Genomic DNA, 115343 nt, shown 5'->3' on the forward strand with positions numbered 1-115343 from the left:
AGTGTTCGCCAAAGATGCGAAAACCGAAGTGTTGATGATTTCCGAAGTCCAGCAGCCGCTGTTCATCAAGCATTACGACACACCGCTTGAGCGCTTCCACCTGTTGCCACCGGGCATTGCCCTGGACCGCCGTGCGCCGGCCAATGCGGCTGAAATTCGCGCTGAATTCCGTCGCGAATTTTCCCTGGCCGACGACGACTTGTTGCTGGTGCAGATCGGGTCCGGGTTCAAGACCAAAGGTGTCGATCGCAGCCTCAAGGCGCTGGCCGCGTTGCCAGCGGAACTGCGTAAACGTACCCGGCTGTTTGTCATTGGCCAGGACGACCCCAAAGTATTCCAGCTACAGAGTGCCACGTTGGGACTCGGCGATACCGTGCAGTTCCTCAAGGGCCGCAGCGATATCCCGCGCTTCCTGCTCGGTGCCGACCTGTTGATCCACCCGGCGTACAACGAAAATACCGGGACGGTATTGCTTGAAGCGCTGGTGGCCGGCTTGCCGGTGCTGGTCAGTGCGGTGTGCGGTTATGCGCATTACATCGCCGAAGCCGACGGCGGCCTGGTGCTGGACGAACCGTTTGAACAGGCGCAACTCACGCAGTACCTGACGACCATGTTGAGCGACGACGCAGCGCGTGCGGCCTGGAGCCGTAATGGCCTGGCCTTCGCTGACACGGCCGATCTCTACAGCATGCCGCAGCACGCGGCGGATGTGATTCTGGCGGAGCAACACCGATGAAGTTGATTCTTGCCGAACCGTTCAAGAGCCTTTGGGCCGGGCGCGATGCGTTCACCGAAGTCGAAGGCCTGAAGGGCGAGGTTTACCGTGAGCTCGAAGCTCGCCGGACCCTGCGCACCGAAGTGGCCGGGAACGGCTTCTTTGTGAAAATTCACCGGGGCATTGGCTGGGGCGAGATTTTCAAGAATCTGCTCACTGCCAAGCTGCCGGTGCTCGGTGCCGGCCAGGAATGGCGGGCCATTCAGCGTTTGCAGGAAGTTGGTGTGCCGACCATGACCGCCGTCGCTTACGGCGAGCGCGGCAGCAACCCGGCGGACCAGCACTCGTTTATCGTCACCGAAGAACTGGCGCCGACCATCAGCCTGGAAGACTTCAGCATCGATTGGGTCAAGCAGCCGCCAGAGCCAAAACTCAAGTGGGCGCTGATTGCCGAAGTGGCGCGCATGACCGGCATGATGCACCGCGCCGGGGTCAATCACCGCGACTGCTACATCTGCCACTTTCTGCTGCACACCGATAAACCGGTGAAGGCCGATGATTTCAAGCTTTCGGTGATCGATTTGCACCGTGCCCAGACCCGCCGGGCGATCACCCGGCGCTGGCGTAACAAGGATCTGGCGGCGTTGTATTTCTCGGCGCTGGATATCGGCCTGACACGGCGCGACAAGTTGCGTTTTCTCAAAGGTTACTTCCAGCAGCCCTTGCGTCAGATTCTGCGCGAAGAGGCATCGTTGCTGGTGTGGCTCGAGGGCAAGGCCAGCAAGCTTTATGAGCGCAAACAGCGCTATGGAGATGCGCTTTGATGCGTTTGTCTGAACTGAAAGACCTCGGTCGCACGCCTGGCCTGCCATTGAGCATAGAGCTGGCGGACGCCGCAGGGCCGGGCCAGTTGCAACTGCTCAGCGTGCTGCGGGTTCTGCCGGGCCAGCGTTATGTAGGCGCCGCTGTTTGGCGTGGACGTCCGGTGCTGGCCAAACTGCTGGTGGGTAGCAAGGCTGCCAGGCATTTTCAGCGTGAGTTGGATGGCGTACGCCTGCTCGCGGCTCAAGGGTTGACCACGCCGTTGTTGTTGGCCGATGGCTTGAAAGACGGCGAGGGTGGCTGGCTGCTGTTCGAATTTCTCGAAGGCGCCGAAAGTCTCGGCGACGCCTGGAAACAGGTCGAAGCACTGCCGGCGCTGGCGGACGAGCAAGCGGCAGTGTTGGCCGAGGCGCTGGCGGCCATCGGTCAATTGCACAGCAAGGGCCTGTGGCAGGAAGACTTGCACCTGGACAACTTGCTGCGCCACGGCGGCCAGCTGTACTTGATCGATGGTGCGGGTATTCGTGTCGAGCAGGCGGGGCAGCCGTTGTCCCGACAGAAAGTCCTGGAAAACCTCGGGGTGTTTTTCGCCCAGTTGCCCAAATCGCTTGAGCCGTTCACCGAAGAATTGCTGGTGTATTACCTGTTGAGCAACGGCGAGCACGCCTTGCCACTGGAAGCTTTGCAGAAGCAGGTCGACAAGGTCCGCAGTTGGCGTTTGAAAGACTTTCTGATCAAGGTCGGTCGTGACTGCACGTTGTTCAGCGTGCAGCGCGGGGCGTTCAGTTTGCGCGCGATTCGTCGCGAAGAAGAAGCGGCCATGCTGCCGGTGCTGGCGCAGGCCGATGCCTTGCTCGATCAGGGGCATCTGTACAAGACCGGCGGCGCGGCGAGTGTTGGCAAGGTCGAGGTGGCGGGTCGCACGCTGCTGGTCAAACGCTACAACATCAAGGGCGTTGCTCATTGGCTCAAGCGCTTCTGGCGCCCGAGCCGTGCCTGGCATTCTTGGCGCGAAGGCAATCGCCTGGCATTCCTCGGCATTGCCACCCCGAAACCGCTGGCGCTGCTGGAAAAGCGTTTTCTCTGGTTGCGCAGTCGGGCCTATCTGGTTACCGAGTATTTGTCGGGGCCGGACATCATCGAGCGCTTTGCGCCGTTCGTTGAGAGCGGTGATGCGCCTGAAGCCGAGTTGCTGGCGCTTGATCACTTGTTTGCCGAGCTGATTCGCGAGCGCATCAGTCATGGGGATTTCAAGGGGCATAATCTGTTTTGGGACAAGGATCGCTGGTCGTTGATTGACCTGGATTCGATGTGTCAGCACGGTTCGGCCAGTAGTTTCGCTCCGGCGTATGCGCGGGATCGGGCGCGGTTCATGCGTAACTGGCCTGAGAGCAGTGCGCTGTATCGAGTGATTGATCAGCGTTTGCCTAGAAGTGCTGACGTTGGGCAGTTTGGTTAGGCGGGAGTGCAAAATCAAAATGGTGTCTCGAAGCATCAGGTGTCTTGGTGTGCACATAGAAGGTCAATAAAAAGGATCGAGAAATGGCGTGCTTTGGTTCTCAACTACTAGTGTACGTACTCGAAAAAGCTAGGGATTAATAACTCCATGCCAAACCCCACCTTGCCATCCCAACAGTTTTTCCTCTTTGAGAGCGAAACTGAAGCCGAATCAAGTGCTGAGGCACAGAAGTTATTGCCTCCCAAAGGGAAATACAGCGATTTCATTATCTATGTTGATGAAAGCGGTGATCATGGGATGCAGACGTTGGATATCAACTACCCAATGTTTGTTTTGGCGTTTTGTGTTTTTCATAAAAGACACTATTGTGAAAAGGTTATTCCAGCGCTGCAAAAATTCAAGTTCAATCATATGGGGCATGATTTGATCGGTTTGCATGAGTTGGAAATCCGTAAGGAGAAGGGCGCGTTTTCTAGCTTGTTCACATCTCGGCAGCACAAGCATGCCTTTCTCGACGAGTTAACTAATATCATCGAGGAGAGCAATTTTATATTGATTAGTTGCGTGATCGATAAGGCGAGCCTTCGCGATAAGCAAGGTCCGGTTCATAATCCTTACCATGTGGCGCTAGGGTTTTGTCTGGAAACCCTCTACGAGTTTCTGAAGGAAAAAAATCAAGAGAGTGCTCTGACTCATGTGATTTTCGAGCGTCGAGGGAAAAAGGAGGATAACGAACTGGAGTTGGAGTTTCGCCGTATGTGCGATGGAGCTAACCGTTTGGGTATCCAGCTTCCATTTGACATTGTTTTTGCTACCAAACAAGTGAATTCCACGGGGCTTCAACTGGCTGACCTTGTTGCAAGGCCAATTGGAATGAGCGTTTTGCGGGCAGGCCAAGAAAATCGCGCATTTGATGTGCTCAAGCGCAAATTCTACTGCAGTGGTGGGCGTAACAATGTAGGAGAGGGTTTTGAAAACTGGGGTTTGAAGATTTTCCCTCTCCCAGAAAGCGAAAAGCCCCGGTGAAACTCACCGAGGCCGCAACGCCGACCGGGATCCCCCAGTCCATTTGCGGCAGAGTCTATGTCGACAGCCCTACGCTGTCAATGTGGGGCCCAGAAGCAATATCAACTGAAAGACCGGTATCGGGTCTTCATTGAGTGTGTCTGACTCTCTAGGGCTTAGGGTACATAATCTCGCATCCAAGTGTTGGATCGCTCCCATGCTCTGCGTGGGAATGCGTCCTGTGACGCTCTGCGTCACGTGGTGAAGGGACGCGGAGCGTCCAGGGCGGCATTCCTTTGCTGCGCGTGGGAGCGACCGCAATCATTCGCGGATATGCACAGATCAAAACGGTGGGACGGGCCGGGCGACCCTCCCACCGTGGGGTGTTACGGTGCCTCTGGCTGATCGTAATTATCCAGCGCCCGATTCACCAACAGTTCCCCCAACGAAACCATCTGCTGAATCACCAGTACCACATGCCGGCGCGTGCCTTCGAGTTCGAACGCCAGATCGCTGGCCAGCACATTGACCGAGGCGAGTGTTTCCGAGGCATGCGCCAGCAGGGTTTCGTTATCCAGATCGGGGATGACCGCGAAGATGTTGGAGGGACGTTTGTCGGGCAGGTTACCCTTGTCGAACGGTGGCTTGAGGTAGTGATCCAGCGCCCGCTCGGCGGCGTCGTGGAGTTTGTTGGAGTCGGTGGAAGCGTACGGGGAAGTGCTTGGGGTTTCAGGGGGATTTGGAGTGACTTTATGCATGATCAAGCTCCTAGAGTAGTGGGGCTGCCACCGTCCGCGGTCAAACGAATTAGGGTGGCAACTGTACGCGGGTTGACCGACCGGGACTCTAGGAACCCGGCATACCCGAAGGTATCCCGCGCACAGCTGCCATAGCATGAAATGACAGACATAAAAAAAGCGTCTGCTCATGATCAGTGGACGCTGTGCGCCTAGAGTGTACACGGACGGTCAAACCCGGTCGCTGAATGGGCAGCGACCACCAGAGACTAGTCACGCGGCTTCCCACCAGCAACCTGAAAAACATGTCGGATGCTTCCCTGAAACCTACAGGCTTTATAAACATCGTTCTTTTTGTCGTCGTCGCTTGCTGTGTCCTGTTGAATATGAACTTTGTGCGTCAAACAACCTCTGGGTCATTCCCGCCATCTTTACGCTATAATCCCGCCCTTTAGCTGTTTCTCGCCCTTTTGCGAGGACACATTATTTCCAGGCGCACGTCGCCTGCATGCAGACTTAAGAGGCTAGACCCCTGTGGCATTGACGATTCTTGGCCTGTCCGGCGCCCTTAGCCATGATCCTTCCGCAGCCTTGTACATCGACGGCAAGCTGGTCGCGGCTGCTGAAGAAGAACGCTTCGTACGCGATAAACATGCAAAGAACCGCATGCCTTACGAATCGGCGAAGTTCTGTCTGGAACAGGCTGGCATCAAACCTTCCGACGTTGACGTAGTGGCGATCCCGTTCGCCCCGATCAGCCTGTTCGGCAAGGCCCGCTGGCACTACGCCAAGCGTTATTGGTACGCCCCTGATCGCGCGCTTGACGCGATCCTGATGGGCAACCGTCGCTACAAGCGCTATCGCAACAAGATTGTCTGGTGCCTCGAGCAACTGGGCTTCGATCCGAAAAAAATCAAGATCCAGCCGGTCGAGCATCACCTGGCTCACGCCTCCAGCGCCTACCACTGCTCCGGTTTCAAAGAGAAAACCGCGATCCTCGGGATCGACGGCAAGGGCGAGTACGCCACGACCTTTTTCGGTTATGGCCAGAACGGCAAGATCCACAAGATCAAGGAATTCTTCGACCCGGATTCCCTCGGTGGCCTGTACGGCGCGATCACCGAGTTTCTCGGTTTTGAAATGCTCGACGGTGAGTTCAAGGTCATGGGCATGGCGCCGTACGGCGACGCCAGCAAATATGATTTCTCCCGCCTGGCGTCGTTCGAAAACGGCGAGCTGGTGATCAACACCGATTACGCCAACGTCATCGGCCTGCGTCGCTACAAAGAAAAGGGCAAGGGCTTCTACTTCTCGCCCAAGCTGATCGAGTGGTTGGGCCCGAAACGCGAAGGCGATATCGCTGACGAACCGTACATCCATTACGCCGCGAGCATGCAAGCGCTGTTCGAGAAACTCGCGTTGCAGATGATCGACTACTACCTGGGCGACGTGCTCAAGGAAACCGGCAAGCTGGCGTTCGCCGGCGGCTGTGCGTTGAACGTCAAGCTGAACCAGAAAATCATCGCTCGCGACGACGTCAAAGAGCTGTTCGTGCAGCCTGCGTCCGGTGATGCCGGCACGGCGGTGGGGGCTGCGGCTTACGTGTCTCACGCCCGAGGTGTTCCGGTCGAGAAAATGGAACACGTTTACCTCGGTCCGTCGTACAGCAACGAGGACGTGATTGCGGCCTGCGCCCGTCACCCGAGCGCACCCAAGTGGCGCAAGCTCGACGACATGCCGGAGAAGATCGCCAAAATCATGGTCGACGGTAATCCGGTGGCCTGGTTCCAGGGGCGCATGGAGTTCGGTCCGCGTGCATTGGGCGGTCGTTCGATCATCGGTTGCCCAAGCGCCACTGGCGTGGCTGACCGGATCAACCATCAAATCAAGTTCCGCGAGCGCTGGAGGCCTTTCTGCCCGTCGATGCTCGACACTGTGGCGCCGCAGATGATCAAGATCGATCACCCGGCACCGTTCATGACCTTCACTTTCGAAGTGGCTGAAGAGTGGAAAACCCGCGTGCCGGAAGTCGTCCATGAAGACGGTACGTCCCGTGCCCAGGTGCTCAAGCGCGAATACAATCCGCGCTACTACGACATGATGAAAGCGCTGGAAGTGCTGACCGGTAACGGTGTGTCGCTGAACACCTCGCTGAATCGCCGTGGCGAGCCGATGATCTGCTCGCCGACCGACGCCCTGAACATGTTCTTCGGTTCCGATCTACAGTATCTGATCATGGAAGACATTCTGGTGGTCAAAGACGGCGCGGACGCTTATGACACGCTCGGCTGAACGCCATGTGCTGCAGTTCTGTCACGGCTATGACGGGCCGTTCCTGGACTGCGTCCGACAGTACGCCAGCCTGTTTGCAGGGTCTGGTTATCGAGTGACCACGGTGTTTCTCACCGGGGTCGCCGATGCTGACGTTGCAGCAGGTTGTGCGTCTGATGAAGTGCTGTTCATGGAATACAGCTCCAAGGCCATTCGTGGCCTGAAGCTTTCAGCGATTGCCGATTTGCGCAAAATCGCCCAGTCGCGCAATTTCAGTTTTTGTATCGCCCACCGTTTCAAGCCAATCTACATTGCCTTGCTCGGTACGGCGTTGCCGGTGATCGGCGTGCATCACGGCTTTGGTGATTACCAGCGGCGGACGCGCAAGCTGTTCGCGCATATTTTTCGCAAGCGCCTGAGCCTGCTCGGGGTTTCCGATGCGGTCCGCGACGACATGCGCCGTTGCTTGCCGAAGTGGCCGGCGGCGCGGATTCAAACCCTCTACAACCGCATCGATGTCGACGCCTTGCAGGCCACTCAGGTGTCCTTCGATGAGGCGCGTGACGCCTTGGGCCTGTCGCCGGATGCGTGGGTGATCGGCAACGTCGGCCGCCTGCACCCGGACAAGGACCAGGCCACCTTGTTGCGCGGTTTTGCCCTGGCCTTGCCGCATTTGCCGGTTGGCAGCCAGCTGGCGATTCTTGGCAGTGGCCGTCTGGAGCAGAAGCTCAAGGAGCTGGCCCGCGAACTCGGTGTGGGTGACCGCGTGCTGTTTCTCGGTCAGGTCCCGGAGGCGCGTCGCTACTTCCGGGCCTTCGATGTGTTTGCCCTGAGTTCCGACCACGAACCGTTCGGCATGGTGCTGCTCGAAGCCATGGCCGCCGGTGTGCCGTTGCTGGCCACCGCGTGCGGCGGGGCTGCGGAGGTGGTCGAAGGTGTCGGTATTTTGTTCCCGCTGGGGGATGCCGAGCATCTGGCGCAAGGGCTGCAACACCTGGCCGTGATGAATCAGCATGAGCGCCAGGTCTGCGCCGAGATGATGCTTGATCGCCTGCGCGAGCGTTTCTCGGACCGCGCCGTGCGCGAGGCGTTCTGGCGTCTGCCGCACGTCCTTGAACTGGCGGCGAGGGCCTGATGCTCAACCGAATTCAAGGCTGGCGCGAGCGTGGCTGGTCCGTTGTCGATGCGTCGACGTACAGCGATGCCTGGCAGCGTTTTGGCGGTAGCGTCGCAACTCATCCACTGGTGGTCGAACGTCTGGCGCAACTGGCCAATATCCCGGTGCGTTACCTGGCCTGGGAGCAGGGTGGCGAACTGAAAGCCGCGATCCCGACCTGGGGCCGCGACCTGGCATTGTCCAAAGACGTGCTCAAGCGTAATGGCAAGAAGGGGCTGTTCGATCTCGGCAACGCCGAGTTCATCCTGCCGGCTGCGGCCGACGCGCAAGCGCTGTTGCGTCACCGCGGGCGCTACTTGTCGGCGCTGAATGAAGGTCGCTTTGCCGGTCTCAAGCTGCAAACCGAACAATTGGCCATGGCCCGCACACCTGAAGAACTGTCGAAGAAGTTTCGCTACAACCAGCGCCGTGAACTGCGTTTGCTGGAAGAGGCCGGTGGCGTGATACGACCGGTCAGCGACTTTTCCAGTCAGGAACTGGCGGCGATCTACTGCGATTTGTTCCAGCGTCGTTGGGGGTTCCCGGCGACCGGTGCGCCGCGCATGAGCGAGGTGCTCGAGCTGCTGCGCGAGCTGTTGATCGGCTCGGTGATTTTTCTCAACGATGCGCCGATTGCGATTCAGTTGGTCTACCGGGTTGAAGCGCCGGAGTGGATCAGCGTCGAGTACATCAACGGTGGCGTCGCCCCCGAGACTCGCGAGTTCAGCCCCGGCAGCGTATTGAGTTTTCTCAATACCCAAAGCGCCTGGGAGCACGCACGCGCAATCGACAAGCCGCTGCGCTTTTCCTTCGGGCGTGCCGATCGTGAATACAAGGACCGTTGGTGCAACCCTGTGCCGGTGTTCACCGTATGAGCCAGACCATGAGCCAACCCATCAGTCGCAAACAGCAACTGCTCAAGCGTCATCGACGTAACAAGCGCATCGGTCTGTTGATCGGCGTTTTGCTGTTGATTGCCGTTGGCGTGCTGGTCACCTGGTGGCTGCCGCCGGTACTCGCGGTCCTGGCTTGGGTCGCCCATGAAGCGTGGTTCGCCGACCATTTGTTTTACTCGCCCAAGGACGATTACCAGTACAGCTTCCCGCCGTACACGCAGCAACCCAAGGTCCGACTGGACGGTGCGCGTCTGCTGCTGGACGACGGCGTCATCCTGACCGACGACACCACGCTGGTACTGGCGCTGCGGGTAAAAAGCACCTGGCTGGGACGCTTTTTCGATCCTTCAGTCGAGTTGTCGGGTGGCGATAATCCCGACCGGCAAGCCTTCGAGCGTGGGGTAGACGGCCTGCGTTACCTCAACCTCAGTGGTCAGGCGGGCGTTCTGTCGCAGGGCGATTTGCGTGTGCGCGGGCGTTTCTGCCGGTTGCTCGGCGAGCCCGTGCTCCGGTCGTTCGAACACCCTGATTACCGCCGTCAGCGAGTGATGGTGATCGCGCCTCACGCCGACGATGCGGAGCTGGCGGCTTTCGGTTTGTACAGTCAGGCCGACGAGGCCTGGATCGTCACGCTGACCGCCGGAGAAATCGAAGCCGGGCACTATCGGCAGATGGGGCTGAACGCCGTCGAGGCGGCGCGCATCAAAGGCCGTTTACGCGCCTGGGACAGCATTGCGGTGCCGCGCTGGGCTGGCGTGCCTGAGTCGCGGTGTGTGCAATTGGGGTATTTCTGCCTGCAATTGCCAGCCATGCAGGCGGCGCCGGATCAACCGGTGGGCTCGCGTGAAGCGGATCTGAGCGACACGCGACTGTTTCGCCAACTCAATCCGTTTGCCTTGCCCGGTGATCGCGATGGTGCGCCGACCTGGAATAACCTGCTGGCCGATCTGCGCGAGCTGTTGCTCAAGGCGCGCCCTGAAGTGATCGTTCTGCCGCACTCCTCGCTGGATCCTCATCCCGATCACATCTGTGCGCAGCATGCGGTGCTGGAAGCCTTGAAGGGGCTTGAGTGGCAGCCGACTACACTGCTCGGTTACGCGAACCACCTGCACGACAATGATCGCTGGCCAATGGGTGATTCAGAGGCCGGGATTGCGTTGCCGCCGGTGTTTGATCAAGCGTATGTGCTGCAGCCATATTGCCTGGCACTGTCGATCGAGCAGCAGCGCGACAAGGCCATGGCGCTGGGGATGATGCATGACTTGCAGCCGCGTGCGCCGTTCAAGCGTCGCCTGCGTCGCGGGTTGCAGCGTCTGTTGGCAGGGCGCTCAGGCTCGCCTTATGGCGAGAACGAGTTCTTTCGCAAGGCGGTCAGGCGTCATGAGCTGTTCTGGGTTTTGAAACATGAATAAAGACGCGCGGGTATAGCGTTGCTTCGTATTCTTTCTCTGTAGTGAGCTCTCAGTGAATAATCCGTCTTCGCGCATTTTTTTTCTTATTCCTTATTTCGGTCGCTGGCCGTTCTGGATGCCGTTCTTTCTCGAAAGCTGCCGGCGCAGTGAATTTACCGAAGCGTTCAGTACCCCTGGCGGCCATATCAAGTGGCACGATGGCACTGATGATTTTCCCCTGCGTTGGTACTGGCGTGAGGGGTGTTTGACCAATGATCGGGACGGTGACCGTTCGTTTCCGTATTTTCACTTCTATTGCTGGAAGCGCAATGAGTGGTCACGGATGGCCGAGCCTGATCCTGAATACGTAAAAGACCTGGCTGCGAAGCCGGCCTGGATCATTGACGCAACAGGTTTTATCGGGGATGAGTCATGAATCAGCGTTTCAAGGTCTTGCAGCTGCAACCTGACTACAACGTCAAAGCACACGATTTTGCCGATCTCGCGGAGCAGATCGTCAAGGCCCTTCCGGTAGAACGTTATGAAATAACAGCGGCGTTCTTGCGTGGCCGACCGGGGCAGGATGAGGCCGTGAGCCGTGCCGAGCACTCGGTCTATTTCGAGTTCTCCGACAAGTCGCTCAAGGGGATGCGCCTGCGAGCCATGTGGCGGTTGTATCAGTTTTGCCGAAAAGAAAAGTTTGATGTGGTCATCTGCAATCGCTTCAAGCCGGTGAACATGCTGTTGCAACTCAATCGCTGGCTGAAAATACCATTGTGTATCGGCATCTCCCATGGCTTCGGCGAGTACGACCGTTTTTACCGCCGACGTCAGGCCCAGAACCTCATCGACAACCACTGGCGTTTTGTCGGCGTGTCGCCAGCGGTCAAACAGTACTTGCTGGATTGTGATTGCGGCTTCACCGACGGCAATACCTACGCCATTACCAATGCCATCGATATCGAGCAGGCTGAGGGTTTGCAGCACTCTCGTGAGCGTTCGCGCGAGTTGTTGGGGCTTGATCCAGCGGTACGCTTGATCGGCGCGCTTGGGCGTCTGGTACCCGTTAAAGGTCATACCTACTTATTGCAGGCTTTTGCCGCGCTCAAAGACAAATACCCCCAGACGCAGCTGGCGATCATCGGTGCCGGTCGCGAAGAAGCCCGTTTGGCCTGTGAAATTGAGCAATTGGGTTTGAGCGGGCGCGCACATCTCCTGGGGTTCAAGGAAAACGCTCTGCAGTATGTTCGCGCATTCGATATCTGGACCATGCCCTCGTTGGCCGAGGGATTGGGCCTGGCATTGCTCGAAGGCATGAGCGGCCATTTGCCGGTGATTGCCTCGAATGTGCCAGCCATGCTTCCGCTTGTTCAGGGCGCGGGTGGTCTTGCTGTCGAGCCGGCGAACGTCCCGTCTCTTGTCAAGGCGCTGGATACCTATCTGGGGCTGTCGGATGAGGAGCTCAAAGCCAAGGGGGAGCTGACCTACCGTTATCTGCAAGAACAGCACGATATCGACGTGTTCCGTCAGGAGTATCTGCAATTGATCGAGTCAGGGCTGAGTCAGGCGCGCAAGGGGGAGGTATGAAAGACGATCAACCTGTGGTGACGGTGATCATCGCTTCTTATAACCACGGCCCGTACATTGAGCAGAGTATTCTCAGCGTCCTGAATCAGACCTATTCGAATATCGAATTGCTGGTTATCGATGATGGTTCCACAGATGACAGCGTCAAGCGTATCCAGCGACTGCAGGAACAGCACTCGTTCGACTTCCGGGTTCAGCAGAATCAGGGGCTGACCAACACGCTCAATGGTGCGATTACCCGGTCCAAAGGCAGCTTGATCGTCCCGTTCGGTTCTGACGACATCATGTTGCCGGAGCGCATAGCGACTCAGGTCGCTTACATGGATGGCAAGCCTGAGGTCGGTATTTGCGCTGGCAACATCGAACTGATCGACGCCGATGGCAACCTCTTTCCCGAAAAGCGTCAACGCCGGGATGTACCGTTCCGACGCCTGGACTTCGATGACATGTTCCTCGAACGCAAACCCTATCCGCCGGCCCCGACACTGATGATTCGGCGTGAGGCGCTGGAGAAGGTAGGTGGTTTCGACCCGAACATTCGTCTGGAGGACCTGCTGATCGAGTTGAAGGTGACTCACGCCGGTTACTTCATCGATGGTCTGAATGTACTGATGGCGCGCTATCGCAAGCACGCGACCAACTCGTACAAGAATCATCGTTTCATGGTCGACAACATTCTGCGGTCCTACGCGCTGTTCAGCGATCATCCGTTGTATGACGAGGTGCGTTACAAGTTTCTCAACTCGATGTTCCTCAAGACAGCTAATCGCGATCGGGTGCTGGCTCGTGAGCTGCTGGCTCAGATCCCTTTCAAAGCCTGGTCTGCAAAGACCTGGCGCGGATTGGGGCGGTTGTATTTTTCCCCTCTGGAAAAAAACTGAGAGGGCAATGCAGTGGGTTGGATTCAACGCTTTCTGGAGAAATGTCTGTTGAGGTCGGCATGATCCAGGATGTTACTGGCAACAGCTGGGCCGACAAGGCTCATGCCCTGGACCGCTATCGCTGGCGGCGATTGCGCGAGCGTCATTCCTGGCTGGGCAGCCTCTTGCGCTTTGGCCGGGACGCTTGCATAGACTGGTTGTTTGGCTGGAGGGCGCGTGCGTGCCTGGCAGCCGAAGTCGTGGCCGAGCCCTGCGATTTCCTGTTGCTGCAGTCAGCATCCAAAGTCATTCCCTTGCAGCGCAAGAAACTGCTGATCGCGGCCCTGCGTGCTAGCGGTCACTCACTGGTGGAAACCGCGCTGCAGGTGCCGAGGACTATTCTTGCCCAGCGTCTGCTCAAGCATCCGCAGCAGGCGGTGCCGCTGCGCTATTTTGGCTATGCCGCGCATGCCGAGTGGCTGGTGGCTCACCATCAGCCGAAGATTCTGCTCAACGACCGTAACGGTAGCTTGTATGCGCCTTTCCTGCGCCTGGCGCTGAACCGGCACCATCACCTGCTGGTACACCTGGCGCATGCGACGACGGTCGAGTCTTCGAGTCGCCTGGGTATGAACGACTACGACTATTACTTCATGTTCGGCCGCAGTTCGCTAGAGGCTCTACAGTCGCGACCGCTACGCTTCGGCAGTTCGAATGCAGTGCTGTCCGGTTCGCACATGATTGACGCAGCCTACGACCTGCCGCCGCCCGACCCTGAGCGGCAGGTGCTGCTGGTCTTGGGCGTTGGCCCGGACAAAGAGAAGGAGGGCAGCTACCAGCGAACCTACGCCCTGCTGCGCGACTGGGCGGCGCAGCACCCTGAGTACCAGGTGCTGATCAAGGCGCATCCGCGTAGCCAGGTGTCGTTTTGGCACGGCGCGGCCGCGGCACTGTCCAACGTGCAGGTTCTGGACCGTGGAGTCGGTCTGGCCGCTGCTCTGGAGCAGGCTTCGATCGTTGTGAGCATTATGTCTAACGCAGTGATCGAGGTGGCGCTGGCGCGGCGCCCGGTCATTTATGTCAATGTTGGAGAGCATCACGACATTTTTTCTCAGGAGCGCTTCCTGGGCGAGCGCATCACCACGACTGCAGAGCTGGCCGCGCGGGTAGTCTGGATTCAAGGCAACTATCTGCAGTGCCAGGAGCGGGCCCGGAAATTTGCCGAGTTTCACTTGGCGCACGGGGTTGATGGGCTCGACACCACCGTCGGGTTGTTGGTCGACCTGTTACAGGCAGAGCCTGTGCCTTCTCTGGTGCTTGACGGCACTGTTGAGTAGGGGCTGCGAGGCAGGCCTGGCACTTTAATAATCATGGTTGTGGTGGTGAACGGAAAATGATTTGGCCTTTTACACATGCCTGCGTCATCAATCTCGACAGCAGGAAGGATCGCTGGGCTCGCATACAGGCACACTTGCACGGTCTGGGGCTGCAGGCCGAGCGTTTCAGTGCAGTGTCGATGCATCGGCTGGACGATGATTTGCCTTCGCCGCAATTGCGCGAATTTTTGCTGCGCGTCGATGGCGACAGCGACAGGTTCGAGCACAAGTTGCGGGCTACTTGGGCCTGCATGCGCAGCCATCTTGCGGTGATTTCCATGGCCAAGGCTCGCGGCTGGCCGCAGGTGCTGGTCCTGGAGGACGATTGCGAGTTTGAGTCCTATGCGCCTGCGGTCCTGCGTCGGGTGCCGGCACAGTTGTTGTCGCGGGATTGGACCATGCTGTACTTGGGGGGTACGCTGAAAAAGGGCGGGCAGGCGCGCAAGGTGTCAGCCAACCTGGTGGCGGTCAGCCGGGTGCGCCTGGCTCATGCTTATGTGGTCAAGGCAGAGCTCTATGATCGGATCCTGCAGGAGGCGCCTCTCAGTGGGTTGCCGCTCGACTGGTATTACTCGGAAAACCTTCTGCCCACGACTCGCGCGTTCCTTGTGCGCCCCCTGCTGGCCCGACAGAGCCTGATGGTCATGAGTGATATCGAGCAGGTAGTACGCAAGCCCAAGCTCAAGACCCGACAACTCCTGGGCCGGCTGGCTGCGCGCCTTCGCTACGGCCTGCTCGGATAATGTGCCGGCAGTAGCTGGGGAGGCGCCGCAGGTTCAATCAGCTCGCCAAACCAAGGGAGTGCACTTGCTTGTGCATGCATTTGACGGCGTTGTCCGGTGCCAGGAGGGCATAGCCCTGAAGCAGGTCGGTAAAATGCGCGTCGAACAGCCAGCGCCGGTCTTCCGTGTAACGCTGCATATGGCGCAGGTTGCGTCGACGAAGCTCCAGATTCAGGGAGGAGGGCAGGAGGCGCAAGTCGGCCAGATCAATCAGGCCAAACTCGCCGTCCTCCAGCAACAGAACGTTGCCAAGGTGCAATGAGCGGAAATAGACCCCGCGTTCGTGCAGTTCTGCCAGGAAGCGCCCAAAACGTTGCACCAGTGCCTGGCGCATACTCACGCTGGGCATGGCTTGCAGCACCTGGCGCAGGGTTCTGCCTGTCAGGGGCTGGTAGCGTACGGCGCTGCTGCCATTGGGTAAGCGGTACAGATCGAGGATCGGTGGGGTGTTCAGGCCGGTACGGGCCAGGCGCTGGCTGTTTTCGGCGAAGCGCTCGGAATAGGGATAAAAGCTGCCATAGGTATGCCAACGGCGGGCACGGAACAGCTTCAGAAAACTGCCATCCTCGAGTTTGAGGACTTTGGGCCCAAGGCCGTCTTCTTCGACCACCGATGCGTTGACGGTCATGCGTTGGGCGTCGTCGGCAGAGAGACTGCGAACCGAAAGCTTCGACAGGCGGTTCGTGCGCTGGGCAATGCTCAGCGCAGCCATCAGTGCCAGCGGTATCCACAGCAGGAACCAATGTTCCCGAGGGGTGTACAGGATGTCGCCACCCTCTGCCATGCTGGCCCCTATACCGAATACCATCAGGGTCGACGCCAGGATAAACAGCGGTTGCGAGCGCTGGCGCCAGCAGTTGAACAGCCCTAGTAGCTGCATGGTCAGCCAGGGCAGGAACCCGATGATGCCGACATAGAAGAGTACGCCCAAGGCAAAGCTATGAGGTTCGCGGAAGGGATACCCAACCCCCGGATCAATGCTCAGCGTCGCGTCATAACCATGGCCAGTCCAGGGCGCATCAGCGATCAGATGCAGCGCTTGTCTCCAAATTTCGAAGCGGTAGGAGTCGCCGCGCGCCAGGAGCATGTCCGGTAACGCGGCCAGCAGGCTTGCGCCAAGGACGCCCATGATGGCTAGCAACAGCAATGAACGACGGTTCCAGCAAATGAATGCCAGCCAGAGGCCTGCCATGACGATGGCAACCAGAGGCGTTCTGGAGCCCGTTGCCAGGGCGGCCGCGAACATGATCAGAAAGGCCGGGAAAATGCCGAGCAGCAGCTTTGGATTGCGCACGGTCATGCCCAGAAAGAACCAGTAGGTGCAGAAAAAACCGAACAGGTGGGAGCTGAGCAAAGGGTTGTCAAAGGCCCCCCCGCCGATCATCCGGTCGCCCGGTGCATAGTGCGACAGGAAAATATAAAGATTGAATACGCTGGCGGCCAACGCTACCAGGGCTGCGGCCAGCAGGACGAGTTTGAAGCTTTCAGCACGGTAGCGCAGCAGCAGGCTGGCGCCAGCAAAGAGCATGAAAATATACAGCGGTGGTTTTGTCAGGCTGAACAGGCTGTCTGGCGTAGGGCTCCAGTTCAGTGACAGCAGCGCCCAGCCGGAGTAAAGCAGGAATACCTGAACCAGCGGCTCTCGCAGGAGGTTCTTCAGTTCACAGGGGCGAATGCACAGGGCGATCAGGGCGGGGGTGCTCACGAGGCCGTAAAACAGCTTTTGATAGCTGCCGCGCGTAGGCAGAAAAAACAGTCCGCAAAGCAAAAGAAAAAAGCCCAGCGGCAGCATCCACAGGCAAATAAAATCGAAAACCCGGCTCGCTCTGGTGTTGATCCTGCTGAATGGCATACTGAACTGTATTCCGATTGAGGGCCGGTGATACTAACGTATCTGTCTATCGTGGTCCTGCGGAATATTACCGCCGGGCCACCCGTTTGAACGATCCCGGCTGAGACCGGAAGAAGCTGTGATAAAGTCAGCATCCTTTTTTTGAATACTTCGCGTGATATGACCGACTCCAGTCTCTGCGCAAGCCCTTCGAGCTTGAAAATCTACTTCCGACTCCTTGGTTATGTGCGGCCTTATATCGGCCTGTTCATTCTGAGTATTGTCGGGTTTCTGATTTTCGCGTCGACTCAGCCGATGCTTGGCTACGTGCTCAAGTATTTCGTTGATGGCTTGTCCAATCCCGAGGCCGCGCTATTTCCCTCGATACCCTATCTGCGCGATCTGTCATTAATGCATGCCGTCCCCTTGCTGATTATCCTGATCGCCGCGTGGCAGGGTGCGGGTTCATATCTGGGCAACTTCTTCCTGGCCAGAGTTTCGCTGGGCCTGGTACATGATTTGCGCGTGCAACTGTTCAACAATCTGCTGGTGCTGCCGAATCGTTACTTCGATCAGCACAACTCCGGGCACCTGATCTCACGCATCACTTTCAACGTGACCATGGTCACGGGAGCGGCGACAGATGCGATCAAGGTCGTGTTCCGGGAGGGCATGACGGTTGTCTTCCTGTTTGTCTCCCTGTTGATCATGAACTGGCGTCTGACGCTGGTGATGGTTGCCATTTTGCCGCTGATTGCGTTCATGGTGAGTCGCGCCAGCTCCAAGTTCCGCAAGCAGAGCAAGAGGATCCAGGTGGCAATGGGCGATGTGACCCATGTGGCCTCCGAGACTATCCAGGGGTATCGCGTGGTCCGCAGCTTCGGCGGTGAAATCTATGAGCGCGCCCGATTCAAGCGCGCGAGCCAGAGCAACACTGACAAGCAGCTGCGCATGACCCGTACCAGTGCCATCTACACACCGATGTTGCAACTGGTGATCTACACCGCCATGGCGGTGTTGATGTTCCTGGTGTTGGCCCTGCGCGGTGATGCGTCGGCGGGCGACATGGTGGCGTACATCACCCTTGCCGGCTTGCTGCCTAAACCGATTCGGCAGCTTTCGGAAGTCAGTTCGACGATTCAGAAGGGCGTTGCCGGGGCCGAGAGCATTTTCGAGCAATTGGATGTGACGCCCGAAGTCGACCGAGGCAGTATCGAGCGTGACTCCGTTACGGGTCGACTCGAGGTGCGTCACCTTAGCTTCACCTACCCGGGTACCGACCGTCAGGTGCTCGATGACATCAGCTTTTCTGTCGAGCCTGGGCAAATGGTTGCCCTGGTGGGGCGTTCAGGAAGCGGCAAGTCGACGCTGGCCAATCTGATTCCGCGTTTCTATCACCACGATAAAGGCGAGATTCTTCTCGATGGGATTGAAGTCGAGGAGTACAAACTGCTGAACCTGCGTCGGCATATTGCTCAAGTGACGCAGCATGTCACCTTGTTCAGTGACACGGTGACCAACAACATTGCCTATGGCGACCTCGCTGGCGCTCCCCGTGAAGATGTCGAGAAAGCCGCGAAGGATGCCTATGCCATGGACTTTATTGCGCAGTTGCCTCAAGGCCTGGACACCCAGGTCGGCGAGAACGGCGTGCTGTTGTCCGGCGGCCAGCGTCAGCGTCTTGCGATTGCCCGGGCGCTGCTGAAAAACGCCCCGTTGTTGATTCTCGACGAAGCGACGTCGGCCCTTGATACCGAATCCGAGCGGCATATTCAGGCCGCCCTGGATCAGGTAATGAAGGGCCGTACGACGCTGGTGATAGCTCACCGTTTGTCGACCATCGAGAAGGCCGATCTGATCCTGGTCATGGATCAGGGCCAGATTGTCGAGCGCGGTACCCATTCCGAACTCCTGGCGAAGAATGGCTATTACGCTCGATTGAATGCACTGGGCCTCGATGAGCCCGCACCGCAAGGTATCGTCTGATTCCCGTTTCAGGGTGAGCCATGCTCACCCTGAAGCCGCCTCGGCGTGCAATGCGCTCAGGGCGTTTGTGTCCAGATCTTTACAGTCTTGACTATGTCTAAATAAATTTCCGTATTTCGCCTGCTACGGTTCGCGCATGAATCATTGGCTTCGGGGTGGCTGTTCGCCTCGTGTGGGTACCGGAATGTTGCAGCGCTTTTTATGGAAGCTATTACCCAAACAGCAGCGAGCGTTCCTGCTGGGGCGTTTGTCGGTCAGGGATCGACAAGTCGTGAACAAGGCAATGTCGGGCAACGTGCACTTCCCTCAGGCTTTCCAGCAGCGCTCCTGCGTGTTCATTCACATCCCCAAGTGTGCCGGGAGCAGCGTTTGCTCCGCGCTATTCGACGGCTGGATGCCTGGGCATTTGCCGTTGTACTGGTACGAACAGCAATTTTCCGAGCAGTTTTCCAGCAGTTTCAAATTTACCTTCGTTCGTGACCCTTTGGAGCGGGCTTATTCGGCTTACGCTTTCCTGCGTGGCAACGAACTGGGGGAGCGCGACCGACGGTCCCAGGCGCTGGTTCGTCATTACCGTGATTTCGATGATTTCATCGGCCGCTGGCTGCATCCTGAGAACGTCCAGAAGCAGCTGCATTTCGCTCCCCAGACCGACTTCATGGTCGACTCCATGGGGTATATGGCGATGGATTTCGTGGGGCATCAGGAACACCTGGATCGTGACTTTCAAGTGCTTTGCGAGCAATTGGGGGTTGTCTCGTCATTACCCCATATGAATGGTTCTCAGCATCGCCAATCGGCAGCCGTCCGTGACTTTTGTTCGGTACGTACTCGCCGTTTGGTGCGACGGGTCTACGAACGTGACTATGAGATGCTCGGCTATGAGTAAAGTGTCGTTTGTCTGCGAACAACCTCCACAGATCCGCCCTTACGCATTGTCGTTGTCACCCTCGGCCCGAGCGGCGCTCAAGCATCAACAAGCGTGTTGTCTATGGCTGACGGGGCTGTCCGGTGCCGGCAAGTCGACCTTGGCCAATGCGCTTGAGTTGCAGCTCAATGAGCAGGGGTGCCACACCTTTGTGCTGGATGGCGACAACGTGCGCAACGGTTTGTGCAATGACCTGGGCATGGACGCTGCAGCGCGCAAGGAAAACATCCGGCGTATTGCCGAGGTGGCGCGGTTGATGGTCGACGCGGGGCTGATTGTGATTGTCTCGGCGATTTCGCCGTTTCAGGCCGATCGAGCATCGGCCAGAGCCTTGTTCCGCACGGACGAGTTTCTTGAGGTGCATGTCAGCACGCCGTTCGACATCTGTGCCCGGCGCGATCCCAAGGGCTTGTATCAAGCTGCGCTGCAAGGGCGAATCAAGGACTTCACCGGTCTCGACAGCCCTTATGAAGCACCGCAACAGGCGGACTGCGAAATCAACACCGACGAGGTCGAGCTGGCCGACGCCGTGCAGCATATCCTGGCTGTTTTGCTTAAAAAATGAACAATATAACGGCGTGATGCACCCCAGATGAAGCTGTCGAACTAGGCAGCGTTCATCCTGTGCTAATATCGCGCCCCTGTTCATTTTGTATGTGGGTTGCACCATGAAGTTGTCCATGCCGCGATTCGATCAAGCCCCTGTCTTGGTGGTCGGCGATGTCATGCTCGACCGTTACTGGCATGGTGGTACCTCACGGATTTCTCCTGAGGCGCCGGTGCCGGTGGTCAAGGTCGAGCAAATCGAAGACCGCCCGGGCGGTGCTGCCAACGTTGCCTTGAACATTGCCGCGCTCGGCGCGCCGGCGTCCCTGGTCGGCGTGACCGGTGATGACGAGGCCGCCGACAGCCTGGCCAATAGTCTCGAAGGTGCCGGTGTGCGGGCGTTGTTTCAGCGCATCGCGCATCAGCCGACCATCGTCAAACTGCGGGTCATGAGTCGTCACCAGCAATTGCTGCGTATCGACTTCGAAGAACCGTTTGCCACCGATGCACTGGCACTCGGCGCTGAAGTCGACGGCCTGCTCGAAGGCATCAAGGTGCTGGTGTTGTCTGACTACGGCAAAGGCGCGTTGAAGAACCACCAGGTGTTGATCCAGGCCGCACGCGCCCGTGGCATTCCGGTGCTCGCGGATCCCAAAGGCAAGGATTTCTCGATTTACCGCGGTGCCAGCCTGATTACTCCGAACCTCAGCGAGTTTGAAACCATTGTTGGCGGTTGCGTCGATGAGCACGATCTGGCCAGCAAGGGCGCGAAGCTGATGCACGACCTTGAACTCGGCGCCTTGCTGGTCACGCGTGGCGAGCACGGTATGACCTTGCTGCGTCCTGATCATCCGGTGCTGCACTTGCCCGCACGGGCCCGTGAAGTATTCGATGTGACCGGTGCCGGTGATACGGTGATTTCTACGTTGGCGGCGGCGATTGCGGCGGGCGAAGAACTGCCGCATGCGGTGGCTCTGGCCAACCTGGCCGCTGGCATCGTGGTCGGCAAGCTGGGTACGGCGGCGATCAGTGCTCCGGAATTGCGTCGCGCGATTCAGCGTGAAGAAGGTTCCGAGCGGGGAGTCCTGGGCCTGGAGCAATTGCTGCTGGCAGTCGACGATGCGCGTGCGCACAAAGAGAAGATCGTCTTTACCAATGGCTGCTTCGACATCCTCCATGCGGGCCATGTGACCTACCTTGAGCAGGCGCGGGCGCAGGGCGATCGATTGATCGTTGCGGTCAACGACGATGCATCGGTGAGCCGCTTGAAAGGCCCTGGGCGGCCGATCAACAGCGTTGACCGACGCATGGCGGTACTGGCAGGTCTGGGCGCGGTGGACTGGGTGATCAGCTTCTCTGAAGGCACTCCGGAAAACCTCCTGGCACAGGTCAGGCCGGACGTGCTGGTCAAGGGCGGCGATTACGGGATCGACCAAGTAGTCGGCGCCGACATCGTCAGCGCTTATGGCGGAACAGTGAAAGTGCTGGGGCTGGTGGAAAACAGCTCGACCACCGCAATCGTCGAGAAGATCCGCAAGACCTGAAACTGTGGCGAGGGGGCTTGCCCCCGTTGGGCCGCGAAGCGGCCCTAAGTTCTCAACCGCGCATGTTGTATTGCGCCTGCTTCGCAGGCGAACGGGGCGGTGCGGCGTTCCGACAAGCCCCCTCGCCACAAAAGCCCTGTTGTCACTGTCTGTGATGCCGGGTTAGCGTGCCACCTTGCGCGGCACGATTTTCTTCAGCAGCAGTTTGGCCTTGCCGGTCAATCGGCTGAAACCCGATGCCTTGCCCGGTTGGCTCAAGCCCTGCTGCCTGAGCCAGTCCTTCCAGCGAATCCGTTCGTCACGCACCAGCCAGCCTTCCTGCCGGGCAAAACTTTCTGCCAGATACAGCCCGCGTGTGCTTGCCGGGTAGAGCTGATCTTTTTTCAGGGTGTAGAGCTCGGGCAATGGCTGGCCATCCTCAAGCGGCATCAGGTACAGGTCGGGGCGCTTGCGATCCAGTCGTGCGACGAGTTGATCGCCTTCAAGCCGTTCATCGACATGAAACAAGCTCAGGGATTTGGCTTCCTTGGGCACGTCCAGACGTAAATCGTAGATCAACTGCAACGAAGCCGTAGGCAGATGCACGTAGGCCCGTGGGCGTTCGATCAATTGCATGTTGGCGCAGCGCACCGGGCGTGCAGCGCCAGACAGCGGCGTCAGGCGGAACGGCAGCGCCTCGCGGTAATGCAGCGCGCTGGCGTAGGGCGCTGGCAGCCAGGTGTCATTGAAGCGCCCGCCGAGCCAGCCTTCAGGGGTTTCCAACAGGCATTCTTCGGCGATCTCCTGAATGGCCGTGTGCAACGGCAGGTTCAGCTCGTGAGCCGGCACATAACCCGAGATCAGTTTGAGCACCACGTCGCCACGGTCCTGACGGCGCTGGCGGACCAGCACCCAGTAATCGCGATTCTGCCAGTGCAGGGTCAGCCGTACCGAGACACCGAGGTTGGCCAGTTCCAGCGAAAAGTGCTCTGGATTGGCCACCGTGACCGGGCGCCGACGTTGCAGGGTCTGGGAGAAATTCAGCGGCCTGCCGACACTCTGATAACTCAGGCCTTCGGGAGTCGCTTCGACGTATAACGGCAGGGTCTTGAAGTTGCTGGGGTTCTTTCTTATGAGCGTTCGCGGCATGTCGGCTCCTTCTTGCGTCGGGGTCGGCCGCCTTGGCGGCTGTTCAACGACTACGTAGGACTTGAGCAACAGTCGCCACATTGTGGGCGAGGTGCAGCGGATTAATGGTCCCGACAATAGCACTGGCGACACCGGGCTGCGCAAACAACAGCTCGAAGCTGGCGCGTACCGGGTCCACACCCGGGCTGAGGCAGGCGTGACCACTGGCCAGAGCCTTCTTCACCAGAATGGCTTTGCCGTGGGCAGCAGCGTAGTCGATGACTGGCCGCTCGGCCTGATCGTTGAGATTGTAGGTGATCATGGCGCAATCACCTTGTTCCAGAGCCTTCAACCCGCCATCAACGGTCTTTCCGGAGAACCCGAACCCGCGAATCTTGCCTTCGCGTTTAAGCTCGGCGAGGGTCTGATAGACCTCGCACTCGTTGAGGATCACCAGATCGTTGCCGTCCGAGTGCACGAGCACCAGGTCGATGAAGTCGGTTTCCAGGCGTTTCAGGCTGCGCTCGATGGAAAAACGTGTGTGTGCAGCGCTGAAATCGTGGTGCGACAGGCCATCGACGAATTCTTCACCGACCTTGCTGACAATCACCCACTCCTGACGCTGACCGCGCAGCAGCGGGCCGAGGCGTTCTTCGCTGCGGCCATAGGCGGGTGCGGTGTCGATCAGGTTGATGCCCAGCTCGCGGGTCAGCCTGAGTAGCCTGCGCGCTTCGTCATCGTCCGGGATCCGGAAGCCGTTGGGGTATTTCACCCCTTGGTCGCGGCCCAGTTTCACCGTGCCCAGGCCCAGTGGTGAAACCAGCAGACCGGTGCTGCCCAACGGGCGATGCAGGTCGTGCAAGGTGGCTTGGCTCATGGCAGCAACTGCTCCCAGGCAGGTTGGCCGATGGGCGGTTTCGGCAGGGGCGGCAACGGCGCCGGATGGCTTGGCTGGATGCCGTCGCGTTGCAGCGACGCCATTACCCGGTCAGCGAAGTCCGGTGCCAGCGCCAGTTTGGTCGGCCAGCCCACCAGCAGGCGATCCTGCTCGGCGAGGAAGGCGTTGTCGGGTCGGCTCAGGCCCGATTGCAGTGGTTCGGCGCGATCGATTCGCAAGGTCGCCCATTGCGCCTGGCTGAGGTCGACCCAGGGCAACAGGTTGCCGAGCTCTTTCTGCGCGGCAGAAATTTGCGCGGCAGGTTCGCGAGCCACGCCTTCGGCTTCGGCGATATCACCACCCAGGTACCAGACCCATTGACCATCGGCGGCCGGGTGGGTGGTGACGGTGATGCGTGGCTTTGGCCCACCGCCCAGGCAGTGGGCGTAGAGCGGTTTGAGGCTCGGGCCTTTGACGATGATCATGTGCAGCGGCCGACGTTGCATGGCCGGCTGGCTCAGGCCGAGCGCCATGAGCAAATCAGCGTTGCCAGCACCGGCGCTGAGAACGATGCGCTGTGCACGGATCTCACGCTCGTCGATTCGCAAGCCGACCAGCTCACCGTTTTCCAGCAGTGGCTCGATCTTCTGCCCGGCCAGCAGGCCGTCACCGGCCAGTTCGGCCAGACGCCCGATCAGGCTTGGCACATCGACCACCAGTTCCGCGAGGCGATAGACCTTGCCCTTGAAACGCTTGTCTTGCAGGGCGGGTGGCAGTTGCTCGCCCTTGACCTGATCGACCCGGCCGCGCACCGCTTTGCTGGCGAAGAAACTGGTGAGGTTGCCGGCGAGGGTGCCGGGGGACCACAGGTAGTGGGCTTCGGACAGCAGACGCACCCCGGACAGGTCCAGCTCGCCGTCGCCGGCCAAGGCTGCACGCCAACGGCGCGGCATGTCGGCAATGGCTTCGGAGGCACCGGTCAACGCGCCATGCAGCGCGTACTTGGCGCCGCCGTGGATGATCCCCTGGGATTTCAGGCTCTGTCCGCCGCCGAGGCTGGCGCTTTCCACCAGTACGGTCGAGAAACCCTGGCGACGCAGGCGTGCGTTCAGCCAGAGGCCGGCGACACCAGCGCCGACAATCAGTACGTCGGTGGAAATAACGGATGGCATGCAGCGACCTCAGTGTTCAAGACTAGAGGCGCAGTATACAGACTCGACGATTGGAGGTTTTGCTGGCGATCAACTGGTGGTTGGTCAGACCATGCACAAACCTGTGGCGAGGGAGCTTGCTCCCGCTCGGGTGCGCAGCAGCCGCAAATGAACCGATGCGGTCTTATCCCCAAACCTCGATATCAGGTTTTGGGGCCGCTTCGCGACCCAGCGGGAGCAAGCTCCCTCGCCACAATGGACCGGTATCGGGGTTCAGTGCCCGGCGGTTTTCGAGAAGAGCTGGATGACCACCACGCCCAGGACGATCAGTGCCATACCGAGCATGGCCGGGATGTCGAGTTTCTGGTCGTAGAGGAACAGCGCCGCGATGCTGACCATCACGATGCCCATGCCGGCCCATACCGCGTAGGTGACGCCAACCGGGATGGTGCGCACCACCAGGGTCAGCATCCAGAATGCAATGCCATAACCGACGATGATCAACAGCAAAGGGAGTGGTGTGCTCAAGCCCTTGACCGCTTTCATCGATACGGTGGCGATCACTTCGGCGCAGATGGCGATAGCCAGGAGGTAGTAAGCGTTCATGGTGTGATCCTCGTATTTTGGCCTGCTTGATGAGGTCGGCATTCTAGAGACTTTCGAGATGGGGTAAAGTCATTACCTATCTGATTTGAAGATGGGCTGAACCATGAGTGTGCAATGGAATCTGGAGCAGATGCGTTTGTTCGTCAGTGTGGCCGAGCAGCGTTCGTTTTCGGCTGTCGCGCGCGATCAACGCAAGGCACAGTCGGCGGTCAGCAGTGCGATTGCACTGCTTGAAGCAGACCTTGGCCTGAACCTGTTTGATCGCAGTAGCGGCCGCCAGCCACGCCTGACCGAAGCCGGCAGCGCGTTGCTCGAAGAAGCGCGGGAAGTGCTGCGTCAGTGTGAGCGTCTCAATGGTCGGGCTCAGGCGTTGATGCGCGGTCAGGAAGCGCGGTTGCGTCTGGCGCAGGATGAGGCCATGCCTTATCAGCCGGTGCTCGACAGCCTCGAAGCATTGGCCGAGCATTTTCCCAGCCTGGAAGTGCAACTGGCCAGCGCCGCTCAGGGCGATGTGGCGCGCAAACTGGTGGAGCGCCGGGCCGATCTGGGCTTGCTGTTTTATCACGAGCAGATTCCCGAAGCCCTGGAACGTCGGGTGCTGGGCAGCGTCGAGATGGTCACGGTGTGTGGAGTAGGGCATCCGCTGGCTGTAGAAGGGCAGGTCAATTGCCAGCAGATGGCGCAGCATCGACAGCTGCTGATGGCCACGCATTCCAGCGTCTACCCCGGCAGTGAACAAGCCAGCCCGCAAGTCTGGCGCGCCGACAGTTTCTACGTGCTCGCCGAGTGGCTGATGCGCGGCCTGGGGTGGGGCTGGCTGCCGCGGCATGTGGTGCAGTACCCGGCGTATCACGGGCAGATGATCGAACTGGTCAGTGAATGGACCCCGCCAGCATTGGTGGTGGAGTTGGTCTGGCGGCGTGACGAGCCTCTGGGGCCGGCGGCGCGTTGGTTGGCGGAGCGTTTTGCCGTGCACTTGCAGGCGATCGGCTAAAAAAGTCGATAAACTCCGCCGCCATGAATAGAACTCTCTACACCGCGCTGTTTTACCTGGGGCTGCCATTGGTAGCGATTCGGCTGTGGCTGCGCTCGCGCAAGGCGCCCGCATATGCCAAGCGTATTGGCGAGCGCTTTTCCATCGGCTTGCCGGTGATGAAGCCTGGCGGCATCTGGGTACATGCGGTGTCGGTTGGCGAAAGCATTGCCGCTGCCCCCATGATTCGCGGGTTGCTCGAGCGTTATCCACAGCTGCCGATCACCGTGACCTGTATGACGCCGACCGGGTCCGAGCGAATTCACGCGATGTTCGCCAATCAGCCACGCATCCAGCACTGCTACCTGCCTTACGATCTGCCGTGTGCGGCGGCGCGGTTCCTCGACCGGGTTCAGCCGAAACTGGCGGTTATCATGGAAACCGAGTTGTGGCCCAACCACATTCATCAATGTGCCAAACGCGGGATCCCGGTGGCGCTGGCCAATGCCCGGCTCTCGGAACGCTCGGCCAAAGGCTATGGCCGTTTCGGCAAGCTGACGCAGCCGATGCTGGCGGAAATGAGTCTGTTCGCGGTGCAGACCGAAGCTGAGGCCGAGCGTTTTCGGCAACTGGGCGCGCGCGCGGACACGGTCGAAGTGACCGGCTCGATCAAGTTCGACTTGCGCATCGACCCGCAGCTGCTGCAGCGGGCCGCCGAGTTGCGTCAGCAATGGCAAGCGGTCGAGCGTCCGGTGTGGATTGCCGCAAGTACCCATGAAGGTGAAGACGAAGTGGTGCTGGCGGCGCATCGACAATTGCTCGCCAGCCATCCGGATGCGCTGCTGATACTGGTGCCGCGTCACCCCGAGCGTTTCAACCCGGTGTTCGAACTCTGCCAGCAGCAAGGTTTCAACACGATCCGTCGTTCCACCGGCGAAACGGTCAGCGCGAGCACCTCAGTGCTGCTTGGCGACACCATGGGCGAATTGCTGTTTCTCTATGCCTTGGCCGACAGTGCGTTCGTTGGCGGCAGTCTGGTGCCGAATGGCGGGCATAACCTGCTGGAGCCGGCGGCGCTGGCCAAACCGGTGCTGAGCGGGCCGCACCTGTTCAACTTTCTTGAGATCGCCGCGCTGCTGCGCAGTGCCAAGGCATTGCAGGAAGTGGATGACGCCCAAGGGTTGGCGGTGGCGGTGCAGCGACTGTTCGAGTTGCCACGCGATGCGCAGCGGATGGCAGAGGCGGGGCTGAGCGTGATGCGCGCCAATCAGGGCGCCTTGCAGCGATTGCTGGATGGCTTGGGGCGGTTGATCAACTGATTCTGAACCTGACACCTGTGGCGAGGGAGCTTGCTCCCGCCGGCCGGTCCGCGCTCGGGCAAAGCAGTCGTAATTCGGTGACTACGGTGCGCCTGATACACCACGGTGTCAGTTTTTTTGGGCTGCTTTGCAGCCCAGCGGGAGCAAGCTCCCTCGCCACAGGGTTGGTTTTTACTGGCCGGGATTAGCTTTCAGCTGTTGCGCCGCAGCCTTGGCCAGGTCCGGCGGCAGGAAGTCCTTGTCCGGGTTGTAGTCGGCCTTGAGGTAACGCTTCAGGTCCTGCAAGTCGCCCGGGCTCAGGGTACCGGCCGCCTGCTTCAGGCGCAGGTTGTCGAGAATGTAGTCGTAGCGGCTGTTGTTGTAGTTGCGCACCGAGGTGTACAGCTGACGCTGGGCGTCGAGCACGTCGACGATATTGCGCGTCCCCACCTGATAACCGATCTCCGTGGCTTCCACCGCGCTCTGGTTCGAGATGATCGACTGGCGGCGTGCCTGCACCTGCTCGACATCGCTATTCACTGCGCGGTGCAGGTTACGGGTGTTTTCCACCACTTGCCGACGCAGCGCTTCGCGTTGCTGTTCGCTTTGGTCCAGGCGCGAGTACGACTCGCGAACCTGCGAGCTGGTCAGCCCGCCGCTGTAGATCGGGATGTTCAATTGCAGGCCGACCGTGCTTTGCGAGACGGTGCCGCCGTACGGTTGACCGAAGGGGCTCGGGTTGCTGAAACCCAGCGCATCGTTGTCACCGGTCTTGTATTGCGCCACGGCGTCGAGGGTCGGTGCGTGGCCGGCCTTGCGCTGCTTGAGCGTTTCTTCGGCGGCGCTGACCGCGTAGTTGCTGGCCAGCAGGTTGAGGTTCTGTTTGGCGGCGGTGTCGACCCAGGCCTTGGCATCGTTTGGCGCTGGTGGCAGGACCGGCAAGGTGTGGACGATGCCCTGAATCGAGTTGTATTGACGGTTGGTCAGGGTGATCAGCGCTTCGAATGCATCATCCACCTGGCGCTGGGCGAGGATCCGGTTGGCGCGCGCGGTGTCGTAACTGGCTTGCGACTGCAGTACGTCGGTCTTGTCCGAGAGGCCCACATCGAAGCGCTCATTGGACTGATCGAGCTGGCGCTTGAACGCGGCTTCCTCGGCCTTGGTCGAGGCGAGGTTGTCCTGGCTGCGCAGCACGTTGAAGTAGGTTTCGGCGCTTTGCAGGATCAGGTTCTGCTCGGTCGCCGAAAGTTGCAGCGCCGCTTGCTCGTTGACATCCTTGGCCGCTTGGAACTGGAACCAGCGATCGGCGCGGAACAACGGCTGGGCCAGCGTTGCTTGATAGAAGTGGGCACTGCGGTTGGCGGTGGCTGACGGCTGGTCGATCTTTGTCCGCACATCGGCGACCTGGGCACCACCCGAGAGGTTCGGCAGCAGGCCGGCGCGGGCCTGGGGCACGACTTCCTTTTGCGCGCCATATTGGGCACGGGCGGCAGCCAGGTCGGCGTTGTTGTCGACGGCTTCCTGGTAGACGCTGACCAGATCGGTATTGGTCGATAATGGCGCTTCTGCTGCCCAGGCCATTCCGTTGGACGCACAAGACACGGCAAGAGCCAGTGAGAGTTTGCGCAGCATGAGGCGATCCCTAAATTTTATTACGTCGATAATTTAAGCGCCAAGGCTACGACGCACGCCCGGCAGCGTCAAGGCGCAGCCGGCGTAACGAGTGTAGATGCGCCAACCTGCGGCAACAATCCGGTAATCACGCCATTCATCACGCTGATTGCACCGGTGTTGGCGTTCTTTGCCAGTTGTGTCTAGACTGGCCGGGTTCTTGTCGGGGTGCCTTGCTATGAGGCTGAGATCGAATAATTTCGGATCCCGTTGAACCTGATCAGGTTTAAGCCTGCGTAGGGAACAAGATTTCTCGTCACCCGGCGAGTCCTCTTGTGCTTCGTCCGGGATGTTGTTCGACAATCGAACAACCCTCGTGCACTCAGCACAGCACTCATCCAGCTGGAGTTTTCACTGGTGGGCTGCGTCCATTCGTTACAGGTTCGCTCCGACAAAATTCCACTGCCTGGATGATGTCTGGAGAGCCCGTGATGACTACAAAATCAAAAAATGCGATCAACCTGAGTGACTCGGCCAAGGTCGATCAGCAATCGGTTCAGCCCTTTACCCGCTCGCAAAAAATTTATGTTCAGGGCACTCGTCCGGACATCCTCGTGCCGATGCGCGAAATCAGCCTCGATGTGACGCCAACCGACTTCGGCGGAGAAATCAACGCACCGGTCGTGGTCTACGACACCTCGGGCCCGTACACCGACCCCAACGTCATCATCGATGTGCGCAAAGGCCTGGCCGATGTGCGTTCGCCGTGGATCGAAGCGCGGGGTGATACCGAGCGTCTGGCCGGTCTGAGCTCGAACTTCGGCCAGGAACGCCTCGCCGATCCAGAGCTGACCAAGCTGCGTTTCGCTCACGTGAACAACCCGCGCCGCGCCAAGCCGGGTGCCAACGTCAGCCAGATGCACTACGCCCGCAAAGGCATCATCACCGCGGAGATGGAATACGTCGCCATCCGCGAAAACATGAAGCTTGAGGTGGCTCGTGCTGCAGGTCTGCTGGACCAGCAACACGCCGGCCACAGCTTCGGTGCCAGCGTGCCGAAAATCATTACCCCGGAATTCGTCCGTGAAGAAATCGCCCGCGGTCGCGCGATCATTCCGGCGAACATCAACCACACCGAGCTGGAACCGATGATCATCGGCCGTAACTTCCTGGTGAAGATCAACGGCAACATCGGCAACAGTGCACTGGGTTCGTCCATCGAAGAAGAAGTGGCGAAACTGACCTGGGGCATTCGCTGGGGCTCGGACACGGTCATGGACCTGTCCACCGGCAAGCACATTCACGAAACCCGTGAGTGGATCATCCGCAACTCGCCAGTGCCGATCGGTACCGTGCCGATCTATCAAGCGCTGGAAAAAGTCGGTGGCGCCGCCGAAGACCTGACCTGGGAGCTGTTCCGCGACACGCTGATCGAGCAGGCCGAGCAGGGCGTCGACTACTTCACCATCCACGCCGGTGTGTTGCTGCGCTACGTGCCGATGACCGCCAAGCGCGTGACCGGTATTGTTTCCCGTGGCGGTTCGATCATGGCCAAGTGGTGCCTGGCGCACCACAAAGAGAACTTCCTCTACACTCATTTCGAAGACATCTGCGAAATCATGAAGGCCTACGACGTCAGCTTCTCGCTGGGCGATGGCCTGCGTCCTGGCTCGATTGCCGACGCCAACGACGAAGCGCAATTCGGTGAGCTGGAAACCCTTGGCGAGCTGACCAAGATCGCCTGGAAGCACGACGTGCAAACCATGATCGAAGGCCCGGGCCACGTGCCGATGCAGTTGATCAAAGAGAACATGGACAAGCAGCTCGAGTGCTGCGACGAGGCGCCGTTCTACACCCTCGGCCCACTGACCACTGACATTGCTCCGGGCTACGACCACATCACCTCGGGCATTGGCGCGGCGATGATCGGCTGGTTCGGTTGCGCCATGCTCTGCTACGTCACGCCGAAGGAGCACTTGGGCCTGCCGAACAAGGATGACGTGAAGACCGGGATCATCACCTACAAGATCGCCGCCCATGCGGCAGACTTGGCCAAAGGACATCCGGGCGCACAGATCCGCGACAATGCCTTGAGCAAGGCGCGTTTCGAGTTCCGCTGGGAAGACCAGTTCAACCTGGGCCTGGACCCGGACACTGCGCGTTCGTACCACGATGAAACCCTGCCGAAGGACTCGGCCAAGGTCGCGCATTTCTGCTCGATGTGCGGGCCGAAATTCTGCTCGATGAAAATCACCCAGGAAGTCCGCGAGTATGCGGCCAACCAGCGGATCGAAACCGTCGATGCCGAAGTCGCCCAAGGTCTGGCCGAACAGGCCGAGCGCTTCAAGCAGGAAGGCAGTCAGCTGTACAAGAAGGTTTGATCCGAGTGTGTGGGCTCGCTGAGGCGAGCCCACATTTTATGGCTGACGCGGCTCTTGTAGGAGCAAGGCTTGCCCGCGATAGGGGTGTATCTGACACACCGCTATCGCGGGCAAGCCTTGCTCCTACAGGGTATGGGCGCCAAGACCAGCACAACAACAAATGTTCCTCTGAGATAACCCCCCTTGAGTATTCAACCCAGTACCTATTCCCCCGACCACGCCGTGCCTTTGGCCCAGCGCGTGTTCGGTGCCCGCGATCTGTTCTCCCTGTGGTTCTCCCTCGGCATCGGTCTGATGGTCTTGCAGACCGGGGCCTTGCTTGCGCCGGGTCTCGGTCTGTCCGGCTCGCTTCTGGCGATCTTCCTCGGCACCCTGGTCGGCGTTCTGCTGCTGGCGTGCGTCGGGGTGATTGGCAGCGATACCGGCCTGTCGGCCATGGCCACACTCAAACTGAGCCTCGGTACTCACGGTGCAAGCCTGCCGGCGCTGTTGAACCTGCTGCAACTGATCGGTTGGGGTTCGTTCGAAATCATCGTCATGCGCGACGCGGCCAGCCTGCTCGGCGCCCGTGCGTTCAGCGATGCTAGCCTGATGGCCAATCCATTGCTCTGGACGCTGGTATTCGGCGCCTTGGCGACCTTGCTCGCGGTCAGCGGTCCGTTGACGTTTGTCCGTCAGATTCTGCGCAAGTGGGGCATCTGGTTGCTGCTGGCGGCGTGCATCTGGCTGACCTGGAATCTCTTCGCCAAAGCCGATCTGGCCGCGCTGTGGGTACAGGCCGGTGACGGTTCGATGCCATTCGCCGTGGGTTTTGATATTGCCATCGCGATGCCACTGTCGTGGCTGCCGCTGATTGCCGACTACTCGCGTTTCGGCAAACGTGCGAAAAGCGTATTCGGCGGTACGGCGCTGGGCTTCTTCATTGGTAACTTCTGGCTGATGAGCCTGGGCGTTGCCTACACCCTGGCGTTCGCCCCGAGTGGAGAAGTCAATGCCTTGCTGTTGGCGCTGGCCGGTGCCGGATTGGGTATTCCGTTGTTGCTGATCCTGCTTGACGAGTCGGAAAACGCTTTCGCCGACATTCACTCTGCGGCGGTGTCCAGCGGGATTCTGTTGCGCATGAAAGTCGAGCACCTGGCCTTGGCCATCGGCGTGATCTGCACACTGATCGCCTGCCTGGCGCCATTGGCCCAGTATCAGAACTTCCTGCTGTTGATCGGCTCGGTGTTTGCGCCGTTGTTCGGCGTGGTGCTGGTGGATCACTTCATCCTGCGCAAGCGCAGTGCCCGGATCGCGTCAGCCGCCTTGCGCTGGCCGGCGTTGCTCGCCTGGCTGGGCGGGGTGAGCACCTATCACTTGCTGGCGAATCTGTATCCGGAGGTCGGCGCAACCCTGCCATCGCTGGTACTGGCAGGGCTGCTGCAACTGCTGCTGGGTCGGGTCTTCAGCTACGCTCAGGCACCAGCTCAGGCTTGATCTGACCCTTGAGGCGAGCGTAGGGGATGGTCATCTCGATGAGGCCACTCGAATAGGGCGCGATGGTCGCGACGTTGTACTTGAGCACCACCCCGGCGCTGGTCAAGGCCACGTTCGGGGTTTTCTGGAAGGGCCAGCTTTTGACGAAGTCGGGGTCACGATCCAGCTGCGAATTGATCAGCCAGCTATTGTGCGCGACCTGCGCGGTCTTCCAGAACGCTACTTCCTGCCCCGGCAAGAGCATGTCGCCCAGGCTCAGCTCTTTTTGCAGCTGGCGCGAGTAGTTGATAAAGCCACGTCCCGGCGTGCCATTGGCCGCGCCCGTGTCCAGATAGCTGGACACTTCAATGATCACCAGTCCGTCATGCTGCTCACGTACCTTGGCTTGCAAGTAGACGCTGTTGCGATCGCCTGATTCACGCAGGAACTGTTCGCGGTAGGCGTTGAGGGAAGCGGGTAGCGCCGCGCCCGGTGAAGTGCGGGTCATTTGCAGCAGGCGCTGTTCGACGATCCGGTCCAGTTGCGGCTCGGTCGGGAAATGCACCGTGTCGATATTCACCAGCGGGCAGTCGGGGCCGTCGCAACCCGGCTTGACCTGCTCGGACGCATCGCGAGTGGATGTCACCTGTGCCCGATAGCTGGGTTGGAACAGGCTTTGGCAAGCGCCGAGCGTGAGGGCAATACAGGCCACGGAGGCGATTTTCAACAGCGACATGGGCGTCCTTCATGAATCAGAGAAAGGCAAAATTCAGGGTCTTCGACTGCCAGCGGTGCGGTCGGTTCGCCACTAAGCTAATTAGAGCCAATTAGAGTTGTTTTCACCCCTTGCCGTCTATCCCGCTGACGGCAAAGAGGCTGCATCAAACGATGCGGGCGCGTTAGGATGGCGCCAAGCCTGGGGGAACCTCGGACGGATTGACAGTAAACGAGGATTGTTATGACTGATTTTGCCAATGCCACCCCGACCATCGTAGACGTCGTACGCCGCGAAAACTGCTTCAAGGGTTTTTACAAGCTTGATCGCGTGCACCTGCGTCATGAGCTGTTTGCCGGTGGCATGAGTCGCGAGATCAGCCGCGAGTTGTTCGTTCGTCATGATGCAGTGTGTGTCTTGCCTTACGATCCGCAGCGGGACGAAGTGGTCTTGATCGAGCAATTTCGCGTCGGTGTATTGGGCAAGACCGATAACCCGTGGCTGATCGAACTGGTCGCCGGTCTGATCGATAAGGACGAACAACCGGAAGAAGTTGCTCACCGCGAAGCGCAGGAGGAAGCTGGACTTGTATTCACTGCGCTGTGGCCGATGCTCAATTATTTTCCGTCGCCCGGTGGCAGTACCGAACACGTGCACTTGTATCTGGGGCGGTGTAACAGTAACGGGGCCGGCGGCATTCATGGGCTGGTGGAGGAAGCAGAAGATATTCGCGTAACGGTCTGGGATTTCGAAGATGCCCTGCAAGCCGTACGTGATGGACGGATTTCCAACGCGGCGAGCATTATTGCCTTGCAATGGCTGGCTTTGAACCGCGTTGAAGTGAGGGGGTTATGGTCGTAAACAAACAGCGCGATCGTTATCGGGTCGACCTTGTGGGGCTGCAAAGCGCCTGCGAGGCCAACTACGCTCGACTGATGCGCCTGTTACCGGAGATGCGCAACCAGCCGGCTGCCCGGCGCATTGCCATGACCCAGGGTGAACAGATGCTGGGCGTGCTGATGCTGGAAGTGTTGCAGGCGTGTCCGTATACCACGACCCTACGAGTGCGCCAGGAGCACAGCCTGCCATGGCTGCCGGTGCCACAACTGGAAGTGCAGGTGTACCACGACGCGCGCATGGCCGAAGTCATCAGTGCCGAACATGCGCGGCGCTTTCGCGGCATCTACCCTTATCCGAATGCGTTGATGCACCAGCCGGACGAAAAGGCCCAGCTCAATGTGTTCCTCGGCGAGTGGCTGAGTCATTGCCTGGCCTGCGGGCATGAGTTCGAAGTCGTACGCTAGTTGTGAACTGCGTCTGGTTCACGGGTTTCCTCTTTTCAATTTCCCCCAGCATAATTGCCCCATTCATCCATATCCGTGATCACGCCTTGGGAGAACGCCTTGCCGAGCGTATCCACTCTGACTGCCAGCGATGCCGTATTGCTGGTGCAGCTTTCTGACAGCCATCTGTTCGCCGAGGCGGATGGCACGTTGCTGGGCATGAGCACCCGCGACAGCCTGCAAAAGGTTATCGAGTTGGTGCTGGCACAACAGCCGCACATCGACCTGATGATCGCCAGTGGCGACGTATCCCAGGATGGCACGCTTGAGTCGTATCAGCAGTTTCGCGAGATGACCCGGCAGATCGATGCCCCCGCGCGCTGGATTCCGGGCAACCACGACGAGCCGCAGATCATGGCCCGGGCCGCGGTCCAGAGTCAGTTGCTGGAGCCCATCGTGGACATCGGTAACTGGCGGATCACGTTGCTGGATTCGGCGGTCCCGGGTTCGGTGCCAGGGTACTTGCAGGATGACCAACTGCAGTTGCTCGTCCGCGCCCTGAGCGAAGCGCCGGAGCGCCATCATCTGGTGTGCTTGCACCATCATCCGGTGTCCATCGGTTGTGCCTGGATGGAACCGATTGGCCTGCGCAACCCGGACGCCTTGTTTGCCGTGCTCGATCGCTTCCCACAGGTGCGGGCAGTGCTCTGGGGTCATGTGCATCAGGAAATCGATCAGTTGCGCAACGATGTGCGGCTGATCGCTTCGCCATCGACGTGTATCCAGTTCGAGCCCGGCAGCGTGGATTTCAAGGTCGATACGCTGGCGCCGGGTTATCGCTGGTTGCGGTTGCTGCCGGACGGACGGCTGGAAACCGGGGTCGAGCGCGTGACCGGGTTCGACTTCCAGATCGATTACGGCTCCAACGGTTACTGAGGTGCTGAGGTGCCTTTGTGGCGAGGGAGCTTGCTCCCGCTCGATCGCGAAGCGGTCGTAAAACCGATGCGTGCGGTGAATCTGTCTGAACGCGATTGAATGTTTTGGGGCTGCTGCGCAGCCCAGCGGGAGCAAGCTCCCTCGCCACAGGGTTTGTCTCTGATCGGAACGATCTGATTCGTTCCTGAGCAAGTCAATCTCGTGGACTCCCTGTAAACTGCGGCATCTTTGCCCGCCTCACAGGGAGCTCGCATGTTCGGTTCGATCCTCTATATCCACGGTTTCAACAGCGCACCCTCGTCGAAAAAGGCCTGTCAGCTGGTCGGCGTGATGGATCGTCTGGGTCTGGGCGACCAGTTGCAGGTGCCGGCCTTGCATCATCATCCACGTGAGGCCATCGGTCAGCTGGAACAGGCGATTGCCGGGCTGGGGCGGCCACTGCTGGTCGGCAGCTCCCTCGGCGGCTACTATGCCACTCACCTTGCCGAGCGCCATGGCCTCAAGGCCCTGTTGATCAACCCTGCCGTCAGCCCGCACCGGATGTTCGACGGATACCTGGGCACGCAGAAGAACCTGTATACCGAAGAGACCTGGGAATTGACCCGTGACCACGTGACAGCCCTGGCCGGGCTGGAAGTGCCGGCGCCTCAGGACCCGCAACGGTTTCAGGTGTGGTTGCAAACCGGGGACGAAACGCTGGACTATCGCCTCGCCCAGCAGTATTACCGAGCCTGTGCCTTGCGCATCCAGGCCGGCGGTGACCATAGTTTCCAGGGGTTCGCCGGGCAATTGCCGGCCCTGTTGAGTTTTGCAGGCATAGGCTCCGATGTGTACCAGGCGATCGATTTCACAGCACTGTGAACCCTCGCCCCTATTTTCATTGAACGACTGACGACGAGACCCCATGGCCACTCCCAGCGCTAGCTCTTATAACGCAGACGCCATCGAAGTCCTCTCGGGCCTCGACCCGGTGCGCAAACGCCCCGGCATGTACACCGACACCAGTCGGCCGAACCACCTTGCCCAGGAAGTCATCGACAACAGTGTCGACGAAGCCTTGGCCGGGCATGCGACATCGGTGCAGGTCATTCTCCATGCCGACCATTCCCTGGAAGTCAGCGATGACGGCCGTGGCATGCCGGTGGACATTCACCCCGAAGAGGGCGTCTCGGGCGTTGAGCTGATCCTCACCAAGCTGCACGCCGGCGGCAAGTTCTCGAACAAGAACTACCAGTTCTCCGGCGGTTTGCACGGGGTGGGTATTTCGGTGGTCAACGCCCTGTCGACCCAGGTCCGGGTACGCGTCAAACGCGATGGCAACGAGTACCAGATGACCTTCGCCGATGGCTACAAAGCCACCGACCTGGAAGTGGTCGGCACCGTTGGCAAGCGCAACACCGGGACCAGCGTGTACTTCTCGCCGGATCCGAAATACTTCGATTCACCGAAATTCTCCATCAGCCGTCTCAAGCACGTACTCAAGGCCAAGGCCGTGTTGTGCCCGGGGCTGCTGGTCAGCTTTGAAGACAAGGCCACCGGCGAAAAAGTCGAATGGCATTATGAAGACGGCCTGCGTTCCTACCTGGTAGACGCGGTCAGTGAATTCGAACGTCTGCCCGACGAACCCTTCTGCGGCAGCCTGGCCGGTAATAAAGAAGCGGTCGACTGGGCGCTGCTGTGGCTGCCTGAAGGTGGCGAAAGCGTCCAGGAAAGCTACGTCAACCTGATCCCGACGGCCCAGGGCGGTACTCACGTCAACGGTTTGCGTCAGGGCTTGCTCGACGCCATGCGCGAGTTCTGCGAGTTCCGCAGCCTGCTGCCGCGTGGCGTGAAGCTGGCACCGGAAGATGTCTGGGAACGCATTGCCTTCGTCCTGTCGATGAAGATGCAGGAGCCGCAGTTCTCCGGCCAGACCAAAGAGCGCCTGTCGTCCCGCGAGGCGGCGGCGTTTGTTTCCGGCGTGGTCAAGGACGCTTTCAGCCTGTGGCTTAACGCGAACCCCGAGTTGGGCCTGCAACTGGCTGAGCTGGCGATCAACAACGCTGGCCGCCGTTTGAAGGCCAGTAAAAAGGTCGAGCGCAAACGCATCACCCAAGGGCCGGCCTTGCCGGGCAAGCTTGCCGATTGCGCCGGGCAGGACCCGATGCGTTCCGAGCTGTTCCTGGTGGAAGGTGATTCCGCCGGCGGTTCGGCCAAGCAAGCGCGGGACAAAGAGTTCCAGGCAATCCTGCCGTTGCGCGGGAAAATTCTGAACACCTGGGAAGTCGACGGCAGCGAAGTGCTGGCCAGCCAGGAAGTGCACAACATTGCCGTGGCCATTGGTGTCGATCCGGGCGCTGCGGACATGAGCCAACTGCGCTACGGCAAGATCTGCATCCTTGCCGACGCCGACTCCGACGGCCTGCACATCGCGACCTTGCTGTGTGCCTTGTTCGTCCAGCATTTCCGTCCGTTGGTGGACGCCGGTCACGTCTATGTGGCGATGCCGCCGTTGTACCGCATCGACCTCGGCAAAGAAATTTACTACGCACTCGATGAAGCCGAGCGCGATGGCATTCTCGATCGTCTGGTGGCCGAGAAGAAACGCGGCAAGCCGCAGGTCACCCGATTCAAAGGTCTGGGTGAAATGAACCCGCCGCAACTGCGTGAAACCACCATGGACCCGAACACTCGACGCCTGGTGCAGTTGACGCTGGATGATTTCGAAGCCACCTCGGAAATGATGGACATGCTGCTGGCGAAAAAACGCGCTGGCGACCGCAAGTCCTGGCTGGAGTCCAAAGGTAATCTGGCCGAGGTTCTGGGCTGATGCGGAGCGGTTTCGCCCTCGCATTGCTGCTGTTGGCGTCCGCTGTCGCGGCGCAGCCTGCGCCTGAACTGACGCTGGTTTCCGAGCACGCCGTGGACGGCATGCGCGGTGGAAATCTGTCGGGTCTGGCGCAATGCGGCAAAGACCTGTGGACGGTTTCCGACCGTGACGATGATCAGATCTACCGGCTCGATACCAGCGAGCGAGTATGGCAGGCCGAAACCGTGCGCATCGATGTGCCGCCGGTGCCTGACACCGAGTTGCCCTGGGGGCTGAAGTCGCGCACCTGGGCAGCCTCGTTCGTGCGCGGTGGAAACCTCGACTTCGAGGGGATCACCTGCGACAAGGCCGGTAACCGCTACATCGTCAGCGAAGCCCATGCGGCGGTGCTGCAAGTGCCGGTGCAGGGGCCAGCCGCGTGGCTGAGAATTTCACCGATCATGGTTCGCCAAGCGCGAGCCAGCGGCATGTTGCTGCACTTCAACGCGCTGTTCGAAGGGCTGGCGATCAGTGCGCAAGGTGATCAGCTATGGCTGGCGGCCGAGCGCGAGCGGCGTGGTTTGTTGCTGGTCAAGCGCCAACAGACCGTCTGGGGGTGTGACGGCAGCTGTGTGCTGTTGAGCGAAGCTGGCAAGGAAATGCAGCCCGCGCAATTTCCCAACGCCAAGCCGGTATCCAAAGATTTTGCGGATCTGGCGCTGTTCAACGGCAAGCTCTTCACCCTGGAGCGCAACGCTTTTCAAATCTGTCGTCGCGATGCGCAGAGCGCCAAGGTCGAGCGTTGCTGGTCATTCGCAGCTGAAGCCTTGCAGGAACATCGACGTTATCCACAGCCCTATGGTATGGCCGAAGCACTGGTGGTCGATGCCGATGGCGCCTGGATCGGCATCGACAACAACAATGGTGCCCGCGCGGACGGCGAAGCCCGGCCGATAGTCTGGCGCTTTGCCGCACCGCAAGGTGGCTGGAGCGCCAAGCTGTGAGCGTCCTGAAAAAACTTGAATTTACCCAGCGCAGTGGCACCTTGTTGCTGCGCCAGACAACAAACTGATGAGGCCCGCATGAGCGACTCCCTGGATCTCAGCCTGGACGGCGTTGAACGCCGCTCACTGGCCGACTTCACCGAAAATGCCTACCTCAACTACTCCATGTACGTGATCATGGACCGTGCTTTGCCGCACATCGGCGACGGCTTGAAACCTGTGCAGCGGCGGATCATCTACGCCATGAGCGAGTTGGGACTGGACGCTGACTCCAAGCACAAGAAATCCGCGCGTACGGTCGGTGACGTGCTCGGCAAGTTTCACCCGCACGGCGACTCCGCGTGCTACGAAGCCATGGTGCTGATGGCCCAGCCGTTCAGCTACCGCTACACGCTGGTGGACGGGCAGGGTAACTGGGGTGCGCCGGATGATCCGAAATCCTTCGCCGCCATGCGTTACACCGAGGCGCGCCTGTCGCGCTATTCCGAAGTGCTGCTCAGCGAACTGGGTCAGGGCACGGCGGATTGGGGCCCGAACTTCGACGGCACCCTCGATGAGCCGCTGGTGTTGCCGGCACGTTTGCCGAACATCCTGCTCAACGGCACCACCGGCATTGCCGTGGGTATGGCCACCGACGTTCCGCCGCACAACCTGCGGGAAGTCGCTACGGCTTGCGTGCGCTTGCTCGATGAACCGAAAGCCACGGTAGAGCAGCTCTGTGAACACATCCAGGGCCCGGATTATCCGACTGAAGCGGAAATCATCACGCCGCGCGCCGATCTGCTGAAAATCTACGAAACCGGTCGCGGTTCGGTGCGCATGCGCGCCGTGTACCACATCGAAGACGGCGACATTGTCGTCACCGCGCTGCCGCATCAGGTCTCCGGCGCCAAAGTGCTGGAACAGATTGCCGCGATGATGCAGGCCAAACCGTCCAAGGCCCCGCAAGTGGCGGACCTGCGCGATGAGTCGGACCACGAGAACCCATGCCGTATCGTGATCATTCCGGTCAACAGCCGGGTCGATCATGAGGCGTTGATGCAGCACCTGTTCGCCAGCACCGAGCTGGAGTCGAGCTACCGGGTCAACATCAACATCATTGGCCTGGATGGCAAACCGCAGCTGAAGAACCTGCGGGCGTTGCTGGTGGAGTGGCTGGAGTTCCGGGTTCAGACCGTGCGCCGCCGCCTGCAATTTCGCCTGGACAAGGTCGAGCGTCGCCTGCACCTGTTGGATGGCTTGCTGATCGCCTACCTCAACCTGGATGAAGTGATCCACATCATCCGTACCGAGGAGCACCCGAAAGCCAAGCTGATCGAGCGTTTTGCCCTGAGCGAGATCCAGGCCGACTACATTCTTGATACTCGCCTGCGTCAGTTGGCGCGACTCGAAGAAATGAAGCTGCGCGATGAGCAGGATGAACTGCTCAAGGAACAAGCCAAGCTGCAAGCCTTGCTGGGCAGCGAAGCCAAGCTGAAGAAACTGGTGCGCAGCGAGCTGATCAAAGACGCCGAAACCTATGGCGACGACCGTCGCTCGCCGATTGTCGAGCGTGCCGAAGCCAAAGCGCTGACCGAACACGATCTGCTGCCGAACGAAAAAGTCACCGTGGTGCTGTCCGAGAAAGGCTGGGTGCGCTCGGCCAAGGGCCACGACATCGACGCCACCGGGCTTTCATACAAGGCCGGGGATGGCTTCAAGACCGCGGCGGCCGGTCGTTCCAACCAGTTTGCGGTGTTCATCGACTCCACCGGTCGCAGTTATTCGGTGCCGGCGCACACGCTGCCATCGGCCCGCGGCCAGGGCGAACCGCTGACGGGGCGTCTGACGCCGCCGCCCGGCGCGACCTTCGAATGCGTGCTGATGCCTGAAGACGATGGGCTGTATGTCATCGCTTCGGACGCCGGTTACGGTTTCGTGGTCAAGGGTGAAGACCTGCAAGCCAAGAACAAGGCCGGCAAGGCACTGTTGAGCCTGCCGAACAACGCCAAGGTGATTCTGCCGCGTCCGGTCGCTGACCGTGAGCAGAACTGGTTGGCCGCGGTCACCACAGAAGGTCGCTTGCTGATCTTCAAGATCAGCGACTTGCCGCAGCTGGGCAAGGGAAAAGGCAACAAGATCATCGGTATCTCCGGCGAACGTGTGGCCAATCGCGAGGAATATGTCACCGATATCGCAGTATTGCCGGAAGGCGCGACCCTGGTGTTGCAGGCTGGTAAACGCACGCTGTCGCTTAAAGCCGATGACCTCGAACACTATAAAGGTGAGCGCGGACGCCGTGGCAACAAGCTGCCACGGGGCTTTCAGCGTGTCGATGCACTATTGGTAGAAACTCTCGATTAAGCGGTCCAGGGCGCTCGATCTACGATTTAACCCGTAGATCGATGCTTTCGCGCTGGAGTCGCAAGCCATATTCACGGATGATATGGCCTTTCAAGCGTGGGCGTGGTCCTGCGTTCTTCATATTGATTGAGTAATTTTCACTGTGGCCGGCCTGTTGGCTGTCACTTGGATGGGATGATGACTGTTCTGCGCCTTCCTCTATTTTTGTTGCTCGCTGGCGTATTGGGCCTGGCGGGTTGCAGCGTTCACCAGCCGGTGTCGCTGTATCAGCTGGACAGTGGAAGTCCGGCTCAGCCTGCGCAAAGCGCGGGCATGGCGGTTTTGTTGGGCCCGGTATCGATCGCCGATTACCTGCAACGTGAAACCCTGCTGCAGCGCCAGCCTGATGGCAGCCTGCAAGCGTCCACCGACGGTCGTTGGGCGGGCAGCCTGTCTTCGGACATCAATCAGCTTCTGTTGCGTCAGGTGGCCGGCCGCCTGGACAGCCAGCGCGTAGTGCTGGCACCAGCGACCTTGGGTTTCACCCCGGATGTGCAGGTTTTGCTGTCGATCACTCGCCTGGATTCGGGTGAGTCGCAACCGGCTGTCCTCGATGCCCAGTGGCGTTTGATCGACCGTCGTGGCCAGGTGCGTGACAACCGCATCATTCATCTGCAAGAGCCACACGCCAGTGGTACGGCGGCTCAGGTGCAGGCCCAGGGCATATTGCTGCAACGTTTGGCCGAGCAGTTGTCGATCGCGCTCAAGCCGCTGGCCAATCAGCCACCGGTTGTCGAAGTGCCGCGTAAACCTGCGTCCAGGCCAGCGGCGCCGGCAGAGCCGGAGAAACCGAAGATCCCGATGGCTTCACCGATTCGCACGGACATGGAAGTGTTCAGGTTCTAAGGTGATTGCCGTATAGACAAAGCCCGCGTTGATGCGGGCTTTGTTGTTTCTGCAAGATGGGGATCTTCAGAGCTATTGATGGCCTCATCGCGGGCAAGCCTTGCTCCTACAGGATGATGTCAGGCCCATTTATGTGGTTAGCATAGGACCCGTAGGAGCAAGGCTTGCCCGCGATCGGTCGCGCAGCGATCGCAAAAAAGCCCGCAGACAATCACTCATCTGCGGGCTTTTTGGTTCACGGCCCTGGTTCAGCTTTTAGCGCGTGTCTCATGCATCCGCGCCAGTTGCCGCTCCAGCATCGACGGGTAAGGCTCCATCAGGCGTTCGACGCAGCAAGCGCCTTCAGGGCTGGCGATTGGGCGGATCCGTGCGCGTTGGCGGATCAGCACGTCGTCGCTGATCTTGCGTTCCACCAGCAGCAGGTTTCGGCTGTGCTGGGACAACGCGAGAGCGTCCTGAGCGGTTTCAGTCAGCAGCAGATCAATCTGGCTGAGGCCAAAGAGCCCATCGCCCAAGGTCAGGCCCAGTTGCAATTGCAGGGTGATGCCACTGTCGGCGACTTCGATCTGCAACTGGTGACCAAGCGCACGCAGCAGCTCGCCGCAGCAGATGGCGTTGGTCAGGTAGTCGTCACCGCTGTCTTCACTGTGGAACAGCATCAGCGTGCTGCCATCGTTCAGGGTGTGCAGTTCGCTTTCATACAGCGAAGCCGCCTGGTCCAGGCAGTCGCGATAACGCTCCAGCAGTTCGGTCAGGCGCGCACGGGGCAGGCGGCGCAGTTGGTCCTGAGCACCCAGCTGCACCGCCAATACCGCGCTGTGCTGCGGTTGCGCCGGGGCTGCAGGCTTGTTGAGTTGCGGCTTGGCAACGGGCGTGGCGGCAGCGGTGTCGCGAAGGTCGGCAAACGGATCATCTTCGTCCTGTTCGTCTTCTTCAGCGCTGACCACGTGCCGTGCTGCTGGTTTCAGGCCGGCCACCGGAGCGCTTTCATCGAAGCTTGGATCGCGCAGATTACGCACTTCGAAGGTCGGCTCGGCCTCTTCAGTGTCTTCGAAATCGTCGAATTCAGGTTCTGGCTCGGGTTCAGGCTCGACCTTTTCAGGTGCGTAACTGCTGTGGAGCTGACGGGCCAGGTCACCGATTTCGTCCTGGCGCTGAGTCGCCGGGGTGTGTTCGTCAATGTCGCGCAGCCACACCCGCAATTGCAGCAGCGGCGTGGAGATGTGCCGACCCAGGCGCAAGCTCAGGGCCAGGGACAACGCCAGCAGGATAGCGCTGAGAATGCCCATGCTTTGCAGGCTGATGGTCATCGGCTGTTGGAACTGCGCCATGTCCAGGCTGATCCGCAGTTGACCGGCCGTCACGTCCTGAAAGGTGATCTTGCTCTCGTACATGCCTTCGGCTTCGCCCAGCAAACCATGCTTGGGACGTTGCCCGGCCTCGGCGAGAATCCGGTTGTCCACGCTATAAATAGCTGCGTGAGCCACCAATGGGTTCTTGGTCAGGTTGTTCAGCAATACGTTGAGGCTGAGGATGTCGTTGGACACCAACAGTTCGGTCGCTGACATCGCTGTCTGGGTGGTCAGGCTCTGGCCGAGGGCATCCGCTTGCTCGTGCATGGCCTGTTTGAACTGCAGACCCATCACGCAGGCGTAGATCACCAGGGCCAATGCGACCAGGATCACGTTATGGCTGGCAATGCGCAATGCAATCGGTACACGGCGATGGCGCAGTGCCCGGAAGATCAGCAGAAAGAAGTTATCGGTTTTGACTGGCGTAGGCCGGTTCACTGAGCTCGGCTCTTTTGTCCGTGAAGTTGAGGCGCAGTATAGCGACAGGCCCCAGACCGGCAAAGCGCTCGCTGTGCCCGATGGTCACTGAAAGTGGGTAGAATGCGGTTTTTTTCCACTTGCGGGGGTGCGCCTTGCGCGAAATCGTCCTGATAAACATCACGGGAGTCGACCGTCCGGGTCTGACTGCGGCCATTACCGGTGTACTGGCCCAGGGTGGCGTGAACATTCTCGACATCGGTCAGGCAGTGATCCACGACACGTTGTCGTTCGGCATCCTGGTTGAAATTCCCGACACCGAACAGGGTTCGTCGGTGCTCAAGGACATCCTGTTCAAGGCCTACGAGCTGGGGCAACAGGTGCGTTTCACGCCGGTCTCCGAAGAGGATTACCAGCAGTGGGTCGGCGCTCAAGGCAAGAAACGCCACATTGTGACCTTGCTGACCCGCAAAGTGACGGCCGAGCAGTTGCAACGCGTGAGCTCGATCACCGCCAAATACGGGCTGAACATCGATCACATCGACCGCTTGTCCGGGCGTATGCCGCTGGACACTCCGGCCGACAAGGGCAAGGGCTGCATTGAATTTTCCGTGCGCGGCGAAGCGGCCGATCCGCAGGCCCTGCGTGCCGAATTCCTCAGCGTGGCCCAGGAGCTGAACGTCGACATCGCCTTCCAGGAAGATTCGCTGTTCCGGCGCAACCGTCGTCTAGCGGTGTTCGACATGGACTCGACACTGATCGAAGCGGAAGTCATCGACGAACTGGCCAAGGCCGCCGGGGTGGGCGAGAAGGTGTCGGAAATTACCGAGCGGGCGATGGCCGGCGAACTGGATTTCCGCGCCAGCTTCAAGGAACGCCTGGCCTTGCTCAAAGGGCTGGACGTCAGCGTGCTGGATTCGATCGGGGCGTCCCTGCGCCTGACCGAAGGCGCTGAAACCTTGTTCGCCGAACTCAAGCGCCTGGGCTACAAGACGGCCATTCTATCGGGCGGCTTCACCTACTTCGCCAAACAGCTGCAAGCCAAGCTGGGCATCGACTACGTGTTCGCCAATGAACTGGAAGTGGTCGACGGTAAAGTGACCGGCGTGGCTGTCGAGCCGATTGTCGATGCACAGCGCAAAGCCGATTTGCTGCGTGAACTGGCGCACAAGGAAGGCTTGCGTCTGGAACAGACCATTGCCGTCGGCGATGGCGCCAACGATTTGCCGATGCTGGCGATTGCAGGTCTGGGGGTAGCGTTCCGTGCCAAGCCGCTGGTCAAGCAGTCGGCCAAGCAGGCGATTTCGACCCTGGGTCTGGATGGCGTGCTGTATCTGCTGGGCTTCAGGGACCGCGACGGTCAGCTGTAACCCTACGCAGTTTGTGTGGGAGCGAGCAAGCTCGCTCCCACATTTCCCACATTGGATCTCTGTGTAGATCAGGCGTTGGGCAAGCCCATGCCTTGGCCCATCATCACTGGCGAGCCAGCCGCCAGCTCTTCAGCCCACTTCACTTGATCCGGGCCAAACAGCACAACCGCCGTCGAACCCAGTTTGAAGCGACCCAGTTCGGCGCCCTTTTCAAGGTGAATCGGTGCGCGGGCAGCTTCGTCGTAGCGGAAGGTTTTCAGTTCGCGCTTGGGCGGCGTTACCAGCCCGGCCCAGACGGTTTCGATCGAAGCAACGATCATCGCACCCACCAATACCACAGCCATTGGCCCGCGCTCGGTGTCGAAGATACACGCGACGCGTTCGTTACGGGCGAACAGTTCAGGAACGTTTTCCGCGGTGGTCTGGTTGACCGAGAAGATCCGGCCCGGGATGTAGACCATTTCGCGCAGGGTGCCGGCCAGCGGCATGTGCACGCGGTGGTAGTCTTTGGGCGACAGGTAAATAGTGGCGAAATCACCGCCCATGAACGGCGCAGCATTTGCCGCATCACCGCCGAGCAATTCCAGCACGCTGAAACTGTGGCCCTTGGCCTGGAACACGCGACCGTGCTCGATCGGGCCGAGCTGGCTGACGGCACCGTCGGCCGGGCTGAGGATTGCGCCCGGGGTTGGGTCCAGTGGGCGTACACCCTCTTTCAGTGCGCGGGTGAAGAACGCGTTGAAGTGTTCGTAGGCAGTCAGGTCCTCGACCAGCGCTTGCGACATGTCCACCTGATAACGCTTGGCGAACCAGGCGGTGAAGGCGTTCTTGAACCAGCGCACGCGGCATTCGGCAATGCAGCCGGCCAGACGCGACAGCAGGTGATGAGGCAGCAGGTACTGGCTGAGGATAAACAAACGCTTTTTCATTAACTGTCCTTAAGAACCTTGAATCTCAACGGGCGTGTCGGGGTGGTTGCCCCATTCGCCCCAGGAGCCGGCGTAGCCTTTGACCCGCGGATAACCGAGCGCCTTGGCCACCAGATAGGTGAAGCCGGAGCGATGGTGGGTCTGGCAGTGGGTAATCACTTCTTTGTCTTTGCTGATCCCGAGCTGTTCGAGGATCTGCGGCATGTCGGTGCGGATGCGCAGGTTGCGCGCCTTGTCCATGCCGGCGGTCCATTCGAAATTGACTGCGCCGGGGATGTGTCCGCCCTTGGCCGCGAGGACTTTCTCGCCGGAATATTCCAGCGGCCCGCGGGCGTCCCAGATCGCCAGGTCGGTGGCGCCGAGACGGCTTTGCAGGTATTCGCGGGTGGCGGTGGGCTCGTTGTGCAAGGTCAGTGCAACCGGGCCGCCGACAGGCGTTGGAACCTCGGTCGAGACCGGCAAGCCCTCCGCCAGCCAGGCCAGCAGGCCGCCGTCCACATAGTGGTAGTTGCTGTGGCCAATGACATCCAGCAACCAGATGAAGCGCCCGGCCCAGCCACCGCCTTCGTCGTCGTAGACCACGTAGACCGCGTCCGGGTTATGCCCCAGTTCGCCGAACAGGGCTTCAAGCGCAGCCTGTGACGGCAGCAGGCCCGGCGCTGGCGCATGACCCAGTTGAGTACGTTTGGGGTCGACGAAGCGCGCACCGGGAATGTGGCCTTCGGCGTAGCGGGCGCTGCTGGTCAGGTCGACCAGAATCAGTTCGCGAGCATCGAGACGGGCGAGCAGGTCGCTCGGTTCGATGACCAGCGACAAGCCAGAGAAGTCAGACATGTGAGGTCTCCAGAGCACAAAGGGGAGGATTGTAGCGCAACGGCTATTGGCCGCGGTGGCTAAAGCTGTGCAGGGCTTTTTCGATGCACTGTGCGGTTTTGCCGAAGGCTTGCACGGTGATTTCCGAAAATGGCCCACCGTCCTGATCCGCCACGACCAGCATGATCACCCGGCCATTGTTGACCAGTGAGCGCAGCAGCAGGTGCTCGCCGCCGAACAGTGCACGCAGGCTGGCGGGCAGCAGGGCCGAAAATTGTGCGGTGTTGGCTGGCGTCAGACGCACCTGAGCCTGTTGCGAGAGCAAGCGTTGCAGCACGGTGCTTTGGCTGACCACAAAGTTCAGCGTCGCCGCTTCTTTAGGCAGGCCGTGAGTCTGGTGCGCGCGCAATTGGCTGTGCGTGCGATCAGCCATCAGAATCATCAGCCGACGCATGCCGCAGGCAACCAGCGCGTCTCGGGCAGAGGTGGTCAGGTGCATGGCATTGGTAAAGCGGCTCGGCTCCGCCAGCAGTTCTGCACAGTGTTTGCGCCACTTTGTCAGGTCTTCGGCGGTGGGGGCGGGTGCCGGAAGCTGGCCGCGATGAAGGCGCCGCTCGTCCCACGGCCAGAGCAATGCCCCGGCGGGGTGCCAGAGGTCCGGCATGGCGTGGTTGCGGGCGCTGAGTGCGGCTTGCTGGTGCAGTTGCTGCTGGACCTCGCCCATCGGCATTTGCAGGTAGAGACTGGTCAATAATTGCCAGCGCAGGCAGTGAGGGCTGTTCCAGGCTTGCTGTGCCGATAACGCCAGGCCGTTGGCCAGCAATACCGTGTTGGCCGGTTGATTGAGCCAGCGGCGCAGGGTCGGGTCATCGTCGAGGCGGTTTTGCTGGCGCAACGGGTGATCGGCGTCGCGGGCGATATGCATGACTTTCGCCAGTTCGCGTTGTTCATCCAGCAGCATTCGATAGCCTTGTCTTACCCAGATTGGCAGGCGCCAGACTTCCACCAGTGCCTGGCCGAGTTCCAGCAGGCGTACGCCGAACAGTTCTTTTTCGACCTTGCCTGCTGGTTCGCGCTTGTGCAGGACCCGCAGTTCCCAATCTTCCAGCAGCTGCGGGAAGGTCAAGGCCAGCGGCCAGAACGGCGAGAGGAACAGCAGGCTACCCCAGTGGATTTCCTGCCAGAGTCTTGCCAGGCGACTGGCAAAAAAGCCGTTGGCCTGCTGGGTCGCGTGCAGGCTGATCAATTGAAGTTGGCGCAGGGCCGGCGGGATTTCGTTCTCGGGTGGGGCGGGCAGGCGCGCAAGCAGTTCTTCGGTGCGCTTGAGACCGAGGCGATTGATCGCCACTTCCAGGTTCTCGCTGGGCTCGCTCATGCTGCCGTGGGTATGGCGATTGGCTTCGCGGATGACGCTGAGGGCGAGCGCCGGGCTGCCCTGCATCAATTCGGCAATATCGCGCAACGAGCTGCGATTGTCGGCGATAGCCTTGCAGGCGCGATCATGGCTGGCTCGCGGCACGGGCAAGGTCACGCCATCGAGCAGCTTGACCCAGCCTTCGAGTGTGGTCGGTTTAGCCGTTGGAACGGTCGTTTCATTAGCCATGGTTGGGCGCGATCATCGTCTGCATTAAACACGCCCGGAGCGGGCCAAATTAGCTTTTCGCCTTAACTGGCTATAGTCTGGCGCAGTTTTGCCGATAAGTAGAAGAAGAGATTTTTTAACTTCCGAATATGACCTTGAACCCGACTTAAGTAAGTACCTTCTACCTATGGCTAAAATTATCGGCATCATCGTCGTATTCGCGAGCGTGCTTGGCGGATACGTGCTTTCCCACGGCAAGATTGCCGCCCTGATTCAGCCGTTCGAGGTGATGATCATCGCCGGCGCGGCGCTGGGTGCATTCCTTCAGGCCAACCCCGGTCACATGACGAAACATGTGCTCAAGAAATCCTTGGGCATGTTCAGTTCGCGTTTCAATCACACCTTCTACCTGGAGGTGCTGGGCCTGATCTACGAGATCCTCAACAAGAGCCGTCGCGAAGGCATGATGGCCATTGAAGGCGATATTGAAGATGCTGCTGCCAGCCCGATTTTTGCCAAGTACCCGGCTGTACTCAAAGACGACCGCATGACCGCGTTCATCTGCGACTACTTGCGCATCATGTCGTCCGGCAACATGGCGCCGCATGAGCTCGAAGGCTTGTTCGACATGGAACTGTTCAGCCTCAAGGAAGACCTGGAGCACCCATCCCACGCAGTCAACGGTATCGCGGATGCCATGCCCGGCTTCGGTATCGTCGCGGCGGTACTGGGTATCGTGGTGACCATGGCCTCGCTGGGTGAGGGCGATCAGAAGTCCATCGGTCTGCACGTAGGTGCCGCACTGGTTGGTACCTTCTTCGGTATTCTCGCCGCCTACGGTTTCTTCGGTCCACTGGCGCACGCCCTGGCTCACGATGCCAAGGAAGAGCTGAATATCTACGAAGCCATCAAGGCTTCGCTGGTGGCTTCGGCTTCCGGCATGCCGCCATCGCTGGCGGTGGAGTTCGGGCGCAAGGTTCTGTACCCGGCACACCGTCCGAGCTTCGCTGAGCTGGAGCAAGCGGTGCGCGGTCGTTAAGTATGGAAAACAATCAGCCGATAATCATCAAGCGCGTCAAACGCTACGCCGGCGGGCATCACGGGGGCGCGTGGAAAATCGCCTTCGCTGACTTCGCGACGGCGATGATGGCGTTTTTCCTGGTGCTGTGGCTGTTATCCACCGCCACGCCGGAACAGAAGATCGCCATCGCTGGTTACTTCAAAGACCCGATCGGCTTCTCTGAAAGCGGTACGCCGTTCATTATCGATCTGGGCGGTACGCCGGTGCTGGCGCCGGAGAAAACCCTCAACCCCGAGGTCAAGTCTCAGCCGCAGCCGGACAAGGTCACCGTCGATACCTATCAGGTCGAAGGCATGGCCGAACAGGTCGAGCGCGAGCGTTTGGAATTGTTGCTGCAAGAGTTGCAGAACAAGGTCGAAGAGAACCCGCAACTGCAGAAGTTCAAGGATCAGATTCTTTTCGAAATCACCCCGGATGGTTTGCGCATCCAGATCATCGATTCTGAAAAACGGCCGATGTTCGACTCCGGCAGTGCGCGCTTGAAGCCGTACTTCGAAGATATTCTGCTGGCCATGGCCGACACCATCAAAGCGGTACCGAACAAGATCAGTATCGGTGGTCACACCGACGCCAAGCCTTATGCAGGCACCGGTGAATTCGGCAACTGGGAGCTTTCGGCCAACCGTGCCAACGCCGCTCGCCGGGCGCTGGTCGCGGGTAGTTATCCGGAGCAGCAAGTGGCGCGGGTGGTGGGTTACGCTTCGTCGACGTTGTTCGATCGTAAAAATCCGCTCAATCCGGTCAACCGCCGCATCGACATTGTCGTGCTGACCAAGAAGGCCCAGCGCGCCATCGAAGGTGAACAAGGCGCGGAACCGGCGCCGACACCAGGGCAGGGCGCTCCGGGTGAGGTGCCTGCCGTACCTGCCGATCCGAACGCCTTGCCGGCGGACAAGGAACCGCTGCCGGCGCATGAGCTTCGGGAGCGCTTGAACCTGTTCGACAACCCGGCCCCGAAAGCCGGCGACCCGGCCAAGCCGGCTGAGCCCGCCAAGCAGTGACCCAATAAAAAGCCGCGATGATCGCGGCTTTTTATTGTCTGTCGGTGCGTCAGCAGCCCTTCAGTATCGGGGCTGCTGAGCGCTCTGGTTAATAGCTGGTTTCGGGCAAGCTGGCGATGATCGAGCGGTAGCTGTTCATGCGCTGCTGTTGCACGCGGCCATCTTCCAGCGCCTTGAGCAGGGCGCAGCCAGGTTCACGGTCGTGCTTGCAGTCGCGGAAGCGGCAGGTGCCGATCAAGTCGTTGAACTCGATGAAGCCGGCTTCGACGTCGGCACGGCTGACGTGGCCCAGGCCGAATTCCCGAATACCCGGGGAATCGATCAGCTCACCGCCGCCGGGGAAGTGGAACAACCGCGCGGTGGTGGTGGTGTGGGTGCCCTGGCCGGACAGTTCGGACAACGGGCCGACACGGGTTTCGACTTCCGGCAGCAGGCTGTTGACCAGCGAAGACTTGCCGACGCCGGACTGACCAACGAACACACTGATGCGCCCGTCCAGTTGTTCCTGCAACTGCTCCATGCCGTTGCCGTGGTGCGCCGAGACTTCCAGCACCGGGTAACCCAGCGTGCGGTAGACCGCCAGCAAGGCATTCAGCGCCGGTGCATTCTGCTCGTCGATCAGGTCGAACTTGTTGAGCAGCAGCAACGGGCGAATGCCGGCGTGTTCGGCAGCGACCAGGTAACGGTCGATCAGGTTGGCGTGAGGCTCGGGCAGCGGGGCGAAGACGATAACGATCATGTCGACGTTGGCCGCTACCGGCTTGAGCTGGCCACGGCTGTCGGGACGGCACAGCTCGGTGTTGCGCGGCAATTGCGCGACGATCACGCCGATGCCCTGGTTGCCAGCGCGCCAGACCACCTGGTCGCCGGTTACCAGCGCAGGCAGGTTGGCCCGCAAGTGGCAGCGGAACACCTGGCCGGCGAGCTCGCCGTCGCGGGCTTCGACCTCGACCTGAACGCCGAAGTGAGCGATCACCAGGCCCGTCTGCTCAGGGCCAAGGTCGCCGCCCTCGAGCGCTTCTACAGCGGAGGATTCGCGTTTGGCGGCGCGGGCAGCGCGCTCACCTTGAATCTTTTCGATGCGCCAGTTTTGACGACGATTGAGTTGGCGTTTGGCCATGGGTGTTCCGTGTGGATAATGCAGCGATTAGGTGAAACGGCCGCGAGTTTAGCACGCCCCGAGAGTCCTCTAGGCTAAACTGCATGCTTACGCCGAGGAGCCGACACATGCAAAACCCGCAGAACCTGATTTGGATCGATCTGGAAATGACCGGTCTGAACCCTGACACCGATGTCATCATCGAGATGGCCACCATTGTCACCGACAGCAATCTCAACACCTTGGCCGAAGGCCCGGTGATCGCCATTCACCACAGTGACGAGATCCTGGCGGGCATGGACGAGTGGAACACCCGTCAACACGGTGGCTCTGGCCTGACCCAGCGGGTACGCGACAGCCGCATCAGTATGGCTGAAGCGGAAGCTGAGACCATCGCCTTCCTGGAAAAGTGGGTGCCGAAGGGCAAGTCGCCGATCTGCGGCAACAGCATTTGCCAGGACCGTCGCTTCCTTTATACGCACATGAAGGCGCTGGAAAGCTACTTTCACTACCGCAATCTCGATGTCTCGACCTTGAAGGAACTGGCCGCACGCTGGGCTCCGGAGGTGCGGGACAGCTTCAAGAAGGGCAGTACCCACCTGGCGCTGGACGACATCCGCGAGTCCATCGCCGAGCTGCAGCATTACCGTCAGCATTTCATCAAGTTCTGATCGAGTGATATTGGGGGGCTAATGTGGCGAGGGAGCTTGCTCCCGCTGGGCGGCGAAGCAGCCCCAAAACCTGCGATCGCATTTCGTCAGGCATATCGCATTGGCTGATTTCACGACTGCTTCGCCGCCGAGCGGGAGCAAGCTCCCTCGCCACAGGGTTTGCATTCGCCCATCGCCCCCTTTTGGTGCCCCGGCGATCTGAGTAGACTGCGCGCCTTCTCGTAAGGACCGCCGCCATGTTGTTGATGCTCTACCTGATTGCCATTACCACTGAAGCCATGACCGGCGCGTTATCCGCCGGTCGGCGTGGCATGGATTGGTTTGGCGTGGTGCTGATCGCCTGCGTGACGGCGCTGGGCGGTGGTTCGGTGCGTGACGTGTTGCTCGGGCACTACCCGCTGACCTGGGTCAAACACCCGGAATACCTGGTGCTGACCTCCGTCGCGGCGATGTTCACCGTGTTTACGGCACGCTGGATGCGCCATTTGCGTTCGCTGTTCCTGGTGCTCGACGCCGCGGGGTTGGTAGCGTTTACCCTGATCGGCTGCATGACTGCGCTGGAAATGGGCCACGGCATGCTGGTGGCGTCGGTCAGCGGGGTGATCACCGGAGTGTTCGGCGGCATCTTGCGCGACATCTTCTGCAACGACATTCCGCTGATCTTCCGCCGCGAGCTCTACGCCAGCGTCTCGTTCGCCGCCGCGTGGTGCTACATGCTCTGCCTTTACCTGCAATTACCGGGCGAGCAGGCGATCCTGATCACTTTGTTTGGCGGCTTCCTGCTGCGCTTGCTGGCGATTCGTTTCCATTGGGAAATGCCCAAGTTCGTCTATAACGACGAAGCCTGATACCACAGCTCCTACGCGAGTCCGTGTTGTTTCAGCGCCCATTGCACATGCTCGCGTACCAACTCCGATGGGTAATCGGCCCGCGCCTTCAGGGCTTCCAGCACCGGAATCGTTGAAGGCGCATTTCCAAGCCCCACCGCCAGGTTGCGCAGCCAGCGCTCATAACCGGCGCGGCGCAGCGGTGAGCCTTCGGTGCTGCTCAGAAATTTGTCTTCATCCCACATGAACAGTTCGGCCAACGCGGCGTTGTCGAGGTTGTGGCGCGGTTTGAAGTCGCTTTCGCCGGATGGGCGGGCGAAGCGGTTCCACGGGCAAACGATCTGGCAATCATCGCAACCGAACACCCGGTTGCCGATCAGCGGCCGCAAATCTTCGGGGATTGCCGTTTTCAGCTCGATGGTCAGGTACGAAATGCAGCGGCGGGCGTCCAGCACATAGGGGCCGACAAAGGCCTTGGTCGGGCAGATGTCCAGACACGCCGTGCAGCGCCCGCAGTGTTCGGTGCTGTGAGGCGGGTCTACCGGCAGCGGCAGGTCGACGAACAGTTCGCTCAAAAAGAAGTAACTGCCGGCTTTGCGGTTCAGCACCAGGGTGTTTTTACCGATCCAGCCGAGACCTGCCTGTTCGGCGATGGCTTTTTCCAGCACCGGGGCGCTGTCGACGAAGGCCCTGTAGCCGAAGGGGCCGATGACCTGCTGAATCTTCTCGGCCAACTGCTGCACGCGTTTGCGGATCAGCTTGTGATAGTCGCGGCCCAGGGCATAGCGCGAGACGTAGGCTTTTTCCGGTTGACCCAGGCGCTTGGCCATTTCGGTGTCGCCCGGCAGGTAGTCCATGCGCAGCGAAACCACCCGCAACGTGCCCGGCACCAGCTCTTCCGGGTGTGAGCGTTTGCTGCCGTGGGCGCCCATGTAGTCCATTTCACCGTGGTAGCCGGCTTCGAGCCAGCGTTCCAGGTGTTGTTCATGCTCAGCCAGGTCCAGACCACTGATGCCGACTTGTTGAAAGCCCAGCTCGCGGCCCCAGTCTTTGATCGATTGGGCGAGAGCAGGAAGATCTGTGGTAATTGCAGGCATGAGACAGGGGAAACCGGAGCTGAGGTGCGTATAATTCTGCCAGACATCGGAGCCTGAAGACGCATGCCGCAGACAAAACACCATTTACCCGACGCGCTGTACAGCGCCGCACAGGTCCGGGCGCTCGACGCGCGACTGATTGCGGCCGGGACAACGGGCTTCGAATTGATGCATCGGGCTGCTCGTGCCACGTGGCGAGCATTGGTCCGGCACTGGCCGACGGCCACTGAACTCAGCGTGTTGGCGGGCCACGGTAATAACGCCGGGGACGGTTATCTGGTGGCGGTGCTGGCGTTGCGAGCCGGCTGGCAGGTGCGAGTGCTGGCGGTGGTTGAACCGTCGCGCTTGCAGGGCGATGCCGCGCTGGCGTATGCCGAAGCGCTGGCCGCCGGGGTTGTCGTCCAAGCCTGGTCACTTGCCATCGAGCTGCGTGGTGTGGTGCTGGATGCGCTGCTGGGTACTGGCCTGAGCGGTGAAGTGCGCGAACCCTATGTTGCCGCGATCGAGGCGATCAATGCCTGTGGCCTGCCCGTTGCGGCGGTGGATATCCCGTCCGGTCTGTGCGCCGATACCGGGCGAGTCCTCGGGATTGCGGTTCGGGCCGACCTCACCGTGACGTACATCGGCCTCAAGCTTGGGCTGTTCACCGGCGATGCGGCGGATCAGGTGGGGGAGTTGCAGTTCAACGATCTGCAAGCCGACCCGCAGATCGTTGCTGAAAGCACCGTCAGTGCCTATCGCTTGAATCCTGGCAACCTGCCGCGCCTGGCAGCTCGGGCACCGAGCGCTCACAAAGGCCGGTTCGGTCATGTCCTGCTGATCGGTGGCGATCGCGGTTTCGGCGGCGCCATTCTCTTGAGCGCCCAAAGTGCCCTGCGCAGCGGCGCGGGCATGGTGTCTCTGGCCACTCGCAGCGAACATGTGCCGGCCGCATTGGCGCGGGTGCCCGAAGTCATGGTCCTGGGCATTCACTCGGCCAACCAGCTGATGGGCCCGCTCGGGCAAGCCAGTGTGCTGGTGGTCGGGCCGGGCCTCGGCAAGGGCGCATGGGCTCGCAGTTTGTTGTCGGCAGCGGCCAATGCGCGATTGCCGCAGGTCTGGGACGCCGATGCGCTGAATTTGCTGAGTCTGGGTGATGTGCGTCTGCCAAACGATTGCGTGATCACTCCGCATCCGGGGGAGGCGGCGCGGTTATTGGGGATTTCCACGGCCGAGGTTCAAGCCGATCGCCCAGCTGCGGCCCATGCATTGAGCAAAAAACACACAACCACCGTCATTCTCAAAGGGGCCGGCAGCCTGATTGCCAGTCCCGATGGTCGTTTGGCGCTGTGCCATCAAGGCCACCCGGCCATGGCTGCCGCGGGTCTGGGCGATGTGCTGGCCGGACTGGTCGGCGCCTTGCTGGCCCAAGGCCTGAGCGCGTTCGATGCGGCATGCCTGGCGGTCTGGCTGCACGCCAACGCTGGCGAACGTGAAGGTAAATATGGCCGGGGGCTGGCGGCCAGTGATCTGATTCCCGCCATTCGTCAGTTGCTGGAGGAGCAAGCACCGTGTCTGAAGTAACCCTGTATCTGGCCAATGAAGACGCCATGGTCACGTTGGGCAACCGCATCGCGAAAGTGACTGAAGGGCACGGCATCATCTTTCTGGACGGTGACCTGGGGGCGGGTAAAACCACCCTGTCGCGGGGCATTATTCGTGGTTTGGGGCATGTTGGGTCAGTAAAAAGTCCGACCTTCACTTTGGTCGAACCCTACGAGATCGGCGATATTCGCGCCTTCCATTTTGACCTGTATCGACTGGTCGATCCGGAGGAGTTGGAGTTTCTTGGCATTCGTGACTACCTCGAAGACGATGCACTGTGTCTGATCGAGTGGCCCCAGAAGGGTGCAGGCTTTTTGCCAAAGCCCGACCTGACCATTACCATTAGTCCGCATGACAGCGGGCGTTCGCTGAATCTGTCGCCCCAGGGTTTGCGTGGCGAGTCTTGGTGTGCCGCTTTGGCATTGGAATTCAAATAAATGATGGGGTTAGGTATGCGCTTTCGCGCGTTGGTTGCTGTCGTAGGAATGCTGCTTACGGCACTGGCCGTCGACGCTGTGGCCGCGACAAAGGTCAACAGTGTTCGCCTGTGGCGGGCACCGGATAACACCCGATTGGTGTTTGACCTGTCCGGCCCGGTCCAGCACAGCGTCTTTACCCTGACGTCCCCGGATCGTCTGGTGATCGACATCAATGGCGCCGTCCTTGGCGCACCGCTGAAGGTCTCTACCGCCAATACCCCGATTACCGACATGCGTTCGGCTCAGCGCACGCCGACCGATCTGCGGGTGGTCATCGACCTGAAAAAAGCCGTCACCCCGAAAAGCTTCATGCTGGCGCCGAATGCGCAGTACGGCAACCGACTGGTGGTCGACCTGTTCGACAACGCCGCCGATGCCGCACCGCCGCCTGCACCGACTCCGGCCCCGGCCCCAACCGTTGCCACTGTGCCTGCGGTGCCGGTGACTCCGGTTGAGCCGACAATCAAGCTGCCGCCTGCTCCGGCCGGCAAGCGCGACATCATCGTGGTCATCGATGCCGGTCACGGCGGCGAAGATCCGGGAGCTTCCGGTTCCCGCGGCCAGCACGAAAAAGACGTGGTGCTGGCCATTGCCCGCGAACTGCAGCGCCAGGTCAATGGCATGAAAGGCTTCCGGGCCGAGCTGACCCGCACCGGCGACTACTTCATTCCATTGCGTGGCCGTACCGAGATTGCCCGCAAGAAGGGTGCCGACCTGTTCGTCTCGATCCACGCCGATGCGGCGCCCTCCGCTGCCGCGTTCGGCGCTTCGGTATTCGCCTTGTCCGAGCGCGGCGCGACGTCCGAGACCGCCCGTTGGCTGGCCGACAGCGAAAACCGTTCCGACCTGATCGGCGGTGCCGGCAACGTCAGCCTCGACGACAAGGACAAAATGCTCGCCGGCGTACTGCTTGATCTGTCGATGACCGCATCGCTGACCTCCAGCCTGAACGTCGGCCAGAAGGTGTTGAGCAACATTGGCCGGGTCACCTCGTTGCACAAGCAACGCGTCGAGCAGGCCGGGTTCATGGTGCTGAAGTCGCCGGACATTCCGTCGATCCTGGTGGAAACCGGGTTTATCTCCAACGCCAACGAAGCCTCGAAACTGGCGGCGTCCGGCCACCAGCAAGCGTTGGCCCGTTCGATCAGCGCGGGCGTGCGCCAGTTCTTCCAGCAGAACCCGCCGCCGGGCACCTACATCGCCTGGCTGCGTGATTCCGGCAAGATCGCCCAGGGGCCGCGTGACCACACGGTGCGTCCGGGTGAAACCCTGGCGATGATCGCGGTGCGTTATCAGGTCTCGCCGGCGACCCTGCGCAGCGCCAACGACCTGCAATCCGACGAACTGAAAATCGGCCAGCACCTGAACATTCCGGGCACCGAATTGGCGGCCAAGGAATGAACGATGCCGTGAACACCGCAGCGCGTATCGAGCTGCTCAGCCCGCGACTGGCGAACCAGATTGCCGCCGGTGAGGTAGTTGAGCGCCCGGCTTCGGTGATCAAGGAGCTGTTGGAGAACAGCCTCGATTCCGGCGCCAGGCGGATCGACGTCGATGTCGAGCAGGGCGGCGTCAAGCTGCTGCGGGTTCGCGACGATGGCAGCGGCATCTCCTCCGATGATTTGCCGCTGGCGTTGGCGCGACACGCCACCAGCAAGATTCGCAATCTCGAGGATCTCGAACAGGTGATGAGCCTCGGGTTTCGTGGTGAAGCCCTCGCGTCGATAAGCTCCGTGGCGCGCCTGACCCTGACGTCCCGCACCCGGGGTGCCGATCAGGCCTGGCAGGTCGAGACCGAAGGCCGGGACATGGCGCCTCGCGTCCAGCCAGCGGCCCACCCGGTGGGCACTTCGGTTGAAGTGCGCGACTTGTTCTTCAACACCCCGGCGCGGCGCAAATTCCTCAAGACCGAAAAAACCGAATTCGATCACCTGCAAGAAGTGATCAAGCGTCTGGCGCTGGCGCGCTTCGACGTGGCGTTCCATCTGCGCCATAACGGCAAGACCATCCTCAGCCTGCACGAAGCCCATGACGACGCGGCTCGCGCCCGGCGTGTGGCGGCGATCTGCGGCGCGGGCTTCCTGGAGCAGGCGCTGCCAATCGAGATCGAGCGCAATGGCCTGCATTTGTGGGGTTGGGTCGGGTTGCCGACCTTTAACCGCAGCCAGGCGGACTTGCAGTATTTCTTCGTGAACGGCCGTGCGGTGCGCGACAAACTGGTGGCCCACGCGGTGCGCCAGGCGTATCGCGACGTGCTGTTCAATGGCCGGCACCCGACGTTCGTGCTGTTTTTCGAAGTCGATCCGGCGGGTGTCGACGTCAATGTGCACCCGACCAAACACGAAGTACGCTTCCGTGACGGGCGCATGGTCCATGACTTCCTCTACGGCACCTTGCACCGCGCCTTGGGCGATGTGCGTCCGGAAGACCATTTGGCTGCGCCTGTCGCGACGGTCGTCGTCAGGCCGACCGGGATTGAAGCCGGCGAGTTCGGCCCGCAAGGTGAAATGCGTCTGGCGGCCAATGCGCTGCTGGAGCAGCCGCAGGCACAGCCGTCCTTTAATGCGACGGCGGGCTCGGGCGCCGGCGCCGGTTATCAGTATCAATACACGCCGCGTCCGCAGTCGGGCGTGCCGGTGGCCGAGGCGCAGGCTGCCTATCGCGAATTTTTTGCGCCACTGCCGGAAGCGAATGCCACGGCACTGCCGGACGGTCAGGGCGATATCCCGCCGCTGGGGTATGCGCTGGCACAACTCAAGGGCATCTACATTCTTTCGGAGAACGCCCAAGGGCTGGTGCTGGTGGACATGCACGCCGCGCATGAGCGGATCATGTACGAACGGCTGAAAGTCGCGATGGCCAGCGAAGGCCTGAGCGGCCAACCGCTGCTGGTGCCGGAGTCGATTGCGGTCAGTCAGCGTGAAGCCGATTGCGCCGAAGAGCACGTCGGCTGGTTCCAGCGCCTCGGTTTTGAACTGCAGCGTCTGGGCCCGGAAACCCTGGCTATCCGGCAGATTCCTGCGTTGCTCAAACAGGCTGAAGCCAATCGTCTGGTTCACGACGTGTTGGCGGACCTGATGGAATATGGCACCAGCGACCGGATTCAGGCACACCTGAACGAACTGCTCGGGACCATGGCCTGCCATGGCGCTGTTCGCGCCAACCGGCGCCTGGCCTTGCCGGAAATGAACGGTCTGCTGCGCGATATGGAAAACACCGAGCGCAGCGGTCAATGCAACCATGGCCGACCGACCTGGACCCAATTGGGCCTGGATGATCTGGACAAACTGTTCTTGCGCGGTCGTTGATGAGCCAACTCCCTCCAGCGATATTCCTGATGGGCCCGACCGCTGCGGGCAAGACCGATCTGGCCATCGAGCTGACCAAGGTCCTGCCGTGCGAGCTGATCAGCGTCGACTCGGCGCTGGTTTACCGAGGCATGGACATCGGCACTGCCAAGCCTTCGAAGCAACTGCTGGCCGAATTTCCTCATCGGTTGATCGACATTCTTGATCCGGTCGAGGCCTATTCGGCGGCGGATTTTCGCCGGGATGCCCTGCAGGCCATGGCCGAGATCACCGCGCGCGGCAATATTCCGCTGCTGGTTGGCGGCACAATGCTCTATTACAAGGCTTTGCTCGAAGGTCTGGCCGATATGCCGGCGGCCGATCCGCAGGTCCGCGCTGAAATCGAGGAGGAGGCTGCACGCCTTGGCTGGCAAGCCCTGCACGATCAGTTGGCGGTCATTGATCCGGTGTCGGCGGCGCGAATTCACCCCAATGACCCGCAGCGACTCAGTCGGGCGCTGGAGGTTTATCGGGTCAGTGGCCAGAGCATGACCGAACACCGCGCGCGACAATCTGCGCAAAGTACTGAAGCAGGCGCTTCGGGTCACCCACAATTGCCCTATACTGTCGCGAACTTGGCTATCGCTCCAGCGAACCGCCAGGTACTGCATGAGCGTATTAAACAAAGATTCACACAAATGTTGGAACAGGGATTCATTGACGAGGTCGTAGCCCTGCGTAAAAGAAGTGACCTGCATGCCGGGTTGCCGTCTATACGCGCTGTAGGCTACCGACAAGTCTGGGATTACCTGGATGGCAAGCTGACGTCAGCCGAGATGCAGGAGCGTGGGATCATTGCCACGCGCCAATTGGCGAAGCGCCAGTTCACCTGGCTACGCAGTTGGGCTGATTTACACTGGTTGGACAGCCTCGATTGCGACAATCTGCCACGCGCCTTGAAATACCTGGGAACGGTCTCCATATTGAGCTGAGTCCTTGCAATTGCCGTCTATCCTTGGGGGTGTGACGGCCTAAGCCATTTTTTTACCTATTTTTATTATTGAATCCTTAAAGGAGTGCGGCACATGTCAAAAGGGCATTCGCTACAAGACCCTTACTTGAATACATTGCGTAAAGAGAAAGTTGGGGTTTCCATCTATCTGGTCAACGGAATCAAACTGCAAGGCACGATCGAGTCGTTCGACCAGTTCGTTATCCTGCTGAAAAACACCGTCAGCCAGATGGTCTACAAACACGCGATCTCTACAGTGGTGCCGGTTCGTCCAATTCGTCTGCCGAGCGCAACCGAATCCGAACAAGCTGACGCTGAGCCAGGTAACGCCTGATAGGAGTCTCCTTTGTTCTTTGAGCGCCACGGTGGTGGTGAGCGAACCATTCTCGTTCACTTGGATGGTCAGGACCCTGAGGCGCGCGAAGATCCGCAGGAGTTTCAGGAGTTGGCAATTTCGGCCGGCGCCGAGACCGTCGCGTTTGTTAACGTGCCGCGTCATCGGCCAACCGCCAAATACCTGATTGGCAGTGGCAAGGTCGAGGAATTACGCGACCAGGTCAAAGCCGAGAAGGTCGATCTGGTGATTTTCAATTCCGTCCTCACGCCCAGTCAGGAACGTAACCTCGAACGTGTTTTCGAGTGTCGCGTGATTGACCGTACCGGCTTGATTCTCGATATCTTCGCCCAACGCGCCCGCACCCATGAAGGCAAGCTCCAGGTCGAACTGGCCCAGCTTGAATACATGAGTACGCGACTGGTTCGCGGCTGGACTCACCTTGAGCGGCAGAAAGGCGGTATCGGTCTGCGCGGTCCGGGTGAAACCCAATTGGAAACCGACCGGCGTCTTCTGCGGGTCCGCCTGCGGCAGATCAAGGGGCGTCTGGAAAAGGTCCGCAGTCAGCGTGATCAGGCTCGCCGCGGCCGCAAGCGTGCGGATATCCCGTCGGTTTCACTGGTGGGTTATACCAACGCCGGCAAGTCGACGCTGTTCAACTCGGTCACCGACTCCGATGTATTCGCCGCCAACCAGTTGTTCGCGACCCTCGACCCGACCTTGCGCCGGCTCGAGCTCGCCGACCTCGGTCCGATCGTGCTGGCTGATACTGTAGGTTTCATTCGTCACCTGCCGCACAAACTGGTCGAGGCATTTCGGGCTACGCTCGAAGAGTCGAGCAACTCTGACCTGCTGCTGCATGTGATCGACGCCCATGAGCCAGAACGGATGGCCCAGATCGAACAGGTCATGGTGGTGCTCGGCGAGATCGGTGCACAAGACTTGCCGATCCTGGAGGTCTATAACAAACTCGATTTGCTCGAGGGCGTAGAGCCGCAGATCCAGCGTGATGCCGACGGCAAGCCGCAGCGGGTCTGGTTGTCGGCGCGTGACGGTCAGGGTCTGGATCTGCTCAAGCAGGCGATTGCGGAATTGCTGGGCAACGATTTGTTCGTCGGCACCTTGCGCTTGCCGCAGCGTTTTGCTCGACTGCGTGCGCAGTTCTTTGCGCTCGGCGCCGTACAGAAAGAAGAACACGACGAAGAAGGCATCTGTTTGCTGGCCGTTCGTTTGCCGCGAGTCGAGCTCAATCGACTGGTGAGCCGCGAGGGAATGCAGCCGTTGGAATTCATCGAGCAACACACTTTGCAATAAAAGCCTGAAAAAGCGGTTGTGCCGCTGTGGCAGGCATTCTGTAGCATTGGTCGGCGCGCCGTGGGTGCGTCTTTGCTTTATCAGATGGAGAGCGCTATGGCTTGGAATGAGCCGGGTGGCAACTCGAATAATCAGGATCCTTGGGGTGGTAAGCGCCGCAATAATGGCGACCGCAAGGGGCCACCAGATCTCGACGAGGCCTTCCGAAAGCTGCAGGAAAGCCTGAATGGGTTGTTCGGTGGTAGCAAGAAACGCGATGATGATGGTGGTGGTTCGGGCAGGGGCGGCGGTTACGGCCTGCTCGGCATCGGCCTTGTCGTGCTGGCGGCCGTCTGGCTGTACAGCGCGGTTTACGTCGTCGACGAGCAGGAGCAAGCCGTAGTGCTGCGCTTCGGCAAATACTACGAAACCGTCGGTCCGGGTCTGAATATCTATTTCCCGCCGATTGATCGCAAGTACATGGAAAACGTCACGCGTGAGCGTGCCTACACCAAGCAGGGTCAAATGCTCACTGAAGACGAAAACATCGTCGAAGTGCCACTGACCGTGCAGTACAAGATCACCAATCTGCAGGACTTCGTGCTGAACGTCGATCAGCCGGAAATCAGCCTGCAACATGCGACCGAGAGCGCCTTGCGCCATGTGGTGGGTTCGACCGCCATGGATCAGGTGCTGACCGAAGGCCGTGAATTGATGGCCAGCGAAATCAAGGAGCGTCTGCAACGCTTCCTCGATACCTATCGCACTGGTATCACCGTCACTCAGGTCAACGTTCAGAGCGCAGCTGCACCGCGTGAAGTCCAGGAAGCCTTCGATGACGTGATCCGCGCTCGTGAAGATGAGCAGCGTTCGCGCAACCAGGCTGAAACCTACGCCAACGGCGTTGTGCCGGAAGCCCGCGGTCAGGCCCAGCGCATCATTGAAGATGCCAACGGTTATCGCGACGAAACGGTATCGCGCGCCAAGGGTGAAGCAGATCGCTTCACCAAACTGGTCGCCGAATATCGCAAGGCGCCAGAAGTCACTCGTCAGCGTCTGTACCTGGACACGATGCAGGAAGTCTTCAGCAATACCAGCAAGGTTCTCGTGACCGGCAACAAGAATGGCCAGAACAATCTGCTGTACTTGCCGCTGGACAAGATGATCGACGGTGGTCGTAGTGGTGCAGCGCCGGTAACCAGCGCGGCCGCGACCAGCAATGAAGGGCATACGCGTTCGGCATCTGATCTGCAGCAGCCGGCACGTACCAGGGAGAGTCGCTGATGAGCAATAAATCGCTGATCGCCCTTATTGTCGGCGTCGTCGTGGCGATCGCAGCCTGGAACTGCTTCTACATCGTGGCTCAGACTGAGCGCGCGGTGTTACTGCAGTTCGGGCGCGTGGTTCAGACTGATGTTCAGCCGGGCCTGCATGTGAAAGTGCCTTACGTTAACCAGGTGCGTAAATTCGACGCACGCCTGATGACGCTGGACGCGCCGACACAGCGTTTCCTGACGCTGGAAAAGAAAGCCGTCATGGTTGATGCCTACGCCAAGTGGCGCGTCAAGGATGCCGAGCGTTTCTACACTGCGACCTCCGGTCTCAAGCAAATTGCAGACGAGCGCCTTTCGCGTCGCCTGGAATCGGGCCTGCGTGACCAGTTTGGCAAGCGCACCCTGCACGAAGTGGTTTCCGGTGAGCGTGACGCACTGATGGCGGACATCACGGCTTCGCTGAACAAGATGGCGGAAAAAGAGCTGGGCATCGAAGTGGTTGATGTTCGGGTCAAGGCCATCGATCTGCCGAAGGAAGTGAACCGCAGTGTGTTCGAGCGCATGAGCACCGAGCGTGAGCGTGAAGCACGCGAGCACCGTGCCAAGGGTAACGAGCTGGCCGAAGGCATCCGTGCCGACGCCGATCGTCAGCGCCGTGTACTGCTGGCTGAAGCCTATCGTGAATCTGAAGAGGTTCGCGGTGACGGTGATGCCCAGGCCGCAGCGATCTACTCCAAGGCCTACGGCCAGGATCAGGAGTTCTACGGTTTCTACCGTAGCCTGCGTGCCTACCGTGAAAGCTTCGCGAACAAAACCGACGTCATGGTTCTGGACCCAAGCAGCGACTTCTTCCGTTACCTGGAAAAAGCCAAGCCTTGATCCGACACTGATCTTGGGGGACCCCGCCGGGCGGCTAAAACCTCTCGCGGGGTGATCCTTTGAGAAAACGTGTGTATGATGCGGCAGCCGGGAAATTCCCGGCTTTTTTGCGTCTGCACGTTTGATTGCGGTTGTTTATTGCAAGACTCGGGTTGAACAACTCGACAGGTTTTTCGAGGAAAGTGTTTGGCGAGGCTGATTCCAGGCCGATCGCCGCGTTGTTCATGCGCGGAGCTTATGCGTAGGTTCAGACATTTTCTGCTTCACTCAAGGCCGGCCCGAGGGCTGGCGGCCCGGATCATAGGGGAATGGCGTAATGGCAACGGTAGACCGCTGGCTGCTGCCAGATGGCATCGAAGAAGTACTGCCACCAGAGGCGGCGCGCATTGAAGTCGCGCGTCGTCAGGTGTTGGATCTGTTCCAGAGCTGGGGTTACGAGTTCGTCGTGACCCCGCATATCGAGTACCTGGAATCCCTGCTGACTGGCGCAGGCCAGGACCTCGATCTGCGGACCTTCAAGGTCATCGACCCGCAGTCGGGCCGGCAGATGGGTTTCCGTGCCGACATTACGCCGCAAGTGGCGCGCATCGATGCGCACACCTTGCGTCACGAAGGCCCGAGCCGTCTGTGCTACGCCGGCAGTGTGCTGCATGCGCAGCCGCGGGCCTTGTCGACCTCGCGCAGCCCGATTCAGCTGGGCGCCGAGTTGTACGGCGATGCCAGCCCGAGCAGCGACGTGGAAGTCATCAGCCTGATGCTGGCCATGCTGCAACTGGCCGACGTGCCGGATGTGCACATGGACCTCGGTCATGTAGGCATCTACCGTGGCCTGGCTCGCGCCGCCGGTTTGTCCGGTGAAGTCGAGCAGCAGTTGTTCGATGCCCTGCAACGCAAGGCCATCGATGAGGTCGTTACCTTGACCGAAGGCCTGCCTGCCGATGTGTCGGGCATGCTGCGGGCGCTGGTTGATCTATGTGGCGGTCGTGAGGTGCTGGCTGCCGCTCGCGAGCGCCTGGCCAATGCGCCGGCGCCTGTTTTGGCGGCGCTGGACGACTTGCTGGCGATTGCCGAGCGTTTGTCCGTGCGTTTCCCGGATCTTGCGCTGTACTTCGATCTGGGCGAGTTGCGCGGCTATCACTACCACACCGGCGTGGTGTTCGCGGTGTTTGTACCGGGTGTTGGCCAGTCCATCGCTCAGGGTGGTCGTTACGACGATATCGGCGCCGATTTCGGTCGCGCCCGTCCGGCAACCGGCTTCTCTACCGATTTGAAAACCCTGGTGACCCTGGGGCGTGCTGAGATCGAGCTACCGTCTGGCGGTATCTGGATGCCTGACAGTACGGATGCAGCACTCTGGCAGCAGGTTTGCCAGTTGCGCAGTGAGGGTCAGCGTGTCGTTCAGGCATTGCCTGGGCAACCATTGGCCGCCGCCCGTGACGCGGACTGCGACCGGCAATTGATTCAGCAGAACGGGCTTTGGCAAGTATTGCCGCTGGCTTCTTGAGTTTTCCTGCCGGCGGCTGCCGGCACCAAGTTTGCGCGAATGAGGACAAGTGTTATGGGTAAGAATGTCGTAGTCCTGGGCACCCAATGGGGTGATGAGGGCAAAGGCAAGATCGTTGATCTGCTGACCGAACATGCTGCCGCCGTAGTGCGCTACCAGGGTGGCCACAACGCTGGCCACACGCTGGTGATCGACGGCGAAAAAACCGTCTTGCACCTGATCCCGTCGGGCGTTCTGCGCGCTGGCGTGCAGTGCCTGATCGGCAACGGCGTGGTCGTTGCACCTGACGCCCTGCTGCGCGAGATCATCAAGCTGGAAGAAAAAGGCGTACCGGTGCGCGAGCGCCTGCGTATCAGCCCGTCCTGCCCGCTGATCCTGTCTTACCACGTTGCGCTGGACCAGGCTCGTGAAAAGGCCCGTGGCGAGCTGAAGATCGGCACCACCGGGCGCGGCATCGGCCCGGCCTACGAAGACAAGGTTGCACGTCGTGGCCTGCGCATTGGTGACCTGTTCCACCGTGAGCGTTTCGCCGCCAAGCTGGGCGAGTTGCTGGACTACCACAACTTCGTACTGGTCAATTACTACAAAGAGCCGGCCATCGACTTCCAGAAGACTCTCGACGAGTGCATGGAATACGCCGAGCTGCTCAAGCCGATGATGCTCGACGTCACTGCCGAACTGCATAACCTGCGTCGCGACGGCAAAGACATCATGTTCGAAGGCGCTCAAGGCTCCCTGCTGGACATCGACCACGGTACCTACCCGTACGTCACCAGTTCCAACACCACCGCTGGCGGCATCGCGACCGGTTCGGGTTTTGGCCCGATGTACCTGGATTACATCCTCGGCATCACCAAGGCTTACACCACTCGCGTGGGTTCGGGTCCGTTCCCGACCGAGCTGTTCGACGACGTCGGTGCGTTCCTCGCCAAGCGTGGCCACGAATTCGGTGCTACCACCGGCCGTGCCCGTCGTTGCGGCTGGTTCGACGCCGTCATCCTGCGTCGCGCCATCGACGTCAACAGCATCTCGGGCCTGTGCCTGACCAAGCTGGACGTGCTGGACGGTCTTGAGACCATCAACATCTGCGTGGGCTACAAGAACCAGGAAGGTGCAGTGATCGACGCACCGACCGACGCCGACAGCTACATCGGTCTGGAGCCAGTGTACGAACAAATGCCGGGCTGGACCGAGTCGACCCTGGGGGCCAAGACCCTGGAAGAGCTGCCTCAGGCTGCTCGCAACTACATCAAGCGCGTCGAAGAGTTGGTCGGTGCACCGATCGACATTATTTCGACGGGTCCGGACCGCAACGAGACCATCGTTCTGCGTCACCCGTTCGCTTAATAAGTCGTTGATGTAAAACACAAAGGGCCCTTAATCGGGCCCTTTGTCGTTTATGCCTGTTGAGCGGCATGACCTTTGCTGTGAATCTCTTTTCCAGAGTGCCATCAATTTAATGGCGTGCAAGTAGAGGGATTTCCTGTGTCGGCCGTTCTCTCACTGTTACAAAGCCGTTTGTTGCGGCCCGTGTTCGTTACCCTTGGTATCGCCTTATTGGTGCAGGTGTTGGTGGCTGTCGCACTGACCCGGAGCACCGTGACCGCATTGGAAGCCGATTTGGGCAATCGCCTCGGCGTCGATAGCCAGAAGCTTTCCGGCGAACTCGAACAGGCCGGGCGTGAAGTCACTTCGAGTCTTGATAGCCTCTCCACCAGCACCCGCCAGCGCCTGACCGCCGGTTTGTCGTCGCGACTCAAAGACGAGCAGGCGCAACTGCGTGCGGCGCTGGAAAAAGACCTGAAGGACTCGGCCAATGACATGGCACAGCTCCTGGCCTCGGTCGCACCCCGCGCCATGTGGGACAGCGACGTTCCAACACTGTCCGAATTCGCCCGTCGGGCCCAGCGCAATCCGAACGTGCTGTTCGTGGTGTACGACGACGCCACCGGTCAGCACCTGACCCGCTACCTGAACCGGGAAAACCCGATCAACCAGGCCCTTTTGGAAAAAGGCCAGGGTGAGCGGGCGCTGGATAAGGTGCTGGATGCGGCGAAACGCGATCCCTCGGTCTACTACCTCGAAGCCTCGATCAATCCCAATGGCGTGGAAATTGGCAAGGTGCTGATGGGGGTCTCCACGGCGTCGGTGGAAACTGACCTGGTAGCCCTCGACAAGCGCTTCTCGGCGTTGATCGCCAGCAGTGATCAACTGGTCGGCGACAGCCTCAAGGGCGCAGCAGCGGATAGCGCTACGGCCATGCGCTCGCGCTTGCAGTCGGCGCAGTCCACGGCCACCGTGATGAAAGCCAACACCGCCAGCACCGTTCAGGAAGCGGCGGCGACCTTGCGCTGGCGGATCGGCATGGCGCTGGCGCTGGTCGGCTGCGGTGTCTTGCTGCTACTGGCGGTCGTACTTGGGCGGCGGGTGGTCAATCGCCTGAAGCTGCTGATTGCGGCAATGGACGATCTGGCCGCGGGTGATGGCGACCTGACCAAGCGCGTGCAGATCAACAGCAAAGATGAGATCGGCGACATGGCATCGGCGGTCAATCGCTTTGTGGATAAGTTGCAGCCGATCGTTCGCGAGGCGGGTGATGTGGCCCAGCGCACCGGCGTGGAAATCGGTGCCATGAGCAAGCGCAATGCCGGCGCCGATGCGGCGGCGAAATCCCAGCGCGATGAAGTGGCGGAGAGCTTGCGTGCCTTGTCGCAAATGGCTGACGAGGCGCAGGCCGAAAGCCACGCGATGCAGGCGGCGTTGCAGCAGGTGGTGGATATTCGTCAGGCGACGGATGAAAACACCCGTACCTCGGCGCAGGTCGGCAGTCTCATCGAGGCATTGGCCGGGCAGGTCGATACCGGGGCTAAAGTCATCGAACGCCTGGCGCAGCAGAGCGAGCAGATTGAAGTGGTGCTGGAGGTGATTCACGGGATCGCCGAGCAGACCAACTTGCTGGCGCTGAACGCAGCGATCGAAGCGGCGCGGGCCGGTGAGACCGGGCGCGGTTTTGCGGTGGTGGCCGATGAAGTGCGGGCGCTGGCCAGCAAGACTCAAAGCTCGACCGGCGACATTCAGGCGCACATCGGGGCGTTGCAGCAAGGCGCTCGCGAGGCCGTAGCGGCGATCGGGCAGGCGGGGCGTCAGGCCAGCGAAGGTTTGCTGGTATTGCGCGACAGTGCGCGCTTGCAGCAGTCGGTGCAGGTTTCCGTCGAACAGGTGCATGCGGCCATCGGTCTGGCGACTCAGGCGGCGGCCCATCAGGCCAAAGGCGCGCACGCGGTGCGTGGGCGGGTCGAGACGATTCATGCCCAGGCCGAGCGTGCGGCGCAGGCAGTCGTGGAAACCACAGCCAGCGGCAAGGTGCTGGACAGCCTGGCGGCGCAACTGAAGGCGAGCCTGGGGCAGTTCCGGGCTTGATTGCCTGAAGATCAAAAGATCGCAGCCTGCGGCAGCTCACACAGGAATATGCGTTTCCCCGTGTGGGAGCTGCCGCAGGCTGCGATCTTTTACTTTATCGGCGACTCAAATACATCCAGCAGGGATGGCGGTGGCTGGAGATTATCGAAGGCCGGAAACGCAAAAACCCGCGAAAGCGGGTTTTTGTGAGGTTCAAGATCGTTAATCTTGAACGTTGAATTGGTGCCCAGAAGAAGACTCGAACTTCCACGACCTTGCGGTCACCAGCACCTGAAGCTGGCGTGTCTACCAATTTCACCATCTGGGCAGTATCAGCAACGTTGCCGCTGTTGATGTGGCGCACTATACGGAGAGCGTTTTGATCTGTAAACCCCTGATTTAATTTTAATAAATCAAATGGCTAAAATGCAAAAACCCGCTTTCGCGGGTTTTTGTGTGAGCCTTGAAATTGAACTAATCTCAAGCTCGAAATTGGTGCCCAGAAGAAGACTCGAACTTCCACGACCTTGCGGTCACCAGCACCTGAAGCTGGCGTGTCTACCAATTTCACCATCTGGGCAGTATCGACATGCGTCTGCGTCGTCGATGGCGCGCACTATACGGAGCGTCCTTTTAACTGTAAACCCCTGGTCTCAAAAAAAACTGAAAAATATTACGAGCGGTGCTTAATGCTGTCTTTCCAGGCGGAGGAAGGGGCTTTTAGGTCCTCCAAGAGCCTGAAATTTCCCGTTTCATTACGCCTATGCCAAACTAACCCGCATATAGACAAGGTGAAAACTCTCTAATGGCCGATTGGCAATCCCTCGATCCCGAGGCCGCTCGTGAAGCGGAAAAATATGAAAACCCTATTCCTAGCCGCGAACTGATCCTTCAGCACCTTGCTGATCGGGGTTCGCCTGCTAACCGCGAGCAACTGGTCGAAGAGTTTGGTCTGACCACAGAAGACCAGATCGAAGCCCTGCGCCGCCGCCTGCGCGCCATGGAGCGCGATGCTCAACTGATCTATACCCGCCGCGGCACTTACGCGCCGGTAGACAAGCTCGACCTGATCCTGGGGCGCATCAGCGGTCACCGTGACGGCTTCGGCTTCCTGATCCCGGACGACGGCAGTGACGACCTGTTCATGAGCCCCGCGCAGATGCGTCTGGTGTTCGACGGCGACCGTGCATTGGCACGGGTTTCCGGCCTCGACCGTCGTGGTCGCCGCGAAGGCGTGATCGTCGAAGTGGTCTCGCGTGCTCACGAAAGCATCGTCGGCCGCTACTTCGAAGAAGGCGGCATCGGCTTTGTGGTGGCCGACAACCCGAAGATCCAGCAGGAAGTGCTGGTCACGCCGGGTCGTAACGCCAACGCCAATATCGGCCAATTCGTTGAAGTGAAGATCACGCACTGGCCGACTCCGCGCTTCCAGCCGCAAGGCGATGTGGTGGAAGTGGTTGGCAACTACATGGCGCCGGGCATGGAAATCGATATTGCCCTGCGGACCTACGACATTCCTCACGTCTGGCCGGAAGCGGTGCTCAAAGAAGCCGCCAAGCTCAAGCCGGAAGTCGAAGAGAAAGACAAAGAGAAGCGCATTGACCTGCGTCATCTGCCGTTCGTCACCATCGACGGCGAAGATGCCCGCGACTTCGATGACGCGGTCTACTGCGAAGCCAAGCCAGGCAAGCTGCGGCTGTTCTCCGGCGGCTGGAAGTTGTACGTGGCGATTGCCGACGTTTCCAGCTACGTGAAGATCGGTTCGGCGCTGGATGCCGAGTCCCAGGTGCGCGGCAACTCGGTGTACTTCCCCGAGCGCGTGGTGCCGATGCTGCCTGAGCAGCTGTCCAACGGCTTGTGCTCGCTGAACCCGCATGTCGATCGCCTGGCCATGGTTTGCGAGATGACCATCTCCAAATCCGGCGAGATGACCGACTATTGCTTCTATGAAGCGGTGATTCACTCCCACGCGCGTCTGACCTACAACAAGGTCAGCGCGATGCTGGAGCAGCCGAAAACCACCGAGGCTCGTCAGCTTCGTGGCGAGTACACCGACGTGGTGCCGCACCTCAAGCAGCTCTACTCGCTGTACAAGGTGTTGCTGGCGGCCCGTCACGTGCGCGGGGCGATCGATTTCGAAACGCAGGAAACCCGAATCATCTTCGGTTCCGAGCGCAAGATCGCCGAAATCCGTCCGACCGTGCGCAACGACGCGCACAAGTTGATCGAGGAGTGCATGCTGGCGGCCAACGTGGCCACCGCCGAGTTCCTCAAGAAACACGAAATCCCTGCGCTGTACCGGGTTCACGATGGTCCGCCACCAGAGCGTCTGGAAAAACTCCGCGCCTTCCTCGGTGAGCTCGGCCTGTCCCTGCACAAGGGCAAGGACGGCCCGTCGCCGAAGGATTACCAGGCGTTGCTGGCCGGGATCAAGGATCGTCCGGATTTCCACCTGATCCAGACCGTCATGTTGCGCTCGTTGAGCCAGGCGGTGTACAGCGCTGATAACCAGGGCCACTTCGGCCTGAATTACGAAGCCTATACCCACTTCACCTCGCCGATCCGCCGTTACCCGGACTTGCTCACGCACCGGGCGATTCGCAGTGTCATCCATTCCAAACAAGACACGCCACACGTGCGTCGTGCCGGGGCGATGACCATTCCGAAAGCGCGCATCTACCCGTACGACGAGGCGGCGCTGGAGCAGCTCGGCGAGCAGTGCTCGATGAGCGAACGCCGTGCCGACGAAGCGACCCGCGACGTGGTGAACTGGCTCAAGTGCGAGTTCATGAAAGATCGCGTGGGCGAGTCGTTCCCGGGTGTGATCACCGCGGTGACCGGTTTTGGCCTGTTCGTCGAGCTGACCGACATCTACGTCGAAGGTCTGGTCCACGTGACCGCTTTGCCGGGCGATTACTACCACTTCGACCCTGTGCATCACCGTCTGGCCGGTGAGCGTACCGGTCGCAGCTTCCGCCTCGGCGATACCGTCGAAGTGCGTGTGATGCGGGTTGACCTGGACGAGCGCAAGATCGACTTCGAGATGGCTGAAAAAACCATCAGCGCACCGATTGGCCGCAAGAAGCGTGGTGCAGAAACCTCAGCGCCTGCTGCCAAGACTGCTGCTGAGCCGGCACCGGCCAAAACCGGTCGTCGCGGTCCGGCGAAGGAAAAAGCGGTCGAGGCCTATCGCCCGAGCGATGCGGCGGCAAAAAACGCCGAAGTCCGCAAAAGTCGTGAAATGAAGCAGGCGTTGTTGGCCGAAGCGAAAAGCGGCGGTAAAGCGGCGTCTGGGGGAAAGACCGGGCGGTCGGCGCCTGAAAAGGCCTCCGGCGGCAAGCCAGCCAAACCGAGTAAACACCGTAAAGGCCCGCCAAAAGCGGGCTCGGCTCCAGCCAAAAGCGGCGGGGCACGTAAACCTAAGGCCAAGTCATGAGTCAGTTGGAAAAAATCTACGGCGTGCATGCCGTAGAAGCATTGCTGCGTCATCACCCGAAACGCGTCAAGCAGATCTGGCTGGCCGAAGGCCGCAGTGATCCGCGCGTTCAGACGCTGATCGAGTTGGCCGGCGAAAACCGCGTTGCAGTCGGCCAGGCCGAGCGTCGTGAGCTGGATGCCTGGGTTGAAGGCGTGCATCAGGGCGTGGTGGCGGACGTGAGTCCAAGCCAGGTCTGGGGCGAGGCAATGCTCGACGAGCTGCTCGACCGTACTGAAGGCGCACCGCTGCTGTTGGTGCTCGACGGCGTAACCGACCCGCACAACCTCGGTGCTTGCCTGCGTTCTGCCGACGCAGCGGGTGCCTTGGCAGTGATCGTTCCAAAGGACAAGTCGGCGACCCTGACTCCAACGGTGCGTAAAGTCGCTTGCGGGGCCGCGGAAGTGATTCCGTTGGTGGCCGTGACCAACCTGGCACGCACCCTGGAAAAGCTCAAGCAACGTGGCTTGTGGGTTGTCGGTACGGCGGGGGAGGCTGAGCAGGATCTGTATCAGCAGGACCTGACCGGCCCGACTATCTTGATCATGGGCGCGGAAGGCAGCGGGATGCGTCGTCTGACGCGTGATCTTTGCGACTACCTGGTGCGTTTGCCGATGGCGGGCAGCGTCAGCAGTCTCAACGTTTCCGTAGCGACCGGCGTCTGCCTGTTCGAAGCCTTGCGCCAGCGCGGCGTCAAAGCCGCCGCAACCTCCAAGAAGTCCTAAGTCGGCCACGATCCAACTGTGGGAGCGAGCCTGCTCGCGATAGCGGTGTAACATTCAGCATGAATATTGAATGTTGCGCCCTCATCGCGAGCAGACGGAACGCCGCCCGGCTGCTCCCACAATGGTTTGTGTTGGGGCGAAAAGTAGTGATGTGAACGAACTGTTCAAATAATCACCAATTGCCTTGCGCCGCTTCTGTCCCTTCTCTACAATTGCGCCCCTTGCTGTGACGGCAGGCACGCATGTGTCTATCGCCGGCAAGTCCATAAGTGTCATTCACTCCTTGTCTGACCGCTTTTGAGCGGCAGGCTACAACCCGTAAGGAGCATTCATGCGTCATTACGAAATCATCTTTTTGGTCCACCCGGATCAAAGCGAGCAAGTCGGCGGCATGGTTGAGCGTTACACCAAGCTGATCGAAGAAGACGGCGGCAAAATCCACCGTCTGGAAGATTGGGGCCGTCGTCAACTGGCCTACGCAATCAACAATGTTCACAAGGCTCACTACGTGATGCTGAACGTTGAGTGCACTGGCAAGGCCCTGGCCGAGCTGGAAGACAACTTCCGCTACAACGATGCAGTGATCCGTAACCTGGTCATCCGTCGCGAAGAAGCCGTTACCGGCCAATCCGAGATGCTCAAGGCTGAAGAAAACCGCAGTGAGCGCCGTGAGCGTCGCGACCGTCCTGAGCACTCCGACGCCGAAGGCGTTGACAGTGATGACAGCGACAACAGCGATAACGCTGACGAGTAATCCACGGACCTTTTGAGGAGCCTATTACATGGCACGTTTCTTCCGTCGTCGTAAATTCTGCCGCTTCACCGCTGAAGACGTGAAAGAGATCGATTACAAAGATCTCAACACTCTGAAAGCTTACGTATCCGAGACCGGCAAAATTGTTCCAAGCCGCATCACCGGTACCAAAGCTCGTTATCAGCGTCAGCTGGCCACCGCTATCAAGCGCGCCCGCTTCCTGGCCCTGCTGGCCTACACCGACAGCCACGGCCGCTGAGACCGGGCAGTCGACACGTAGCAAAGGATTGAATGCATGCGCGCCATAGCTGAGTTCATCATGCGCGGTCGTATGCAGGCCACTCTCGTAGTGGCTGGATGCGCGGCATTGCCGTTGTTGTACTGGTTGGGTGCTGCCGCCGGGAGCCTTGTGCTGCTGCGGCGCGGATTGAAGGACGCCCTTGGCGTTCTTGCTCTGGGAATACTGCCGGCATTGATCTGGTGGCTGTATTCCGATGATCCACGCGCACTCATGGTGCTGCTGGGGTCTTCGGGCCTTGCGTTGGTTTTGCGCGCAAGTGAGTCCTGGAACCGCGTGCTGCTGGTCAGCATAGCGATGGGATTGGTGTTTTCAGTGGTGTTGGGTGCGGCGTACCGCCCCCAGATCGAGATGCTGGCGCAGGAACTGGTAAAGATCCTGCCGCTGGCCCTCGGTGACCTCTACCAGCAATTGTCGGTAGAGGAGCGAGCGCGTCTCGCCGCCCTGATTGCCCCGGTCCTGACCGGCCTGATAGCGGCCTTGTTGCAAATCGTCAGTGTGCTGAGCCTGATTGTCGGGCGCTACTGGCAGGCGTTGTTGTACAACCCCGGTGGTTTTGGTCGCGAGTTTCGCGCCATCCGAATCCCGCTGGGGCCGGCGATGTTGCTGCTGGCGTGCATGCTTCTGGGGCCGAACTTCGGTTCCCAGCTGGCCATGTTGACGCCGTTGTGCAGCGTACCGCTGGTGTTCGCCGGGCTGGCCTTGATTCATGGGCTGGTGGCTGAAAAGCGACTGGCCAGGTTTTGGCTGGTGGGGTTGTACGTAACGCTGTTGCTGTTTATGCAGCTGATCTATCCGTTGCTGGTGGTCCTGGCCATTGTCGACAGCCTGATTGATTTTCGCGGTCGTTTGACGCCGAAAGACGTCGATAGCGCGAACGGTGAAGGTTAAAAGTTAAGAGGATTTTCACATGCAACTGATCCTTCTGGAAAAAGTCACCAACCTGGGCAACCTGGGTGACAAAGTGAACGTTAAGGCTGGTTACGGTCGTAACTACCTGCTGCCTTACGGCAAAGCTACCGCTGCGACCGCTGCCAACCTGGCTGCGTTCGAAGAGCGTCGCGCTGAGCTGGAAAAAGCCGCAGCAGACCGTAAAACTTCGGCTGAAAACCGCGCTGCCCAACTGGCTGAGCTGGAAGTGACTATCACTGCCACCGCCGGTGACGAAGGCAAGCTGTTCGGTTCGATCGGCACCCACGACATCGCTGATGCACTGACCGCCTCTGGCGTTGAAGTTGCAAAAAGCGAAGTTCGTCTGCCGAACGGCACCATCCGCAACGTAGGCGAATTCGACGTAGCCGTGCACCTGCACGCTGAAGTTGAAGCCACCGTACGCGTTGTCGTGGTAGCAGCTTAAGTAGTACTTGTCGGCTGGCACCCTTGGGTGCTTGCCGGTAACATCGGGCACGATCCTGTTTACAGGTCGTGCCCTTTGTCTTTCTGCAGTTCCTGATTTTTTACAACCCCTGCTTTTCCTAAAGAACCCAAGTGGCCATGAACGATATCTCCGCTCCTGAGCAATACGATCTGCAAACCGCCGCGCTGAAAGTGCCGCCGCATTCCATCGAGGCCGAACAGGCCGTGCTCGGTGGTCTGATGCTGGACAACAACGCCTGGGAGCGCGTGCTTGATCAGGTCTCGGACGGTGATTTCTATCGACATGACCACCGCCTGATCTTCCGTGCGATCGCCAAGCTGGCCGATCAGAACTCGCCGATCGACGTCGTGACCCTGGCCGAGCAATTGGACAAGGAAGGTCAGACCTCGCAAGTCGGCGGCCTTGGTTATCTCGGAGAGTTGGCAAAAAATACGCCGTCGGTCGCCAACATCAAGGCTTATGCCCAGATTGTTCGTGAGCGAGCGACCTTGCGCCAACTGATCGGCATCAGCACCGAAATCGCCGACAGCGCCTTCAACCCGGAAGGCCGCACCGCCGCCGAGATTCTCGACGAAGCCGAACGGCAGATCTTCCAGATCGCCGAAGCGCGACCGAAAACCGGTGGCCCGGTGAGCGTCAATGACCTGTTGACCAAGGCCATCGACCGTATCGACACTTTGTTCAACACCGACAACGCCATCACCGGCCTGTCCACCGGTTACACCGACCTCGACGAGAAGACCAGCGGCCTGCAACCGTCTGACCTGATCATCGTCGCCGGCCGTCCATCGATGGGTAAAACCACCTTTGCGATGAACCTGGTGGAGAACGCCGTGTTGCGCAGCGAGAAGGCCGTACTGGTTTACTCACTCGAGATGCCAGGCGAATCGCTGATCATGCGTATGCTGTCGTCGCTGGGCCGGATCGACCAGACCAAGGTCCGGGCCGGTCGCCTGGAAGACGACGATTGGCCGCGCCTGACCTCGGCGGTCAACCTGCTCAACGATCGCAAGCTGTTCATCGACGATACCGCCGGCATCAGCCCGTCGGAAATGCGCGCGCGGACTCGTCGTCTGGTACGTGAACACGGTGAGATCGGTCTGATCATGATCGACTACCTGCAACTGATGCAGATCCCGGGTTCCAGCGGTGACAACCGGACCAACGAGATTTCCGAAATCTCCCGTTCCTTGAAAGCCCTGGCCAAGGAGTTCAACTGCCCGGTGGTGGCGCTTTCCCAGCTCAACCGTTCCCTCGAACAGCGGCCGAACAAGCGGCCAGTGAACTCCGACTTGCGGGAATCCGGAGCGATCGAGCAGGACGCCGACGTCATCATGTTCGTTTACCGGGATGAGGTGTATCACCCGGAGACCGAACACAAAGGCATTGCCGAGATCATCATCGGCAAGCAGCGGAACGGCCCGATCGGCTTTATCCGCCTGGCCTTCATCGGCAAATACACCCGCTTCGAAAACCTCGCGCCGGGCAGCTATAACTTCGACGATGACGAGTAACTGAGCAGGGGCTTTGTGGCGAGGGAGCTTGCTCCCGCTGGGCAGCGAAGCGGCCCCCATAGTTTATCTGTGATACCGCACATTCAGGATTTACGACTGCTTCGCAGCCGAACGGGAGCAAGCTCCCTCGCCACAAGAGCTGTGTCATGCCTCAGGAGCTTGCTGCGAATCTGGCTCGCAATTTCCGACCATAGCCGTCGGAATTGGTTAATTTTTGTGCTATATTCCGCGCCCGCGATTTTTCATCTCAACACCGGTCATCGTCATGCAAACAGCCAAGCCGTTATTTGACTATCCCAAGTACTGGGCCGAATGTTTCGGTCCAGCGCCATTCCTGCCAATGAGCAGGGAGGAGATGGATCAGCTTGGCTGGGATTCCTGCGACATCATCATCGTCACCGGTGATGCGTACGTTGACCACCCGTCGTTTGGTATGGCAATCATCGGCCGGCTGCTGGAGTCCCAGGGCTTTCGCGTCGGGATCATTGCCCAGCCAAACTGGCAGTCCAAAGACGACTTCATGAAGCTCGGCGAGCCGAACCTGTTTTTCGGTGTCGCGGCCGGCAACATGGATTCGATGATCAACCGCTATACCGCCGACAAGAAAATCCGTTCCGATGACGCCTACACCCCTGGTGGCCTGGCGGGCAAACGTCCGGATCGCGCCAGCCTGGTTTACAGCCAGCGCTGCAAGGAAGCCTACAAGAACGTGCCGATTGTTCTCGGTGGCATCGAAGCTTCCCTGCGCCGCATCGCGCACTACGATTACTGGCAGGACCGGGTACGCAACTCGATCCTGATCGATGCCTGCGCCGATATCCTGCTGTATGGCAACGCCGAGCGAGCAATCGTCGAAGTCGCCCAGCGCCTTTCCTACGGTCACAAGATCGAAGACATCACCGACGTGCGCGGCACCGCGTTCATTCGTCGTGATACGCCGCAAGGCTGGTACGAAGTCGACTCAACGCGCATCGACCGTCCGGGCAAGATCGACAAGATCATCAACCCGTACGTCAACACGCAAGACACCACTGCCTGCGCTATCGAGCAAGAAAAGGGCGCGACTTTTTCAAATGCAGAAGATCCGGAAGAAGCCAAGGTCGTGCAGATTCTGGCGAGCCCTCGGATGACCCGCGACAAGACCGTGATCCGTCTGCCGTCGGTAGAAAAGGTTCGTGGTGACGCCGTTCTGTACGCCCACGCCAACCGCGTGCTGCACCTGGAAACCAACCCGGGCAACGCCCGCGCGCTGGTTCAGAAGCATGGCGAAGTCGATGTCTGGTTCAACCCGCCACCGATTCCGATGACCACCGAAGAAATGGACTACGTGTTCGGCATGCCTTACGCCCGTATTCCACACCCAGCGTATGGCAAGGAGAAGATCCCGGCCTACGACATGATCCGTTTCTCGGTGAATATCATGCGCGGCTGCTTCGGCGGCTGTACCTTCTGCTCGATCACCGAGCACGAAGGCCGGATCATCCAGAACCGTTCCGAAGAATCGATCATTCGCGAAATCGAAGAGATCCGCGACAAAGTGCCAGGTTTTACCGGTGTCATTTCCGACCTCGGTGGCCCGACCGCGAACATGTACCGCATCGCCTGCAAGAGCCCAGAAATCGAATCCGCGTGCCGCAAGCCGTCGTGCGTGTTCCCCGGCATTTGCCCGAACCTCAACACTGATCACTCGTCGCTGATCCAGCTGTATCGCAGCGCCCGTGCCTTGCCGGGTGTGAAGAAGATCCTGATCGCCTCCGGCCTGCGTTACGACCTCGCGGTCGAGTCGCCGGAATACGTCAAAGAGCTGGTGACCCACCACGTCGGTGGTTACCTCAAGATCGCCCCGGAACACACCGAGGAAGGTCCGCTCAATCAGATGATGAAGCCGGGCATCGGCAGCTATGACAAGTTCAAGCGGATGTTCGAGAAGTACTCCAAGGAAGCCGGGAAAGAGCAGTACCTGATTCCGTACTTCATCGCCGCCCACCCGGGCACCACCGACGAAGACATGATGAACCTGGCCCTGTGGCTCAAGGGCAACGGTTTCCGGGCGGATCAGGTGCAGGCGTTCTACCCGTCGCCGATGGCCACCGCCACCGCCATGTATCACTCGGGCAAGAACCCGCTGCGCAAGGTCACTTACAAGAGTGACGCCGTGACCATCGTCAAGAGCGAAGAGCAGCGTCGTCTGCACAAGGCATTCTTGCGTTATCACGATCCGAAAGGCTGGCCGATGCTGCGCGAAGCGCTGACCCGCATGGGCCGCGCCGACCTGATCGGGCCGGGCAAGAACCAGTTGATCCCGCTGCACCAGCCGGCCACCGACAGTTACCAGAGCGCCCGTCGCAAGAACTCGACGCCAGCCGGTAGCCATAAAGTGGCTGGGGAAAAGACCACCAAGATCCTCACGCAACACACTGGCTTGCCGCCGCGTGCCAGCGATGGCGGTAACCCGTGGGACAAGCGTGAACAGGCCAAGGCGGCGGCGTTCGCCCGCAACCAGCAGGCCGCCAAGGAGCGCAAGGACGCCGCCAAAGGCAAAGGGCCCAAGCCCGCACGCAAACCGGTAGTGCCGCGTTAAGCGCTGCTTGCCAGTTAACAAAACGCCAGCCTTCGGGCTGGCGTTTTGCATTCCGCACAGTGATGAATACCTGTGGCGAGGGAGCTTGCTCCCGCTCGGCTGCGCAGCAGTCGTAAACCCGGCATGCACATTCCAAGAGAGGGACCTCATCGCCTGCTTTGGGGGCCGCTTCGCGCCCCAGCGGGAGCAAGCTCCCTCGCCACAGAGGCGGATCATGATCGACTTACCGCCACATTTCTGTGCAACCCTCATCACGGCAAATCTCGCATTGCGCGGATTTAGTGCTGCACTGCGCCAAACCAACGGGGAAAGCAGCCAGCGCTGCCAGCTGGCATAAGTCTTGCGCGCTTTCCGTTACGCTCAAGGCTCGCAGGAGGCACGCCGTGTCTATCCATGTCGCATTGCACCATGTCACGCATTACCGTTACGACCGCGCCGTCGAACTCGGCCCGCAGATCGTTCGCCTGCGCCCGGCTGCCCACAGCCGTACGCGGATTCTTTCCTATGCGTTGAAAGTGTCGCCAGAGCAACACTTCATCAATTGGCAGCAAGACCCGCAGGGCAACTACCTGGCGCGGTTGGTGTTCCCGGAGAAAACCACGGAGCTGCGGATCGAGGTCGATCTGCTGGCCGAGATGGCGGTGTTCAACCCGTTCGATTTCTTCCTTGAGCCCTATGCGGAAAAAATCCCTTTCGCCTATGCCGCCGACGAACAGCGTGAGCTGGCGCCATACCTGGAAACCCTGCCGCTGACGCCGACGTTCAAGGCCTACCTTGACGGCATCGACCGTACGCCGCTGCCCGCCGTGGATTTTCTGGTGGCGCTCAACCAGCGCCTGAGCGAAGACATCGGCTACCTGATCCGCATGGAACCGGGCGTGCAAACTCCGGAATACACCCTCGAACACGCATCGGGTTCTTGCCGCGATTCGGCCTGGTTGCTGGTGCAACTGCTGCGCAACCTCGGGCTGGCGGCGCGATTTGTTTCCGGTTATCTGATTCAACTCACCGCTGACGTCAAAAGCCTCGACGGCCCTTCCGGCACCGAGGTGGACTTCACCGACCTGCACGCCTGGTGTGAGGTTTACCTGCCCGGCGCCGGCTGGATCGGTCTGGATGCTACTTCCGGGCTGTTTGCCGGTGAAGGGCATATTCCGTTGGCCTGTAGCCCCGATCCGTCCTCCGCGGCGCCGATCAGTGGCCTGGTCGAACCGTGCACGTGTGAATTCAGCCACGAAATGTCGGTTGAGCGCATTTGGGAGGCCCCACGCGTTACCAAACCCTACACCGAAGACCAGTGGCTGGCGATCCAGGCACTGGGCCGGCAGATCGACGCCGACCTGCAAGAGGGCGATGTGCGCCTGACCATGGGGGGTGAGCCGACGTTCGTCTCCATCGACGACCCGGACGGTGCCGAGTGGAACACCGCCGCGCTCGGGGCAGACAAGCGCCGGCTGTCCGCCGAGCTGTTCCAGCGCCTGCGCAAGCATTACGCGCAGCAGGGCCTGGTGCATTTTGGCCAGGGCAAGTGGTACCCCGGCGAGCAACTGCCGCGTTGGTCGCTGAACTGCTACTGGCGGCGAGATGGCGTGCCGATCTGGAACAACAGCGCGCTGATTGCCGATGAACAGCAAGACTACGGTGCCGATGGCACCTTGGCCGGGTATTTTCTGGCGAGTGTCGCCGAGCGATTGAAACTGCCTGCGCGTTTTGTGTTTCCGGCCTACGAAGACAACCTCTACTACCTCTGGCGCGAAGGTGCGTTGCCGGTCAACGTCAGCGCTGAAGACTCACGGCTGAGCGACGAACTCGAGCGCGCGCGCCTGCACAGGGTCTTCAGTCAAGGTCTGGACAAGGTGATTGGCCAAGTACTGCCGCTGGCGCGCACGGCCAAGGGCGATCAATGGCAGAGTGGTCGCTGGTACCTGCGTGACAGTCATTGCCGATTGGTGCCGGGGGACTCTCCGCTAGGCTATCGCTTGCCGCTGGCTTCGCAACCGTGGGTGACGGCGGCGGAGTATCCGTTCGTGCACCCGGTCGATCCGAATCAGGACTTGCCGGAACTGCCCGACGCTGCCAGGTTGCAGGTGCATGGCGAGCCGGCCACCGCCGATGAGCGCACACCGAAAGTCGACCAGTCCGCCGATTGGCTGACCCGCACCGCGCTCTGCGCCGAGGCCCGGGAAGGGCGGTTGTACCTGTTCATGCCGCCGCTGGAACGCGTCGAGGATTACCTCGAACTGGTCAGCGCCATCGAGGCCACTGCCGAGGAACTGCACTGTCCGGTGTTGCTGGAAGGTTATGAACCGCCGAGTGACCCACGCCTGAGCAACTTGCGCATTACTCCGGACCCCGGCGTCATTGAAGTTAACGTGCAGCCGTCTGCCAGTTGGGATGAGCTGGTGGAGCGCACCGAATTCCTCTACGAAGAGGCACGCCAGACCCGGTTGACCACCGAGAAATTCATGATCGACGGCCGGCACACCGGCACGGGCGGCGGTAACCATTTCGTCCTCGGCGGCGCGACGCCGGCTGACTCACCGTTTCTGCGTCGTCCGGATCTGCTGCGCAGTCTGATCAGCTACTGGCATAACCACCCGTCGCTGTCCTACCTGTTTTCCGGTCTTTTCATCGGCCCGACTTCCCAGGCCCCGCGGGTGGACGAAGCACGCAACGATGCGTTGTACGAGCTGGAGATCGCCTTCGCGCAGATGCCGAAACCCGGCGAAGAGTGCGCGCCATGGCTGGTGGACCGCTTGCTGCGCAACCTGCTGATCGACGTCACGGGCAACACCCACCGCGCCGAGTTCTGCATCGACAAACTCTATTCGCCGGATGGCGCGACCGGGCGCCTCGGTCTGCTGGAGTTGCGCGCCTTTGAAATGCCACCCCATGCGCGCATGAGCCTGGCTCAGCAACTGTTGCTGCGGGCGCTGGTGGCGCGGTTCTGGCGCGAGCCGTATGCGCCGGCCAAGCTGGCGAGGTGGGGCACCGAGTTGCACGACCGTTTCCTGCTGCCGCACTTCATCGAGCAGGATTTTGCCGATGTGATCGTCGACCTCAACGCCGCCGGCTATGCGCTGCGCGCCGAGTGGTTTGCCGCGCATCTGGAATTCCGCTTTCCCAAGGTCGGCGATTACGCGGTCAGCGGCATCGAGCTGGAGCTGCGTCAGGCGCTGGAGCCGTGGCATGTGCTGGGCGAGGAGGGTTCGGCCGGCGGCACGGTGCGTTATGTCGACTCGTCGCTGGAGCGTTTGCAGGTCAAGCTCACAGGCCTGGCACCGCAGCGTTACATGCTGACCTGCAACGGCATCCCGGTACCGCTGCAGCCGACCGGACGGGTCGGCGAGTATGTGGCTGGCGTGCGGTTTCGCGCCTGGCAACCGGCCAACTGCCTGCAACCGACCATCCCGATGCACGCGCCGCTGGTGTTCGACCTGCTCGACACCTGGATGCAACGCTCGCTGGGCGGTTGTCAGTACCACGTCGCCCATCCGGGCGGGCGCAACTACGACAGCCTGCCGGTAAACGCCAATGAGGCCGAGAGTCGGCGGATGGCGCGGTTCTTCCGCCTCGGCCACAGCCCGGGAACCTTGCCGGTGCCGACGCTGACCCTTAACGACGAGCTGCCGATGACGCTCGATTTGCGTCGGTTTGCGAAAAGAAATGAGTGAACGCGGCGCTGCCACAACGGACACCCAATGTGGGAGCGAGCCTGCTCGCGATGGCGTCACAACAGTCAACATTGATGCTGGCTGAGCCAACGCTATCGCGAGCAGGCTCGCTCCCACACTATATTTGCAGCGTTTGTGAGTTAATCTGACTTTTCCTGAGCACCTGCCGAGCTTTCCATGCCTGACCTGCTTGACCGTTACCCGCTTGCGGCGGGCACTTATCACGAATTGCTCGACGACAGCGGTGCGGTGCGCCTGCACTGGCGACGGCTGTTCGATCAGTTGCAACGCAGCACGCCGGCGCAGTTGGTGCAACGGCAAGCTTTGCTGGCACGGCAGATTCAGGAAAACGGCGTCACCTACAATGTTTACGCCGACCCCAAAGGTGCTGATCGTCCATGGGAACTGGACCTGCTGCCCCATGTGATGGCGGCTGATGAGTGGCAGCAGTTGTCCGCCGGGATCGCCCAGCGTGCGCGTTTGCTCAATGCGGTATTGGCGGATTTGTACGGCCCGCAGCGCTTGATTGCCGAAGGCCTGCTGCCGGCAGAACTGGTGTTCGGTCATAACAATTTCCTCTGGCCCTGTCAGGGCATTCAGCCGCCGGACGGGGCTTTTCTGCATTTGTACGCGGTGGATCTGGCGCGCACGCCCGACGGGCGCTGGTGGGTGACCGCGGATCGGACTCAAGCACCATCCGGTGCCGGTTACGCGCTGGAAAACCGCACTATCGTGTCGCGGGCCTTTCCGGAGTTGTACCGCGATTTGCAGGTACAACATTTGGCCGGGTTCTTCCGTACCTTGCAGGAAACCCTCACGCGCCAGGCACCGAGTGCCGATGAAGTGCCGCTGGTGGTGTTGCTGACGCCGGGACGATTCAACGAGAGCTATTTCGAGCACCTGTATCTGGCTCGCCAATTGGGTTATCCATTGGTTGAAGGCGGTGACCTGACCGTGCGCGATGCCACGGTTTACCTGAAAACCCTGAGTGGCCTGCGTCGGGTTCACGCGATCATGCGTCGGCTCGACGATGATTTCTGCGATCCGCTGGAGTTGCGCACCGACTCGGCGCTCGGCGTGCCGGGCCTGCTTGACGCGGTGCGACAGGGGCGGGTGCTGGTGGCCAATGCCTTGGGCAGCGGCGTGCTGGAGTCGCCGGGGCTGCTGGGCTTTCTGCCGAAGATCAATCAATTCCTGTTCGGCGAAGAACTGATCCTGCCGTCCATAGCCACCTGGTGGTGCGGCGAGCCTCCGGTGTTGGCACAGGCCCTGGAAAAACTGCCAGAGCTGCTGATCAAGCCGGCGTTCCCCTCGCAGAGCTTTGCCTCGGTATTGGGCCGTGATTTGAGTGAAAAACAGCGCCAGGACCTCGCCGAGCGCATGCAGGCACGGCCTTATGCCTATGTGGCGCAAGAACTGGCGCAGCTGTCGCAGGCGCCGATCTGGCAAGCCGAAGGCGGCCAGTTGCAGCCTAGGGCGATTGGCATGCGCGTTTACGCGGTGGCCAGTCAAGACGGCTATCGGGTGTTGCCCGGCGGCTTGACCCGGGTTGCGGCCGAGGCTGATGCCGAGGTGGTGTCGATGCAGCGCGGCGGCGCGAGCAAGGACACCTGGGTGTTGGGCGAGCGAGCGCCGATGGGCGAGCAATGGAAAGCCCAGCGAACCCTCGGCGTGCACGATCTGGTGCGACGCGATCCCTACCTGCCGTCGCGGGTGGTCGAAAACCTGTTCTGGTTCGGTCGCTATTGCGAACGCTGCGACGACAGCGCGCGGCTGCTGCGGATCATGCTCACGCGTTACGTCGACGGCGATGACCCGCAAGCCTTGCAGGCCGCGGTCGATCTCGGTGAAAGCCTGTTGTTATTGCCCGACGAAGGTGAATTGCCCGAGCGTTTGCTGACGGCATTGTGCGGTGATGACTGGGCCTTCAGCCTGCGTTCCAACCTGCAACGCTTGCAGTGGGCGGCCTCCCAGGTGCGCGGCAAACTCTCGCGAGAGAACTGGCAGGCGTTGGTGGAGTTGCAGCGCGATGCCACGGTGCTGGAAACCGAAGAGCCGGATTTTGGCGAGCGGCTGGATTTCCTCAATCGCCTGGTCATGTCGCTCGCGGCGCTGTCGGGCTTTGCGCTGGACGACATGACCCGAGACGAAGGCTGGCGCTTTTTGATGATCGGGCGGCGGATCGAGCGATTGCAGTTTCTCGGCAGCAGCCTGGCCGCGTTCCTGCGCGGCGCCGGGGCTTTCGATCAAGCCGGGCTGGAATGGCTGCTGGAGCTGGGCAACAGCAGCATCACCTACCGTTCCCGCTACCTGGCGGTGGCGCAATTGATTCCGGTGCTCGATGTGTTGCTGCTCGATGAGCAGAACCCTCACGGCGTACTGTTCCAGCTGAAACTGGTGACTCGCACCCTCAAACGTCTGAACGATGACTTTGGTGTGCCGCGCGATCTGGCGTTGCCTTCGTTGGTCGAGCGTCTGGCGCGATTCGATCTCGGTTGCCTGGAGAACGGGTTGTTCGGCGAAGCCAGCGTCCGCGCTGCTCTCAGTGGATTGGCGGATCTGCTGCAAGAAATCGCCGATGTCAGTAATCAGGTGTCTGATCGCCTTGCATTGCGGCATTTCGCCCATGTCGATGATGTCAGCCAGCGCACGGTGTCTGTCTGATGAGCGCCCGTTACCAGATTCTCCACGACACCCATTATCACTACGACAGCCCGGTGTCGCTGGCCCAGCAGCTCGCCCATTTGTGGCCGCGGCACTGCGCCTGGCAGCGTTGCACCGATCAGCAATTGCAGATCAGCCCGGAGCCGACTTCGCGCCGCGATGAGCTGGACGTGTTTGGCAATCCGCTGACCCGGCTGGCGTTTGAAAGGCCTCACGACGAACTGCTGGTCAATGCCCGGCTGACCGTCGAAGTGCTGGCCCGGCCACTGCGCGATTTCAGTCAATCGCCGGCCTGGGACATGACCCGTAGCGCGTTGACCTACAGCAGTCAGCCGATTGCTGCGCAGCTGCTGGACGCGTGCCGCTATCGGTTTGAGTCGCCGTATGTGCACTTGAAGAGCAGCTTCGTCGAGTTCTCCGAAAGCTGTTTTGCGCCGGGCCGTCCATTGATGCTGGGTGTTCAGGCGTTGATGGAGAAGATTTTCAGTGAATTCACCTTCGATGCGGAGGCGACCCAGGTCGCGACGCCGCTGGTGGAAGTGCTGGAGCGTCGGCGCGGGGTCTGTCAGGACTTTGCGCACTTGATGCTCGCCTGCTTGCGTTCCCGCGGATTGGCGGCGCGTTACGTCAGTGGCTACCTGCTGACGCAGCCACCACCGGGCCAGCCACGGTTGATCGGCGCTGATGCGTCCCACGCCTGGGTCTCGGTGTTTTGCCCGGTGCTGGGCTGGGTCGATTTCGACCCGACCAACAACGTGCAACCGGCGCTGGAGCACATCACCCTGGCCTGGGGCCGGGATTTCTCCGATGTCTCGCCATTGCGTGGAGTGATACTGGGCGGCGGCAGCCATGACCCGGAAGTGCAGGTGACCGTGATGCCGCTGGATGAACACCGTTCTTGAATGCGCAGATTTCCTGTGGCGAGGGAGCTTGCTCCCGCTCGGCTGCACAGCAGCCGTAAAATCAGCGGATGCGTTTTACCTGATACGCCGCGCTTGCAGGTTTTGGGTCCGCTGCGCGGCCCAACGGGAGCAAGCTCCCTCGCCACAGGCTCTCAGCCGATCAATGCCGGGGTGGGTTCTGCTTTGGGGATTTGTGCAAGTCGATTGTGGAGGCTGTGAGGGTCGGCAGCATGACTGCCGACCCTGGACACAGATCCGGTGGGTCTGATCAGAACATCAAACCCTGTGGGTCTCAGGCGTCGGGCGCCTGATCTTTCGGTGCTTCAACAGCGTCATCAGCAACCACTTCACCTTCTGCATCGGGGTTCAGTGCGCCGGCTTCTTCATCGGCGGCAGCTTTCTTGCGTTGCAACTTTTCCTCTTTCTTCTGCTCTTTGGCCAGGTCTCTTTGACGTTTGGCGAAGGAGTAATTAGGTTTAGCCATGGGCGATCCTCTGGGGTCGAAGGTGAGGTTGAGCGGCGCGTATTCTGCCTTTAAACCGGGGGCAAGGGTTAGCTGGGTTTTTGCCCGGCCCATTTGGGTGCTACCAACGGTTGCCAGGCATCCAGTGCATCCAGCAGATCCTGCGGCGATTCGCGCATTTGCAGCATGTCACGGTGATGCTCGCGAACGAAGCCTTCGCCGACGACATGATCAAGAAAAGCAGTGAGTTTGCTGTAGAAACCGTTCACTTCCAGCAAGCCCAGCGGTTTGCCGTGATAGCCGAGCTGGCCCCAGGTCCAGACTTCGAACAGTTCTTCAAAGGTGCCGAGGCCGCCCGGCAGAGCAATAAACGCGTCGCTCAGCTCGGCCATGCGCGCCTTGCGTGCGTGCATGCCGTCGACCACTTCCAGGCGCGTCAGGCCGGGGTGGCCGATTTCCAGGTTCTTCAGGCTTTCGGGGATGATCCCGATCACTTCGCCACCCGCGGCCAGCGCCGCATCGGCGACGATTCCCATCAAGCCGACAGCACCGCCGCCATACACCAGCGTCAGCTTACGCCGGGCCAACTCCTGACCGAGGGCGATCGCCGCTTGCCGATACGCCGGGTCAGTGCCTGTGCTGGCGCCGCAAAATACACAAACAGACGCTAAAGACATGCTTTACTCCATGGTCAGTGATGGCCCCAGAGTAATGGCTGACCGTGGGCGTTCCAAGGGCTAATCCTCGCAGCGAGGCCTTTCATATGTGCCGCTGGCGCCACAGGCGTAGGCGGCGAGCAAACTGCACAACAGGCTATTGAAGAACATGACAGGCGCTCCAGAATGAGGTGACACGCCGATCATAGGTGCGCGCCAGAGGTCTGGCCGGTTAATTGTTTCGATCAATGTCATAGCCTGAAAGTTGTATACAATTCTTGATTCAGGTCATAGGCACTTGCAGAAATTTCAGGCAGTCTTTATGCCCTACGGATTTTGTTAACCCTGCCTTGGAGATTCACCATGTTTGCCAAACTCGTTGCGGTATCCCTGCTGACACTGGCCAGCAGCCAATTGATGGCTGCAGAGTGCAAGGTCGATGTCGACTCCACCGATCAGATGTCCTACAATACCCAGTCAATCACCATCGACAAGAGCTGCAAAACCTTCACCGTCAACCTGACCCACTCCGGCAGCTTGCCGAAAAACGTCATGGGTCATAACTGGGTGCTGAGCAAAACCGCAGACATGGCTGGCATCACTACCGATGGCATGGCCGCCGGCATCGACAAGAACTACCTGAAAGAGGGTGACACTCGCATTATCGCCCACACCAAAATCATCGGTGCCGGCGAGAAAGACTCGGTGACCTTCGACGTATCGAAGCTGACCGCTGGCGAAAGCTATCAGTTCTTCTGCTCGTTCCCGGGTCACAACTCGATGATGAAAGGCGCTGTCGTCCTGAAGTAAGCCGCTCTGACGCAAAGAAAAGGCCACTGAGGAAAACTCCTCAGTGGCCTTTTTCATTTCACCGGTTTACGGCGCAAACGGCATCACCCGCTTGTGATGAGTTTTACGATACGTATCGCAGATGATCTTGAACGCCTCTTCACGCACCGGCTCACCGTGCAGGAAGGCATCGATTTCGGCGTAGGTCACGCCGTGGGACGCTTCATCCGGTTTGCCGGGCGACAGGTCCTCGAGGTCGGCAGTCGGGATTTTTTCCACCAGCGACTCCGGCGCACCGAAGCTGCGGGCGATGGCCCGGACCTGGTTTTTCACCAGGCCGCTCAGCGGTGCGAGGTCGCAGGCGCCGTCACCGAATTTGGTGAAGAAGCCCATCACCTTCCTCCCCCCGGAATAGTGCCCAATCCATTGTGTTTACTGATTGAGTAACTGATTTCGCTTTTGTGCAGAATTTACGTTTGCCCAATACGAAAAATTGGAAAGCTTCACCTTCTGGAGCTCCACCCAAATTCGGTCGAGGGAGCAGAGCTTGGATAGGGCATAATGTCCTAGTTTGCAAGATGCCCCGTTACTCACCGGGCAGCGCCTGACCCAAGTTCAATCAGCCGTAATGGCTAGCAGTAGTCCGATAGCCTCTCGCTTAGCAGGGTGCTTCAGATGGTGCTTCCCTTGATCGCAGATGTCAGGACAGCGTTGCATCTTGCCGATCTCGATCTAGGCATTTCTGGAGGAACCATGGAGCAACGCTTGAGAGTGGTAATGGCCCAGCTGAACATCCGCGTCGGGGATGTGTACGGCAACGTTGAGAAGGTCATCGAAGCCGCCCGCAAGGCACGCGACGACCTTAAAGCCCAGGTCATCGTTTTCCCTGAGTTGACCCTTTGTGGTTATCCACCAGAGGATCTGCTCCTTCGCTCCAGCATGCAGAGCCGGATCGAAAAGGCGCTGCAGCATATCAAGGACGCTGTCCAAGGCATCGTGACTGTAATCGGCTTCCCATGGGTCGAGGATGGAGCACGCTATAACAGCTGCGCCGTGATCTCGGACGGCAAAGAACTCGCCCGCTACAACAAACAGCGCCTACCCAATTATCGTGTGTTCGACGAGAAGCGGTACTTTGAGCCAGGCAGCGGCCCCAGCGTGGTCAATCTCTTCGGCGTGTCGGTCGGTATCACCATCTGTGAGGACATCTGGTTCTCCGAGCCTCTCAAGCAGGCCTGTGATGCCGGTGCTCAGATCATGCTTACCCTGAACGCCTCACCGTTCCATCGTGGGAAGCAGGCTGAGCGTGAAGAGCTGCTGGCGAAGCGTGCCAGCGAATGCTCCATCCCCATGGTCTACGTCAATCAGGTTGGTGGCCAAGACGAGTTGGTGTTTGACGGCAATAGCTTTGTGGTGGATCGCGGCGGAAAGGTCACTCAGCGCGCCCCTGCTTTCGAAGAGGGACTCTTCGTCTCGGATTTTGAGATCAAGGAAGGTGCCTTGGTGCCGGTTCCGGCTCAGACCGCTGACCTTCTGAACCTTGAGGCCAGCGTCTACAAGGCTCTGGTCGCCGGTGTTAAGGACTACGTGCGACGCAATGGCTTCAAAGGCGTTGTGCTGGGCCTTTCTGGCGGTATCGACTCGGCGCTGGTGCTGGCTGTTGCTGTTGATGCGCTGGGCGCCGAAAACGTTGAAGCCGTGATGATGCCGTACCACTACACGGCCCAGATGAGCCAAGACGATGCGAAAGAAGAAGCCGACATTCTGGGTGTGAAGTACAGCGTACTACCCATAGCGTCCATGGTTGAAGCCTTCCTAACCACGCTTGCGCCAATGTTCGAAGGTCTGGGCAAGGACACGACCGAGGAGAACCTCCAGGCGCGGTGTCGCGGTACCATGCTGATGGCGATCTCCAACAAGAAGCGGTATCTCGTCCTGACCACCGGCAACAAGAGTGAAATGGCTGTCGGGTATGCGACCTTGTACGGTGATATGGCTGGTGGGTACGACGTCCTGAAGGATGTTCCGAAGACTCTGGTATTCCGCCTCTGCGAATACCGTAACACCTTGGGCTATGTCATTCCGCAACGCGTCATTGATCGTCCGCCATCCGCTGAGCTGGCTCCTGATCAGAAAGACGAGGACTCCCTGCCTCCATACCCAGTTCTTGATGAGATTCTGCGCTTGTATATCGAGCACGACTTATCCGCCGATGCCATCACCGAAAAGGGCTTCGACAAGGAGGTTGTGCGGAAGGTGATTCGCTTGGTTGACCTGAACGAGTACAAGCGACGCCAAGCAGCGGTGGGCCCACGTGTGACCGAGCGTGGCTTTGGCCGTGACCGTCGCTACCCAATCACTTCTGGCTGGAGCATTGGAGACTGATGGCTTAATCAGCTGGCGAATGAACTAGGGGCGCCTTTGCGCCCCTTTTTCTGTGCCAAATGAAGACTTGCTAAAGTTTAAAAAACTTCTCGTCCTTAGTAAGTTCAAGGATGGTATTTTTTCTAGAAATTTTTTGTCGAATCCACCTAGCTTGTCATTCAATATGGCTACAATAGTCTGGATTTTCTTCTCGTTGGCGAAATTGAACAGCTTGGTTAGTTTGTCTTCGTCTACAACCTCGAGATAGTCTTGGACAGTAAAAGCAGGCAGCTTGGATTTAAATCTATTGACGAAGTATACGTAGGCCATGTCGAAGGCCATGGCTGCCGCCCTAGGAACACCGTCACCTGTATTCAGTTCTTCGTTACTGATTGAAAAGTCTGCCTTGCCATCTTGGCCGGCTGAAACAACCAGTTCGTTGTAGTGAGTAACAAACAGTCGTTTGGTGATTTCGGCGTAGGCCTCATTGAAAACATCAAGCTTTGAATTAAGATCTGAGAAGTGGACTGCGATACTTCGCTTCACTACTTCAACTGTTTTTTCAAAATCTGTTATTCTCTTGCTGGAAAGCTCTACCTCGCTTATCACATAAGCAAGCCGGCCTCGAGCTTCCCGCAAGTCTTGCATCTGCTTTTCAACTAGAATCAAACCGCTGACGTGGCTGTCTCTGGAAAGATCTTTTACCTTGTTTTTTTCATCAGCTAGTAGTCGCTCTAAACTTGATCTTAAGTCATCGAGTTCATCTGACGTCTCTGCGGACATCTCTTCAACATAAGCAGCCTTGCGACTCATTATTGAATTATGAAATTCAATTGTTTCTTCTAGTGTTTTGCTCAGATTTGGTACTAATGATTTAGCCTCATTGTAGAGCGCCGTGATCTCCCCTACGTTTATCTCTACTAGGTTGTTTTTGTAGCGTTCAATTGTTTTGTTGTTGTAGTATAGCTTTGTTTCCAGGTTTACAATGCGAGATGTTAATGCTGCCACGCTTCTTCGAGATTCACGAAGTTCGGAGATGGCATAGCTTTGCGATTCAAAGATGTCGTATTTATCTTCTTTGATTTGCAGTTCGGAAATTTTTGAATCGATCTCATAAATATCTTCCTGGCGTGTCTCCAGTGACAAGCCGCCAAGCAGTGTTCTGACCCGGTTGTCTTCTAATTGGATTTGGTGTTCAATTAGGTTGATCTGACGAACGGAATCAATAAATTCGAAGTCAAAAAGAAAAGCGTATATTAGGTCGTATTCATTGTCGCTTGTGTAGGTGTTTAAATACTTCAGCGTGTTGTTGCTAGTGGCTCTGTTAGTGCGGAAAAATTTACTTCGAATTGAGTTGAATTTGGGCTGCTCTCTCGTATATCCAAACAGGTGTGGCAGTTCGCGAGTGAAAGATGCGCCGCTTTTATGTACTACACCATCGATAGTGCTGGAAACGATGATAGTCTCGCGGCGTGGCCCTATTTTCTTTGAGAGCACTCGAGTGATAGTGTGAGTGATAGAGGCAATCTTTAAAGTCAGTTCAAACCTTACATCGCCTTTGGTAAGGAACTCTTTGACTTTGTCGTTGACTTTGTTGTTGTCTGGATCTTTCCAAAGCGGTTCAAATTTACTGCCCAAGCAAAACGCCAGCGCTCGAAGTGACGTGCTTTTACCGATCTGGTTGCCAGTCTCTCCCAGGTTGGTAATTATGTTTATCCCTTCCTTAAAGTTAATAGTGCGTATCAATACGGTTCCATCAAATACGGACAGATTAATTAGTTGCATAAGGAAATGTCACCCTGCTTCGTGAGCTCTACATATCCACTGATGTAAAGCCAGTCGAGCGCGTACAGAATGTAAGCAAAAGAAATGCGTTCAAATCTTTCTTGGTATCTTTCTACGAGTGCCAGGGGGCTCATGGTGCCAAATTCACTAGAATTTAAGACCATAAGTATCCGTCCACCAATGATGTAAAGGCTCTTGAGCGGAGAGCTGGTATTCTGAATGATCATTGAGGTGGCTCCAATATTTTGCAGTGAATGAAGCCATAGCAAACAATTAGTTGTCTGGCCCATTCAATAAGCTCAGATGGAATGCCGTAGAAACCTGTTTTGATGTCCACTATAAGTTCGGAGACTTTCAATACAAGTTCGTCTGATCCCATTCGGATTACGTTCAGCTTTTGCTCTGCGGTAACCGGCTTGACACTCTGTCGCATAAATAATTCGCGTCTAGCGACTTTGTATTTCTGATTAATGGCGTAGAGGAATCTTTTTTGTGCGCCAGGCTCTTCGTCATCGATAGTTAAAATAAGGCTCTCAATGAGTTCCATGTAGCCAACGTTATCGATTATGACTTCTGAATAAACCGAGACATTGTTGTGCTCGATTTTTTCATCCACGCCACGGTAATCCATCTCGACGTCTGCGATCTCATCATATGGGGTATGAGTCGACACAATTTTCATCAGAAGCGGATTTAGCAAGGACGAGATAGCAGCTGGAGTTGCTGCTACCGTGACACCCCCGCTCCCGGTGCTGACTACAGTTAACCCGCCGTTCGATGCCGTAGCTTCAATGTCTGGCGTTAAGAGGCTCATTTCTTATGTACAGTAACTTTGCCGCGACCCGTGGAGACAACCGTAGTCGAGCTGTTATCTGACGAGGCGGAAATTGCCGGTTTTCTGCTGAACGCCTGCAAGGCTGCTAATAAAACAAAACAGAATACACAACTCCCAAGGGAGTATAGGAACAGCTTGTAGATGGAATCGCTTGGCAAGCCTTTGAGCAAGTCAGACTTGAACCAACCGGCGTACATCGAGTAAAACATGGCAGCTCCTAGGGAAGTTCTGAAGTACCCACCGATTTTTGATGCCTTCTCTGCGTGAGGTTCAAAAAACGCTGATTTGGTCGAAAAGCAGACCTTTCCACTCTTTAATTCATGATTTTTCCTCTAATCGCGCTGTTTCAGGGCGATTAGCCCGCATTACAGGCGCACCTCTCCTGCATTCAACAATCGTTTTCGCACCATCCACAAGTTCGACAAGGCGAACAACGTCGTCTGTTGAGCGATGTTTTTCGTCAGACCACGAAAGCGCACTTTCGTATAGCCAAACTGGCGCTTGATCACTCGAAATGGGTGCTCAACCTTGGCTCTGACTTGCGCTTTCGCATACTCAATTCCGCGTAGCGCACTGCCGATCACCGTGTCTTTGCCATGCTCTTTGTACGAACTGGGCCGTGCAGAAATCGACCAGATCATCTTGCGATCCTGATGTTCCGGGCGCTTCTGCACCCCGGTGTAACCGGCATCGCCACAGACGTGAACCTCTTCCCCATGAAGCAGTTGATCCACTTGTGTCACGTCCGCCACGTTGGCAGGAGTACCGACCACGCTATGAACCAAGCCCGAATCCGCATCGACGCCAATGTGGGATTTCATTCCAAAATAGTACTGATTTCCTTTCTTGGTCTGATGCATCTCGGGATCGCGTTTCTTGTCTTTATTCTTGGTTGAGCTGGGGGCATGAATGATCGTCGCATCCACTATCGTTCCGTGGCGCAACATCAATCCACGCTCACCCAGATAACCGTTGATAACCTGCAAAATCCCGCCCGCCAGGTCATGCTTCTCCAGCAAGCGGCGGAAGTTGAGGATCGTGGTTTCGTCAGGAATTCGATCCAGATGCAGCCCTGCAAACTGACGCAGGATCATCGTTTCATACAGCGATTCCTCCATCGCCGGATCGCTGTAGCCGAACCAGTTCTGCATCAGATGAACCCGCAACATGGCCAGCAACGGATACGCCGGACGACCGCCTTCACCCTTTGGATAATGCGGTTCGATCAAGGCAATCAACCCCTTCCAGGGCACGACTTGATCCATCTCGATCAGGAAGCGCTCACGGCGGGTTTGCTTACGTTTGCCGGCATACTCGGCATCGGCGAAGGACATCTGTTTCATCGGGGCTCAACCGGTCGATTCGTGTGAGGGGGTATTTCACCAGAGTTGGAAGTCTTTTTCAGAGTTTCCTAGGGCTGTGAATGTTCCCCCTGCGCCTGCGATAACCTTCAAGAAGCCGAACATTCCTTTCTCCATGGCAGTTGGTCACTCGGCAGTGAGTGCCAGCAGAGTGATATTACAGATTCCGCATAATGCTCCACAAGGGCGCTCTAGCTGGACACCTGCGTTTTGGTGGAGTATCTGAGGCCCGAGGGGACAAGGTTTGCAAACACATCGATAGGGAGCAAGGTGCTCGGTGCCGATGCCTTATGTAGGACTGAATCCGAGGCTCTGCAGGGACGAGGTGGCTCGCACCAAGGTCACTCGGTAGCTGCACCAAGGGAACGGTTTCAGGGTCGAGGTGGGGCTCACGAGAACGCTCTGCCGAGATCCTGCAGTACTGAGTTAATTGGGTGCTAGCAATCGACGACCGGCTTTATCAAGATGGAGGACATTATTAGCTACAAAAAAATTTAGGATCACAGTAGAGACATACTTCCAGTTTTCAGCCACGTCCTCACGGAAGAAACCAGCACCATGCATTTGCCATTCTGCACTGGCCCGAGCGACTGAAATGAATTCTGTTGAGCTCGTCGCAGGGAGGTGGATGTCACCGAAGTCAATGCCAGGGTTTTGATACAGCAGGCCTTGCGCTAATCCGATTATCAGTCCGGCATCTGTTGTAGCCTGTTCACAAGTAAGTGAGGCAAGATAATTTGAGAGCAAGTTGCTCAGGAATTGCAAAGATGAGTCGCTGAGTGCGGAGCCAAGGGAGGCGAAATCTACGTATGCGGGGCAGCCCGGTTCCTTGGTTGAGAATAGCGATTGGTAAACTAGCAGCTGGGTCTTTGAAGGTTCACGTGCCAAATATTTTTTGTTGCACTGTAGTTGTGCCTCGCTCAGAACTAATGAAGCCTCTGTCTCACTTAGTACGTTTGCGCGGATGAATATATCACACAGCTGCGATGCAATGTCTTTGGTGGCATCTTCGGAGTATTCCATCTCCGCATTCATAAACCCTCTAAGGGCAATGAAGTCGTCTAGGCATGGAGTAGTCGGGTCAAACCCGGTGACTGTCAAAAATGCATCATAAAGTTCAAGAGTTTCATGCCATTGATCCTCTTGTTTTCCTCTACCAGCATGGGGCTTCAGGAACTCTTTGACCGAGTCTGGATTAAGAGTGCAGAATCCTCGTAACTGAATTTGGCCCAAAGTAACCATGGCTGCTACCTGCGGTTTAACAAAAACTTGAGTTTAGGTTGCAGATGGTGTGTGGCCAGGAGTTCAGATTAGCTATCTAAAAGCGACGTCACTCATAATGACCCCTTTTGGGGTCATTAACCCGCGAAACGTTCGCTAATGTCCCGTTTTGGGGACATTACGGAATGTCCGTCGTTGTCGTTGATGGTTATGTCATTTCGTCGACCTTCGATCCGTGTAGGTGCGACCGTGTCAGGGAACCCGGATGTGGAGCTGACCAGGTGGCCGTGTTTTCGCCTATAACGTGAAAAGGGAACCCAACTCCGCATCATCTTCCTATCCTGAACCCGAGCCGGATCAAGCGCCACGCTACCTAGTCACCGGGCTCCGGGTAAGCAGCTTGTATGGTTGACTACGGCTACCTTGCCTACACGCTCTGAAGCGGCTCCTCCATGGCCCTATTTTCCTTCCTCCGGCTTTAGCCTAATACTCGGCGTAGGTCATAAATCAGGGCAGCGAAATGGCAACAATCTACTTCGACGAGTCGGGCAACACCGGGCGGCAGTTGGCCGACCTTGATCAGCCATTGTTTATCCTTGGTTCATGTGATTTCAGCGCTGAAGAGTGTGAGCAGCTCCTGCGCCCGCTGCGCTCCAGGCAGGCCCCTGAAATCCACTTCAAAAAGCTTCGAAAGTCTGGGCGAGGGCAAGATCGGATCATTGAGCTATTCCAGTCCGACTTGGTGACGCCTGAGCGCTTCAAGGCACAGGTGTTTCACAAGCGGTTCATGCTGTTGACCAAGGTGATCGATGACCTCCTGGAGCCGGTGCTTTACTACCACTTCAAGTTCAACCTCTATGAAAACGGCCAGAACATCGCTCTGAGCAACATGCTCTTCGCTTGCCTTCCCCTGGCAGTGGGGGATGCTTGCTTCGATCAATTCCTCTCCGTCTACTTCGACATGTGCGGCGAGAAGAGTGAGGAAGCAATCACGGCGTTCTACGAGTATTTGGAGGTGATGAAAGAAGCTGCCGCACAGCGCACGCTGCCGATGGAGTGGGAGCTCGAAGTGCTGTCCATGACCTCGGTGATTGTCCGGGATGCCCTCGAAGATTTGCCCAAGAGTACATTCAACCCTGCGATCCCGGCTTTCTTTTCGCTCTGTGTTGAGTGGGGAAGGCAGCACGCCCGGTTTGACGCGATATGCGATGACTCGGAGCCACTGGAGCGGCAGGCCGATTTTTTCACGGCAATCGCCGAGCTCGAAGAGCAGGCTGAAGAGCAACAAGTGATTGGTTTCGGAAACGCCCAGATTGAGTTGCCCTTGAGGCTGAATACGTTGGCTTTCAGTGCCTCACACGATTCTGATGGTATCCAGCTTACCGACGTGCTCACGAGTGCGCTCTCGTACTACTACACCAAGCGGCAAAAGGGCGAAACCAATGATGAGTTCTTCATGAAGCTGGATGGCCTGGGCTGCATGCATGATTTCGTTAGCGGCTGTGTTTGGCCCACGACAGATGTCACCGCAGAAGCGCTCGGGAGGGCTGGTGATGAGGGTGGTCACAATCCCGCGAATGCCTTCACTGATTTTATAATGGAGCGGAACAGGCAAGCTTGAGGCACCCAGCGCCCAATGCGGCTATTGAATCTTTTTCAGTGCCAGGGAGACCGCTCACCCTGGCGTGTCTTGCAGCAGGTACACAGCAGGTCACAAGGATAAGGCTTAGGAATATGGATAAAATTTCTCTTTCTGCTTGCCTGTATTTTTGAGGCGCGTAAGCCATTTGCATGGATCGTCCCTTGACTCCCGGACTTGAAAAGTAGAATTAGGCCCCAATCATTCAGCGGCCCAATCCCGGGCGGCAGGATGCGGATCTTCCCATGACTGAGTATTTGATCTTTGGTGTTTCCTATTCTAAGCAGCACGAACATATCGAGTGGTTGATGGTTGGGCGTGATGCCGACAGAAAGCTAGCTGGTTTATTTCTTGCGACCAGATCGTTCGTCGTTGATCTGATTAAAACTGACTCTGCTTCATTCAGAACTGCTGTCATGAAAGAAAAGAAATATCACAAAGGCGCTGAAGTAGTTATCTACGATGATGAGTATCTGACAACAGTTCCGGATGCATCGGAAGCCAACAATTTGGAGAATTTGCCTTCCTTCTCCATGCCTGAGGATGAGATCGACGCGGCACTCAAAGTAGCAGTCAAGGAGGTTCTTGGACTGGAGACCCAAGAATAACGTACTTACTCAGCCAGAACAGTCGGAAAACCGACACCCAGCCCATTTGATTCTTCCGTCATCATCACCTCGAAAGGGTGGTGATGACAGGCTAGGGTCGCTCCCGAATCCATTTGTTCTCGGCATGGCATTTGGGTATCCCGTAAAGAAAATCGCAGATCAGCCCTATGAGGTGGAAAGAGCTTCCATGGTCGAGGCGGCCAATATTCTGACTTCCTCATGGCAGCGAAGGCCACCGGGAATTTCGCCCTGATAGAGATCAAGCATCCCCAGCTCGACCTGCTTGGGAAACCCTACCGAAAGACCTATGCCCCGTCCTACGAGCTTAGCGGCTCAGTCGCCCAGATCATCAGCCAACACAGCCATGTGCAGCGATAAATTTACGGCTTGGCGTATGACCTAGAAGAGCGCGTTTACGCCCATGCGGTTGCGGCCACCGTGATTATTGGGCGCACCCCAAACGAAGAAAATAAACAGCGTGCCTTTGAGCAATATCGGAACGGTCTGAAGTACGTTTTGGTGGTGACGTTCGATGAACTGCAGGTTCGACTCGAAAGCATTCATCAAGCTCTGATGCCGAAGCCTCAAGTTGAACCAGATCTAATTGGAGAAGAAAACTTACCGTTCTGAATTTGCTCGATTTTGGCCTTCCAGTGAATCGCCTCACATCCCCCGCGAGATACATAATGAAAGAGCTTAGAACCGTTGCATCTGTACTTGAACGCATCAGCCACAACCAGGTTGCCCTCGGCGCGGCAGTAGAGGAACTCGCAAAATGGGTGGGCGAGCGTGGCGCTGGGGATGTCGTTGAGAATGTTCAGGGCGCGCTTACAGCCTTGGACGACAACATTGGAGCGATTCGTCAAGATATCGCTGAGCTCGTCGCGGCCAGTGTCGGGCCAGAGTGATTCACCGGAAAGCCAGCTGCGTCATTCTTCCTCCTGATGGCTTAGAAAATCGAACGTGGTGAGTTCATCGCAATTCAGGCAGTGGTACATGCTGGAAGCCTCCTGGTAGTGCATACCGCAGAAGCTTCCGCAGAATGGACAGCATTCTTGATACTCCAGGTCTCCCCAGTTCCAGACGCCAAGATATTCAGGGATACCGTCCCGGTCATAGCCGGTCACCTCGAAAGATTCGCCGGTTGTCCCGACAAACCCATCGATACCGAAACGCTCGAGGATGGGCAGTACATCCGCTGGATCGAGATCAAACCACTCACCTGATGCGCGATGATGAGAGAACTCTTGATGGAGCATTTTCTCCAACCGAACATCATCGCCATCTTCTGTACGGATCCATCCCAAAAGCAGCAGCTTCCTAGGGTTTCCGGTTTGAAGGCCTTTTCTCCGGCGCTCAATGTCTTTAGCCCGGCCTATCTTCACCTTCTCGTTACTGTCTTCAATGAAGAAATAGATCATGCCCTACACTGTTGCCGCTGACCGAAAACTGACCCAGTAAAGGCTGTTCTGCCGACTGAAAACTGACCCAGGTGTTCAACTGCTTCTGCTCAATTTTTGAGCAGGAGAACACAGGGTGATCAGCATGGAAATGATGGGCAAAATTCGGCGCATGTATTTTCGCGACAAGCTGTCGCTGCATCAGATAGCCAAGCGTACCGGGCTGTCGAGAAACACCATCCGAAAATGGATCAGAGCGCCCGAAGTAACACAGCCGGCGTACCAGCGGTGCGCAGCCTTCAACAAACTCAGTCCATTTCACCAGACGCTGGAGCAGGCGCTCAAGGCCGACTCGTTTCGGGCACAGCACAACCGCAGGAGCGCCAAAGCACTCTTTGAACTGATCAAGGCCGAGGGTTACGACGGCGGCTACAGCCAGCTCACCGCCTTCATTCGCTCGTGGCGCGGTGAGCAAGGCAAATCCCTACGTGCCTTTGTACCGTTGACGTTCGCACTCGGTGAGGCCTTTCAATTCGACTGGAGCGAAGAAGGTCTGCTGATTGGCGGCCTATTCCGACGCATCCAGGTCTCCCACATGAAGCTGTGCGCCAGTCGCGCATTTTGGTTGGTTGCGTATCCCAGCCAAGGCCACGAGATGTTGTTCGATGCCCATACCCGCTCGTTCGGCGCGTTAGGTGGGGTGCCGCGTCGCGGCATCTACGACAACATGAAGACCGCTGTCGACAAGGTCAATAAGGGTAAGGGCCGCACGGTCAATGCCCGGTTTGCCGTGATGTGCGCGCACTATTTGTTCGACCCGGATTTCTGCAACGTGGCCTCCGGCTGGGAAAAAGGCATCGTCGAAAAGAATGTGCAGGACAGTCGGCGACGAATCTGGCTCGATGCTCAAGATTGCATGTTCCACACCTTCGAAGAACTGAATGCCTGGCTCGGCCAACGCTGCCGCGCGCTCTGGAGCGAGCTGCTGCACCCGCAGTACAACGGGCTGACGGTGGCGGACGTCCTGGAACTGGAACGGGTGGAAATGATGCCGATGCCCACGGCCTTTGACGGCTATGTCGAACGCACCGTGCGGGTCTCCAGCACCTGCCTGATCAGCGTGGCGCGAAATCGCTACTCGGTGCCTTGTGAGCGAGTCGGCCAGTGGGTCAGCAGCCGTCTGTATCCTTCCCGGGTGGTGGTCATCGCCGATGAAACGATGATTGCCAGTCACGAGCGGCTCTTTGATCGAGACCAAGTCAGCTTCGACTGGCAGCACTACATCCCGCTCATCGAACGCAAGCCCGGAGCGCTACGCAATGGCGCTCCGTTTGCCGATCTGCCGAAGCCGTTACTGCTTCTCAAGCGCGGCCTGAGACGGCACACCAATGGTGATCGAGTCATGACGCAGGTACTGGCTGCTGTTCCCATCGCCGGGCTCGATGCCGTGTTGGTGGCTGTGGAGTTGGTACTTGAATCAGGCAGCTTGAGCGCTGACCACATCCTGAATGTCCTGGCTCGACTGACATCGACAGCAGCCCCTCCGTCCGCCGAGACCAGCCTTCAACTCAAGGTAGCGCCTGTCGCCAACACGGCGCGCTACGACCGGCTCCGTACCACCGATGAGGAGACTCGCAATGCGTGATCTGATGGCGGAACTCAAAGAACTGCGTCTGCATGGCATGGCCAGCGCCTGGGAAGAACTGGCTTCCCAAGGAGAAGCCTCGACGGCGTCGTCGAAATGGCTGCTCGAACATCTGCTTCAACAGGAACATGCAGATCGCGCCGTACGGTCTGTGAATCACCAGATGAACATGGCCAAACTCCCCATGCATCGTGATTTAGCAGGCTTCGACTTCAGCGCTTCCAGCGCAGACGCCCGCTTGGTCAGGGATCTGGCCAACCTGGAGTTCACAGATACCGCGCAGAATGTCGTGTTCATCGGCGGGCCCGGAACAGGCAAAACACACCTGGCCACCGCCTTGGCCGTGTCCGGGATCACGACGCATAACAAACGCGTGCGCTTCTACTCCACGGTGGATCTGGTCAATTTGCTGGAGCGCGAAAAATACGATGGTAAGGCAGGCCGAATCGCTCAAGGGCTGCGTCGCACAGACCTGGTGATACTCGATGAACTGGGGTATTTGCCCTTCAGCCAGAATGGTGGTGCCCTGTTATTTCACCTGCTGTCCAAGCTATACGAGCACACCAGCGTGGTCATCACGACCAACCTCAGTTTCTCGGAATGGTCGAGTGTGTTCGGCGACGCCAAGATGACCACTGCGTTGCTGGATCGGCTGACACACCACTGCCACATCGTCGAAACGGGCAACGAGTCCTACCGCCTGCAACACAGCAGCTTGGTCGCCCAGACAAAGATCAAATCACGTGAACGAAAGCGCAAGGACGATGATGGTACGGCGGACGATGAACCATTTTGATCTGCCCCCGAAATACCCTGCCGCATGCCTGCATGTGGTGGGGGTCTAGTGCCTCTGTCACTGGAACACGACTGCTAAGCTTATCCACAATTGCTGATGCAAAAATCAGCAATCCGCCCTGGGTCAATTTTCAATCGGCAGGGTGGGTCAGTTTTCAATCAGCGCCGACAAGCGGTCATCTCGCGCCCTTGTCCAACGAGCACGTAAACCGTATTCCGGGTCTCAAACAGGCAAATGCCATCGAACGACTTGCACAAGGTCGAGCGCACCCAGCTTCCGGGCGAGAATCGGCCATGCCCGTCCCAAAGGACACAGTGGGAATACAGGAACATTGGCTCTAAGCCTTGAGCGCGCACTTTGGCTAGGGATTCAGCGGGTTCGTCGACATGAAAAATGAGCCAGTCCTCTACTAGGCAATATGCCTTGTGCGGAAATCGCTCGGTCACCATCTCTTCGATTTCGACACGAGGCAGGTACGTACCGGCAAGCGAGACTCGGCTCTCCGGGAGCGGTTCGTACTCGAGAGAATTACTCGTCAATTGTCGATCCTTCAGGCTACAAAATTGATAAAGCACGCTGCAGGCGCGGACTTTGCCAGCAGTAATAACTCCATATTCCCATTGCAATGACTATATACATTTGAATGGGAACTAGCAAACCCGGCATACCGTCTCCTTTTTAAGGAGGCACATGGATGTCGTTGCGAAAGGCATATGCGGCCACGTTGCAGTGGCTCAGAATTCGACGTGGTCTATCCCAGGCGGATCTCCAAAGCCAGACCGACCAGGCCCACGTCAGCCGGCTTGAGGCGTCTAAGACATCTGCCACCGTCGATCTCACAGCTGACCTTGCTCAAGCGTTAGGTGTAACGCCATTGTCCTTTCTGACACTCGTTGCAGCAGCGCATGAAGGCAAAACGGCGCGCACCGCTTTGATTGAAACTCTCGCGGAGCTGGAGCATTTGGGTGTCCTGGATGAACCACTGCCAGGCGCACCTCAGCGGCTCCAGCCACCTCAGTCAACAACAGCGGCAGAGAAGTTAAAGGCGGTGCAAGAGTTGAAGAGAGCTGGCTACACGCAAACGGAGATTTGCCGGCAGTTGGGATTGCCGACAAGTACGGTGGGAAGGCTATGGCACCTGGAAGATTGATTGACGTCCATACCGTGTCGCGCTCAGATGCGCGGTTCCACAGGTCTTGATGAGGCTCGAAGGCGCTCTCCAGCAAAAAAACATGATCCGAGAAACTAGGCATTTGAGCCGCCTTGCAGCTGATGGATCTCGTCCTGGAGCACCAGAATTGTGTTTTCCAGCTTTCTGATATCACTTCGCAGCTGATTGATGATCCCTAAGCACTGCTGGTGCTCATCCATATAATGATCACGAGCTTTGGCTGTCATCCTAACGTTGGTCATCAAATCAGCATTGGCCGATCTTGCATCTTGGAGTTGAGTGAACCAGTAGATAATTTCAATCCTGCTTTGCTCCAGCATCTCCTCGGGAGAGCGAGACTTTGCTTTCGTTACTGCTTGGTCTTCCTTCTGCTGGGCACGCTTCGCCTTGATCTCTTTAAGTCGTTCTAGCGGCCATTTTCGGTGGTAGATGGTGTTCCTATGTACACCCGCTAGCTTGGCCAGCTGGGAGGCATTGGCCGAAATGGCCGAATCCCGCTCCATCTTTTTCAACGCTGCATCGAGCGCCAGAGTGACAGTTTCAAAATTCTCCTCATTCTTGGAGTCGTAGGCAGCGGTGCTCACACCGACGCCTCAATGCCAAGTTGCAGGAGCACACCCTTGGCCTCTGAAATCGCCAGCTTCATCTGTTCAATGGACAAGGAAACTTCATCAGATTCACGCAGCTCGGCAAAGGCCGCAGCAGGATCGTTTTCATACCTTCTGAGCGCCAGGGTGTTTTGAACATAGATCTCTTGCCACTTGGGCGCATTTGCTTCCGTTACCACGGCGTTCTGGCACCGGCTGGGGTTACAACGCAGCGATCCGATGCACGGTATCGAGGGATCATCCAGATCCGTTGCGTTGCCGTAGCAATATCCCTGGCCTACGTTGATGACCGCGAAATTTAGCTCAGCCATTCGCTCAAAGATTTCGTCGTTTGAATAACCAGCCTCGAGATAACCTTTGAAATATTTTTCAAGCCGAGCACGATGCGTGGGAGCGTTGTCGCCGGCATAACCGCCAGAGGGGTTCAAGGAATTCATAATGAACTCCCTCTCGGCATCCATTCGAGCGGGGGCGTCCACGCCGCCGCCTGAGGAAAGGGTTTCACCAATACCTCCATAGTCAATCGTTACGCTGCCTACCCGATTTCGACGCACATCTTGGCCGATGGTACTGGCATGATGGCCAAAGTGCTTAAGCTGATATGACACGAACGGCAGGCCCACGGCAGCCCTGAACATCTGGTTCGCCAGCGAATGCCTAAGCGTGTATGGCGATACATCAAGTTCTTCAAACTCCTCTACGGTCAAGGTTTTCTTCAAAAATGTACAAAGCTGATGGCTTAACCCGTTGCCGCTCAGCGAGTTAGCTTCATGCTGCTCGCCGGGCATTACGGTATTCATGTTCGAGAACAGATAGGGGTTCTGCTTGAACCGATTTAGGATGCGCAGTGTTTTAACCGCGTCTCTGACGATTGGGATCGCAACCCACATATCGTCGAAAAGTTTTCTGATTACTTCCCGATTTTTGATGACACTGCTGATGATGAGATCGTGTCCAAATTCATCAGATGTAAGGCAGTCATCAGTCAAGCAGCCGGAAAGCTCAGATGGTCTCATGCCGGTGTACTGAGCGATGATGTAGCAGGCGCAGTTACTGATGTGGGTCAGGTACTCATACAGGTCGTTGTCCATTGGGGCGCGCGTCAGCTTACACAGCGCCTCTTTGTCCTTCAGCATCCCTCGGTTTTGGGGCGACCAATAATCAGGCTCTAGTTTGTACAAGAAGGGTTTCACTTCGAGCCCTGTGTAGCCACGCGAGGTTAGGCGAATCACCACATAGATGTCGTAATTCCTCCGCGTGATCTTGGCGCTCCTGGCCTTGTTATAGCCCACCAGATCGAGTCGATTCAGCGTATCCTGATCTGAGATGTCTTCTTTCAACGCTTGCAGGAAATCAACAATCGCGAAAGATCCCTCTCGGGAGCACTTCTCAAAGATTTTGTTGGAGAACCATTTCTTTTTGGTGCGGGTTTGCTTATTGGTGATGCTGTTTTTTTTCCACCCCAGAGCTTCCAAGTCGACGTAGACCAACGGCTTGGCGAAGAGGTTCTCGACTAAAAAGTGAGACCTTAAAATCTGAAAACCTTGGAGGGTAACATTCCGGAATGCTCGGTCGAAGACTTCGGCCTCAGTCCGATAATCCTGTTCAGTAAAGTCAGCTAGGCTGAAATGTGATCTTTCGAAGAAGTGATTTCCATGCTCCGCTCGTTTGCGGGCACACATCTGGTTTATCAAGGGAATTACAGACTTGAAGATGTCCAACACCGTATGGGGTTTGTAACTGACAGGCCGCCTTGTATGACGAAGAGCTCCAGGTATCTCCAATACGCACAGGATGGCCATCTTTAGTTCGAAAAGAATTGTGCTATTCAGGCTTCCATAAGTACCAAAGTTAATTCGGGATTTAGCGCCCTCTATATCTCTCGCCAAAATATGAGACTCACCGTTGAAATCCCAAATCATATCCTTCACAAGGCTCAATTTGCTGGCTGGTAGGTTCATCATTGCTGCGAGTAATTCGACTGCGTTCATTCCATCGTTGGAATGGGACGTTGCGAAAATAAGCTCGTTGCCTAGGTAGCCCAAGATCTGCTCACGCAGAGATTTGATTTTGTAAATGAGGGTATCGAATCCGTGGCTCACAGTGACACCGCCTCAATCATGGGGTTAGTGATTATGTGCTCTGCCAACCTGCGGGCTTCATCAAGTTGCTCCGCCGTGAATCCTTGATCAGAAGGAGCCAGAATGCTGTTCAGAACCTTGAGGTTTTCTCGGATGACAGCCCCATAAGGCGTTTCGGCTACGGTGCTCGTGGAAATTATTGAAAGGTAGTCCCACTGCATGGCAAAGAGATCTGGAAGGTTGGATACGGTGATGATGGAGTTGCTACAGGACAAACACTTGTTTAACAGCGAGCACTTACTGCCTTTTTTGTAACTTGGCAGCTTTTTGATTTCTTCAGGAGGATTAAGCGCGTCCTTGCAACTGACTAAGCCAGTCCTAATGATCACCGGCGACGAAATTGTCCTTGGGGTATTTGGCTTGTGCTCGTTGACCGGTTGGCTTTCCAGGATGATCGTACCTTTGTGAATCTTGGTCAGCGCTTTAGTGTTTACCTCTCGAGCCGTCTTGTTGAACTCCAGCTTATCGAGATAGCTGACAGTGGTTCGTATTGAGTTGTGACCAAGAATTACTTGGATTTCCCTGATTGATACGCCTTGCTCAACGAGATCAGCCACGAGACTTGGCCGCAGTCGGGAGGCCGAAATATTCAGATCCTTCCCGTCTTCAGTTTTGAGTTCGTGATCCCTGGCCAACTGATTCATGACATTGTTGATGACGGTGGAGTTCTCGAGTGTCTTTACCTTCCGGAGTTCGGTTTTCTTCTGCGACTCGTAGATGAAAAGTCTTTCTCTGGCAGGCCCTTCGGCTCGTTCGCGGATGTGGCGAGTCAGAAAAGCCACCTCGTTGAAGATCTTCTTGACCTCTATGCTTTGTGCACGAGTGAGCCATGTCCAGTCCGCGTACATGAGGTCAAGATGAAGAACTTTTCCTCCACCTGACCGCTCTTTCCAGTACCGAAGGTAAGGGCGGTGGGTCAACTCGTGGCTCTCAACGAAGTCATCAATATCCAGGCTTTTGAGGGAGTCGGCGTTGAGTCCTGTCACCTGTGCCAAGCGAGTGATGTACGGCGCCAACATCCTAGAGGTTACCTGGTAGATCACACCCCAACTCGCATACGTCTCAGCTACACCTCGGCCACCGATCTGCAGTAATCGTGCAAAGCCCTGCTCGTATTTGTCCTCAGCGTCCGCCGACCACCTGCTGATCGCCTTGCAATTGAGTTTGTTCTCGAAGATCCACCGAGCGTTTTCTAAGGTGGCCATGCCCTTGAGAAGGTGTCCTTTCTCGTCCAACGGATCACTCCCCCCATGGAAGGAAACGTAGTCCTTCGCCAGCTCATTGGTTTGTTGTCTCTCCACGTCACAGGCTTGCTGGATCGCGTTCCTTTCGAACTTAGAGTAAGGACGGTACTCATCGGTCTGTCGGCCTTTAGCGAACCCCTCCACATCAATAAAAGATGTGAGACCCAAACCCCGAATCTTCACCGCACGCTTGAACATTGAGCGGACTGCAGACAAGGCTCCATCAGCGTAATGTGACGTCAGGTTGTCGGCTTCCATTTGGTCAATAAGGTACTTCCTGAATCGCGTCAGGTAGTGAGGCGTGACATATTCACAAGGATTCTCGCTGCCCGTAAAACTCACCTCACGCAGGTGCATGGTCATCTGTCTGAAGCCATCGCTGTAGTTCTGCTGTCCGGATGAAGATTTCGACTTCATCGACGCGGCGGCGAACATATGCAGAAGCTTGTTGAAGGGCCGATTAGGATTCTCCACCAGGTCTTCGAGCTTCGAGAGCCCGATCAGCCTGAGCTCAGAAAGCGCCTTGGTCAGGGAGTCTTTCGGCAATGCCTCTTGTTTTTTCAGTTCGGCCTCGACTTCCCGTTCCTTGCAGTTTTTGTAGTCAGCGTTGATGACGCCGAGTTTCGTGAGGTCGGCGAGGATCTCTTGGAAGGTCTGTTCAACGAGGGTGTAAGTGGCGCGGGCCTGCTTCAGGTTTTTTATCCCGTCGACCTGGAACAAGCTGGCTTTCGACGAGATGGTTTTGCCGAACACTGGAATGCTTCGCTTCTCTGTCTCAGTCAGGTTTTCGTACCAGCAGAGAAGCTTGCGGCGCCACTCGTTGGCGATTGAGGGTTGGTCGGGGATTACGATCTGTTCCTCGATCATCCGCTGAATGATTGAGTCGAGGATGTCTTCCCTCGTGTTGAACGTATTGCCGCTTGTCTCCAGTTCCTTCACGAGATACGTGTAAGCCGGACTCAGCTTTCCCCTCTGCGAAAGCTGCACGTTCAAGAGGGATTGGCGACTGCTCTTGATCTTGGTGGCCCAGGCCTGGATTGCCGCAGTTACTTCGGATGCCAATCGTTTGGGGCGCCTGGTCTGGCTCGAGGCTTCGGCTTCCGTGGGGGCATGAGCTTCTGCTAGCTCATCGGGCGAATGATGAGTAGTGCTCATTTGGGGCTCGCTTTCGGATACAGGTGGGCAAAGAACGACATGGTGATTCCTCCCGGCTGGTACCCGGAAATGAACACCATGGCGAAGCGCTGGTCAAGTCTTGATCTATATAAAAATCATGTAAATCAATGACTTAGAGTATGCTGGCGGCATACCCTTTAACGCTAAGCGTTTGTCCAATCAGGCTTTTTCAAGGTTCTGTAGTAGTCGATTGCGTCACAAGTCACTGGGCGGAAATTTAGGAATTGATGCAGAAGGCGAGGGCCGGTGGTCTCCTTCATGGAGTCAGTGTGGATTCTCGCAGCTTGTCGCTAGATACTTTGGGCGATCAGCTTTTCGTCGAGGGGGCTCATTTCTTATCCCCGGTCTTGATTCGCCTGGTTGTCCTCTCGCGGAGGACGTGCATCTCTCCGCACTTGGTCTTGAGAAGCGAGTCCGGCTTGCAGAGCTTTTGATAGATGTCATGAGGGATCTGCGTGTACCCCTCAGTCGTGGTGGTATGCGAATGGCCATGCCCTATCGAAAGCATTCCAAGGCGCTCAAAATAATCCTTCCCAAGATCAGGGCTTGTGAGCAAAAGGTAAGCAGAGCCATGTCGGAACTTATGCGCTGAGATCTTCCGCTTGATCTTGCCAGACTTACGCGCCCGCTCGGAAACGCGTTCGAACAACTTTTCAACGCTCTTGGTGATATAGGGTTTCCCATGTGAATTGAAGAACGCAGGCGTCTTCTCTGGGTCTCTGATGCGCTGGCTAAATCGATGGTACAGCGGTGTCCTGTGATAGTTCTCGATGCGCTCCAGTGTTGTCCTGCTGACAAGCGTTATCCTGGGGACGATGTTATTCTTTTTGCCCTTGCTACCTTGGACATGCAAGGGGCTGTAATCCGCATTCACCGGTATGTTGCTATCAGCGGAAACGTATTGGAGTTTCTGATACTCAAGCGCATCGCGGATGTGCTGAAGCGTTATGCGAGGAAGCTCAGACTCTCGAATGCCTGAGTCGTAAATCAGCTGCAGCATGCACCTCTCCCGTTCAGAGTGTGCGTGCAGGATCAGCTGTTCAAGCTCTAGCATGCTGCATGGCTGGACGATTGCTCTCGTATTCGCTTTACCTGGTCGAATCGGCCCGTGTTCATAAGGATTGTCAGTCCGGAGTGGAGGCTTTCCGCAGAGGCTGATGCAAAGGTGGGAACTAAAGAGATGGTGATAGGCGGCATCTCGACCTTGCACAGTCTTGGGAGCATAGCCCGCACCATCCAGACGACCCAAGTACACCTCCAGGTTACCTAACCCAATACTCAGCAGGAGATCGTCTCTACGAGAGTTCTCGTACTCTGGTTTGGTTTTCTGGTCTTGAAGCAGGTACGAGATACGCCTGGCATAGGACAGAACCGTTTTGTCCGACTTTAGGATGTTTCTGTAGTTCCGGCAGAGGTACGAGGACACCAGGGGGAGAAGCTGTTCATCGTCATCGATCAACCCGCATCCAGTAACCTTCACGAGTGATTCACTGCCTTCTGGCTGAGCTAGGAACTGCTCACGGTATTTGCCGTTGGCGAGGATGGAATTGCTTAGGTCGAGCTCTCTGTCTCGTACAGCAATCACTTTCATTTTCTGACGCCCTACGCATCGACTCAGGAAGGTCGGTGTGGAGTATGACTCATGGCTCAGATTCTGGAGGGAGGTGAAGCTAAGTGACTATTGGATTGTGCACTTCAGTGTAGGGGGGTAGAAATCACTGCTTCGGCCGCGTGGTCGGTGCCGATCACCAGGCCGCTGGCGGCGCCGGCGATGGTGTATTGCGCGACCATGCGCATCCGCGCCTTGGTGTTGCCCAGAACAAAGTCCACCCAGACCGCTTGCTTGCCTTCGAAGGCCGCGACTTCACTGGCCAGGGATTTGACTGCCGGGCCGATGTTTACGGTGTGGCGCTCATCCGGGGCGATGAAGTCCACCGAGGCTTGGGCATCGTGTTCATCGAACTGGGTTTCGTACGGCAAGCGTACGGCGATGAACTTGTAGCCCACGTCCCCGGTGCGCTCGCGCAACTCGCGCATGGCCCGCTGGGCCAACAGGCCGGCGGTCAACGAGTCGACACCACCGCTGATGCCGAGCACCAGCGTCTTGAGCCCGGAATTGACCAGGCAATCCTGAATGAAGGTAATCCGCCGTGCGACTTCAGCCTCCAGGGCTGCCGAGTCGGCGAAGGGCGGTTGGACCTTGAGCTGTTCAGCAATCTCACGCTGTACGGCTTGCATGCATTCACTCCTTGCTTGATGTGCCAGAGAGGGCGGCAGGTACTTGAAACACATGTCGCAAATAGGCGACGAAATTCGGGTCTTTGCAGTGCGTCTTGCCGGCCTCGTCGGAAATCTTGGCGACGGGCTGACCATTGCAGGCTGCCATTTTAAGCACGATGCTCATCGGCTCGACACCTGGAATATCGCACGTCAGGTTGGTGCCAATACCGAAACTGACATTGATCCGACCATGCAATGCGCGGAATATCTCCAGCGATTTGGGCAGCGTCAGGCTGTCGGAGAACACCAGCGTCTTGCTCATCGGCTCGATACCGAGCTTATGGTAGTGCGCAATGGCTTTTTCGGCCCAGGCAATCGGGTCCCCCGAGTCATGGCGCAAACCGTCGAAGAGCTTGGCGAAATACAGGTCGAAATCGCTCAGGAAGGCATCGGTGGTGATGCAATCGGTCAGGGCGATGCCCAGCAAGCCGCGGTATTCGCGAACCCAGCAATCGAGGGCGGCGCTCTGACTGTCGATCAGTCGCGGGCCAAGTTGCTGGTGAGCCATGATCCATTCGTGAGCCATGGTGCCGAGCGGTTTCATGTCCAGTTCGCGGGACAGGTGCACGTTGCTGGTGCCGACGAAACGTCCGGGGAAGTCGTGCTTGAGCACGTTCACCACTTCTTCCTGCACGCGGTAGGAGAAGCGCCGGCGAGTGCCGAAATCCGCCACCTGCAGGTGCGAGAGTTCATCGGCGCTGGCATTGGCGCTCAACCAGTCGAACTTGCGATAGAGCTGTTCGCGGGCCTGCTCCATGACGATTTCACGGTAGCGATAGCGGTTACGCACTTCGCTGACGACCGCCAGCAGCGGCACTTCGAACAGAATCACATGCAACCACGGCCCACGCAGACGGATGAACAGTTCGCCGTTTTCGATGCCGGTATAGATGTAACGCAGATTGAAGCGGAACAACCCGAGAAAGCGCAGGAAATCCGGCTTCAGGAAGCTGATGTGTTCCAGAAAGCTTAACTGGTCGGCGCTCAGGCTCAGCTCGGCCAGACGCTCGATCTGAAAACGAATCTCCGCCAGGTATGGGCGCAGATCCTCGCTGTTGCGGCAGCGGAACTCCCATTCGACTTCAACGTTGGGGTAGTTGTGCAGCACCGCCTGCATCATCGTCAGTTTGTAGAAGTCGGTGTCGAGCAAGTTCTGCACGATGTGATCGGCAAACACACTCTCGCTCATAACGGGAATCTCCAGGCTGGCCGCCGCTGAGGGCAGCGACGTTTCAGCTGTTTCAATGAATGGGGCTAGTGGCGCATATCGGCGGGCTGTATTGCCAGCGTTTTTTTAGCGTGCGAGCGCTTCCTGTGGCGAGGGAGCTTGCTCCCGCTGGGGCGCGAAGCGGCCCTGAATTCCGCCATGGCGATTGATCGGGAGGAACGCGGGGCACCATTTTGCGACGGCTGCGCCGCCGAGCGGGAGCAAGCTCCCTCGCCACAGGTTGTGCGCATGGCTCCAATTCTAGGTTGCATCCGGGCTATCGATCTGCTCCAGCATCCAGGTGACAAAATCGCGCACCTTGGGCACTTCCGCCGAATGTTCGGGGTAGGCCAGGTAATAGGCGTCGCTGCTGGGCATTGCGTGCGGCCAGGGGATGACCAGTTTACCGTCGGCCAATTCTTCTTCCACCAGAAACCGTGGCAGGAGGGCGACACCGCAACCGACTTGCGCAGCGCGGATGCACATATAAAAGGTTTCGAAGCGCGGCCCGTGATAGCTGTGCTCGGTCTGGTAACCCTGGCTGTCGAACCAGTCGTGCCAGGCCTGGGGGCGCGAGGCGTTTTGCAGCAACACCAGATCGCTGAGTTGCGTCGGGTCGGTGAAGGGCTGCTCCGGCAGGCTGCCCGGTGCGCAAACCGGCACCAGCTCTTCGCCGAACAGTTTCAGGCATTCGGTGCCGGGCCGTGAGCCCTGGCCGAAATAGAACGCCAGGTCGCTGCGTCCTTGCAGCAAGTCGTCGGCTTCGTGTTCATTGCACAGGTCCAGGTGAATATGCGGATGCCGCAGGCGCCAGCCTTTCAGACGCGGCACCAGCCAGCGAGCGCCGAAGGTTGAAGGCGTGGACACGCGCAGTACTTCGGTCTCACCGCCGTAGGAACGCAGGTAGTGGGTCGACATCTCGACTTGCGTGAGAATTTTTCGCACTTCAACCAGGTACAAATCACCGGCCGGAGTCATTTGCAGGCGTCGACGTACCCGGCGAAACAGCAGGTGCTGCAACAACTCTTCGAGTTGCGCGACCTGTTTGCTCACGGCGCTCTGGGTCAGGTTCAGCTCTTCGGCAGCGCGGGTGAAGCTCAGGTGACGAGTGACCGCCTCGAAACACTGCAACGCGGTGATCGATGGCAAGTGGCGTTTATTCAGCATGAGAGGGACCTTGTTCTTGTTGCAACGCTTTGCATGAATAAACGGAATGATATCTCGCCTAATCGTCGTTTGTTGGCAAGTCTCGGGGCGGCTACAACTATAGGCCTGAAGCCCCTTGTCAGCGGGCTGTGAATTTTCTGCTTTTCACGTTGAAGGAGTGACCCATGGTTGCCGCATTGCTTGATCGTTTGGGTGTGAACCCGGCCCTGTACCAGAACGGCAAACAGCCCGTG

The 115343-nt window shown here is 58.6% G+C and carries 96 protein-coding genes, 2 tRNA genes, 3 pseudogenes and 1 riboswitch (2 of these 102 running past the window's edge); of the genes and pseudogenes, 68 read left to right on the plus strand and 33 right to left on the minus strand.

Annotated elements, in window-relative coordinates; translation table 11 throughout:
• From HK44_RS07330 to HK44_RS07345, 4 genes are all read left to right on the plus strand, one after another.
• Positions 1–736, plus strand: the 3' portion of a protein-coding gene (locus tag HK44_RS07330) for a glycosyltransferase family 4 protein (RefSeq protein ID WP_019691453.1). The gene continues 389 nt to the left of window position 1, outside the view; the window shows 736 of its 1125 coding nt (coding positions 390–1125); its start codon lies beyond the left edge, outside the window; its stop codon occupies positions 734–736.
• Positions 733–1539 carry a lipopolysaccharide core heptose(I) kinase RfaP gene (gene rfaP, locus HK44_RS07335; RefSeq protein ID WP_019691454.1) on the plus strand — a complete coding sequence of 269 codons (807 nt, stop codon included), beginning with the start codon at positions 733–735 and terminating at the stop codon, positions 1537–1539. The genes HK44_RS07330 and rfaP overlap by 4 nt, the downstream gene beginning before the upstream one ends.
• Positions 1539–2996: a lipopolysaccharide kinase InaA family protein gene (locus HK44_RS07340; protein ID WP_019691455.1), complete on the plus strand. Its 1458-nt coding sequence runs from the start codon at positions 1539–1541 to the stop codon at positions 2994–2996. Before rfaP ends, HK44_RS07340 begins: the two co-directional genes overlap by 1 nt.
• A gap of 147 nt (positions 2997–3143) precedes the next feature.
• The gene (locus tag HK44_RS07345) at positions 3144–4022 is read left to right on the plus strand and encodes a DUF3800 domain-containing protein (protein ID WP_019691456.1); all 879 of its coding nucleotides are present in this window, start codon (positions 3144–3146) and stop codon (positions 4020–4022) included.
• A gap of 365 nt (positions 4023–4387) precedes the next feature.
• On the opposite strand, the gene HK44_RS07350 is transcribed toward HK44_RS07345, so the two are convergent.
• Entirely contained in the window at positions 4388–4759 is a 372-nt protein-coding gene (locus tag HK44_RS07350) for a DUF6124 family protein (protein ID WP_019691457.1), read from the minus strand.
• A gap of 513 nt (positions 4760–5272) precedes the next feature.
• Here HK44_RS07350 and HK44_RS07355 point away from each other — a divergent pair.
• The 9 genes and pseudogenes from HK44_RS07355 to HK44_RS07395 all read left to right on the plus strand — a co-directional run bounded on the left by HK44_RS07355 (position 5273) and on the right by HK44_RS07395 (position 15018).
• Positions 5273–7030 carry a carbamoyltransferase family protein gene (locus tag HK44_RS07355; protein ID WP_019691458.1) on the plus strand — a complete coding sequence of 586 codons (1758 nt, stop codon included), beginning with the start codon at positions 5273–5275 and terminating at the stop codon, positions 7028–7030.
• Positions 7014–8144 (plus strand): glycosyltransferase, encoded by a 1131-nt coding sequence (locus HK44_RS07360; RefSeq protein WP_019691459.1) that lies wholly within the window; start codon positions 7014–7016, stop codon positions 8142–8144. The genes HK44_RS07355 and HK44_RS07360 overlap by 17 nt, the downstream gene beginning before the upstream one ends.
• Positions 8144–9040: a GNAT family N-acetyltransferase gene (locus tag HK44_RS07365; protein ID WP_019691460.1), complete on the plus strand. Its 897-nt coding sequence runs from the start codon at positions 8144–8146 to the stop codon at positions 9038–9040. Before HK44_RS07360 ends, HK44_RS07365 begins: the two co-directional genes overlap by 1 nt.
• A gap of 20 nt (positions 9041–9060) precedes the next feature.
• A complete protein-coding gene (locus HK44_RS07370) occupies positions 9061–10473 on the plus strand; it encodes a PIG-L deacetylase family protein (RefSeq protein ID WP_024264796.1) in 1413 nt (470 codons plus the stop codon).
• Between the two features lie 139 nt (positions 10474–10612).
• Positions 10613–10888, plus strand: a pseudogene (locus tag HK44_RS07375) (DUF6625 family protein); the annotation flags it as partial.
• Positions 10885–12039, plus strand: coding sequence for a glycosyltransferase (locus HK44_RS07380; protein WP_019691463.1), 1155 nt, complete (start codon positions 10885–10887; stop codon positions 12037–12039). The pseudogene HK44_RS07375 and the gene HK44_RS07380, both read left to right, overlap by 4 nt.
• The gene (locus HK44_RS07385; RefSeq protein ID WP_019691464.1) at positions 12036–12920 is read left to right on the plus strand and encodes a glycosyltransferase; all 885 of its coding nucleotides are present in this window, start codon (positions 12036–12038) and stop codon (positions 12918–12920) included. The genes HK44_RS07380 and HK44_RS07385 overlap by 4 nt, the downstream gene beginning before the upstream one ends.
• 59 nt (positions 12921–12979) lie before the next feature.
• Positions 12980–14236 carry a capsule polysaccharide export protein gene (locus HK44_RS07390; RefSeq protein ID WP_024264797.1) on the plus strand — a complete coding sequence of 419 codons (1257 nt, stop codon included), beginning with the start codon at positions 12980–12982 and terminating at the stop codon, positions 14234–14236.
• A gap of 56 nt (positions 14237–14292) precedes the next feature.
• Positions 14293–15018, plus strand: coding sequence for a glycosyltransferase family 25 protein (locus HK44_RS07395; protein ID WP_019691466.1), 726 nt, complete (start codon positions 14293–14295; stop codon positions 15016–15018).
• Between the two features lie 37 nt (positions 15019–15055).
• On the opposite strand, the gene HK44_RS07400 is transcribed toward HK44_RS07395, so the two are convergent.
• Entirely contained in the window at positions 15056–16909 is a 1854-nt protein-coding gene (locus tag HK44_RS07400) for a bifunctional O-antigen ligase/aminoglycoside phosphotransferase family protein (RefSeq protein WP_019691467.1), read from the minus strand.
• 159 nt (positions 16910–17068) lie between these two features.
• Here HK44_RS07400 and msbA point away from each other — a divergent pair, with 159 nt between their 5' ends.
• The 4 genes from msbA to hldE all read left to right on the plus strand — a co-directional run bounded on the left by msbA (position 17069) and on the right by hldE (position 21892).
• Entirely contained in the window at positions 17069–18874 is a 1806-nt protein-coding gene (msbA, locus tag HK44_RS07405; protein ID WP_019691468.1) for a lipid A export permease/ATP-binding protein MsbA, read from the plus strand.
• A gap of 184 nt (positions 18875–19058) precedes the next feature.
• Positions 19059–19763, plus strand: a complete 705-nt coding sequence (locus HK44_RS07410; protein ID WP_019691469.1) for a sulfotransferase family 2 domain-containing protein — start codon at positions 19059–19061, stop codon at positions 19761–19763.
• Entirely contained in the window at positions 19756–20367 is a 612-nt protein-coding gene (gene cysC / locus HK44_RS07415) for an adenylyl-sulfate kinase (RefSeq protein ID WP_019691470.1), read from the plus strand. Before HK44_RS07410 ends, cysC begins: the two co-directional genes overlap by 8 nt.
• Before the next feature lie 103 nt (positions 20368–20470).
• Positions 20471–21892 (plus strand): bifunctional D-glycero-beta-D-manno-heptose-7-phosphate kinase/D-glycero-beta-D-manno-heptose 1-phosphate adenylyltransferase HldE, encoded by a 1422-nt coding sequence (gene hldE / locus HK44_RS07420; protein WP_019691471.1) that lies wholly within the window; start codon positions 20471–20473, stop codon positions 21890–21892.
• A gap of 162 nt (positions 21893–22054) precedes the next feature.
• Here hldE and HK44_RS07425 read toward each other — a convergent pair whose 3' ends face one another.
• From HK44_RS07425 to HK44_RS07440, 4 genes are all read right to left on the minus strand, one after another.
• Complete coding sequence (locus HK44_RS07425; RefSeq protein WP_019691472.1) at positions 22055–23020, minus strand: hypothetical protein; 966 nt, start codon at positions 23018–23020, stop codon at positions 22055–22057.
• 43 nt (positions 23021–23063) lie between these two features.
• Positions 23064–23876 carry an aldo/keto reductase gene (locus HK44_RS07430; protein WP_019691473.1) on the minus strand — a complete coding sequence of 271 codons (813 nt, stop codon included), beginning with the start codon at positions 23874–23876 and terminating at the stop codon, positions 23064–23066.
• Positions 23873–25048: an NAD(P)/FAD-dependent oxidoreductase gene (locus tag HK44_RS07435; protein ID WP_019691474.1), complete on the minus strand. Its 1176-nt coding sequence runs from the start codon at positions 25046–25048 to the stop codon at positions 23873–23875. The genes HK44_RS07430 and HK44_RS07435 overlap by 4 nt, the downstream gene beginning before the upstream one ends.
• 252 nt (positions 25049–25300) lie before the next feature.
• Positions 25301–25633, minus strand: coding sequence for a DMT family transporter (locus HK44_RS07440; protein WP_019691475.1), 333 nt, complete (start codon positions 25631–25633; stop codon positions 25301–25303).
• A gap of 103 nt (positions 25634–25736) precedes the next feature.
• On the opposite strand from HK44_RS07440, the gene HK44_RS07445 reads away from it, so the two are divergent.
• Positions 25737–26627 (plus strand): LysR family transcriptional regulator, encoded by an 891-nt coding sequence (locus HK44_RS07445; protein ID WP_019691476.1) that lies wholly within the window; start codon positions 25737–25739, stop codon positions 26625–26627.
• Between the two features lie 23 nt (positions 26628–26650).
• Positions 26651–27925, plus strand: a complete 1275-nt coding sequence (gene waaA, locus HK44_RS07450; RefSeq protein ID WP_019691477.1) for a lipid IV(A) 3-deoxy-D-manno-octulosonic acid transferase — start codon at positions 26651–26653, stop codon at positions 27923–27925.
• A gap of 171 nt (positions 27926–28096) precedes the next feature.
• On the opposite strand, the gene HK44_RS07455 is transcribed toward waaA, so the two are convergent.
• Positions 28097–29536: a TolC family outer membrane protein gene (locus tag HK44_RS07455; RefSeq protein WP_019691478.1), complete on the minus strand. Its 1440-nt coding sequence runs from the start codon at positions 29534–29536 to the stop codon at positions 28097–28099.
• Between the two features lie 193 nt (positions 29537–29729).
• A riboswitch (TPP riboswitch) is annotated at positions 29730–29835 on the plus strand.
• 171 nt (positions 29836–30006) lie between these two features.
• On the opposite strand from HK44_RS07455, the gene thiC reads away from it, so the two are divergent.
• Entirely contained in the window at positions 30007–31896 is a 1890-nt protein-coding gene (gene thiC / locus HK44_RS07460; protein WP_019691479.1) for a phosphomethylpyrimidine synthase ThiC, read from the plus strand.
• Between the two features lie 183 nt (positions 31897–32079).
• Positions 32080–33372: a putative hydroxymethylpyrimidine transporter CytX gene (gene cytX / locus HK44_RS07465; protein ID WP_019691480.1), complete on the plus strand. Its 1293-nt coding sequence runs from the start codon at positions 32080–32082 to the stop codon at positions 33370–33372.
• On the opposite strand, the gene HK44_RS07470 is transcribed toward cytX, so the two are convergent.
• Entirely contained in the window at positions 33341–34087 is a 747-nt protein-coding gene (locus tag HK44_RS07470) for an RsiV family protein (protein ID WP_019691481.1), read from the minus strand. The two genes, cytX and HK44_RS07470, sit on opposite strands and share 32 nt — an antisense overlap.
• 222 nt (positions 34088–34309) lie before the next feature.
• Between HK44_RS07470 and HK44_RS07475 the strand changes: the two genes are divergently transcribed.
• The 8 genes from HK44_RS07475 (at position 34310) to HK44_RS07510 (ending at position 43305) form a co-directional block, all read left to right on the plus strand.
• Complete coding sequence (locus tag HK44_RS07475; RefSeq protein WP_019691482.1) at positions 34310–34927, plus strand: NUDIX domain-containing protein; 618 nt, start codon at positions 34310–34312, stop codon at positions 34925–34927.
• Positions 34918–35370, plus strand: coding sequence for a DUF1249 domain-containing protein (locus HK44_RS07480; protein WP_019691483.1), 453 nt, complete (start codon positions 34918–34920; stop codon positions 35368–35370). Before HK44_RS07475 ends, HK44_RS07480 begins: the two co-directional genes overlap by 10 nt.
• A 99-nt stretch (positions 35371–35469) precedes the next feature.
• Positions 35470–36285: a 3',5'-cyclic-AMP phosphodiesterase gene (gene cpdA / locus HK44_RS07485; protein WP_019691484.1), complete on the plus strand. Its 816-nt coding sequence runs from the start codon at positions 35470–35472 to the stop codon at positions 36283–36285.
• A 252-nt stretch (positions 36286–36537) separates the two neighbouring features.
• Positions 36538–37146 carry a YqiA/YcfP family alpha/beta fold hydrolase gene (locus HK44_RS07490; RefSeq protein ID WP_019691485.1) on the plus strand — a complete coding sequence of 203 codons (609 nt, stop codon included), beginning with the start codon at positions 36538–36540 and terminating at the stop codon, positions 37144–37146.
• A gap of 43 nt (positions 37147–37189) precedes the next feature.
• Positions 37190–39094, plus strand: a complete 1905-nt coding sequence (parE, locus tag HK44_RS07495; RefSeq protein WP_019691486.1) for a DNA topoisomerase IV subunit B — start codon at positions 37190–37192, stop codon at positions 39092–39094.
• Positions 39094–40077, plus strand: a complete 984-nt coding sequence (locus HK44_RS07500; protein ID WP_019691487.1) for an esterase-like activity of phytase family protein — start codon at positions 39094–39096, stop codon at positions 40075–40077. The genes parE and HK44_RS07500 overlap by 1 nt, the downstream gene beginning before the upstream one ends.
• A gap of 78 nt (positions 40078–40155) precedes the next feature.
• On the plus strand, positions 40156–42420 hold the full coding sequence (gene parC, locus HK44_RS07505) for a DNA topoisomerase IV subunit A (RefSeq protein ID WP_019691488.1): 2265 nt from the start codon (positions 40156–40158) through the stop codon (positions 42418–42420).
• Between the two features lie 177 nt (positions 42421–42597).
• Positions 42598–43305 carry a PqiC family protein gene (locus HK44_RS07510; protein ID WP_019691489.1) on the plus strand — a complete coding sequence of 236 codons (708 nt, stop codon included), beginning with the start codon at positions 42598–42600 and terminating at the stop codon, positions 43303–43305.
• 248 nt (positions 43306–43553) lie between these two features.
• Here the strand turns inward: HK44_RS07510 and HK44_RS07515 are convergent, their stop codons facing one another.
• Entirely contained in the window at positions 43554–45095 is a 1542-nt protein-coding gene (locus HK44_RS07515; protein WP_019691490.1) for an AhpA/YtjB family protein, read from the minus strand.
• 134 nt (positions 45096–45229) lie between these two features.
• On the opposite strand from HK44_RS07515, the gene serB reads away from it, so the two are divergent.
• The gene (gene serB / locus HK44_RS07520) at positions 45230–46444 is read left to right on the plus strand and encodes a phosphoserine phosphatase SerB (protein WP_019691491.1); all 1215 of its coding nucleotides are present in this window, start codon (positions 45230–45232) and stop codon (positions 46442–46444) included.
• Positions 46445–46512: 68 nt separating this feature from the next.
• Here the strand turns inward: serB and asd are convergent, their stop codons facing one another.
• From asd to HK44_RS07535, 3 genes are read right to left on the minus strand one after another with little or no spacing between them, the layout of a single operon-like run.
• The gene (gene asd / locus HK44_RS07525; protein WP_019691492.1) at positions 46513–47373 is read right to left on the minus strand and encodes an archaetidylserine decarboxylase; all 861 of its coding nucleotides are present in this window, start codon (positions 47371–47373) and stop codon (positions 46513–46515) included.
• A gap of 9 nt (positions 47374–47382) precedes the next feature.
• On the minus strand, positions 47383–48207 hold the full coding sequence (locus HK44_RS07530; RefSeq protein ID WP_019691493.1) for a rhodanese-like domain-containing protein: 825 nt from the start codon (positions 48205–48207) through the stop codon (positions 47383–47385).
• A gap of 43 nt (positions 48208–48250) precedes the next feature.
• Positions 48251–49789, minus strand: a complete 1539-nt coding sequence (locus tag HK44_RS07535; RefSeq protein WP_019691494.1) for an HDOD domain-containing protein — start codon at positions 49787–49789, stop codon at positions 48251–48253.
• Between the two features lie 166 nt (positions 49790–49955).
• On the opposite strand from HK44_RS07535, the gene motA reads away from it, so the two are divergent.
• Positions 49956–50807, plus strand: a complete 852-nt coding sequence (gene motA / locus HK44_RS07540; RefSeq protein ID WP_019691495.1) for a flagellar motor stator protein MotA — start codon at positions 49956–49958, stop codon at positions 50805–50807.
• 2 nt (positions 50808–50809) lie between these two features.
• Positions 50810–51850 carry a flagellar motor protein MotB gene (motB, locus tag HK44_RS07545; RefSeq protein ID WP_019691496.1) on the plus strand — a complete coding sequence of 347 codons (1041 nt, stop codon included), beginning with the start codon at positions 50810–50812 and terminating at the stop codon, positions 51848–51850.
• Positions 51851–51938: 88 nt separating this feature from the next.
• Here the strand turns inward: motB and rsgA are convergent, their stop codons facing one another.
• Entirely contained in the window at positions 51939–52970 is a 1032-nt protein-coding gene (gene rsgA, locus HK44_RS07550; protein WP_019691497.1) for a small ribosomal subunit biogenesis GTPase RsgA, read from the minus strand.
• Between the two features lie 107 nt (positions 52971–53077).
• Here rsgA and orn point away from each other — a divergent pair, with 107 nt between their 5' ends.
• Positions 53078–53620 carry an oligoribonuclease gene (gene orn / locus HK44_RS07555; protein WP_019691498.1) on the plus strand — a complete coding sequence of 181 codons (543 nt, stop codon included), beginning with the start codon at positions 53078–53080 and terminating at the stop codon, positions 53618–53620.
• Positions 53621–53856: 236 nt separating this feature from the next.
• Entirely contained in the window at positions 53857–54468 is a 612-nt protein-coding gene (locus HK44_RS07560; RefSeq protein ID WP_019691499.1) for a trimeric intracellular cation channel family protein, read from the plus strand.
• 11 nt (positions 54469–54479) lie between these two features.
• On the opposite strand, the gene queG is transcribed toward HK44_RS07560, so the two are convergent.
• Complete coding sequence (queG, locus tag HK44_RS07565; protein WP_020723529.1) at positions 54480–55544, minus strand: tRNA epoxyqueuosine(34) reductase QueG; 1065 nt, start codon at positions 55542–55544, stop codon at positions 54480–54482.
• 63 nt (positions 55545–55607) lie between these two features.
• On the opposite strand from queG, the gene HK44_RS07570 reads away from it, so the two are divergent.
• The 12 genes from HK44_RS07570 to HK44_RS07625 all read left to right on the plus strand — a co-directional run bounded on the left by HK44_RS07570 (position 55608) and on the right by HK44_RS07625 (position 70610).
• Positions 55608–57107 carry a bifunctional ADP-dependent NAD(P)H-hydrate dehydratase/NAD(P)H-hydrate epimerase gene (locus HK44_RS07570; protein ID WP_019691500.1) on the plus strand — a complete coding sequence of 500 codons (1500 nt, stop codon included), beginning with the start codon at positions 55608–55610 and terminating at the stop codon, positions 57105–57107.
• Positions 57095–57565: a tRNA (adenosine(37)-N6)-threonylcarbamoyltransferase complex ATPase subunit type 1 TsaE gene (gene tsaE / locus HK44_RS07575; RefSeq protein ID WP_019691501.1), complete on the plus strand. Its 471-nt coding sequence runs from the start codon at positions 57095–57097 to the stop codon at positions 57563–57565. The genes HK44_RS07570 and tsaE overlap by 13 nt, the downstream gene beginning before the upstream one ends.
• Entirely contained in the window at positions 57566–59008 is a 1443-nt protein-coding gene (locus tag HK44_RS07580; RefSeq protein WP_019691502.1) for an N-acetylmuramoyl-L-alanine amidase, read from the plus strand.
• 8 nt (positions 59009–59016) lie between these two features.
• Positions 59017–60915 carry a DNA mismatch repair endonuclease MutL gene (gene mutL, locus HK44_RS07585; RefSeq protein ID WP_187682488.1) on the plus strand — a complete coding sequence of 633 codons (1899 nt, stop codon included), beginning with the start codon at positions 59017–59019 and terminating at the stop codon, positions 60913–60915.
• Positions 60915–61886 carry a tRNA (adenosine(37)-N6)-dimethylallyltransferase MiaA gene (miaA, locus tag HK44_RS07590; protein WP_019691504.1) on the plus strand — a complete coding sequence of 324 codons (972 nt, stop codon included), beginning with the start codon at positions 60915–60917 and terminating at the stop codon, positions 61884–61886. The genes mutL and miaA overlap by 1 nt, the downstream gene beginning before the upstream one ends.
• 93 nt (positions 61887–61979) lie before the next feature.
• The gene (hfq, locus tag HK44_RS07595) at positions 61980–62240 is read left to right on the plus strand and encodes an RNA chaperone Hfq (RefSeq protein ID WP_019691505.1); all 261 of its coding nucleotides are present in this window, start codon (positions 61980–61982) and stop codon (positions 62238–62240) included.
• 12 nt (positions 62241–62252) lie between these two features.
• Positions 62253–63554 carry a ribosome rescue GTPase HflX gene (gene hflX, locus HK44_RS07600; protein WP_019691506.1) on the plus strand — a complete coding sequence of 434 codons (1302 nt, stop codon included), beginning with the start codon at positions 62253–62255 and terminating at the stop codon, positions 63552–63554.
• Between the two features lie 96 nt (positions 63555–63650).
• Positions 63651–64817 (plus strand): FtsH protease activity modulator HflK, encoded by a 1167-nt coding sequence (hflK, locus tag HK44_RS07605; RefSeq protein WP_019691507.1) that lies wholly within the window; start codon positions 63651–63653, stop codon positions 64815–64817.
• Positions 64817–65686, plus strand: coding sequence for a protease modulator HflC (gene hflC / locus HK44_RS07610; protein WP_019691508.1), 870 nt, complete (start codon positions 64817–64819; stop codon positions 65684–65686). The genes hflK and hflC overlap by 1 nt, the downstream gene beginning before the upstream one ends.
• Before the next feature lie 316 nt (positions 65687–66002).
• Positions 66003–67190, plus strand: a complete 1188-nt coding sequence (locus tag HK44_RS07615; protein WP_019691509.1) for an ATP phosphoribosyltransferase regulatory subunit — start codon at positions 66003–66005, stop codon at positions 67188–67190.
• A 54-nt stretch (positions 67191–67244) separates the two neighbouring features.
• Positions 67245–68537 carry an adenylosuccinate synthase gene (locus HK44_RS07620; RefSeq protein ID WP_019691510.1) on the plus strand — a complete coding sequence of 431 codons (1293 nt, stop codon included), beginning with the start codon at positions 67245–67247 and terminating at the stop codon, positions 68535–68537.
• A 138-nt stretch (positions 68538–68675) separates the two neighbouring features.
• Positions 68676–70610, plus strand: a complete 1935-nt coding sequence (locus HK44_RS07625) for a methyl-accepting chemotaxis protein (RefSeq protein WP_019691511.1) — start codon at positions 68676–68678, stop codon at positions 70608–70610.
• A gap of 220 nt (positions 70611–70830) precedes the next feature.
• On the opposite strand, the gene HK44_RS07630 is transcribed toward HK44_RS07625, so the two are convergent.
• Together HK44_RS07630 and HK44_RS07635 are read right to left on the minus strand one after the other, a co-directional pair.
• Positions 70831–70917 (minus strand) — tRNA-Leu (locus tag HK44_RS07630).
• A gap of 165 nt (positions 70918–71082) precedes the next feature.
• A tRNA-Leu gene (locus tag HK44_RS07635) sits at positions 71083–71169 on the minus strand.
• Positions 71170–71394: 225 nt separating this feature from the next.
• On the opposite strand from HK44_RS07635, the gene rnr reads away from it, so the two are divergent.
• The 11 genes from rnr to HK44_RS07690 all read left to right on the plus strand — a co-directional run bounded on the left by rnr (position 71395) and on the right by HK44_RS07690 (position 88554).
• Positions 71395–74025, plus strand: a complete 2631-nt coding sequence (gene rnr, locus HK44_RS07640; protein WP_019691512.1) for a ribonuclease R — start codon at positions 71395–71397, stop codon at positions 74023–74025.
• Entirely contained in the window at positions 74022–74789 is a 768-nt protein-coding gene (gene rlmB, locus HK44_RS07645; RefSeq protein ID WP_019691513.1) for a 23S rRNA (guanosine(2251)-2'-O)-methyltransferase RlmB, read from the plus strand. Before rnr ends, rlmB begins: the two co-directional genes overlap by 4 nt.
• 331 nt (positions 74790–75120) lie before the next feature.
• On the plus strand, positions 75121–75543 hold the full coding sequence (rpsF, locus tag HK44_RS07650; protein ID WP_007939579.1) for a 30S ribosomal protein S6: 423 nt from the start codon (positions 75121–75123) through the stop codon (positions 75541–75543).
• A gap of 28 nt (positions 75544–75571) precedes the next feature.
• On the plus strand, positions 75572–75802 hold the full coding sequence (gene rpsR / locus HK44_RS07655; RefSeq protein WP_002551829.1) for a 30S ribosomal protein S18: 231 nt from the start codon (positions 75572–75574) through the stop codon (positions 75800–75802).
• Between the two features lie 36 nt (positions 75803–75838).
• Positions 75839–76732 (plus strand): hypothetical protein, encoded by an 894-nt coding sequence (locus tag HK44_RS07660; protein WP_019691514.1) that lies wholly within the window; start codon positions 75839–75841, stop codon positions 76730–76732.
• A 19-nt stretch (positions 76733–76751) separates the two neighbouring features.
• On the plus strand, positions 76752–77198 hold the full coding sequence (gene rplI, locus HK44_RS07665; RefSeq protein ID WP_008157007.1) for a 50S ribosomal protein L9: 447 nt from the start codon (positions 76752–76754) through the stop codon (positions 77196–77198).
• Positions 77199–77335: 137 nt separating this feature from the next.
• On the plus strand, positions 77336–78733 hold the full coding sequence (gene dnaB, locus HK44_RS07670; RefSeq protein WP_019691515.1) for a replicative DNA helicase: 1398 nt from the start codon (positions 77336–77338) through the stop codon (positions 78731–78733).
• Positions 78734–78998: 265 nt separating this feature from the next.
• The gene (locus HK44_RS07675; RefSeq protein ID WP_019691516.1) at positions 78999–81314 is read left to right on the plus strand and encodes a YgiQ family radical SAM protein; all 2316 of its coding nucleotides are present in this window, start codon (positions 78999–79001) and stop codon (positions 81312–81314) included.
• 383 nt (positions 81315–81697) lie between these two features.
• On the plus strand, positions 81698–84988 hold the full coding sequence (locus tag HK44_RS07680; protein ID WP_019691517.1) for a DUF2126 domain-containing protein: 3291 nt from the start codon (positions 81698–81700) through the stop codon (positions 84986–84988).
• A gap of 177 nt (positions 84989–85165) precedes the next feature.
• Positions 85166–87652 (plus strand): circularly permuted type 2 ATP-grasp protein, encoded by a 2487-nt coding sequence (locus tag HK44_RS07685; protein WP_019691518.1) that lies wholly within the window; start codon positions 85166–85168, stop codon positions 87650–87652.
• Positions 87652–88554, plus strand: a complete 903-nt coding sequence (locus HK44_RS07690; RefSeq protein WP_019691519.1) for a transglutaminase family protein — start codon at positions 87652–87654, stop codon at positions 88552–88554. The genes HK44_RS07685 and HK44_RS07690 overlap by 1 nt, the downstream gene beginning before the upstream one ends.
• Before the next feature lie 292 nt (positions 88555–88846).
• On the opposite strand, the gene HK44_RS07695 is transcribed toward HK44_RS07690, so the two are convergent.
• Complete coding sequence (locus HK44_RS07695; RefSeq protein ID WP_019691520.1) at positions 88847–89038, minus strand: hypothetical protein; 192 nt, start codon at positions 89036–89038, stop codon at positions 88847–88849.
• A 68-nt stretch (positions 89039–89106) separates the two neighbouring features.
• Entirely contained in the window at positions 89107–89694 is a 588-nt protein-coding gene (locus HK44_RS07700) for a TIGR00730 family Rossman fold protein (RefSeq protein WP_019691521.1), read from the minus strand.
• A gap of 342 nt (positions 89695–90036) precedes the next feature.
• Between HK44_RS07700 and azu the strand changes: the two genes are divergently transcribed.
• Positions 90037–90483, plus strand: a complete 447-nt coding sequence (gene azu, locus HK44_RS07705; RefSeq protein WP_019691522.1) for an azurin — start codon at positions 90037–90039, stop codon at positions 90481–90483.
• Between the two features lie 66 nt (positions 90484–90549).
• On the opposite strand, the pseudogene nadE (HK44_RS07710) reads toward azu, so the two are convergent.
• Positions 90550–90861 (minus strand): annotated as a pseudogene (nadE, locus tag HK44_RS07710) (NAD(+) synthase); the annotation flags it as partial.
• A gap of 354 nt (positions 90862–91215) precedes the next feature.
• Here nadE (HK44_RS07710) and HK44_RS07715 point away from each other — a divergent pair.
• Positions 91216–92847: an NAD+ synthase gene (locus tag HK44_RS07715; protein ID WP_024264799.1), complete on the plus strand. Its 1632-nt coding sequence runs from the start codon at positions 91216–91218 to the stop codon at positions 92845–92847.
• 24 nt (positions 92848–92871) lie between these two features.
• Here the strand turns inward: HK44_RS07715 and HK44_RS07720 are convergent, their stop codons facing one another.
• The 5 genes from HK44_RS07720 to HK44_RS07735 all read right to left on the minus strand — a co-directional run bounded on the left by HK44_RS07720 (position 92872) and on the right by HK44_RS07735 (position 98049).
• Entirely contained in the window at positions 92872–94611 is a 1740-nt protein-coding gene (locus HK44_RS07720; protein ID WP_024264800.1) for a DUF2326 domain-containing protein, read from the minus strand.
• The gene (locus HK44_RS30290; protein WP_347249265.1) at positions 94602–94901 is read right to left on the minus strand and encodes an ABC-three component system middle component 6; all 300 of its coding nucleotides are present in this window, start codon (positions 94899–94901) and stop codon (positions 94602–94604) included. Before HK44_RS30290 ends, HK44_RS07720 begins: the two co-directional genes overlap by 10 nt.
• Positions 94835–95425: a hypothetical protein gene (locus HK44_RS07725; protein ID WP_019691526.1), complete on the minus strand. Its 591-nt coding sequence runs from the start codon at positions 95423–95425 to the stop codon at positions 94835–94837. The genes HK44_RS30290 and HK44_RS07725 overlap by 67 nt, the downstream gene beginning before the upstream one ends.
• Before the next feature lie 386 nt (positions 95426–95811).
• Complete coding sequence (locus tag HK44_RS07730) at positions 95812–96789, minus strand: IS5 family transposase (RefSeq protein WP_024264756.1); 978 nt, start codon at positions 96787–96789, stop codon at positions 95812–95814.
• A 444-nt stretch (positions 96790–97233) separates the two neighbouring features.
• A complete protein-coding gene (locus HK44_RS07735) occupies positions 97234–98049 on the minus strand; it encodes a hypothetical protein (protein ID WP_019691527.1) in 816 nt (271 codons plus the stop codon).
• Positions 98050–98548: 499 nt separating this feature from the next.
• Between HK44_RS07735 and HK44_RS07740 the strand changes: the two genes are divergently transcribed.
• The 5 genes from HK44_RS07740 to HK44_RS07760 all read left to right on the plus strand — a co-directional run bounded on the left by HK44_RS07740 (position 98549) and on the right by HK44_RS07760 (position 101183).
• Entirely contained in the window at positions 98549–99649 is a 1101-nt protein-coding gene (locus HK44_RS07740; RefSeq protein WP_019691528.1) for a DUF3800 domain-containing protein, read from the plus strand.
• A gap of 263 nt (positions 99650–99912) precedes the next feature.
• Positions 99913–100275 (plus strand): DUF3892 domain-containing protein, encoded by a 363-nt coding sequence (locus HK44_RS07745; protein WP_019691529.1) that lies wholly within the window; start codon positions 99913–99915, stop codon positions 100273–100275.
• 219 nt (positions 100276–100494) lie between these two features.
• Positions 100495–100653 carry a Shedu anti-phage system protein SduA domain-containing protein gene (locus tag HK44_RS30450; RefSeq protein WP_019691530.1) on the plus strand — a complete coding sequence of 53 codons (159 nt, stop codon included), beginning with the start codon at positions 100495–100497 and terminating at the stop codon, positions 100651–100653.
• Positions 100654–100662: 9 nt separating this feature from the next.
• Positions 100663–100905, plus strand: a complete 243-nt coding sequence (locus tag HK44_RS07755; RefSeq protein WP_141651684.1) for a hypothetical protein — start codon at positions 100663–100665, stop codon at positions 100903–100905.
• 56 nt (positions 100906–100961) lie between these two features.
• Complete coding sequence (locus HK44_RS07760) at positions 100962–101183, plus strand: hypothetical protein (protein WP_019691532.1); 222 nt, start codon at positions 100962–100964, stop codon at positions 101181–101183.
• A gap of 21 nt (positions 101184–101204) precedes the next feature.
• Here HK44_RS07760 and HK44_RS07765 read toward each other — a convergent pair whose 3' ends face one another.
• Positions 101205–101696, minus strand: coding sequence for a GIY-YIG nuclease family protein (locus tag HK44_RS07765; RefSeq protein ID WP_019691533.1), 492 nt, complete (start codon positions 101694–101696; stop codon positions 101205–101207).
• A 124-nt stretch (positions 101697–101820) separates the two neighbouring features.
• Between HK44_RS07765 and istA the strand changes: the two genes are divergently transcribed.
• Entirely contained in the window at positions 101821–103320 is a 1500-nt protein-coding gene (gene istA / locus HK44_RS07770) for an IS21 family transposase (protein ID WP_187682478.1), read from the plus strand.
• Positions 103313–104116: an IS21-like element helper ATPase IstB gene (istB, locus tag HK44_RS07775; protein WP_024264708.1), complete on the plus strand. Its 804-nt coding sequence runs from the start codon at positions 103313–103315 to the stop codon at positions 104114–104116. The genes istA and istB overlap by 8 nt, the downstream gene beginning before the upstream one ends.
• 158 nt (positions 104117–104274) lie before the next feature.
• On the opposite strand, the gene HK44_RS30455 is transcribed toward istB, so the two are convergent.
• Positions 104275–104691, minus strand: a complete 417-nt coding sequence (locus tag HK44_RS30455) for a DUF6957 family protein (RefSeq protein ID WP_431357319.1) — start codon at positions 104689–104691, stop codon at positions 104275–104277.
• Positions 104692–104810: 119 nt separating this feature from the next.
• On the opposite strand from HK44_RS30455, the gene HK44_RS07780 reads away from it, so the two are divergent.
• The gene (locus tag HK44_RS07780; protein ID WP_019691535.1) at positions 104811–105266 is read left to right on the plus strand and encodes a helix-turn-helix domain-containing protein; all 456 of its coding nucleotides are present in this window, start codon (positions 104811–104813) and stop codon (positions 105264–105266) included.
• Between the two features lie 95 nt (positions 105267–105361).
• Here HK44_RS07780 and HK44_RS07785 read toward each other — a convergent pair whose 3' ends face one another.
• The 7 genes and pseudogenes from HK44_RS07785 to HK44_RS07815 all read right to left on the minus strand — a co-directional run bounded on the left by HK44_RS07785 (position 105362) and on the right by HK44_RS07815 (position 115110).
• On the minus strand, positions 105362–105871 hold the full coding sequence (locus HK44_RS07785) for a hypothetical protein (RefSeq protein ID WP_019691536.1): 510 nt from the start codon (positions 105869–105871) through the stop codon (positions 105362–105364).
• Positions 105868–107997: a tyrosine-type recombinase/integrase gene (locus HK44_RS07790; protein ID WP_019691537.1), complete on the minus strand. Its 2130-nt coding sequence runs from the start codon at positions 107995–107997 to the stop codon at positions 105868–105870. The genes HK44_RS07785 and HK44_RS07790 overlap by 4 nt, the downstream gene beginning before the upstream one ends.
• The gene (locus HK44_RS07795; protein ID WP_019691538.1) at positions 107994–110435 is read right to left on the minus strand and encodes a tyrosine-type recombinase/integrase; all 2442 of its coding nucleotides are present in this window, start codon (positions 110433–110435) and stop codon (positions 107994–107996) included. The genes HK44_RS07790 and HK44_RS07795 overlap by 4 nt, the downstream gene beginning before the upstream one ends.
• A 349-nt stretch (positions 110436–110784) precedes the next feature.
• Positions 110785–112047 carry a tyrosine-type recombinase/integrase gene (locus tag HK44_RS07800; protein ID WP_019691539.1) on the minus strand — a complete coding sequence of 421 codons (1263 nt, stop codon included), beginning with the start codon at positions 112045–112047 and terminating at the stop codon, positions 110785–110787.
• 122 nt (positions 112048–112169) lie between these two features.
• Positions 112170–112694, minus strand: a pseudogene (nadE, locus tag HK44_RS07805) (NAD(+) synthase); the annotation flags it as partial.
• Between the two features lie 4 nt (positions 112695–112698).
• Positions 112699–113925, minus strand: coding sequence for a nicotinate phosphoribosyltransferase (gene pncB, locus HK44_RS07810; protein WP_019691541.1), 1227 nt, complete (start codon positions 113923–113925; stop codon positions 112699–112701).
• 279 nt (positions 113926–114204) lie between these two features.
• Entirely contained in the window at positions 114205–115110 is a 906-nt protein-coding gene (locus tag HK44_RS07815) for a LysR family transcriptional regulator (RefSeq protein WP_019691542.1), read from the minus strand.
• 164 nt (positions 115111–115274) lie between these two features.
• On the opposite strand from HK44_RS07815, the gene amaB reads away from it, so the two are divergent.
• A protein-coding gene (gene amaB, locus HK44_RS07820; RefSeq protein ID WP_019691543.1) for an L-piperidine-6-carboxylate dehydrogenase crosses the window boundary here: on the plus strand, positions 115275–115343 show its start. The gene runs 1422 nt beyond the window's last position; the window shows 69 of its 1491 coding nt (coding positions 1–69); the start codon lies at positions 115275–115277; the stop codon falls past the right edge of the window.

This window comes from Pseudomonas fluorescens HK44, from assembly GCF_000217955.3.
GTDB lineage: Bacteria > Pseudomonadota > Gammaproteobacteria > Pseudomonadales > Pseudomonadaceae > Aquipseudomonas > Aquipseudomonas fluorescens_AQ.

Excerpts from the sequence above, each read along its gene's own strand:
- HK44_RS07400 (WP_019691467.1), bottom strand. The coding sequence starts at position 16,909 with ATGCCATTCAGCAGGATCAACACCAGAGCGAGCCGGGTTTTCGATTTT.
- HK44_RS07535 (WP_019691494.1), bottom strand. The coding sequence starts at position 49,789 with ATGGCTAATGAAACGACCGTTCCAACGGCTAAACCGACCACACTCGAA.
- HK44_RS07685 (WP_019691518.1), top strand. The coding sequence starts at position 85,166 with ATGCCTGACCTGCTTGACCGTTACCCGCTTGCGGCGGGCACTTATCAC.
- HK44_RS07480 (WP_019691483.1), top strand. The coding sequence starts at position 34,918 with ATGGTCGTAAACAAACAGCGCGATCGTTATCGGGTCGACCTTGTGGGG.
- HK44_RS07510 (WP_019691489.1), top strand. The coding sequence starts at position 42,598 with ATGACTGTTCTGCGCCTTCCTCTATTTTTGTTGCTCGCTGGCGTATTG.
- HK44_RS07660 (WP_019691514.1), top strand. The coding sequence starts at position 75,839 with ATGCGCGCCATAGCTGAGTTCATCATGCGCGGTCGTATGCAGGCCACT.
- HK44_RS30450 (WP_019691530.1), top strand. The coding sequence starts at position 100,495 with ATGGCAGCGAAGGCCACCGGGAATTTCGCCCTGATAGAGATCAAGCAT.
- HK44_RS07500 (WP_019691487.1), top strand. The coding sequence starts at position 39,094 with ATGCGGAGCGGTTTCGCCCTCGCATTGCTGCTGTTGGCGTCCGCTGTC.
- HK44_RS07690 (WP_019691519.1), top strand. The coding sequence starts at position 87,652 with ATGAGCGCCCGTTACCAGATTCTCCACGACACCCATTATCACTACGAC.
- HK44_RS07445 (WP_019691476.1), top strand. The coding sequence starts at position 25,737 with ATGAGTGTGCAATGGAATCTGGAGCAGATGCGTTTGTTCGTCAGTGTG.
- miaA (WP_019691504.1), top strand. The coding sequence starts at position 60,915 with ATGAGCCAACTCCCTCCAGCGATATTCCTGATGGGCCCGACCGCTGCG.
- msbA (WP_019691468.1), top strand. The coding sequence starts at position 17,069 with ATGACCGACTCCAGTCTCTGCGCAAGCCCTTCGAGCTTGAAAATCTAC.
- HK44_RS07675 (WP_019691516.1), top strand. The coding sequence starts at position 78,999 with ATGCAAACAGCCAAGCCGTTATTTGACTATCCCAAGTACTGGGCCGAA.
- rfaP (WP_019691454.1), top strand. The coding sequence starts at position 733 with ATGAAGTTGATTCTTGCCGAACCGTTCAAGAGCCTTTGGGCCGGGCGC.
- HK44_RS07395 (WP_019691466.1), top strand. The coding sequence starts at position 14,293 with ATGATTTGGCCTTTTACACATGCCTGCGTCATCAATCTCGACAGCAGG.
- HK44_RS07490 (WP_019691485.1), top strand. The coding sequence starts at position 36,538 with ATGTTCGGTTCGATCCTCTATATCCACGGTTTCAACAGCGCACCCTCG.
- HK44_RS07570 (WP_019691500.1), top strand. The coding sequence starts at position 55,608 with ATGCCGCAGACAAAACACCATTTACCCGACGCGCTGTACAGCGCCGCA.
- HK44_RS07380 (WP_019691463.1), top strand. The coding sequence starts at position 10,885 with ATGAATCAGCGTTTCAAGGTCTTGCAGCTGCAACCTGACTACAACGTC.
- HK44_RS07620 (WP_019691510.1), top strand. The coding sequence starts at position 67,245 with ATGGGTAAGAATGTCGTAGTCCTGGGCACCCAATGGGGTGATGAGGGC.
- orn (WP_019691498.1), top strand. The coding sequence starts at position 53,078 with ATGCAAAACCCGCAGAACCTGATTTGGATCGATCTGGAAATGACCGGT.
- HK44_RS07615 (WP_019691509.1), top strand. The coding sequence starts at position 66,003 with ATGGCAACGGTAGACCGCTGGCTGCTGCCAGATGGCATCGAAGAAGTA.
- hflK (WP_019691507.1), top strand. The coding sequence starts at position 63,651 with ATGGCTTGGAATGAGCCGGGTGGCAACTCGAATAATCAGGATCCTTGG.
- HK44_RS07780 (WP_019691535.1), top strand. The coding sequence starts at position 104,811 with ATGTCGTTGCGAAAGGCATATGCGGCCACGTTGCAGTGGCTCAGAATT.
- istA (WP_187682478.1), top strand. The coding sequence starts at position 101,821 with ATGGAAATGATGGGCAAAATTCGGCGCATGTATTTTCGCGACAAGCTG.
- HK44_RS07530 (WP_019691493.1), bottom strand. The coding sequence starts at position 48,207 with ATGTCTGACTTCTCTGGCTTGTCGCTGGTCATCGAACCGAGCGACCTG.
- HK44_RS07455 (WP_019691478.1), bottom strand. The coding sequence starts at position 29,536 with ATGCTGCGCAAACTCTCACTGGCTCTTGCCGTGTCTTGTGCGTCCAAC.
- HK44_RS07815 (WP_019691542.1), bottom strand. The coding sequence starts at position 115,110 with ATGCTGAATAAACGCCACTTGCCATCGATCACCGCGTTGCAGTGTTTC.
- rpsR (WP_002551829.1), top strand. The coding sequence starts at position 75,572 with ATGGCACGTTTCTTCCGTCGTCGTAAATTCTGCCGCTTCACCGCTGAA.
- HK44_RS07700 (WP_019691521.1), bottom strand. The coding sequence starts at position 89,694 with ATGTCTTTAGCGTCTGTTTGTGTATTTTGCGGCGCCAGCACAGGCACT.
- HK44_RS07795 (WP_019691538.1), bottom strand. The coding sequence starts at position 110,435 with ATGAGCACTACTCATCATTCGCCCGATGAGCTAGCAGAAGCTCATGCC.
- hfq (WP_019691505.1), top strand. The coding sequence starts at position 61,980 with ATGTCAAAAGGGCATTCGCTACAAGACCCTTACTTGAATACATTGCGT.
- HK44_RS07475 (WP_019691482.1), top strand. The coding sequence starts at position 34,310 with ATGACTGATTTTGCCAATGCCACCCCGACCATCGTAGACGTCGTACGC.
- motB (WP_019691496.1), top strand. The coding sequence starts at position 50,810 with ATGGAAAACAATCAGCCGATAATCATCAAGCGCGTCAAACGCTACGCC.
- HK44_RS07695 (WP_019691520.1), bottom strand. The coding sequence starts at position 89,038 with ATGGCTAAACCTAATTACTCCTTCGCCAAACGTCAAAGAGACCTGGCC.
- HK44_RS07385 (WP_019691464.1), top strand. The coding sequence starts at position 12,036 with ATGAAAGACGATCAACCTGTGGTGACGGTGATCATCGCTTCTTATAAC.
- HK44_RS30290 (WP_347249265.1), bottom strand. The coding sequence starts at position 94,901 with ATGGGCCAGACAACTAATTGTTTGCTATGGCTTCATTCACTGCAAAAT.
- queG (WP_020723529.1), bottom strand. The coding sequence starts at position 55,544 with ATGCCTGCAATTACCACAGATCTTCCTGCTCTCGCCCAATCGATCAAA.
- HK44_RS07440 (WP_019691475.1), bottom strand. The coding sequence starts at position 25,633 with ATGAACGCTTACTACCTCCTGGCTATCGCCATCTGCGCCGAAGTGATC.
- rpsF (WP_007939579.1), top strand. The coding sequence starts at position 75,121 with ATGCGTCATTACGAAATCATCTTTTTGGTCCACCCGGATCAAAGCGAG.
- HK44_RS07350 (WP_019691457.1), bottom strand. The coding sequence starts at position 4,759 with ATGCATAAAGTCACTCCAAATCCCCCTGAAACCCCAAGCACTTCCCCG.
- parC (WP_019691488.1), top strand. The coding sequence starts at position 40,156 with ATGAGCGACTCCCTGGATCTCAGCCTGGACGGCGTTGAACGCCGCTCA.
- HK44_RS07430 (WP_019691473.1), bottom strand. The coding sequence starts at position 23,876 with ATGAGCCAAGCCACCTTGCACGACCTGCATCGCCCGTTGGGCAGCACC.
- HK44_RS07765 (WP_019691533.1), bottom strand. The coding sequence starts at position 101,696 with ATGATCTATTTCTTCATTGAAGACAGTAACGAGAAGGTGAAGATAGGC.
- HK44_RS07720 (WP_024264800.1), bottom strand. The coding sequence starts at position 94,611 with ATGCAACTAATTAATCTGTCCGTATTTGATGGAACCGTATTGATACGC.
- hflC (WP_019691508.1), top strand. The coding sequence starts at position 64,817 with ATGAGCAATAAATCGCTGATCGCCCTTATTGTCGGCGTCGTCGTGGCG.
- HK44_RS07715 (WP_024264799.1), top strand. The coding sequence starts at position 91,216 with ATGGAGCAACGCTTGAGAGTGGTAATGGCCCAGCTGAACATCCGCGTC.
- HK44_RS07560 (WP_019691499.1), top strand. The coding sequence starts at position 53,857 with ATGTTGTTGATGCTCTACCTGATTGCCATTACCACTGAAGCCATGACC.
- cysC (WP_019691470.1), top strand. The coding sequence starts at position 19,756 with ATGAGTAAAGTGTCGTTTGTCTGCGAACAACCTCCACAGATCCGCCCT.
- HK44_RS07735 (WP_019691527.1), bottom strand. The coding sequence starts at position 98,049 with ATGGTTACTTTGGGCCAAATTCAGTTACGAGGATTCTGCACTCTTAAT.
- asd (WP_019691492.1), bottom strand. The coding sequence starts at position 47,373 with ATGAAAAAGCGTTTGTTTATCCTCAGCCAGTACCTGCTGCCTCATCAC.
- HK44_RS07580 (WP_019691502.1), top strand. The coding sequence starts at position 57,566 with ATGATGGGGTTAGGTATGCGCTTTCGCGCGTTGGTTGCTGTCGTAGGA.
- rplI (WP_008157007.1), top strand. The coding sequence starts at position 76,752 with ATGCAACTGATCCTTCTGGAAAAAGTCACCAACCTGGGCAACCTGGGT.
- azu (WP_019691522.1), top strand. The coding sequence starts at position 90,037 with ATGTTTGCCAAACTCGTTGCGGTATCCCTGCTGACACTGGCCAGCAGC.
- HK44_RS07410 (WP_019691469.1), top strand. The coding sequence starts at position 19,059 with ATGTTGCAGCGCTTTTTATGGAAGCTATTACCCAAACAGCAGCGAGCG.
- istB (WP_024264708.1), top strand. The coding sequence starts at position 103,313 with ATGCGTGATCTGATGGCGGAACTCAAAGAACTGCGTCTGCATGGCATG.
- hldE (WP_019691471.1), top strand. The coding sequence starts at position 20,471 with ATGAAGTTGTCCATGCCGCGATTCGATCAAGCCCCTGTCTTGGTGGTC.
- HK44_RS07800 (WP_019691539.1), bottom strand. The coding sequence starts at position 112,047 with ATGAAAGTGATTGCTGTACGAGACAGAGAGCTCGACCTAAGCAATTCC.
- waaA (WP_019691477.1), top strand. The coding sequence starts at position 26,651 with ATGAATAGAACTCTCTACACCGCGCTGTTTTACCTGGGGCTGCCATTG.
- HK44_RS07435 (WP_019691474.1), bottom strand. The coding sequence starts at position 25,048 with ATGCCATCCGTTATTTCCACCGACGTACTGATTGTCGGCGCTGGTGTC.
- HK44_RS07365 (WP_019691460.1), top strand. The coding sequence starts at position 8,144 with ATGCTCAACCGAATTCAAGGCTGGCGCGAGCGTGGCTGGTCCGTTGTC.
- rnr (WP_019691512.1), top strand. The coding sequence starts at position 71,395 with ATGGCCGATTGGCAATCCCTCGATCCCGAGGCCGCTCGTGAAGCGGAA.
- HK44_RS07390 (WP_024264797.1), top strand. The coding sequence starts at position 12,980 with ATGATCCAGGATGTTACTGGCAACAGCTGGGCCGACAAGGCTCATGCC.
- HK44_RS07360 (WP_019691459.1), top strand. The coding sequence starts at position 7,014 with ATGACACGCTCGGCTGAACGCCATGTGCTGCAGTTCTGTCACGGCTAT.
- HK44_RS07470 (WP_019691481.1), bottom strand. The coding sequence starts at position 34,087 with ATGTCGCTGTTGAAAATCGCCTCCGTGGCCTGTATTGCCCTCACGCTC.
- HK44_RS07745 (WP_019691529.1), top strand. The coding sequence starts at position 99,913 with ATGACTGAGTATTTGATCTTTGGTGTTTCCTATTCTAAGCAGCACGAA.
- motA (WP_019691495.1), top strand. The coding sequence starts at position 49,956 with ATGGCTAAAATTATCGGCATCATCGTCGTATTCGCGAGCGTGCTTGGC.
- HK44_RS07760 (WP_019691532.1), top strand. The coding sequence starts at position 100,962 with ATGAAAGAGCTTAGAACCGTTGCATCTGTACTTGAACGCATCAGCCAC.
- HK44_RS07730 (WP_024264756.1), bottom strand. The coding sequence starts at position 96,789 with ATGAAACAGATGTCCTTCGCCGATGCCGAGTATGCCGGCAAACGTAAG.
- pncB (WP_019691541.1), bottom strand. The coding sequence starts at position 113,925 with ATGAGCGAGAGTGTGTTTGCCGATCACATCGTGCAGAACTTGCTCGAC.
- thiC (WP_019691479.1), top strand. The coding sequence starts at position 30,007 with ATGACTACAAAATCAAAAAATGCGATCAACCTGAGTGACTCGGCCAAG.
- HK44_RS07345 (WP_019691456.1), top strand. The coding sequence starts at position 3,144 with ATGCCAAACCCCACCTTGCCATCCCAACAGTTTTTCCTCTTTGAGAGC.
- parE (WP_019691486.1), top strand. The coding sequence starts at position 37,190 with ATGGCCACTCCCAGCGCTAGCTCTTATAACGCAGACGCCATCGAAGTC.
- dnaB (WP_019691515.1), top strand. The coding sequence starts at position 77,336 with ATGAACGATATCTCCGCTCCTGAGCAATACGATCTGCAAACCGCCGCG.
- HK44_RS07425 (WP_019691472.1), bottom strand. The coding sequence starts at position 23,020 with ATGCCGCGAACGCTCATAAGAAAGAACCCCAGCAACTTCAAGACCCTG.
- HK44_RS07340 (WP_019691455.1), top strand. The coding sequence starts at position 1,539 with ATGCGTTTGTCTGAACTGAAAGACCTCGGTCGCACGCCTGGCCTGCCA.
- rlmB (WP_019691513.1), top strand. The coding sequence starts at position 74,022 with ATGAGTCAGTTGGAAAAAATCTACGGCGTGCATGCCGTAGAAGCATTG.
- HK44_RS07725 (WP_019691526.1), bottom strand. The coding sequence starts at position 95,425 with ATGAGCCTCTTAACGCCAGACATTGAAGCTACGGCATCGAACGGCGGG.
- rsgA (WP_019691497.1), bottom strand. The coding sequence starts at position 52,970 with ATGGCCAAACGCCAACTCAATCGTCGTCAAAACTGGCGCATCGAAAAG.
- HK44_RS07740 (WP_019691528.1), top strand. The coding sequence starts at position 98,549 with ATGGCAACAATCTACTTCGACGAGTCGGGCAACACCGGGCGGCAGTTG.